106 protein-coding genes and 2 tRNA genes (1 of these 108 running past the window's edge) are annotated in these 115,343 nt (G+C 57.4%); 76 read left to right on the top strand and 32 right to left on the bottom strand.

Annotated features, from left to right (window positions below; translation table 11 throughout):
* The 11 genes from VN622_10970 to VN622_10920 all read left to right on the top strand — a co-directional run.
* Positions 1-432: the 3' portion of an HK97 family phage prohead protease gene (locus tag VN622_10970; protein HWR36379.1), read on the top strand. It extends 264 nt beyond the left edge of the window; the window shows 432 of its 696 coding nt (coding positions 265-696); its start codon lies beyond the left edge, outside the window; the stop codon is at positions 430-432.
* Between the two features lie 3 nt (positions 433-435).
* Positions 436-1,848, top strand: a complete 1,413-nt coding sequence (locus tag VN622_10965; GenBank protein HWR36378.1) for a phage major capsid protein — start codon at positions 436-438, stop codon at positions 1,846-1,848.
* A 61-nt stretch (positions 1,849-1,909) separates the two neighbouring features.
* Positions 1,910-2,224 carry a hypothetical protein gene (locus VN622_10960; GenBank protein HWR36377.1) on the top strand — a complete coding sequence of 105 codons (315 nt, stop codon included), beginning with the start codon at positions 1,910-1,912 and terminating at the stop codon, positions 2,222-2,224.
* A 33-nt stretch (positions 2,225-2,257) separates the two neighbouring features.
* Positions 2,258-2,881 carry a head-tail connector protein gene (locus VN622_10955; GenBank protein HWR36376.1) on the top strand — a complete coding sequence of 208 codons (624 nt, stop codon included), beginning with the start codon at positions 2,258-2,260 and terminating at the stop codon, positions 2,879-2,881.
* A gap of 145 nt (positions 2,882-3,026) precedes the next feature.
* A complete protein-coding gene (locus VN622_10950) occupies positions 3,027-3,683 on the top strand; it encodes a glycosyltransferase family A protein (protein ID HWR36375.1) in 657 nt (218 codons plus the stop codon).
* Complete coding sequence (locus tag VN622_10945) at positions 3,665-4,000, top strand: phage head closure protein (protein ID HWR36374.1); 336 nt, start codon at positions 3,665-3,667, stop codon at positions 3,998-4,000. The genes VN622_10950 and VN622_10945 overlap by 19 nt, the downstream gene beginning before the upstream one ends.
* 169 nt (positions 4,001-4,169) lie before the next feature.
* Positions 4,170-4,676, top strand: a complete 507-nt coding sequence (locus VN622_10940) for a hypothetical protein (GenBank protein ID HWR36373.1) — start codon at positions 4,170-4,172, stop codon at positions 4,674-4,676.
* Complete coding sequence (locus tag VN622_10935; GenBank protein ID HWR36372.1) at positions 4,673-5,083, top strand: hypothetical protein; 411 nt, start codon at positions 4,673-4,675, stop codon at positions 5,081-5,083. Before VN622_10940 ends, VN622_10935 begins: the two co-directional genes overlap by 4 nt.
* A gap of 13 nt (positions 5,084-5,096) precedes the next feature.
* Positions 5,097-5,693 carry a hypothetical protein gene (locus VN622_10930; protein HWR36371.1) on the top strand — a complete coding sequence of 199 codons (597 nt, stop codon included), beginning with the start codon at positions 5,097-5,099 and terminating at the stop codon, positions 5,691-5,693.
* A gap of 76 nt (positions 5,694-5,769) precedes the next feature.
* Entirely contained in the window at positions 5,770-6,180 is a 411-nt protein-coding gene (locus VN622_10925) for a hypothetical protein (GenBank protein HWR36370.1), read from the top strand.
* An 86-nt stretch (positions 6,181-6,266) separates the two neighbouring features.
* A complete protein-coding gene (locus tag VN622_10920; protein ID HWR36369.1) occupies positions 6,267-6,389 on the top strand; it encodes a hypothetical protein in 123 nt (40 codons plus the stop codon).
* Here VN622_10920 and VN622_10915 read toward each other — a convergent pair.
* Positions 6,386-6,955 carry a hypothetical protein gene (locus VN622_10915; protein ID HWR36368.1) on the bottom strand — a complete coding sequence of 190 codons (570 nt, stop codon included), beginning with the start codon at positions 6,953-6,955 and terminating at the stop codon, positions 6,386-6,388. The two genes, VN622_10920 and VN622_10915, sit on opposite strands and share 4 nt — an antisense overlap.
* 119 nt (positions 6,956-7,074) lie before the next feature.
* Between VN622_10915 and VN622_10910 the strand changes: the two genes are divergently transcribed.
* Genes VN622_10910 through VN622_10880 form a run of 7 tightly spaced genes read left to right on the top strand, consistent with a single transcriptional unit; the run spans position 7,075 to position 16,878 of the window.
* Positions 7,075-10,533 (top strand): phage tail tape measure protein, encoded by a 3,459-nt coding sequence (locus tag VN622_10910; protein ID HWR36367.1) that lies wholly within the window; start codon positions 7,075-7,077, stop codon positions 10,531-10,533.
* A gap of 2 nt (positions 10,534-10,535) precedes the next feature.
* Positions 10,536-10,928 carry a hypothetical protein gene (locus VN622_10905; GenBank protein ID HWR36366.1) on the top strand — a complete coding sequence of 131 codons (393 nt, stop codon included), beginning with the start codon at positions 10,536-10,538 and terminating at the stop codon, positions 10,926-10,928.
* The gene (locus VN622_10900; protein ID HWR36365.1) at positions 10,925-12,892 is read left to right on the top strand and encodes a hypothetical protein; all 1,968 of its coding nucleotides are present in this window, start codon (positions 10,925-10,927) and stop codon (positions 12,890-12,892) included. The genes VN622_10905 and VN622_10900 overlap by 4 nt, the downstream gene beginning before the upstream one ends.
* A 2-nt stretch (positions 12,893-12,894) precedes the next feature.
* The gene (locus VN622_10895; GenBank protein ID HWR36364.1) at positions 12,895-15,084 is read left to right on the top strand and encodes a hypothetical protein; all 2,190 of its coding nucleotides are present in this window, start codon (positions 12,895-12,897) and stop codon (positions 15,082-15,084) included.
* Positions 15,084-15,518, top strand: coding sequence for a hypothetical protein (locus VN622_10890; GenBank protein ID HWR36363.1), 435 nt, complete (start codon positions 15,084-15,086; stop codon positions 15,516-15,518). The genes VN622_10895 and VN622_10890 overlap by 1 nt, the downstream gene beginning before the upstream one ends.
* Before the next feature lie 6 nt (positions 15,519-15,524).
* Positions 15,525-16,400 carry a hypothetical protein gene (locus tag VN622_10885; GenBank protein HWR36362.1) on the top strand — a complete coding sequence of 292 codons (876 nt, stop codon included), beginning with the start codon at positions 15,525-15,527 and terminating at the stop codon, positions 16,398-16,400.
* 1 nt (position 16,401) lies between these two features.
* Positions 16,402-16,878, top strand: coding sequence for an Ig domain-containing protein (locus VN622_10880; protein HWR36361.1), 477 nt, complete (start codon positions 16,402-16,404; stop codon positions 16,876-16,878).
* Here the strand turns inward: VN622_10880 and VN622_10875 are convergent.
* On the bottom strand, positions 16,817-17,635 hold the full coding sequence (locus VN622_10875) for a phosphatase PAP2 family protein (protein HWR36360.1): 819 nt from the start codon (positions 17,633-17,635) through the stop codon (positions 16,817-16,819). The two genes, VN622_10880 and VN622_10875, sit on opposite strands and share 62 nt — an antisense overlap.
* A 156-nt stretch (positions 17,636-17,791) precedes the next feature.
* Between VN622_10875 and VN622_10870 the strand changes: the two genes are divergently transcribed.
* The 4 genes from VN622_10870 (at position 17,792) to VN622_10855 (ending at position 20,744) form a co-directional block, all read left to right on the top strand.
* Complete coding sequence (locus VN622_10870; protein ID HWR36359.1) at positions 17,792-18,214, top strand: site-2 protease family protein; 423 nt, start codon at positions 17,792-17,794, stop codon at positions 18,212-18,214.
* A 72-nt stretch (positions 18,215-18,286) separates the two neighbouring features.
* Positions 18,287-18,928: an HIRAN domain-containing protein gene (locus tag VN622_10865; GenBank protein ID HWR36358.1), complete on the top strand. Its 642-nt coding sequence runs from the start codon at positions 18,287-18,289 to the stop codon at positions 18,926-18,928.
* A gap of 359 nt (positions 18,929-19,287) precedes the next feature.
* Positions 19,288-20,403 (top strand): hypothetical protein, encoded by a 1,116-nt coding sequence (locus VN622_10860; protein ID HWR36357.1) that lies wholly within the window; start codon positions 19,288-19,290, stop codon positions 20,401-20,403.
* 265 nt (positions 20,404-20,668) lie between these two features.
* Positions 20,669-20,744, top strand: a tRNA-Lys gene (locus tag VN622_10855).
* 59 nt (positions 20,745-20,803) lie between these two features.
* On the opposite strand, the gene VN622_10850 is transcribed toward VN622_10855, so the two are convergent.
* The 3 genes from VN622_10850 to lysS form a co-directional block, all read right to left on the bottom strand.
* Positions 20,804-21,169, bottom strand: a complete 366-nt coding sequence (locus VN622_10850) for a YbjQ family protein (GenBank protein HWR36356.1) — start codon at positions 21,167-21,169, stop codon at positions 20,804-20,806.
* 182 nt (positions 21,170-21,351) lie between these two features.
* Positions 21,352-22,851, bottom strand: coding sequence for a pyridoxal-dependent decarboxylase (locus tag VN622_10845; GenBank protein ID HWR36355.1), 1,500 nt, complete (start codon positions 22,849-22,851; stop codon positions 21,352-21,354).
* Between the two features lie 196 nt (positions 22,852-23,047).
* Positions 23,048-24,691, bottom strand: coding sequence for a lysine--tRNA ligase (gene lysS, locus VN622_10840; protein ID HWR36354.1), 1,644 nt, complete (start codon positions 24,689-24,691; stop codon positions 23,048-23,050).
* Between the two features lie 159 nt (positions 24,692-24,850).
* Here lysS and ndhC (VN622_10835) point away from each other — a divergent pair, with 159 nt between their 5' ends.
* The 16 genes from ndhC (VN622_10835) (at position 24,851) to VN622_10760 (ending at position 39,703) form a co-directional block, all read left to right on the top strand.
* On the top strand, positions 24,851-25,207 hold the full coding sequence (gene ndhC, locus VN622_10835) for an NADH-quinone oxidoreductase subunit A (protein ID HWR36353.1): 357 nt from the start codon (positions 24,851-24,853) through the stop codon (positions 25,205-25,207).
* A gap of 460 nt (positions 25,208-25,667) precedes the next feature.
* Positions 25,668-26,372: an NADH-quinone oxidoreductase subunit C gene (locus VN622_10830; protein HWR36352.1), complete on the top strand. Its 705-nt coding sequence runs from the start codon at positions 25,668-25,670 to the stop codon at positions 26,370-26,372.
* Complete coding sequence (locus tag VN622_10825; protein HWR36351.1) at positions 26,369-27,523, top strand: NADH-quinone oxidoreductase subunit D; 1,155 nt, start codon at positions 26,369-26,371, stop codon at positions 27,521-27,523. The genes VN622_10830 and VN622_10825 overlap by 4 nt, the downstream gene beginning before the upstream one ends.
* Positions 27,523-28,767: a complex I subunit 1 family protein gene (locus VN622_10820; protein HWR36350.1), complete on the top strand. Its 1,245-nt coding sequence runs from the start codon at positions 27,523-27,525 to the stop codon at positions 28,765-28,767. The genes VN622_10825 and VN622_10820 overlap by 1 nt, the downstream gene beginning before the upstream one ends.
* An 11-nt stretch (positions 28,768-28,778) precedes the next feature.
* A complete protein-coding gene (locus VN622_10815; GenBank protein HWR36349.1) occupies positions 28,779-29,225 on the top strand; it encodes an NADH-quinone oxidoreductase subunit I in 447 nt (148 codons plus the stop codon).
* Positions 29,222-29,731 (top strand): NADH-quinone oxidoreductase subunit J, encoded by a 510-nt coding sequence (locus tag VN622_10810; GenBank protein HWR36348.1) that lies wholly within the window; start codon positions 29,222-29,224, stop codon positions 29,729-29,731. The genes VN622_10815 and VN622_10810 overlap by 4 nt, the downstream gene beginning before the upstream one ends.
* Before the next feature lie 2 nt (positions 29,732-29,733).
* A complete protein-coding gene (gene nuoK / locus VN622_10805; protein ID HWR36347.1) occupies positions 29,734-30,039 on the top strand; it encodes an NADH-quinone oxidoreductase subunit NuoK in 306 nt (101 codons plus the stop codon).
* A 241-nt stretch (positions 30,040-30,280) separates the two neighbouring features.
* Positions 30,281-32,533 carry an NADH-quinone oxidoreductase subunit L gene (gene nuoL / locus VN622_10800; GenBank protein HWR36346.1) on the top strand — a complete coding sequence of 751 codons (2,253 nt, stop codon included), beginning with the start codon at positions 30,281-30,283 and terminating at the stop codon, positions 32,531-32,533.
* Positions 32,534-32,584: 51 nt separating this feature from the next.
* Positions 32,585-34,279 (top strand): NADH-quinone oxidoreductase subunit M, encoded by a 1,695-nt coding sequence (locus VN622_10795; protein HWR36345.1) that lies wholly within the window; start codon positions 32,585-32,587, stop codon positions 34,277-34,279.
* A 58-nt stretch (positions 34,280-34,337) separates the two neighbouring features.
* Positions 34,338-35,882, top strand: coding sequence for an NADH-quinone oxidoreductase subunit N (locus VN622_10790; protein HWR36344.1), 1,545 nt, complete (start codon positions 34,338-34,340; stop codon positions 35,880-35,882).
* A gap of 77 nt (positions 35,883-35,959) precedes the next feature.
* Positions 35,960-36,268, top strand: coding sequence for an AtpZ/AtpI family protein (locus tag VN622_10785; protein ID HWR36343.1), 309 nt, complete (start codon positions 35,960-35,962; stop codon positions 36,266-36,268).
* A complete protein-coding gene (locus VN622_10780; protein ID HWR36342.1) occupies positions 36,255-36,731 on the top strand; it encodes an ATP synthase subunit I in 477 nt (158 codons plus the stop codon). The genes VN622_10785 and VN622_10780 overlap by 14 nt, the downstream gene beginning before the upstream one ends.
* 22 nt (positions 36,732-36,753) lie before the next feature.
* Positions 36,754-37,485 carry a F0F1 ATP synthase subunit A gene (atpB, locus tag VN622_10775; protein HWR36341.1) on the top strand — a complete coding sequence of 244 codons (732 nt, stop codon included), beginning with the start codon at positions 36,754-36,756 and terminating at the stop codon, positions 37,483-37,485.
* A gap of 127 nt (positions 37,486-37,612) precedes the next feature.
* Complete coding sequence (locus VN622_10770; GenBank protein HWR36340.1) at positions 37,613-37,930, top strand: ATP synthase F0 subunit C; 318 nt, start codon at positions 37,613-37,615, stop codon at positions 37,928-37,930.
* 121 nt (positions 37,931-38,051) lie between these two features.
* Entirely contained in the window at positions 38,052-38,999 is a 948-nt protein-coding gene (locus VN622_10765; protein HWR36339.1) for an ABC transporter ATP-binding protein, read from the top strand.
* Complete coding sequence (locus VN622_10760; GenBank protein ID HWR36338.1) at positions 38,996-39,703, top strand: hypothetical protein; 708 nt, start codon at positions 38,996-38,998, stop codon at positions 39,701-39,703. Before VN622_10765 ends, VN622_10760 begins: the two co-directional genes overlap by 4 nt.
* Positions 39,704-39,758: 55 nt before the next feature.
* On the opposite strand, the gene VN622_10755 is transcribed toward VN622_10760, so the two are convergent.
* The 12 genes from VN622_10755 to ndhC (VN622_10700) form a co-directional block, all read right to left on the bottom strand.
* Positions 39,759-41,198, bottom strand: a complete 1,440-nt coding sequence (locus VN622_10755; GenBank protein HWR36337.1) for an NADH-quinone oxidoreductase subunit N — start codon at positions 41,196-41,198, stop codon at positions 39,759-39,761.
* Positions 41,195-42,781 carry an NADH-quinone oxidoreductase subunit M gene (locus VN622_10750; GenBank protein HWR36336.1) on the bottom strand — a complete coding sequence of 529 codons (1,587 nt, stop codon included), beginning with the start codon at positions 42,779-42,781 and terminating at the stop codon, positions 41,195-41,197. The genes VN622_10755 and VN622_10750 overlap by 4 nt, the downstream gene beginning before the upstream one ends.
* Positions 42,778-44,874, bottom strand: coding sequence for an NADH-quinone oxidoreductase subunit L (gene nuoL / locus VN622_10745; GenBank protein ID HWR36335.1), 2,097 nt, complete (start codon positions 44,872-44,874; stop codon positions 42,778-42,780). The genes VN622_10750 and nuoL (VN622_10745) overlap by 4 nt, the downstream gene beginning before the upstream one ends.
* Positions 44,871-45,173, bottom strand: coding sequence for an NADH-quinone oxidoreductase subunit NuoK (gene nuoK, locus VN622_10740; GenBank protein ID HWR36334.1), 303 nt, complete (start codon positions 45,171-45,173; stop codon positions 44,871-44,873). The genes nuoL (VN622_10745) and nuoK (VN622_10740) overlap by 4 nt, the downstream gene beginning before the upstream one ends.
* A complete protein-coding gene (locus VN622_10735) occupies positions 45,173-45,673 on the bottom strand; it encodes an NADH-quinone oxidoreductase subunit J (protein ID HWR36333.1) in 501 nt (166 codons plus the stop codon). The genes nuoK (VN622_10740) and VN622_10735 overlap by 1 nt, the downstream gene beginning before the upstream one ends.
* Before the next feature lie 109 nt (positions 45,674-45,782).
* Entirely contained in the window at positions 45,783-46,853 is a 1,071-nt protein-coding gene (gene nuoH / locus VN622_10730) for an NADH-quinone oxidoreductase subunit NuoH (GenBank protein HWR36332.1), read from the bottom strand.
* Between the two features lie 173 nt (positions 46,854-47,026).
* Positions 47,027-49,393, bottom strand: a complete 2,367-nt coding sequence (nuoG, locus tag VN622_10725; protein ID HWR36331.1) for an NADH-quinone oxidoreductase subunit NuoG — start codon at positions 49,391-49,393, stop codon at positions 47,027-47,029.
* A 136-nt stretch (positions 49,394-49,529) separates the two neighbouring features.
* Positions 49,530-50,849 (bottom strand): NADH-quinone oxidoreductase subunit NuoF, encoded by a 1,320-nt coding sequence (nuoF, locus tag VN622_10720; GenBank protein ID HWR36330.1) that lies wholly within the window; start codon positions 50,847-50,849, stop codon positions 49,530-49,532.
* Positions 50,850-50,918: 69 nt separating this feature from the next.
* Positions 50,919-51,404 (bottom strand): NAD(P)H-dependent oxidoreductase subunit E, encoded by a 486-nt coding sequence (locus VN622_10715; GenBank protein ID HWR36329.1) that lies wholly within the window; start codon positions 51,402-51,404, stop codon positions 50,919-50,921.
* 113 nt (positions 51,405-51,517) lie between these two features.
* The gene (gene nuoD / locus VN622_10710) at positions 51,518-52,726 is read right to left on the bottom strand and encodes an NADH dehydrogenase (quinone) subunit D (protein HWR36328.1); all 1,209 of its coding nucleotides are present in this window, start codon (positions 52,724-52,726) and stop codon (positions 51,518-51,520) included.
* Positions 52,726-53,223 (bottom strand): NADH-quinone oxidoreductase subunit C, encoded by a 498-nt coding sequence (locus tag VN622_10705; protein ID HWR36327.1) that lies wholly within the window; start codon positions 53,221-53,223, stop codon positions 52,726-52,728. The genes nuoD and VN622_10705 overlap by 1 nt, the downstream gene beginning before the upstream one ends.
* Positions 53,224-53,225: 2 nt before the next feature.
* On the bottom strand, positions 53,226-53,618 hold the full coding sequence (gene ndhC, locus VN622_10700; GenBank protein HWR36326.1) for an NADH-quinone oxidoreductase subunit A: 393 nt from the start codon (positions 53,616-53,618) through the stop codon (positions 53,226-53,228).
* A gap of 288 nt (positions 53,619-53,906) precedes the next feature.
* On the opposite strand from ndhC (VN622_10700), the gene VN622_10695 reads away from it, so the two are divergent.
* From VN622_10695 to VN622_10655, 9 genes are all read left to right on the top strand, one after another.
* Positions 53,907-54,593 carry a hypothetical protein gene (locus VN622_10695; protein HWR36325.1) on the top strand — a complete coding sequence of 229 codons (687 nt, stop codon included), beginning with the start codon at positions 53,907-53,909 and terminating at the stop codon, positions 54,591-54,593.
* 86 nt (positions 54,594-54,679) lie between these two features.
* A complete protein-coding gene (gene thiS, locus VN622_10690; GenBank protein HWR36324.1) occupies positions 54,680-54,880 on the top strand; it encodes a sulfur carrier protein ThiS in 201 nt (66 codons plus the stop codon).
* A gap of 96 nt (positions 54,881-54,976) precedes the next feature.
* Positions 54,977-55,065, top strand: a tRNA-Leu gene (locus tag VN622_10685).
* A 540-nt stretch (positions 55,066-55,605) separates the two neighbouring features.
* Positions 55,606-55,833 carry a hypothetical protein gene (locus VN622_10680; protein HWR36323.1) on the top strand — a complete coding sequence of 76 codons (228 nt, stop codon included), beginning with the start codon at positions 55,606-55,608 and terminating at the stop codon, positions 55,831-55,833.
* 69 nt (positions 55,834-55,902) lie between these two features.
* A complete protein-coding gene (locus VN622_10675) occupies positions 55,903-56,538 on the top strand; it encodes a DUF4126 domain-containing protein (GenBank protein ID HWR36322.1) in 636 nt (211 codons plus the stop codon).
* 231 nt (positions 56,539-56,769) lie between these two features.
* On the top strand, positions 56,770-57,387 hold the full coding sequence (locus tag VN622_10670; protein ID HWR36321.1) for a DUF47 family protein: 618 nt from the start codon (positions 56,770-56,772) through the stop codon (positions 57,385-57,387).
* A 79-nt stretch (positions 57,388-57,466) separates the two neighbouring features.
* Positions 57,467-58,516 (top strand): inorganic phosphate transporter, encoded by a 1,050-nt coding sequence (locus tag VN622_10665; GenBank protein HWR36320.1) that lies wholly within the window; start codon positions 57,467-57,469, stop codon positions 58,514-58,516.
* A gap of 89 nt (positions 58,517-58,605) precedes the next feature.
* Entirely contained in the window at positions 58,606-59,775 is a 1,170-nt protein-coding gene (ribB, locus tag VN622_10660; GenBank protein ID HWR36319.1) for a 3,4-dihydroxy-2-butanone-4-phosphate synthase, read from the top strand.
* A 199-nt stretch (positions 59,776-59,974) separates the two neighbouring features.
* Positions 59,975-60,715 carry a Bax inhibitor-1/YccA family protein gene (locus VN622_10655; GenBank protein ID HWR36318.1) on the top strand — a complete coding sequence of 247 codons (741 nt, stop codon included), beginning with the start codon at positions 59,975-59,977 and terminating at the stop codon, positions 60,713-60,715.
* A 58-nt stretch (positions 60,716-60,773) separates the two neighbouring features.
* Here VN622_10655 and VN622_10650 read toward each other — a convergent pair whose 3' ends face one another.
* Both VN622_10650 and VN622_10645 read right to left on the bottom strand, forming a co-directional pair.
* The gene (locus VN622_10650; GenBank protein HWR36317.1) at positions 60,774-61,037 is read right to left on the bottom strand and encodes a hypothetical protein; all 264 of its coding nucleotides are present in this window, start codon (positions 61,035-61,037) and stop codon (positions 60,774-60,776) included.
* Between the two features lie 29 nt (positions 61,038-61,066).
* Positions 61,067-61,645, bottom strand: a complete 579-nt coding sequence (locus VN622_10645) for a MerR family transcriptional regulator (GenBank protein ID HWR36316.1) — start codon at positions 61,643-61,645, stop codon at positions 61,067-61,069.
* Between the two features lie 503 nt (positions 61,646-62,148).
* On the opposite strand from VN622_10645, the gene VN622_10640 reads away from it, so the two are divergent.
* Positions 62,149-64,089, top strand: coding sequence for an ABC-F family ATP-binding cassette domain-containing protein (locus VN622_10640; GenBank protein ID HWR36315.1), 1,941 nt, complete (start codon positions 62,149-62,151; stop codon positions 64,087-64,089).
* Positions 64,090-64,144: 55 nt separating this feature from the next.
* Here the strand turns inward: VN622_10640 and VN622_10635 are convergent, their stop codons facing one another.
* Entirely contained in the window at positions 64,145-66,478 is a 2,334-nt protein-coding gene (locus VN622_10635) for a hypothetical protein (protein HWR36314.1), read from the bottom strand.
* Between the two features lie 496 nt (positions 66,479-66,974).
* Here VN622_10635 and VN622_10630 point away from each other — a divergent pair, with 496 nt between their 5' ends.
* From VN622_10630 to VN622_10525, 22 genes are all read left to right on the top strand, one after another.
* On the top strand, positions 66,975-67,502 hold the full coding sequence (locus tag VN622_10630; protein ID HWR36313.1) for a UpxY family transcription antiterminator: 528 nt from the start codon (positions 66,975-66,977) through the stop codon (positions 67,500-67,502).
* A 96-nt stretch (positions 67,503-67,598) separates the two neighbouring features.
* Positions 67,599-70,442: an SLBB domain-containing protein gene (locus tag VN622_10625; protein HWR36312.1), complete on the top strand. Its 2,844-nt coding sequence runs from the start codon at positions 67,599-67,601 to the stop codon at positions 70,440-70,442.
* A gap of 56 nt (positions 70,443-70,498) precedes the next feature.
* The gene (locus VN622_10620) at positions 70,499-72,919 is read left to right on the top strand and encodes a capsule assembly Wzi family protein (protein HWR36311.1); all 2,421 of its coding nucleotides are present in this window, start codon (positions 70,499-70,501) and stop codon (positions 72,917-72,919) included.
* Positions 72,856-74,469 (top strand): oligosaccharide flippase family protein, encoded by a 1,614-nt coding sequence (locus tag VN622_10615; protein ID HWR36310.1) that lies wholly within the window; start codon positions 72,856-72,858, stop codon positions 74,467-74,469. The genes VN622_10620 and VN622_10615 overlap by 64 nt, the downstream gene beginning before the upstream one ends.
* A gap of 237 nt (positions 74,470-74,706) precedes the next feature.
* The gene (locus tag VN622_10610) at positions 74,707-75,483 is read left to right on the top strand and encodes a class I SAM-dependent methyltransferase (protein HWR36309.1); all 777 of its coding nucleotides are present in this window, start codon (positions 74,707-74,709) and stop codon (positions 75,481-75,483) included.
* Positions 75,480-76,607 carry an NAD-dependent epimerase/dehydratase family protein gene (locus VN622_10605; protein ID HWR36308.1) on the top strand — a complete coding sequence of 376 codons (1,128 nt, stop codon included), beginning with the start codon at positions 75,480-75,482 and terminating at the stop codon, positions 76,605-76,607. Before VN622_10610 ends, VN622_10605 begins: the two co-directional genes overlap by 4 nt.
* A complete protein-coding gene (locus VN622_10600; protein ID HWR36307.1) occupies positions 76,600-77,562 on the top strand; it encodes a glycosyltransferase family 2 protein in 963 nt (320 codons plus the stop codon). The genes VN622_10605 and VN622_10600 overlap by 8 nt, the downstream gene beginning before the upstream one ends.
* A gap of 17 nt (positions 77,563-77,579) precedes the next feature.
* Positions 77,580-78,890, top strand: coding sequence for a GNVR domain-containing protein (locus VN622_10595; GenBank protein HWR36306.1), 1,311 nt, complete (start codon positions 77,580-77,582; stop codon positions 78,888-78,890).
* 7 nt (positions 78,891-78,897) lie between these two features.
* Positions 78,898-80,166, top strand: a complete 1,269-nt coding sequence (locus tag VN622_10590) for an O-antigen ligase family protein (GenBank protein ID HWR36305.1) — start codon at positions 78,898-78,900, stop codon at positions 80,164-80,166.
* Between the two features lie 12 nt (positions 80,167-80,178).
* Positions 80,179-81,393: a glycosyltransferase gene (locus VN622_10585; protein ID HWR36304.1), complete on the top strand. Its 1,215-nt coding sequence runs from the start codon at positions 80,179-80,181 to the stop codon at positions 81,391-81,393.
* Positions 81,394-81,464: 71 nt separating this feature from the next.
* Positions 81,465-82,130: a TylF/MycF/NovP-related O-methyltransferase gene (locus VN622_10580; GenBank protein HWR36303.1), complete on the top strand. Its 666-nt coding sequence runs from the start codon at positions 81,465-81,467 to the stop codon at positions 82,128-82,130.
* An 11-nt stretch (positions 82,131-82,141) separates the two neighbouring features.
* On the top strand, positions 82,142-83,350 hold the full coding sequence (locus VN622_10575; protein ID HWR36302.1) for a glycosyltransferase family 4 protein: 1,209 nt from the start codon (positions 82,142-82,144) through the stop codon (positions 83,348-83,350).
* Between the two features lie 25 nt (positions 83,351-83,375).
* Positions 83,376-84,104, top strand: a complete 729-nt coding sequence (locus tag VN622_10570) for a nucleotidyltransferase family protein (protein ID HWR36301.1) — start codon at positions 83,376-83,378, stop codon at positions 84,102-84,104.
* Positions 84,101-85,132 (top strand): GHMP kinase, encoded by a 1,032-nt coding sequence (locus VN622_10565; protein HWR36300.1) that lies wholly within the window; start codon positions 84,101-84,103, stop codon positions 85,130-85,132. Before VN622_10570 ends, VN622_10565 begins: the two co-directional genes overlap by 4 nt.
* Positions 85,110-85,721 carry a D-sedoheptulose 7-phosphate isomerase gene (locus tag VN622_10560; GenBank protein HWR36299.1) on the top strand — a complete coding sequence of 204 codons (612 nt, stop codon included), beginning with the start codon at positions 85,110-85,112 and terminating at the stop codon, positions 85,719-85,721. The genes VN622_10565 and VN622_10560 overlap by 23 nt, the downstream gene beginning before the upstream one ends.
* The gene (locus tag VN622_10555; GenBank protein ID HWR36298.1) at positions 85,699-86,232 is read left to right on the top strand and encodes an HAD family hydrolase; all 534 of its coding nucleotides are present in this window, start codon (positions 85,699-85,701) and stop codon (positions 86,230-86,232) included. The genes VN622_10560 and VN622_10555 overlap by 23 nt, the downstream gene beginning before the upstream one ends.
* A gap of 68 nt (positions 86,233-86,300) precedes the next feature.
* Positions 86,301-87,065 carry a sugar phosphate nucleotidyltransferase gene (locus VN622_10550; GenBank protein HWR36297.1) on the top strand — a complete coding sequence of 255 codons (765 nt, stop codon included), beginning with the start codon at positions 86,301-86,303 and terminating at the stop codon, positions 87,063-87,065.
* Positions 87,062-88,111, top strand: coding sequence for a dTDP-glucose 4,6-dehydratase (rfbB, locus tag VN622_10545; protein ID HWR36296.1), 1,050 nt, complete (start codon positions 87,062-87,064; stop codon positions 88,109-88,111). Before VN622_10550 ends, rfbB begins: the two co-directional genes overlap by 4 nt.
* Before the next feature lie 6 nt (positions 88,112-88,117).
* Complete coding sequence (gene rfbC, locus VN622_10540; GenBank protein ID HWR36295.1) at positions 88,118-88,672, top strand: dTDP-4-dehydrorhamnose 3,5-epimerase; 555 nt, start codon at positions 88,118-88,120, stop codon at positions 88,670-88,672.
* A gap of 14 nt (positions 88,673-88,686) precedes the next feature.
* A complete protein-coding gene (gene rfbD, locus VN622_10535; protein HWR36294.1) occupies positions 88,687-89,619 on the top strand; it encodes a dTDP-4-dehydrorhamnose reductase in 933 nt (310 codons plus the stop codon).
* Positions 89,620-89,737: 118 nt separating this feature from the next.
* Positions 89,738-91,126 carry an undecaprenyl-phosphate glucose phosphotransferase gene (locus VN622_10530; protein HWR36293.1) on the top strand — a complete coding sequence of 463 codons (1,389 nt, stop codon included), beginning with the start codon at positions 89,738-89,740 and terminating at the stop codon, positions 91,124-91,126.
* A 27-nt stretch (positions 91,127-91,153) separates the two neighbouring features.
* On the top strand, positions 91,154-91,480 hold the full coding sequence (locus VN622_10525) for a hypothetical protein (GenBank protein HWR36292.1): 327 nt from the start codon (positions 91,154-91,156) through the stop codon (positions 91,478-91,480).
* Positions 91,481-91,625: 145 nt separating this feature from the next.
* Here the strand turns inward: VN622_10525 and VN622_10520 are convergent, their stop codons facing one another.
* From VN622_10520 to VN622_10510, 3 genes are all read right to left on the bottom strand, one after another.
* Positions 91,626-91,874 carry a hypothetical protein gene (locus VN622_10520; protein HWR36291.1) on the bottom strand — a complete coding sequence of 83 codons (249 nt, stop codon included), beginning with the start codon at positions 91,872-91,874 and terminating at the stop codon, positions 91,626-91,628.
* A gap of 266 nt (positions 91,875-92,140) precedes the next feature.
* A complete protein-coding gene (locus tag VN622_10515; GenBank protein ID HWR36290.1) occupies positions 92,141-92,377 on the bottom strand; it encodes an anti-sigma factor in 237 nt (78 codons plus the stop codon).
* On the bottom strand, positions 92,374-93,000 hold the full coding sequence (locus VN622_10510) for a sigma-70 family RNA polymerase sigma factor (GenBank protein HWR36289.1): 627 nt from the start codon (positions 92,998-93,000) through the stop codon (positions 92,374-92,376). The genes VN622_10515 and VN622_10510 overlap by 4 nt, the downstream gene beginning before the upstream one ends.
* A 241-nt stretch (positions 93,001-93,241) precedes the next feature.
* Between VN622_10510 and VN622_10505 the strand changes: the two genes are divergently transcribed.
* Together VN622_10505 and VN622_10500 are read left to right on the top strand one after the other, a co-directional pair.
* Positions 93,242-94,300, top strand: coding sequence for a hypothetical protein (locus tag VN622_10505; GenBank protein HWR36288.1), 1,059 nt, complete (start codon positions 93,242-93,244; stop codon positions 94,298-94,300).
* A 14-nt stretch (positions 94,301-94,314) separates the two neighbouring features.
* The gene (locus VN622_10500; protein HWR36287.1) at positions 94,315-96,669 is read left to right on the top strand and encodes a transglycosylase SLT domain-containing protein; all 2,355 of its coding nucleotides are present in this window, start codon (positions 94,315-94,317) and stop codon (positions 96,667-96,669) included.
* Between the two features lie 90 nt (positions 96,670-96,759).
* On the opposite strand, the gene lspA is transcribed toward VN622_10500, so the two are convergent.
* Positions 96,760-97,260 carry a signal peptidase II gene (lspA, locus tag VN622_10495; GenBank protein HWR36286.1) on the bottom strand — a complete coding sequence of 167 codons (501 nt, stop codon included), beginning with the start codon at positions 97,258-97,260 and terminating at the stop codon, positions 96,760-96,762.
* Positions 97,261-97,308: 48 nt separating this feature from the next.
* Positions 97,309-100,080, bottom strand: a complete 2,772-nt coding sequence (gene ileS / locus VN622_10490; GenBank protein ID HWR36285.1) for an isoleucine--tRNA ligase — start codon at positions 100,078-100,080, stop codon at positions 97,309-97,311.
* 407 nt (positions 100,081-100,487) lie between these two features.
* Here ileS and VN622_10485 point away from each other — a divergent pair, with 407 nt between their 5' ends.
* Positions 100,488-101,486: an energy transducer TonB gene (locus VN622_10485; GenBank protein ID HWR36284.1), complete on the top strand. Its 999-nt coding sequence runs from the start codon at positions 100,488-100,490 to the stop codon at positions 101,484-101,486.
* A gap of 161 nt (positions 101,487-101,647) precedes the next feature.
* Complete coding sequence (locus VN622_10480; GenBank protein ID HWR36283.1) at positions 101,648-102,619, top strand: GNAT family N-acetyltransferase; 972 nt, start codon at positions 101,648-101,650, stop codon at positions 102,617-102,619.
* A 9-nt stretch (positions 102,620-102,628) separates the two neighbouring features.
* Here VN622_10480 and VN622_10475 read toward each other — a convergent pair whose 3' ends face one another.
* The 7 genes from VN622_10475 to VN622_10445 all read right to left on the bottom strand — a co-directional run bounded on the left by VN622_10475 (position 102,629) and on the right by VN622_10445 (position 113,265).
* Positions 102,629-103,303: a M48 family peptidase gene (locus VN622_10475; GenBank protein HWR36282.1), complete on the bottom strand. Its 675-nt coding sequence runs from the start codon at positions 103,301-103,303 to the stop codon at positions 102,629-102,631.
* Between the two features lie 53 nt (positions 103,304-103,356).
* Positions 103,357-104,013 carry a hypothetical protein gene (locus VN622_10470; GenBank protein ID HWR36281.1) on the bottom strand — a complete coding sequence of 219 codons (657 nt, stop codon included), beginning with the start codon at positions 104,011-104,013 and terminating at the stop codon, positions 103,357-103,359.
* Positions 104,010-104,456, bottom strand: a complete 447-nt coding sequence (locus VN622_10465) for a hypothetical protein (GenBank protein HWR36280.1) — start codon at positions 104,454-104,456, stop codon at positions 104,010-104,012. Before VN622_10465 ends, VN622_10470 begins: the two co-directional genes overlap by 4 nt.
* 2 nt (positions 104,457-104,458) lie before the next feature.
* The gene (locus VN622_10460) at positions 104,459-105,775 is read right to left on the bottom strand and encodes a tetratricopeptide repeat protein (protein ID HWR36279.1); all 1,317 of its coding nucleotides are present in this window, start codon (positions 105,773-105,775) and stop codon (positions 104,459-104,461) included.
* Complete coding sequence (gene uvrA / locus VN622_10455; protein ID HWR36278.1) at positions 105,768-108,686, bottom strand: excinuclease ABC subunit UvrA; 2,919 nt, start codon at positions 108,684-108,686, stop codon at positions 105,768-105,770. The genes VN622_10460 and uvrA overlap by 8 nt, the downstream gene beginning before the upstream one ends.
* A gap of 170 nt (positions 108,687-108,856) precedes the next feature.
* The gene (locus tag VN622_10450; GenBank protein HWR36277.1) at positions 108,857-109,615 is read right to left on the bottom strand and encodes a cytochrome c oxidase subunit 3; all 759 of its coding nucleotides are present in this window, start codon (positions 109,613-109,615) and stop codon (positions 108,857-108,859) included.
* Between the two features lie 236 nt (positions 109,616-109,851).
* Positions 109,852-113,265: a glycosyl hydrolase gene (locus VN622_10445; protein ID HWR36276.1), complete on the bottom strand. Its 3,414-nt coding sequence runs from the start codon at positions 113,263-113,265 to the stop codon at positions 109,852-109,854.
* 291 nt (positions 113,266-113,556) lie between these two features.
* Between VN622_10445 and VN622_10440 the strand changes: the two genes are divergently transcribed.
* Both VN622_10440 and pdxS read left to right on the top strand, forming a co-directional pair.
* Positions 113,557-114,096: a PaaI family thioesterase gene (locus tag VN622_10440; protein HWR36275.1), complete on the top strand. Its 540-nt coding sequence runs from the start codon at positions 113,557-113,559 to the stop codon at positions 114,094-114,096.
* 261 nt (positions 114,097-114,357) lie between these two features.
* Positions 114,358-115,293: a pyridoxal 5'-phosphate synthase lyase subunit PdxS gene (gene pdxS / locus VN622_10435; protein HWR36274.1), complete on the top strand. Its 936-nt coding sequence runs from the start codon at positions 114,358-114,360 to the stop codon at positions 115,291-115,293.
* Positions 115,294-115,343: the final 50 nt, after the last annotated feature.

Below are 115,343 nucleotides of genomic sequence, written 5' to 3'. Positions count from 1 at the left end.
GACGTCGCGAAAAAGGCGCACGGCCTGATGAAGGCCAAGGTGCTCAAGGGATTGTCGATCGGCTACGACACGATCGTCAGCGAATACGACAAGGCCAATGATATCCGCAAGCTCAAGGAATTGAAGCTCTGGGAAGTGTCGCTTGTCACCTTCCCGATGAATCCGAAGGCGCAGGTCACCGGCGTGAAGGGCTCGATCGACGAGCTCGCCGCGTTTCTGAAGCAGGAGATGGACGAAGTGAAGTCTGGCCGGCGAATGAACGTCGCCACTCGCGACGCCCTGAAGCGCGCCATGGATGAAATCTCGGCACTGATGACCGCGGACTCCGACACCGACTCCGCCGGAAAATCACTCGCCAAGCACAACTGCAGCGACTCGGAACTCCACTCGCTGTTCGATCAGTTCAAAAACTTGAAGTTTCACGGAGCATAAGCAATGAAACGTAAACACATCGCTCGCTTCCAACAGGAGTTCCGTGGCTCGAGGATCCTGTCCTTCCTCGGGTTGAACCTTCTCACCCGTACGTTCCCGGTCCTGGCCGTCATGCTCGTTGCATTCGGCGTGTACGCCTTCGCCGCGGGCGAGCACAACACTGCCGGCATTCTGATGGCGAGCACCGCTCCCATTATGCTGCCTGTCGAAACCAAGGAATTCCTGGACAAGGAGCTGAAGGGCCTGCGCGAGCAGCTCGGTACCTTCACCGAGGACGCTCAAAAGCAAATCAAAGCCAATGGGACGATGGCCGAAGAGACCAAGACCAAGCTCGACAAGACGTTGACTGAGATCGCCGAGACGCGCGATCGCATCAAGGGCATCGAGGACAAGCTCTCCAAGTCGACGTCGCTCGGTGATGGTCCTGAATCGAAGACGCTCGGCGCTCAGGTCATCGAGTCGGCCGAGTTCAAGGATTTCGCTTCGAAAGGCTCCAAGTCTTCGGGTCGCATCATGGTCGTTGGCGGCTTCAACCGCAAGACTGCGATCGTAAACGCCACCGGTCAGAATCAGCCGCTGGTTCCGGCACAGCGCGTGCCCGGAATCGTTGCGCCGATGGTTCAGCGGCTCTTCCTTCGCGACCTGCTGAACACGGTTCCTGCTACCTCGAACTCGATTGAGTTCGTAAGGGAAAACTCCTCGACCAACGCCGCGGCTCCTCAGGGCAAAGGCAGCTCGCCCCAGGTCTATGAGAACGTGTCGAAGGCCGAATCGGCGCTGTCCTTTGCACTTACGAACGAACCCGTGCAGACCGTCGCGCACTGGATCCCGGCGTCGCGCCAGGTGCTCGACGATGCTCCGTCGCTCGGCGGATACATCGACGGCCGCATGCGCTACATGCAGGCGCTGAAGGTCGAAGACCAGTTGCTGAACGGTACCGGAACGAGCGGCGACCTGAACGGCCTCGTCACGCAGGCGACCGACTACGACACCGACCTCACCGTAAGTGGGGACACCATCATCGACAAACTCCGTCACGTCCTGCTGCAGATTGAGTTGGCGAACGGCTTTACCAATGTCGTTGTACTCAACCCGACTCAGTGGCACGACATCGAACTGCTCAAGACGACCGGTACCGCGAGCTCCGGCCAGTACATCTTCGGCAACCCGCACGCGGTTACGACTCCGATCATCTGGGGCCGCAACGTGATTCCGACGCCTTCGATGGTTAACGGAAAGTTCCTCGCCGGAGATACCCAGATGGCGTGCGACCTGTACGACCGTCAACAGGCAAGCATCGAAATTTCGCGCGAGCATAGCGACTTCTTTATCAAAAACATGGTTGCCATCCTTTGCGAAGAGCGCCTTGCCCTGGTCGTCTATCGCCCCGACGCTCTGGTGTACGGGTCGTTCTAGAACATCCTCCTGGGACTCACTGCCGGGGCTGGGAAACCAGCCCCGATTTTTTGGAGACAACATGTCAGACCAACGTGTTCGCGTCCGGATGTTGCGCTCGATCGACAGCCTAAAGGCCGATCGCGCGTACAACCTGCCGGAGTCGTTAGCTCAGAAACTGATCGCAACCGGAGACGCTGAGAGCGTGAAGGCTGCCGTCCCGAAAGACAACAAGATGCTTGTTCGCGCTAGCCAGCCCGAAGCTGGATCCACCGAGAACAAAACGCTGGCGTCGATGACGAAAGCGCAGATTGTCGAGCACGCAAAGACGCTCGGCGTCGAGCTCGACAGCAACAAGACGAAAGCTGAGTTGATCGCCGCGCTCGAGCAGAAGTAGACGACCTACAACGAACAGCAAAGGAAGCGACCGGTGGACAACTACTCGTTGGTGAAAATCGCGGACGCGGAAGACGAGCCGATAACACTGTTCGAGGCCCAGACTCATCTACGCCTTCCCGTCCAGTCACCGTCCAACGCCGAAGAAGACGAATACGTCACCGCGCTGATCACCGCTGCGCGTGTAGCGATTGAGAATGAGATCAATCGCCCGATCGGTACGCAGACGTACGAGCTGGGGCTCCGCTACTGGCCGACGATGCTGCGGTTCCCGCGTCCACCGCTGATCAATGTCCTAAGCATCAAGTACGAACTCTTTGGCGGCGAGAAGAAGACGCTGTACGACACGATCGCCTCGCCGGCGATCAATTCGTCGGTCTTCAAGGTTGACGCCTCGGGAGATCCCGGCGAGTTGTGGCTGCGAGGGACTGAGTCCTGGCCGGCCGACGAGCTGGAGCCCGGGTACCCCATACGGATTCGTTTTACCTGTGGAATCGCCGTGCTCGAGCAGCCATTGAAGCAGGCCATGTTGATGGTCCTGTCGCACCTGTATGAGAACCGCGAGCCGGTCGGGAGCGGAACGCAGGCTCAGCCTTTCGAGTTGCCAATGTCGGTGAAGTGGCTGTGCAAGCCATACGCTTTTGAGGAGTTCCGGTAATGGCGCAACAAGTCGTGAGCATTACGGTTAACGTGTCTCGTCCATGGGTATACGTGTGGGCGTTTCTGAAAATCTGCTTCAATCGCGACGTCAAGTGGCTTTTTCGTCGTGCGGTTAGGGTTGCCTGATGTTCATCTCCTGCATCATGCCGACCACCGACAGACGGAGGCAGTTCATTCCTCGCGCCGTTGCGTGCTATCTGGCCCAGACCTGGCAGGAAAAGGAACTGGTCGTCGTAGACGACGGCGCCGCGCCTATGTGGGATCTAGTCCAGCACGTCCCCGGCATCGTCTATCTGCGGTACCCGCCGCGCATGAACGTCGGGCGGAAACGCAATATCGCGTGCGAGCACTCGGCCGGCGACGTCATCGCGCACTGGGACGATGACGACTGGAGCACTCCGGACCGCCTGGTTGTCCAGGCCGATCGGCTGTTGGGGACGAAGAAGCCGCTGTCCGGAGACGGCTCCCTGCTGTTCTGGGACGTCCGGACGAACGACGCCTCAATCTATGCCGGAGGCAAGGATTACGCCTGCGGATCGACGCTGATGTACCGCAAAGACTTTTGGGAACAAAACCGATTTCTCGGCGTTGAGTGTGGAGAGGATTCGAACTTTGTAGGCCGCGCCGCGCGCCTTGGAAAACTGGATGTACGTGAGGACAGCGAGGTTCGCCCCGTGGTCATCGCGACCATCCACCATGGGAACACTTCGGCGAGATCTCCGTACCAGTGGCCCTCGGTCCCGAAGGCGCGCATTCCTAATGGCTACTTTGAGGGAGTTGCATGCAAGCAGGCAAGCTGAGACACCGGATCACCATCCAGCGGCGTCCGCTGACGAAGGATTCCGCCGGGCAGCGCACCGGTCCCTGGGAAGACGTGTTTATCGACCTTCCCGCGGAGGTCCGCGACCTGGCCGGCCGAGAACTCGTATCTGCCCAGGAGATTCATGCCGAAGTGACCGGTGCCATCTTCTTGCGCGGCTTCGAAGGTTGGCGATCGCAAATCAAGCCCGACATGCGCGTCGTCTCCGGCGAGCGCATCTTCGACGTGCGTTCCGTAACCAATCCGGATGGACGCAACCGTGAGCTGCAACTGCTAACGATGGAGATTGTCGGATGAGACAGCCTCTTGAGGCTTACGGCATGCTGTTCGCTCACGGCGGGATGGTTCGCGGCAAGGTGTCTGTAGTGAAGCCCCGAAAGGAAGAATGGGTCGCGTGCACGAAATGCGAAAAAGTGATGCCCAGGTCCTTTGTTGAACTGCATGAGTGTAAGAGGGGCGACTAGCTGTGGCCGCTAAGACAAGAATCAAGATCAACTTGGATCCAAACTTTCTGCGCAAGGTGCAGAACGCCGCAAAGGCGGCAGTGCGCGACTGCTTCGAGGACGAGATCCTGCCGGCAGCTCGCGAAGGATCGCCGAGGGACACCGGGGAGAACGCCGATTCGATCGGGATACGAGTTCGCAGTTATCCAGGAAGAGTTCACGCGCGCATTTTCACGGAGTCCGGGCACGGCGGCTATATCGAGAAGGGAACGAGGAAGATGGGCCCGCGCCCATACATTCTGCCCGCGGTCGAGAGGGGCCTCGCCAATCTCGGCGATCTGGTTCGGGCGCGCCTGGAGAAGTTTGCAAATAAGTACGAGGACGTTCCTGACGAGCTGATCTCGAATGCAATAAACAAGCTGAAGACAAAGCGCGACAAGGGAGTCGGCATTGTCGGTGCCAAGGAAGCGAAGCAAAAGTCAGAATTGAAGCGATTCAGGAAGAATCAGCGGAAACGGGGTCTCCTGTGATCGATTCGAATGCAGCACTCCGCGCTTGGCTATTGAGTGATCCAGCGATCGTCGCACTTGTTGGTGGCCGTGTGTATTGGCCGACGCTGCCACAAGACCACCTCCCAGAGCGGGATGGCCTCGCCATAACGGTCAGCACGCGAGGTGGCCGTTCTGACGCCGAGATGCCAATTATCAATCCCAGCGTGCAGATCGAGACGTGGGCTCCGGCCGGCGAGCATGTTCGCGCGCGTGAGGTCTACCGCGCCATCTACGACCTGTTGCACGGGGCGTGCGGAATAGATCTAGGCGCTAATGGCTATGTGCTGTCTTGCCTGGAGGAAGTCCAAGGTCAGGACTCAATTGACCCGGAAACAAAATGGGCCACGGTCCTCAGCTTTTATCGGCTGATGATGCGAGCCAATTAACAAAGGAAACGAAATGGACAATCTGAATGCAGGCACCGTCGCCGAGGTGCTCGTTGGCCCGGTGAAATTCTACGTTGCACCGAAGGGGACGGAACTCCCCACTACCACCGATGACACCGTCACGTGGCCTGAGGCATGGGAAAACCCAGGATACACAGAGGATGGTCTACAGATGTCGTATACCCCGACGATTGTAGAGATCACGGTCGACGAAGAACCAAACCCGGTGGACGAGATTCTCGACAAGGAGAAGTCGACTCTCTCGGTGAAGCTGGCGCAGAACACGTTCGCGAACATGAAGCTCGCTATCTCCGCATCAAAGCTTACCGCTTCGCCAGCGTCCGCCACTGAGGTTGGTACGGAAACGCTCTCAGTAGGCGGCGGAACTCTCGATGAAGTCATGGTCGGCTTCCAAGGCAAAAACGAGCTGGGGTTCTGGCGCGTCTTCATCGGCTACCGCGCAAAGGCGAAAGCCAATCTCCAGATGTCGTTCAAGCGCAACGGCAAGCAGATCATCCCCGTCGAGTTCTCGCTGCTGGCTGACTCCACCAAGCCCGCCGGAGAGAACGTGTTCAAGATCGTGCAAAAGAAGGCTCCGAAGACGGCGTAATCGCCGCTTCATCATCATCACTTCAACTTAGAGAAATGGGCTGCCTGCGGGCGGCCCTTTCTTTTCCAGGAGCTCCATGGCAAACGAACGAACCGAAGCTCAAATACTGGCTCATGCGCCGTTGACCTTGCGACTCGGTGACACCGATTACGAGGTGAAGGTGCTCGGATTTACGAAAGCAGAAGAATGGCGCGCGGAAGCCGTCAAGGCCGTCTCTTCGATCGTCTCCGTCTACAAGAGCGATTGCGGCTCGAACGACATATTCACACAAGGCCTGGCATTCTTCTTTCTGCAGTTTCCCGGCAAGATGCTCGACCTCGTCCTCTCGTACGCCACAGACATTCCGAGCGACACCGTCAAAAAAGAAGCGACAGACGAGCAAATTGCTCTGGCGTTCGGCCAGATTATGAGCATCGCATTTCCTTTTACGAAAGAGCTGGGGATGATCTCGCGTGTGATGGGGATAGCGTCGACCCTTACACAATAGGCGAGATTTTCGAGATTGCCCTGAGGGAGTGGCACGTCACTCCCGAATACATATTCGACAACTGGAATGAGGAAATCCTTACGCTGATGTTTCTTAAGCGTAAGCGGCGCTTCGAACGCATGGCTGAGGCGCGCGGCGATCGCCCTCGTAAAGTGTCGGATTCCCAGCTCTTCGCAAAAATGGGCTACACCCCGGAAGAGGTGAACTAAATCTTAGGGTCTGAACTTGGCATACGTTTGTCCAACTCCTCGTTCAGAGCATGGTCTTTCAGTATGACAACCGACTGGTCCACTGTGCCGAAGTATTGGAAGCTCAATATCTCCGTGTCGCCACTTTTCCAGGTGTGGTTCGTTCCAACGAATTTTGCTCCCATTCTGTTCTGAACTTCTTGAGTAGTGGCGTCCGAAGATGCTCCATATTTTGCAGTGAGAGCGCGTACCATTCCGGCGTAGTCGTCCTCAAAAAAAATGTAAGTGATCTTCGCGAGCTTGTTGTCTACATGCCAGAGCATGGTTTTAGGCAGTTCACCGCCCGAAGACGAATTGATGCACACAACAACTCCGGGGCCGTTTCCCCTTCCATCGCACATGACGATGGCGAAAAAATTTCCGCCCTTGAGGACGCGCTTACTGTCTTTTATGGACTGGCCAAGCTGATTACGCATGAAGCTGTTGGATGGGCTCGCGGGTTTTTGAGGATGTTGCGCTTGCCCGTCTCCGGCGGATACCGGCGTTGAAAGGGCCGCAAACAGAACAGCAACCAGTAACGTCTTCATTGGATTGTCTCCCGTCCCTATTAGGCAACACACGATAGCAAGCCATGGGCGGCTAATCCAACAAAACTTTAGAAAACAAACGCTGCAGCCTTCGGGCTGCTTTTTTATTTGGAGCAACAATGGCAATCAACCTAGGCGACGCGATCCTTAATTTCCGAGCCGACCTGACGCAAATGAATGTCGCATTTGATGAGGCTGCAGCGTCAGCGGGAAAGCTCGGCCCAGCGCAAGCCAAGGTTGACGCTGTTGGCGCCGCACTCGATCACGTGGCTGCCAGCAGCGGACAGGCTGGCGCCGCTATGCGAGCCTCCAGCGAGTACGGTGAACAGCTTTACGCTGCGCAGCTAAAGGTAGCCCAGGCAACAAACGAACATGACAGGGCCCAGAAAGAACTAAGGTCGGCGCTGTTCGCCAATAGAGCCACCGCCGGCGAGAGTGAGACGGCAACGGCACGTCTGGCGGCAGCCCAATGGAACGAGAATAGATCCGCAAGAGCGGTTGCCGATGCTACAGAGGAGCTGACTCGGGTAAAGAAGCTTGCTTCTGGAGAGACCGCACGCCTTGCACTGGCTGAGCGCGAAGCGGCCGCCGCGGCGCTCTTGCAGCAGCAACAGCTTGAGCGCAACGCGCGGGCGCAAGCCGAAGTCTCTGCCGTCGTGCGACGTATGCGCGAGGAAACCGCGCTCTTGCACCAGCAGACGCGAACTGGTTCTGCAGAAGCTGCCGGAGAAAGCAATCGCTTCGGAGCGGCGCTCGGAGGGGTCGCCGTTCGTGTATCGACGCTAGTCCAGGGATTCGCTCTTTTCAAAGCAGCCCAGATCTTGAGGGAAGCTGCTGGCGCTGCCCTGGAGTTTGAAAACGCGTTTGCAGAAGTCTCGACGATTGTGGCTACGAGAACTCCGCAAGGCGTCGCGCAATTGGCGCAGTTGAAGCGTGAGATTCTCGATCTCCCGCCAATGCTGGGCGATGCCACAGACCTGACTCATGGTCTCTACGAGGCCTTGTCATCTGGCGTTGCACCGGCGAATGCCGTTCGTTTCGTAGGAGAGTCCGCACTGTTTGCTCGTGCCTCCCTCACTGACACGCGTACCGCGGTCGACGTTATGACGACCGTGCTGGCCGCATACGGACGCGAAGCTAAAGACGCGGGGAATATCTCAGCGGCGCTATTTGAAACCATCAACCTCGGCAAGACTCGCGGCCCCGAACTGGCAGGTTCACTCGGCCGCGTCGTTCCGATCGCAGCATCGCTGAAGGTCTCGCTTTCTGAAGTACTCGCAGCCGTGGCGACGCTCACCCTGGCCGGCCTCAGTACCGATGAGGCGATGACGGCTTTGCGCGGATCCATGACAGCCTTGCTCTCGCCCACCGGCGAAGCCGAGAAGATGGCGAAGGAGTTGGGGATCGATCTACGCCAGATGCGCGAGGAGTTGAAGGATAAAGGTCTCGCTGCCGTGATGGGCGAAATGGCACAGAAAACCAATGGAGCCACCGAGGCCACGGCAGCTCTTTTTGGAAACGTTCGCGCACTGAATGGTGTGTTGACTCTCACCGGCCCACAAGCCCATCAATATCAAGAAATATTGAAGCGAGTCACGGAAGCGGAGCGTGAGGGGACCGCTGCGCACGACGCCGCCAATAAGATGCTGGCGTCACAAGGTTCGCAACTAGAGGTCCTAGGGCGCACGTTTAAGACTGAATTCATCAAGGCGTGGGAAGACGGCAAGCCGGTCATCGATACAGCCGTTCAAGCGTTCCGCATGATGGCGTTGGACTCAGGCGCCCTGAAAGTGGTTCTGGGCGCTCTCGGCATTACGGCTGCTGCGCTCGCTACTGTTTTCCAGTCGTTTGTGCTCGTGTTCAATGGCATCGGGTGGGCAGTAAATGGCCTGGTGGCGTCCCTTATCAGCGCCGCCGGGCACATCCCGATTCTTCGCAAGTACGTAAACGAAAGCACGGACTCGTTCAAACTGTTCCAGGCGTCCGCTAACGACTACAAGGAAGGCGCAACAAACGCAGCGGTCGCGATCGTCAACATCAATAACGCAGTTAAGACTCTCGTAACTGGAACGAGAGAATCAACGGCCGCGACAAAGGACAACACCTCCGCAACCAACGATAAGTCGGCAGCCGACCGCGCGGCGGCTGAGGCAGCAGCGGAGCACGCGAGAGCGGAGCAAGACAAAAAGCTAAAGGCTGCTGAGGCTGCAAAGGCAATGCGAGACTACGCCTCTGCGCATGGCATCCACCTCGTTGGCGAGCTGAAGAAGTCTGCCGAAGCCGCTACTGCCTTTTACGAACTACTTGTAAGGCAGAAGGCTCCGATGTCCGAGCAGAATACCGCTTGGATCAACATGAGCAAGGCCGTCGGAGAGTATCGCAAGGCGGTTACTGAAACGCGTAATGAGCTCGAGCGGTTGCACGATCTCGCTGTTCAGCAGCGCGGCGGACCGCAAGTAACTCCGTCCAAGATCGACAACACGATTGATCTCTCACCAGAGGCCAAGGCGCTCGAACAGCTATCCGAAGGGTTGAAGGCGCTAGGAATCCAGGGCTCGGCAGTGTGGGCCGGTCAAGTACAGGCTGCGCAGGAAGCGTTCGACAAGATCAAGGAGTCCGGACTATCGACCTACGCCGACTTGCGGCAGGCCCAAATGAAGCTATTGCAGGCCAAGCTCGGACAGGCGCTGGCGTTCGGCCAGACCTCAGAAGCGAAGAGATACAAGGACGAGATCGAGGACATCCGCAAGGAACTGGAAAAGCTCGGAATCACCACCGACCAGACCACGAAAAAGACTGAACGGTTCGGCCACACATACAACGATGTCGGTAGCCAACTCGATAAATTCGCGCAGAAGTTGCGCGCCGATCGCGGTGAGCTAACGAAGACCGAGCAGGCCTTTGACTCGATTCTTCTTGGTGCTACAGGAGCGCTGGGGAACGCTGTCAGTCAGTGGGTGCTAGGCGAAGAGTCACTCGGGATTGCATTGCGAAAGGGGATGGCAGCAGAAGCGGCTACCATCGCCGGCAAAGCTGCGATGTGGGGCGCATACTACACAGCCTGGGGCATTGCAGATCTATTCTGGAACCCGGCGAGGGCGGGTGCGGACTTTGCCGCGGCTGCTCAATTCTTCGCTGTCGCTGCGCTCGCGGGATCGTTCGCCTACGCGATCAAGCCGGAGTCCCAACGCGGAGAGCGCGGCGCTCCCGATAGCGCGCAGCCGATTGAGACCGCCGGCGACGCGGCGAAGGCTGAAGCCAGTCCCATACAGACTCAGAACATCCAGCACTTCGCTACAGGCGGACTCGTCTCGAGGAGAACTCTCGCGGTGCTCGGCGATTCGGTTGGGGGAGGGAACGCCACTGAAGCGGCAATTCCGCTCGATGATCCACGGGCTGTCGCGAAGATAGTGCAGGCGCTCGGAGGCGGCGGAGGTACGACGAATCACTACCATATCGCCGGCGTCATCTCTGACGACAACCTGCACAAAGTAATCAAGAAAATCGATCGCAAGGTCAACAAGGGCGGAGTTCCACTTACGTCGAGCAACGCGCGCCGGGTTACGAGGAGAGGCTAACGGTGAAAGTCCCCAAGATCACTTACAACGACGGCGCTCCTCAGACGCTGACGTTTACCTATCCGCCGGTGCAGAAGCCTGGCGCCGAAGCGCGAGAGGCGCTTAGGCATGACACGTACGCAACTGCCGGCGTTGGCCAGCACATCACCGAGCGCGTCGATCGCTTTCGCTCCCTGCAAATCGACTTCGTCCCAGCCGCGGATATTCCAGCATGGGAGCGGTTCATAGACTTCGCGATTCTCGGGAATGTCTTCAGGTATTACCCAGACTCTACGAGCGCTGAGTACACCGATTACACGCTCGAAGACACAGGCTGGGACCCTAAGTTTGCGTACCGCGGCGGCGGGGGGTTCTACAAATTCACATTGAAGCTAAGGAAGTTTGTGAGCGCATGATTCCCGTCCCGGCAAACTTCACAACAGCGAATGCGAAGCTGGCCAAAACGCCAGTCTATCTGGTCGAGATAGAGGACTATCCGCACGCCTTTGTTAATCAGAACGTGCAGTTCGACGACAACGATATTGCGATCGATCCTGACTACGTCGCGGACCCGTACCCGCTCCCATTTGCAATTCCCGCTGGGCAATCCGTCGCTTGGGCGTTTCCGACCGCGGTCGAAGTTAGGCCCGGAGATGAAGGTGCGGCGAATGGCTTGGCTACGGCGACACTCAGCTCCGCTCATCTCAGAATGACGTCGTCGCACCCTCTCGGCAATTTGTTCTGGGCGGCGCAGTGGTCCGGCTTTGTGATGCCGACGCTGCCAGTTGGCGCCGTGATTGAGGGTGTGTACGCGGTGCTAAAAGCCCAAGGCATTAGAGATGGAGCTTTTCACACCGGCGCATCCAGTCCTGCACTGAATCTGTGGTCGTTTTCGGCGAGCAACGACTTCCTTCCGGAGCCTACGAGCGGTAACTACGATGGCACGTATCACAGCGGAAATCAGGGAAGCTCTGTGGCGACGGTCGCTGGACTAAAGATCGGCGTATCACTGAATGCAAGTCTTTCACAGGCCTCGATTCTCGATGAGATGTTTGTCGACTTTGTCGGACTGGCAATCTACTACTCCGGAGCGGGCTCCGGACATCCAGGCGGCACTTATCCGGAAAGCGCCTATCCGGCGCGAAGTCTGCGGCCGTGGATGAATGCGCCAGATGATCTCACTATCTCCATCAACCCGCTCGATGGCTCAAGTTCGCTGGGGGAGTTGACCTTTGAAGTAGCCGATTACATGCACCTGCTGACAGCAGACTTTCCAGGATTCGTATTCGAAGGCAAGCGCGTTCGGCTGCGAACTGGATTTCTGGGCATGAAGCGAGTCGATTACGCTCTGCTCTTTACGGGTAAGGTCGATTCTGTAAATTCGAGCAGCAATAACACCGCTTACACCTTCGTCTGTTCCGGTGGAATCGATGCTCTCCACGATGTTGTCTATACCGAAGGAGACGATGGTCAGCCTACCGACAGCGATCACCCACGCACCCTCAACGGCAACCCGCTCGACATCATGCTATCCATCCTGCGCGTTGAGCTAGGGCTTCCCGAGCAGCGCATTCACGCCGCCCGCATCGAGGCGTACCGCGATCAACTCTTTGCGGGGGTGCAGTTCGCGTTCACCCTGGACTCTGCTCCAGAAGCGCGCGAGTTCATCCAGTCGCAACTCCTGAAGCCGCTTGGCGGATATTTGTTAGACGACTATCTCGGCCGCATCACCGTCAATTTCCTCTATCCACTCCCAGAGGAACTTGAACCGTCAATGGATCTCGACAACAAGTTACTCGTCGGGATCCCGGCTCCGATGCAGGCTGACATGGTTAACACCGTCTGTTTCCGCTTCGACAAGAACGAGGAGAAGTACCGGGCCGAGGTCATCGAAGTCTACGGCCGCAGTCGCGACGTTTACGGGCAGGCCGGAGACGTGAAGGTGATCGAGTCAGACGGGATGCGCTCCGGCTTTCAGGGATACTTCATCGCCGCTCTGACCGCGCGCATGATCTTCCTGCGCTTTGGGATGAAGAACCTGCAGCTTGAAAATGAAGCACTCTGGAATGCGTGCCCTCTCTCCGCTGGCGATATTGCGAGGGTGACTCATCCCCTGATTCCTGACCGAGTGCATGGAACCTTCGGCATCGCTAACTGGCAACTTCAAGTACTGGACAAGACGTACAACTTCCGCGAGGCAAAGGTAAGCCTGAAGCTGATTGACGTAAGCGCAATCACGGGATTTGGTCGGTTTCGCATCGCTCCGGACACTCAAGTTGATTGGCCGGATGCCACACCGGCCGAGCGCTCGCGTTACTTGTTCCTGTCTGACAACGGCGGTCTACAAAGCGATGGCTCGCCGGCGAATACCCTTGGATAACTATGGCATTCACGCTTACTAATGTTCCGGGATTTGCCGACCTTCCAGACGTGTTGCTCGATGCGGAGAAGTTTGCGCTCGGAATGAACGTTGCGCGCATCTCCGGCAATGCTGCGTTTGGGATGGTCCGGCCTGAGATATTTGTTGGTCTCTACAAAGACGGCGAAGAGGTCAATCTACCCATATCGCCAATCGACGGATACGCCTACTCGCGAAACGAGCTGCTGTATGCGTGGGGACTCTACAGCAGCGTCGATGCTGGCAGTGGTTGGAAGAGCGGAAATGGGGATCTGTGGTTCGCTGCCTGGAAGGTCGAGCAAGCAACAGGAAAAGTATCGTCCGTCGAGTACTACCGATCGAGTGAGGGCGACGTTTCCGCCAACACCGCGCAAACGAAAGATGGCGTCTTGGTGGTATTCACGATAGCGCAGAGACAGAAGGACGCGCTGGTACTTTCGGTGCCGCCCGCCTATGTCGATCAGACCAACGCGGATTTACAGACAGATCACGCGGTGCACACTGGAGTACTGAAGGCGCTGAACCGCAATGCCAAGTTCTCAGTCGTAGGCTCGGAAATTATCTACTGCGGAGAGTTCTACAACGGCCAAACAGTACCGCGACCCGTCTCGCCGGCCGACGGATACATTTACGAGTACAACGAAGTTCGCTTTATGCACTCCTGGCGATGGACCACACAAGGCACATCGTTTCAGCAGCCGGACTTGGCCTTCGGACAACTCAACCGCATGGAGGCGTCGGTCGGACTAACCGGTGCGGTGACGACAAACATCATCATGGCGTTCGATCACCTGCTCTCCACCGCCGGGTGGGGCCGTATCGCCGTATTCGCATTTTGCACTCGGGCCGCGTCTCCAGCGAGCAACACCGGCGCTGCCACGGTTTCGGTTGGAAGTCATGTTAAGCCGTGGGAGTGGGCAATCAATGCGGCTTACGACTACGGCGAACATACCGGTCAAGCGCCGGTGATCGTGCCTCTTCCGCTGGTCGCAGGGCAGACGGTACTGATCGAAGCCACTGGAGGATCTGTAGCGGTCTCAGATTCGCGCTCTGCCTACAACGCGGCGGGCGATCCTGGAAGCGTGACAGGGACTAGCCTGAACGGTCACGGCAAGCGCTATCCGACTTACTACATGCCTGGGTCAACGCTTGGGCTTGGCGGCCTCTGCGGCGCGTGGACGGACGCAGCTGGGCATGTAATCGAACCTCTCAGCGTCGGCCTCGGAAATACCTTCACAGCGCCGGCGGGCGCAACGCAGCTACAACTCGGAATTAACGATGACGAGCCTAACGATAACCGCGGCGGTCCATTCACCGTTGATGTCAGTCTTGGCGGCGTGGGTCCGGAGATTGTGCTATCTGGGGCCGACTTCGCCGAGATCGATCCGGTGTTTTTCTTCCCCGGCGAGGAACTGCCGGCGTCGGTGATGGCGCAGATAAATTCCAACATCAAGGAAGCGGTGTGCCGCCCTGAGTTTTTCGGGCCAGCAACCTACAGCAACGGCGCGACGGTTCCGCTGCCAAAGTCGCCGATTGATGACTATCAGTACTCGCGCGATGAACTCATCTACATCTACGACTGGGCAACGACGGCGCCGGAGACCTATGTGCGCTTTGTCACGCTCAGTGGGAACGTGAATCAGGCGACTGGCTACGTGAGCACCGACATGTGGCGCCAGCCGGTTGGGCATAGCCCGAGGCAGACGCACGATGGCAGCCTGCGCGTCCTGGTCGCAGCTTTTCGCAAGTCGCAGGCTCCAGCTCTCGCGCCGATTGAAACGCAGCCGCCCGACTACACAGGGTCAGGCGGTACGTTTTCGTCAATGTCTCCGTCGATCGTGGTGCGCCAGGCGGCCGGCGAAGCCACAACGCTTCGCATGGATGCGTTCGATGTACTTTGGACAACCGGCATTACATCAAGTTATGACGCAAGGGCATTCACCATTCCAGATCCCGGCGCGACTCCGGTTGTGTATTACGTGACCATCTACGACCCGACGCAGGTTGGCGACTCTGCGGGAGCGCTGACGGCGTACTGCGAAACCACGTCAACCAGGGCGAAGACGGCTGGGTACATATTCGCAGGGAAGATCATTGCGACCCATGCCGGCGGAAACAACGGCGGCCCGGGCGGGACTCCTGGAATTGACGCTTTACTCGTGGTGGTGGGCTAATGGCGAGCCAGGCGCATTTCGTTTTCAACGGCGACTCGTTCACGTCGAACGGCGGCGATCCGCAGGTTATCAGCGTTAAGTTCCGCGATCGGGCAACGTTCGTGATCGGCCTTGGTGGAAGCGTCAGTCCGGCCGACGACATCACGAACCATTATCCAGTGCGCAAAGCTGGCACATTCATTGAGCTAGTCGCCTACGCAAAAGCAGCAATAGCAGAGGAATTGCACTTCGACATCCTGCGTTCGCGCGATTCGGGGGCAACCTGGACTTCAATACTCACCGGAAATCTGGTGATTCCTTCAGGCTCGACCAGTAAGGTCCAGGTGACGTCGTTCAACGCCTCCGCGAACTCCGTCGCCGTCGATGACCTACTGAGGCTAGATCTGAAATCCGGTCACGCTCAGGGCGTGACGATCGTTTTGAGTTGGAGCTAAAAGAAAATGGCGATCCAGTACAGTGGCGGCACGATAGTAAACACAACGTTCGTGAGCGATGGCACACGGAGACAGCTAGTTGACCAATTAGCGGCGGCGCTGGCAACGGCAGGTTGGAGCTATGTTTCGGGCAGTGGCACGGCTGACGTGCTGATGAAAACTGCGGTCACGCCGCAAGGGTTGTCGGTTCGCTTCCGCCTGTATGACTCCGGCGCGGGAAACTGCGCTCAGTTCACCATGAAAAACAACGCTGGAACGCTGACATCGGCCATTGCATACATGCTGCCAACGGCCGGAAGAACGTTTCGCATATGGGCCAATCAGTATTGGTTTGCGATGTTCGCAAGCGGCGCGGTCTATCGCAGCTCGCCGAGGAACATCATGCTCGGTGGGACTATTTCAGGAGTTCCGGCCAACATCCTCGCGTCTCTTGGGGCTGACCTGGACGTCGGCTGGTTCAATTGGAGTGGCGATACCGATACCTCGGTGGCTTTCAACTTTACATTTAGAGACAGGCTTTCTTCGTGGGGTGGCACGAGCAACTCGACGTATTCGGCGAGTATTTGGAAATCGTTTTTGCTTAACTACAGCAATTACGCTAACTCATTCCCGCAATTTCCAATGCTCGTCTGGTATGCAAACGGAACTTTCTGCCCTAATTGGGATGATGGGACAGTCGTACAGATCGATGCTCGAATTGGATGGTCGGCCACGGCCAGCATAAACGGGACGTTTAGATATAAAGGGTTTCTCTCCGATGCTTTTGTTTTAGGCTCCATGATGAATGGCGAGTCCGACCTCATTACGTTCGACGGTCACACATGGATGCCGATTACAGACCAAAGTGCATCGCTGGCAACTCTTTATGTGATGGTGAGCTGAGATGAGCCGCGCGGAAATACGCCCATCTATTGAGATTGTCTCGGCGACTACTTTCGTGCGCTCCGCGATCACGGGCACGCTGTATGGGAGCGCTGAGTTCGATGATGGCTCGTTTGGTCGTCCGCTATTTGGGGAGTACATCTCCGACACCATGGCGCCAGATCCAACCACAATTACGTGGGGAGTCTGGGATTTCTGCGCTGGCATAGTGGGCGTGGCTTACGGACACGAGTGGGATCTGGAGGGGTTGGCCTCTCCGACAACGTACACGCTGATCGCTGGAGCTTTGCCGAATGGATTGGCGCTGCAATCGGTCACAGGAAATCAGGGAAGGATCCACGGCACGCCTACCGCAGCTGGGACGTTCACGTTCACGCTTCGCGCGACAAACTCTTTGGGAGCAACCGATAAGGTATTCAGTATTGTGATTGCGCCCGCGCCGTCAGGCGGTAGCGCTCCTGTAAGTTTCGCTTACTAAGGGGATCGCTCATGACGGATTCGATAATTGCGACAAAGGGAACGGCAACCAGCAAATCAATAAAGTAGTGTTCGCCGAACCCGAGTGTCGCAATGACCGTGAACAGCAGAAACAAGTCGCTCCCTAAACGAACCGGTAGTGACTGCAGGCGCAACTCATACCAGATCATCAGTGCCCACGTCGTATGCAGCGACGGCATGGCATTTCGCGGTGCATTTACGGTCGATGTGAGGAAGTAGAACGGACCGCAGGCGGGAAACACGAAGTAGAGAAGATAGCCCAAAGCGGAGGCGACTGCTAGTTTGGAGCAGAAGCGATTCGCGTTCGCGCTTATGACGCTAGCTAAAGCAATGGCCACCGGGAATCCAAAATAAGTGGAAAAAACTACGGTGCGCAAGTTCGGAGAGAATGCAACCAGATCCATCGCCGCAGTGGGACTGAACCCTATAGCGCGATCGATTTGCCAGAAAACGGAGTCGTATGTGATGGGGAGCAGGCGCGGAGTGAAATTCACCGCTCGGGATGACAACTGCGTCGCGACAACCAACCATATCCCCAGCTTTCCGTGCTTGCCGAGATACAGAATTAAGACTCCAGCCGCCAAGTAGGCAGTCTGCCATCCGAGCAAGAGAGCCACTACGACAAGGAACGATACGGAACTAACGATTGTTGCAACGTAGCGCGATATTTCTCCCCACGCACCGCCCCGCATGGCGGCGTCGAGGTGCAGTATGCGTGGTTGCGGAGCACATGCCATGTGTGGGGGTTCTTTCTGGGGGACTGCAGTATAGCAACATTCTTCTTGCATAAAGGGAGAAAGAGACGTATTGTGGCGGCCCAAATCAAACGGGCCAAGCCAGTGCTACCAACACTGACTCAGCCCTGACCGATGCGTCCTGATAAGGAGGACACAATGGCTGCCACACACATTACCACCCATGCGCTGCGGCTGGAAGTGAAGCCCGGTGCCTTAATCCTTTTTCCCATTCTGCTGGCCTTGACGAACTTCTCCCCACTAAACGCGTGGGCTGTGGTCGGCTGCCTGTTGCTGCACGAGTTGGGACACTGGTTGGCTGCGCGCGCGTTCGGCGTCGGCGTGGAAGCGATCGGAATCTGCGCTTGGGGAGGATTCATCAGTCGCGAGAGATCTGTGTCGCCGTGGCACAACGCGGCGATCTCGCTCGCTGGTCCGGCGGTGAGCCTAGTGCTGTTCATCGCGTTCGGATTTGCGCAGCAGGGTACGTTCGCCGCCATCAATCTGTTGCTCTTTGTCGGGAACCTTTTGCCTGTGCCAGGCACGGATGGTTGGCGCGCGTTCAAGGCATTCACGGCTTAGAAGTATTCGGCGTAAACGAGGGCGTCTCTTCGGGGGCGCTCTTTTTATTGCATGCGATAGGGAGAAGGAATTATGTCGACTCGTACTCCTGCGGAACGCACACGCGACGAGGAACTCGTAGAACGCGCGCTACTCGGGAAACTGCTGCCGCCGCACGATCTTCGACGCCACACGAAGGTCGTCGGCGTCACACACAACAATGAGGATGGCACGTCGCGCCAGGACGCCATCTGGCGAATGACGCAGTTCGACTTCGTGGACCTGGTCCGCGATCCCCATGACGCTTACAGCGCGGACGCGATCGAAGTCATCGCGACAATCCCGGCGCCGCCGACGCGTTGTGGACAGCCCGGCCCGGCACAGCGCATCCAGATCGGGCACCTTGACGCCGAGCTCGCGGCCGACATGGCTCCGCGCCTGGACGCCGGCGAGAAGTGGAAGGCGATCGCAACCCGAGTCGGAGGGAAAATCAGTCGCGGCGTTTCGCTAATGCTGTTCCGCCTGGCGAATCCGGTACCGCCGCCCAGGGTAGATGACGGACCGCATGTCGGCTGGCTGCACTGTCTGAAATGTGAGAAGAGTTGGCTGCCGCGAAGCTTGAAGCGTCCGAAGGTCTGTCCGAGGTGTAACAACCCGGGATGGGATAAGGGGCCGAAGCGTGCGCGTGCAAAGTGCGCTCCGACAACGGTGACCTCACCTGTAAAAGCGTGTTAATCTTCCGCTAGATTGTCTCCCACAATCTGATCGCGTGAACTCCGGGGACCTCACCAAGTGAAGTCCCCGGTTGTTGTTTTCAACTCTTCCGCGGTCTCCCACCCAATTTTCCCCACTCGCTCAGTTGTTTCTTGCCGTGAGTCTTTGCCGTCGCCTTGCCACCTTCGGCGGCAATACACCTGGGACAAACGAGCTTTGTCTCAGGATGCTTCACGCACGTCGGCGCATTCGTCGTCGTGATCGAAGCCCGTCCACTCGATTTCCCTCCCGACATCAGGACACACCTCCTTTCAATTTTCTGTTGACAAAAGCCAGCAGCTGGCTTTTAGTATACCCCCGCTATGCGGAACGCAGAAAGTTTGATCGCTAACACGAACCCAGAAACTCACCCTGTTCACACGCCTGGGCATTTGGCCTGTCCTGCATGTGACCTTTACCGGCTTCGCATAATAGAGCCGCAAGCCTTCGGGCGTCTGCGATTTTCTGATGCTGCCCCGATTTGGCTCGACGACCACAAATCGTCGATCTCACAACGGACCCATTCTGACTACCTGTATTACATCCGCACTCTTGATCGTTTCTTTAGCGAGTTGCCGCTGAGCTACATCCACATCGGACACGTCAACTCGTACGTCCAGGAGAGATCGGCGACGGCCAACGCGGCGTCCATCAATCACGAGATCAACACGCTAAAGCAGATACTGTCGCTGGCGGGACTGTGGCTGGAAATTGCGAAGTTCTATCGGCCGCTCCGCATTCCGCAATGCGATGTCGGGCAAGCGATGGAGCCAGAAGACGAGAAGCGCCTGTTTGCGATCGCGGAAGGGAATCCTCGTTGGCGCATCGCGTACTGGAGCTCGATCCTTACGGCGACGACGACGGCCGCACCCTGCGAGATATCTCATCTGCACGTAAACGACGTCGAACTCGGCGAGCGCCCCGGCGCTCCCTGGGGAACGCTTCGCATTCGCGACGGCCTCAAAAATGGCCATCGTGAGCGAGTCGTTCCGCTTAACGAATCATCCCGATGGGCAGCGGCGCAGATGTTAAGGCGCTACTACAAGCTCTGCGCGAAGTACTCGGTCGAGGCCTGCGGAGAACATTACATTTTGCCTGGACGCGCGCGTGCGAGCTCGTATGATTTCTCGCGGCCGATCGGCAGTTGGAAAAAAGCATGGGGTCAGTTGCGAGCAAAGGCCGGCCTTCCGACTCTGCGCATGTACGATCTTCGACATCACGCGATCACAAAGCTGATGGAGGATCCAGAAATATCCGAGCAGACGGTCGAGGAGATGGCAGGGCACGCGCTCAGCTCACGGATGAAGAAACGCTACTCGCATATTCGGCTGAAGCCGAAGGCAGCCGCTGCGGCTAAGCTCGAACTGCAGCTACCCCCGCTGCAGCTACCCCCGAAGAAGCCGGTCGCGAGCGAGCGCAACATTGCCGACGAGTTGGATGCCGACGCCAAGGTCTAGTTTTAAGAATGATACTTATAAGTAAATAATTCTTGACTGCTCGCAATCGGCAAGGTACAAAGGTTCCGTCATATGGCGACAATTGAACTTCCGGTCCTCGAGTGCTACAAGTGCACGCACCGCTGGATACCGCGCAAGCCAGGGCGGCCCAATCGGTGTGCGAGGTGCAAGAACCCGTACTGGGACCAGAAGGACCATAGTCGCCGTAACACAAAAAACAGTGCCGGCCCTGTTTGTCCGAAAGAGACACGCCCACATTAGACGTGGGCGCGTAGCTCAGTTGGTAGAGCAACGCCCTTTTAAGGCGTGGGTCCTGGGTTCGAGTCCCAGCGCGCTCACCATTCCCCGCCTAATTTTGCTTTCCTGAGAGTTCCGCGCAGCGTATACGCGCCCGCCCAGATCAGCCCTGTTTTTGACGAATTACGACTGCTGTGCCGTAGGCGAGGACTTCAGTGACGCCGTTCATAATTTCGGTGGCGTCGTAACGGGCGCCGATGATGGCGTTTGCGCCGACTTCCGAAGCGTGACGGATCATCAGGTTGAAAGCTTCCAACCGCGTCTTCTCGCAGAGTTCACTAAGCAGCGTGATGTTGCCGCCGACGATCGTCTGAAGTCCGGCTCCAATGGTTCCGAAGATCGAACGTGAACGGACGGTGATGCCGCGCACTATCCCGAAATTGCGTACGATTTCGTATCCATCGATCTCAAATGCAGTAGTGACGAAGTGCGGATGGACGCCAGCAGCGGGAAGCGGGTTTGTCGCCACGAATTCCTCCTGAACATCTGTTCCAACTCCAGCAGAGGATACGCGCAAGCCAGACTGAAAGATGCAACAATTTTAAGCGCGGGATATTGACCCTGAGCGGCAATAGAATAAGAGCAGCCTGTAAAGCCGCCTTTCATCTGCCATATATCATCCGACTACGCTCTAGCGTCTGCCGTCTGCCTTTACGCACTGGTCTTTGCTGGCGCAATGGCTCGAACGGCCGTTGTCAGGGCCTGCTTCAACTGCTCGAGGTTGTACTCGTCACTGAGATAGCTGATTACCATCATGCGAACGACGCTGCGCCCGTTGACAACGGTTTGCGAAATCCACTGGCGTCCGTCGCGAGTGACGGCATCGACCAGCGCGGCGTTTGCTGTTGCCGTCTCTGCTTCGTCTTCGCCAACTTTCACACGAAAATTTACGATGGGCAGTTGCGGTGTAGCAATGAGCTCGAATTCGTCTGACTGGGCGATCCAATCCGCGAAGTTGCGAGCGAGCTTGAGTTGCCGGTCGATGAGCTCCTCGTAAGCGTGGCGTCCGTGCACGCGGAGCGTGAGCCACAGCTTGAGAGAATTCATGCGGCGCGACCATTGCGCACTGATTTTGAAGTTGTCCACCAGGTTAGGCGAGGGCGTCGCGCTTGAGGACCTCGCGAGCGTGGGCATGTAGGGTGTGGCGATAGCGAAGGCCTGCTGCAGCAACTCGGGGTGCGAAGTGAGGACGACTCCGGCGGCGAAGGGCATGGCCAGCCACTTGTGGGGATCAATTGTGATGGAGTCTGCCCGCTCGATACCGCTGACGAGATCGCGGTGCGCATCGCTGAAAATGGCAGCCGCGCCATACGCGCCATCGACGTGCAGCCAAAGCCCATATCGTTGGCAGATGTCGGCGAGGGCGTGGATTTCGTCGATCGCACCGGAGTTGGTGGTTCCGGCAGTGGCGATGACGCAAAACGGCTTGTGCCCGGCAGCCAGGTCTTCGCGAATGGCAGCTTCGAGTTTCGCGACGTCCATCTGTATGCGTTGATCGACGGCGATGCGGCGGAGCGATTTGCGACCGAGGCCGAGAAGGCCCATGGATTTGTCCAGCGAGTGATGCGATTCCCAAGAGGCGTAGGCTATGGCGCGCGCGCCAATCGTCGCGACGCCCTCATCGACGGCTCTCGGAAACCGAGAAGCGATGGCCAGCGCGAGCGCAGTGAAGTTGGCTTCGTTGCCCCCGCTGGTAAAGGTACCGTCGCAAGATTTCCGCTCGCTTCCGCATGACTTTTCGCTGCCGCTTACGTTGCGCCAGCCGACGCGCTCGGCAATCCAGCGTACGGTCTCGCTTTCTATCTTGGAGGCGAGTTGCGAGCGCGCAAGCGTCGCGAGTTGCGGATTCAGTGCGGCGACAAGGGCTTCGGCAAGCACGGCCATGTACGTCGGCGTGGGATTCATCAGCCCGAAGTAGTTGGCGCTGGGGACGTGGAAACCCTTGTTCGTCATCTCGAAGCAGAGTTCATCAAGGACGAGTTCGGCATCTTCACCAAACTCGGGCAGGCGGTCACCCAGCTGACCAAAAGTACGTTTTTCCAGGGGAAGCTGGACCGGACGGTGCGGCAGGGAAGAGAAATAGTCGTTGATGTGATCGATGAGCCGGTAGCCAAGCTTGCGGCGTGTTTCGCGATCGAAGTCAAATCCCATATGGGTACTCGCTTCTTACAGCAATTCTATGCGGATACTGGTTAGTGGCTAAGTCAATGCCAGTCATCAGTTCTCCGGTACAGCTTTCGAAATCTCTCGTCAGCCCCCGTGGGGGTGGCCGCGAGTTGTACTTAAAACAGATGCGCCCAGCGCGCGAAAGGGCTCGGGAAGTCAGTGGCTTCCTGAGCCCTCGATTTTAGCTTTTCGCTTGTGCGGCTTCCTGCTCGTCGGTTTCCGATTCCTTCTTTTCAGGACGCAGCAATGGGAAGAGGATGACATCGCGAATGGATGTCGCGCCGGTCATCAGCATGGTGATCCGGTCCACGCCGAGGCCTTCTCCGGCGGCGGGTGGCATGCCATAAGAGAGTGCTCGGACGTAGTCGTAATCGACCTCGGCCATGGCTTCTTCGTCGCCGCCCTGGCGATCGCGGACTTGGTCTTCGAAGCGATGGAGCTGATCCTCAGGATCGTTCAGCTCACTGAAGGCGTTGCCGATTTCCATGCCGCCGATGAATATCTCAAAGCGCTCGACCCAGTCCGGCTCATCGCGCTTCGCCTTGGATAATGGCGAGATGACGACCGGGAAGTCGTAGAGAATCGTCGGTTGGAAAAGCTCGCGTTCGGCGATGGCCTCGAACATGGAGGCGATCGTCTTGCCCGGCGCTTCCTTGGAGTCGTACGGCAGATCGATCTTCGCAATCTGGAGACGGCGAGCCATTTCACCAATCTTGATGGGGTCGCTGAAATCGGCGAACTCGGGAGCGGTGCCGACCTGCTCGGGCCAGTATTTGATGATGGCTTCACGCATGGAGAGACGCTGCCACTTGCTCCAGTCGATTTCCTGGCCGAGATAGCTCGATACAGTTGAGCCGTTCACGTCCAGCGCAACCTGCTTGAACAACGCTTCCGTGAGATCCATCAGGTCGTGGTAATCACTGTAGGCCTGGTAGAACTCCAGCATCGTGAACTCGGGATTGTGTCGCGTCGAGACGCCTTCGTTGCGGAAGCTGCGGTTGATCTCGTACACGCGATCGAGGCCGCCTACGACCAGGCGCTTCAGGTAAAGCTCGGGCGCAATGCGAAGGTAGAGGTCAATATCCAGCGTATTGTGGTGCGTCACAAAAGGACGCGCCGCCGCACCGCCGGCGATGGGCTGCATCATCGGCGTCTCGACTTCAACGTAGCCGCGCCGGTCGAAGAAGTTGCGCATGGATTGAACGATCTTTGCGCGCTTGACGAAGACTTCGCGCACGTCGGGGTTCATCGTCATATCGACGTAGCGCTGGCGGTAGCGAAGCTCGACGTCGGTCAGGCCGTGCCACTTCTCCGGCAAGGGGAGCAGGTCCTTCGTGAGAAACGTAAGTTCATCGACATGGATACTGAGTTCGCCGGTCCGCGTACGGAACAGGTATCCCTTGACGCCGATGTGGTCTCCGATATCGAAAAGCTTGAAGAGTTCCCATCCCTTATCGCCGACAGCGTCCTTTTTGACGTAGATCTGTAGGCGCTGCCCGCCCTGTTGCAGATGAGCGAAGGCGGCCTTGCCCATGAGCCGCAGGGCCATGATGCGGCCGGACGCGCTGACCTCTACACGATTGCCGTCGAGCTGTTCGCCCGTAGTCTCGCCGTATTGCAAAAGAATGTCGGGAAGTGAGTGCGTCCAGCGATAGCTGTGGGTGTAAGCCTCTTGCCCGAGGGCAATAATCAGCTTCAGCTTGTCCTTGCGTAAGTCGTAAATCTTGTCGTCGAGTGCCACTTGATGGATACCTTCGTGCGCCTGCCGCAGGCGGCCTATGTGGAATGCAGAGTGCGATCGCGGCGAAACACTGATTATAAACATTGGGACCGCGGACGGCAGATGACGGACGGCAGATCAGGCGATTGGAGCAGAGAACCCGTATTGTGATTTCTGTCACTGACCGGAGGTTAGGTGCTCTCGTAGGGTTGAAGCAGGTGCTGATTGGGAGTAAACTCCCCGCTCAACCCCATACGAGGCCGTATGCCGCAGAACTACGTACCGATTTTCATTTTTATGCTCGTCGCATTTCTAATTGCGGCGGGGACTCTGGTCGTCGCCACCATCATTCGCCCGAGCAATCCGAGCAAGATTAAACTGATGCCGTATGAGTGCGGCATCGATCCGGTCGATGATGCTCGAAAACGTTACACGATCCGTTTCTACATCGTCGCGATCCTGTTTGTAGTATTCGACGTGGAGACCATCTTCCTCTTCCCTTGGGCGGTACAGTTCAAACTGCTCGGCATATTCGGTTTCGTCGAGATGCTGATCTTCCTCGGAATCCTGATCGTTGGATATATCTGGATCTGGAAGAAGGGCGCCCTGGAGTGGGTGTAAGTCTTAGTCCCGCCGCAGACGTGGGGGGCTCCTCGCCCCGTGCCAACCGAAAAGATGACACCGTGGCGCGGAACAATACGATGGAACGACTGCGCGGACTTTCGTTTGCTCGTCGCTGTTCAGTAATGAGTTTGGGGATTTGTACAGCCACAATCCTGGTTTCGAAGAACCCCGAACCTGCGACGCAGCAGGGTAGGGGTTTTATTTTTTAGCGAGGATTACTGCATCGGCACACACACGATTTGTCTCGCGCGGATAAGCGGGTCTCATATGGGAGTTTGTGATCCACATCACTTCTTCCTGTGACCTGAATCAGCAGTTGGCGTGCTGGGCGGTGTTATAAAAAGGGGTTCCAGATACTCAGCCAGTGGCGCCGGTAAGTGTCTCCGCGATTTTCGTCTTGCGGGTATTCCGGTAAAAGACCCGAGTGAGCTTGGCTCGCCGGGAAGGAACAGGCAAAATGTCCGAAGAAACAAAAGGAAATAGCCGGCCAACTCCCGCAGAAAGCGCTTCGCAACCGCCAGCGGAGAAGTCTGCGATGGAGCAACCGGTGTCAACGCCAGCAGCGCCAGAGAAGGTTACTGCTCCCGCTGCACCGGCCGCAGCCAAACCTGCCGTCACTCCTGCGAAGCCGGCTGTGCCGCCAAAACCGGCAGGGCCAACTCCGCAGCCGTGGGAGACCGAATTCACCAAAGACTTGAAGCAGCGCTATGGCTCTGGTCTGCGGGAAGCGTCCACCTACCTCGGGCAGAACTACTTGATAGTGGATCGCTCGGTGGTGTACGACGTCCTGAAGATGCTTCGCGAGGCTGAACAGTTTGATTACTGCGTGGATGTGACGGCTGTTCACTATCCGAAGCGGGAGGAGCAGTTCGAGGTCGTCTGGATTCTGTATTCCTTCGCGCGCAATGAGCGCATTCGGGTGAAGTCGCCGGTGAAGGATGGGGAGGACGTACCCAGCGTGGTCGAATTATGGCCAACTGCAAACTGGCTGGAACGTGAAGCGTTTGACATGTTCGGACTTAACTTTTCCGGACACCCGGACCTGCGGCGTATTCTGCTGCCGGAGGGATGGAAGGGGTACCCGCTTCGCAAGGAATACGGCATCCTTCAGCAGGATCAGGAATGGGTGCAGATCAACATCGGCATCGAGAGCGGCCAATGAGCGACGAAAATCTCTACGCAAGACTTGAGCAGATATCGAGCAACGAGGGTACGTTTCTCGACTCCAGCGAGCTCATCCTCAACATGGGGCCGCAACACCCGTCTACGCACGGCGTGTTGCGCGTCATCCTGAAGCTGGATGGCGAGAAGGTGCTTGGAACCGAGTGCGTCATTGGTTACCTGCACCGTGGCGTTGAAAAGATTGCCGAAAACCGCACGTATGCGCAGTTCAATCCCTACGTCGATCGAATGGACTATGTTGCTGCCGTATCGAATGGCCTTGGCTATTGCGAGGCTGTCGAGAAGCTGATGAATGTGGAAGCTCCGCCGCGGGCGCAGTACATCCGCGTGATTCTGACGGAGTTGAACCGTATTGCCAGCCACCAGGTATGGCTCGGCACACACGCGCTCGACATAGGCGCATTGACCCCGCTGTTCTACACCTTCCGCGATCGCGAAGAGGTTCTGAAGATTTTCGAGAAGTACTGCGGAGCGAGATTGACGACGCACGCTTTCCGCATTGGCGGCTGCCAGTACGAGACCTACGAAGGTTTTGAGCAGGACTGCCTGAACTTCTGCGATCACGTACTGCCGAAGATCGATGAGTATGAAGAGCTCCTGACCACAAATCGGATCTGGGTGGAACGCACGAAGGGTATTGGAATTATCACCGCGGAAGAGTGCATTGCGCTCGGCGTGACCGGGCCAGTGTTGCGCGCCAGCGGTGTTCGCTGGGATCTGCGGAAAGCCAAGCCGTACGCGGCTTACAAAGACTTCGAGTTCGACATTCCTATCGGCACGAATTGCGACACCTACGATCGGTACCTGGTGCGTATCGAAGAGATGCGGCAGGCGGTGCGGATCGTGCGGCAGGCCGTCGCCGGATTGTCGCAAGGGCCGATCATGGCCAAGATTCCCAAGGTGCTCAAGCCGCCGGTGGGTGAAATTTATCATTCCATCGAGGCCCCCAAGGGCGAACTCGGTTACTTCATTGTGAGCGACGGTTCGACGCAGCCGTACCGTGTGCGCGTCCGTCCGCCGTCGTTCGTCAATCTGCAAGCGCTCGACACGATGGTCCGCGGCCGCCTGGTGGCTGACGTGGTCGCAGTGATCGGAACGCTCGACATCGTCCTCGGAGAGGTGGACCGGTAATGGGCTTCCTGACCAATTACCTGCACACGAACGTGACGCCCGGCGAAGCAGGAGATTACCTCTGGGCCACGATTTATATCCTCCTGATCTTCCTGTTTGCCTCCATCGCCGTAATGCTCATGACGTGGCTGGAGCGCAAGATCCTGGCGCATATGCAGGTTCGCCTGGGTCCAATGCGCGTTGGTCCGCATGGCTTGTTGCAGCCAATTGCCGACGCACTCAAGCTGATGCTGAAGGAAGACATCATGCCGGACAAGGCCGACAAGCTTGTCTTCTGGTTTGCGCCAGTCTCGGTAATGATGGTCGCGTTCACTACCTACCTGGTGATTCCGTTCGGACGCACCCACGCTGTTACCGACATGAACATCGGCATACTGTTCATGCTTGGCGTGTCGTCACTGAGCGTGCTGGGCATCATCATGGCCGGCTGGTCGTCGAACTCGCACTACCCGCTGATGGGCTCGTTGCGGTCCAGTGCGCAGATGGTGTCATACGAGATCGCGATGGGATTGTCGATCGTTTGCGTGATCCTGATGACCAGTCTGAAGACCGGTACGGGAACCCTGAGCATGATCGGCATCGTGCAATCGCAGTTCGATCAGCGAACTTGGTTCATCTTCAACGGCTGGGGACTCGGCTTTGTCGCCTTTATGGTCTTCGCGGTCGCGATGGTCGCGGAAACTAATCGCGCACCATTCGATTTACCGGAAGCGGAATCGGAACTGGTCGCTGGTTTTCACACAGAGTATTCGGGCTTCCGCTGGTCGTTGTTCTTCCTGGCTGAATATGCCGCGATGATTGCCGTATCGTCCGTCGCCGTAACGCTGTGGCTAGGCGGATGGATGCGGCCCTTCCCGAATGTCCTGAGCGGAAATACCTGGGAACTTGCGTTTTCGCTGGCGCCCGGTGTGACGTTCATCGGCCTTGGGCTGTGGTGCCTAGTCCTCGCCGCGAAGATGCCAAAAATCCCGCAGATGAAGATCCAGGCAGTCGGGTTTGCCGGGTTCGGTGCCCTGCTCGCGTTCCTTGGAGCGATCATGCTGCTGCCCGGTGTTCGTGAGCGTGTGCAGGACATTTACTGGTTTTCGCTTAAGGTTTGCCTGTTCATGTACTTGTATATCTGGTATCGCGCTACCTTCCCGCGCTACCGCTTCGATCAGTTGATGAGAGTGGGCTGGAAGGTTTTGTTGCCGACTGCGCTGGGCGCATTGATGGCGACAGCCCTCTGGGGGGTGTTCCAGTGAGTATCGCTCCATTGCTCCGTAAAGTTTTCCTGGTTGATCTACTGAAGGGTTTAAGTGTCACATTTCGATACCAGGCCCCAAAAGAGCTCTGTACCGAGCAGTATCCGCTTGAGCGCCCGATTATTGCCGAGCGCTTCCGTGGACAGCCGCGCATGAACGTGAATCCGGAAACGGGTGAGACATTGTGCATCGCCTGCGGTCTGTGTGCGCTCGCGTGTCCTGAGCGGCTCCTCACGGTCAAGAGCGAGCGCAATCCCGCGACAGGGAAGAAGGAGCTGGGCTCCTTCAGTTATGACACGAGCCGTTGCATGTATTGCGGTCTGTGCGAGGACGCCTGCCCGAGTGATTGCCTGGAACTAACGCAAGACTACGAAGTTGCGCTTTACAGCCGCGACGGCATGGTCCTGGACCGCGCCCGGCTGGAGAAAGGCGCTGAACCGACGGTGTACGCACGATGATGCCGGTAGCTACAACATTCTTCTTCTATTTCCTCTCGGCGGTAGCGATCGGGGGAGCGATCCTGACGATCACCCGCCGGAATCCGGTGCACTCGGCGCTGTCGTTGATTTCCACGCTGCTTGCGCTGGCCGGGCTGTACTTGATGCTCTATGCACCTTTCGTTGCCGGCGTTCAGATCATTGTGTACGCGGGCGGCATCATGGTGCTGTTCTTGTTCGTGATCATGCTGGTGAATCTGGAAAAGGCTCAACTGGAAGAGCAATTTAACAAGCACTGGCTGGTTGGAGTGCTTGCGACGCTCACTCTGGGCGGCTTGCTGCTGTTCATCTATAAGCGCGGAGCTTCGGTCTTTCCCGTCACTTTTCAGATGCTGCCCGAAGAGAACAACACGCAGCAGATCGGAATCTGGCTTTACCGCAATTACATGATGCCGTTCGAGATCGCATCGTTGTTGCTGCTGGTTGCGATCATCGGTGCGGTGGTCATGGCGAAGAAGAGGGTCTGACGATGTCTGAGATCACTACACTTCATTACCTGGTCGTCGCGGCGGCGCTGTTCATCATCGGCACGATTGGCGTGCTCACGCGTCGCAACGTAGTCATCATTCTCATGTCAATCGAGCTGATCCTCAATGCGGTCAACCTCAACCTGGTTGCGTTCTCGCGATTGCACGGAATGCATGGGCAGATATTCTCCATCTTCATCGTGGCAGACGCAGCGGCAGAAGCTGCTATCGGCCTCGGGATCATCATCGCTTTCTTCCGCAATAAGGAAACGGTGAACATGGATGAGGTAGACCTGCTGAAATGGTAAGAAACGGCCCGAAGTCAAGAGTAGTAGTGAGAAGCAGTTGAGCCCTGAGACATAGAGCGAATTGGCCGAAGCGCTTTTTGCGATACGAAGATCAGGCCAGGAATTCCAGGCTGCAAAAGGCGACGAAGCGGACGTACCTGGCTGGCCGGCGATTTTGAGCCGGGCGGTTGAAAGTAGAGATCGGGACGGAGACGGCCCCAACACCGGTGCAAGCGATTGGCATCGGGACTGAGAACAAACCATGTTCTTCTTGGAACACATTTGGATCATTCCACTCCTGCCGGCATTCGGCGCGGCCGCGATGTTCTTTTTCGGCAAGCGTCTGAGCAAGCCGGCGGTGAACGCCATCTGCGTTGGCATGGTGGCCCTGGCCTTCCTGCTGTCGTGCATGGCCGTGTACCAGTACGTGCACACCTACGCGGGGCCTGAAGGCAAGCCATTCGAGAAGGTGATGTACACGTGGCTTGGCAGTGATACTGGCAAGTTCACCTTCCCCATGAGGGATGGTCAACTCGGTCAGTTCAAGGCCGAAGCGGGATTCCTGCTGGATCCGCTGTCGTGCATCTGGTTACTATTCGTGACCGGCATCGGCATGCTCATCCACATCTACTCCACCGGGTATATGGCGCATGAAGGCGGGTACTACCGATTCTTCGGGTACCTGAACCTGTTCATGTTCTCCATGCTGACACTCATCCTCGGCAACAATTACATGATGATGTTCGTCGGGTGGGAGGGTGTGGGTCTGTGTTCGTACCTGTTGATTGGTTTCTACTTCCATAAGCACTCGGCCTCGACGGCGGCGAACAAAGCATTCATTGTCAACCGTGTCGGCGATGCCGGCGTGCTGCTCGGGTCGATGACGATCATGTGGTACCTGGGCACGGTGAAGTTCACGGCCATCAACGAAACGCTGCGGAGCGGCAACTTTCAGACAGGGGATTTGGTCCTCACGGCGGCGACGCTGTTGCTCTTCCTGGGCGCTTGCGGCAAATCCGCACAGCTTCCTCTGTATGTCTGGCTTCCGGACGCGATGGAGGGTCCCACGCCTGTTTCCGCACTGATCCACGCGGCAACGATGGTAACGGCGGGCGTTTACATGGTGGCGCGCAGCAATGCCTTGTTCCAACTCGCGCCTACGTCAATGGAAGTAGTGGCCGTGGTCGGCGGTTTGACGGCAATCTTCGCAGCATCGATTGGCCTGGTGCAGAACGACATCAAGCGTGTCCTGGCGTATTCGACAGTATCGCAGCTTGGGTACATGTTCCTGGCGCTCGGCGTTGGCGCATTCGCCGCCGGCGTCTTCCACGTCTTCACGCACGCGTTCTTTAAGGCGCTGCTGTTCCTCGGTTCCGGATCGGTGATCCACGCCATGAGCGGCGAGCAGGACATGCGCTTTATGGGCGGCCTCTCAAAGAAGATTCCGGTAACCTTCCGGACAATGTTGATCGGCACGCTCGCCATCGCCGGAATCCCCGGTCTGGCTGGCTTCTTCTCGAAGGACGAGATCCTTTGGCAAACCTGGTCGAGCAATAACGGACAATTCAGGATTCTCTGGGTGGTCGCGTTCATTACCGCTCTGATGACCGCGTTCTACATGTTCAGGCTGATCTGGCTGACGTTCTTCAGCAAGCCGCGCATGAGCCACGAGGTCGAGCACCATATCCACGAATCTCCAAAGTCGATGACGATTCCGCTCATGGTGCTGGCACTCGGGTCGATCTTCGTCGGCTACCTTGGCGTGCCTGCCAGCCTCGGCGGGTCGAACCATTTCGAAAAGTTCCTTGAGCCGGTCTTCGCTCGCGAGGCGCATGGCGCCACAACGACACACTCGGCCTTGGGAGCTGGCGAACACGGAACGCTGGTAGCGGGCGAGAATTCCGCGAAGCAGACGGAAGGCGAGCAGGCTGCGACCGAAGCTACGCACGTGAACGAAGCGGCGAAAGAGGGAATTGAACCTCCGTCGAACGTTGTGCCGGCTCATGCTGCACATGAGTTCGAGCCGCTGGAGTACATCCTGATGGTTGCATCAGTTGCGGCAGCGTTACTTGGGATGTTCCTCGCATATCGCGCGTACCGTAATGCCGACAAAGGTTATACGGAGCCGATCAATGAAGCGGCTCCCGCGGTTTATCGCACACTCTTTAATAAGTATTACGTGGATGAGCTATACGACATACTCTTCACCGGACGCCGCAAGCTGGGCACGGTACGTCTCGGCGTGCAGGGCTTGGGAATCGCTTTATGGAAGTTTGATGCCAATGTCATCGATGGCGGCGTGAACGGTGCGGGCTGGATGACCAAGTTCTTCGGTTGGGTGCTGAACTGGTGGGATAAGTGGATCATTGACGGGCTTCTCGTTAACGGCCCCGCGGTTGTCGCACGTGTGCTTTCCTACCCGGTGCGCCTGGTGCAATGGGGACTGGTGCAGTGGTATGCGCTGGTCATGGTTTGCGGCTTGGTCGGGTTCATTTGGTACTACGTGATCAGGTAAACGGATTGAGCGCCCTGAGAATTCAGGCTCGCTTCACGGACGGAATTAAAAATGTATAACCACATTCTCTCGATCGTGCTGTTCACTCCCCTGGTGGGGGCCCTCATTCTCCTGTTCGTACCCAGGGAGAACAAGAACGCGATTCGCTGGATGGCGAACATCTTCGCTATGGCCGGATTCGCGGTGTCGCTGCCATTGGTCCCATGGTTCTGGGCAGTGAAGGCGCAGCCCGGCTTCAAGTTCGTGGAGGGCGCTCCGAATAATTGGATTCCAACCATCGGTGCCGGCTACTTCATCGGAATTGACGGCATCTCGTTCCTGCTGATTATGCTGACGACGATGCTCGGTGCGGTGTCGATCCTGTCCTCATGGGAAGCGATCCAGGTCCGCGTCAAGGAATACTACATCTGGTTCCTGGTGCTCCAGACGGGCATGCTCGGCGTCTTCATGGCGATGGACTTCTTTCTGTTCTTCGTCTTCTGGGAAGCTATGCTGGTGCCAATGTACTTGCTTATCGGCATCTGGGGTGGTCCGCGCAAGCTCTATGCGGCGATCAAGTTCTTCATGTATACCCTTGCCGGTTCGGTGCTGATGCTGCTCGGCATCCTATATCTGTACTTCCACCACCACTCGGTAACGGGCGTATACACGTTCAGCGTTCCGGCGCTGTACGAGACCGCCCCGATGATTACAGGCACGGCGGGCATCGTCCTGTTCCTGGCGTTCTTTATCGGATTCGCGATCAAGGTGCCGATGTTCCCGTTCCACACCTGGCTGCCAGACGCGCACGTTGAAGCGCCGACGGCCGGCTCAGTGATCCTGGCAGGCGTTCTGCTCAAGATGGGAACATACGGCCTGATCCGCTTCTCCCTTCCGCTCTTCCCAGTGGTAGTGCAGTATCCGAAAATTCGCGCTTGGATGATTGGCCTCTCTTTGATCGGCATCACCTACGGTGCCCTGGTTTCGCTGATGCAGAAGGATATGAAGAAGCTGGTGGCGTACTCGTCCGTGAGTCACCTTGGCTTCTGCACCCTCGGCATTTTCGCGCTGAACCACTCCGGGATAAGCGGTTCGGTGTTGCAGCAGATCAACCACGGCATCTCGACCGGCGCGCTGTTCTTGATTGTCGGCATCCTGTACGAACGCCGCCACACGCGCGAGATCTCAGAGTACGGTGGTATCTCTAGCGTGATGCCGGTGTACGCGACTATCACGATGATCATGTTCATGTCGTCGATGGGCTTGCCGCTGCTCAACGGCTTCGTTGGCGAATTCACGATTCTGCAGGGCGCATTCATGGCGAACCGTGCCTGGGCTGCCTGGGCTGCCCCGGGAATCGTACTTGCCGCCGCCTACCTGCTGTGGCTTTACCAAAGGGTTTTCTTCGGGACGGTATCGAATCCGAAGAACGAAAAACTAACGGACCTTACAGGCCGCGAGCTTGCGACCTTCGTTCCGCTCGTGATCCTGTCATTCTGGATCGGTCTGTACCCGAAGCCGTTCTTCCAGATATTGGATCAGCCCGTTACTGAGCTCGTGCAAAAGATCGAGACGAAGGGCGTGTACAACGCGAAGGCGCCGACTGTGCCTGCGACGGCAGTGACTGCGGAACCAGCACAATCGCAGACAGAGGGACAAGCAGAGCAACCGCAAGCTCCCGAGCAGAAAGTTGCTGCTCCGAGCCCGGCACATGGCGTCCACGTACCCGTTGCTGTGGTTTCGGTCACGCCCAGCGCGGCAAAGTAATTCAGCATTCCGGTGCATGCCATGGGTGTGCACCGGGTCGTTCCGAAGGGAAATGATCGTGTCGAACTCGATCTCACAATTCTTCACTAGCTCCGACTACCTGCTGTCGCTGCCGATGATCCTGCTGGCACTGTTCGCGCTGGGGATTCTGCTGATCGATCTGATCCTGCCAGCGGAGTGGAAGCGCATCAATGCGATCACCGCGCTGGCAGGGATCGCGTTTTCGGCGGCAGGAGTGGCCAAGATCCACGCGGCGTTTCGCGCGGCCGAACTTCGTGGCCTGACAATCTCGCATTACAGCGGCTTCATGGGGACGCTGGTGGTAGATCGCTTCGCCATCTATTTCTTCTACCTGTTCCTGCTTGGCGCGGCGGTTTCTATCCTGATGTCCGTCCGCTATCTCGAGATCGAGCGGGAAGATCACGGCGAGTTCTACGCGCTCATGCTGTTTGCAGTTGTCGGGATGATGTGCATGGCCTGCGGCTATGACCTCATCCTGCTCTTCATCGGCCTGGAACTGATGGCCCTGTCTACCTACGTTCTAGTCGGGTTCCTGCGCAGCGACAAGCGCTCGAACGAAGCATCGTTGAAGTATCTTCTGCTCGGAGCATTTTCGTCCGGCATCTTCGCCTACGGCCTGTCATTGTTCTATGGACTGACGGGTTCGACGAATCTCGGCGAAATCGGCTTCGCACTCGAACAACGCTTTGCCGTAAACCCGAAGGATCCTATCGTCATCCTTGCCCTGATAACGACGGCGACTGGCCTGCTATTCAAGATTGCTGCTGTGCCATTCCATCAATGGGCGCCGGATGCGTATGAAGGGGCGCCAACCAGCGTGACCGGGTTCATGTCCGTTGCCGTGAAGTCTGCGGCATGGGCTTTACTGTTGCGTATTTTCCTGTTTGGCATCTACCCGCTGCGTCCCATCTACGTGCCGTTGCTGGTCTTCGTCTCGCTCGCTACGCTGACGGGCGGCAACCTGGCGGCAATCACGCAGAACAACCTCAAGCGGCTGCTTGCCTATTCTTCGATCGCACACGTTGGATACATGCTGCTCGGCCTGGTCGCAAGCGACGGACGCACGAACGTGACCGGCATCAAGGGCATCATGATGTACTTACTGGTGTACACGTTCATGAACCTGGGCGCGTTCGCCGTCATTACTTCCCTGCGCCGCCGCAACATCATCGGCGACGACATCGATGACATCGCCGGGCTTTTCCATAAAGCTCCGACCGAAGCTTTTCTGATGCTGGTGTTCCTGCTGTCGCTAGCTGGAATTCCACCCATGGCAGGCTTCTTGGGCAAGTACTTTATCTTTCTGAGCCTGGTCGAGACTGGCCATTATGCGCTGGCTGCCGTCGCGGTGCTTTACGCTGTGGTCAGCCTCTACTACTACATGCGAATCGCCAACGCGATGTTCATGCGCGAGGCTGTGGATGCTGAACCGGTACGCGTTAGCCCCGGCATGGCACTCGCTTTGACGATAACCGGTGTTGGAACAATCGGTATCGGCATCTTCCCGAACCTATTCATCCAGGCGGTGAACTGGTCGTTGAACATCGTGCAAACGACGCCAGTCGCGCAGTTGGTCAAGTAGTCAGGCCAAACGAAACACGAAGCCCTCGCCTACACACGCGGGGGCTTTTGCTTTTGTACGACGTTCGGAAACGCTTGATGCTGACGGTTCCGCAACGCCGTGCTAGCCTTTACAGCATGGCAGACGAGCGCGACCAACGATCAACAGGCCGGTCTGAGCCTGCGCAGGGCGATGATAAGCAGAGTCCCTGGGTACAGATCGCACGGTATTCCGAAATCGGCTTTACGATTCCGGCAGCGGTGCTGCTTGGATTTTTCGTTGGTAAGGCGCTCGACTACTGGCTGCACACGCATTGGCTTTACCTGGCGGGCGTCGTCTTTGGCGCCATCGCCGGCTTCGTATCCATGATTCGCATGGCGCTCTCCTCTGACGATGCAAAACGCTGAACTACCATCAGGTTCCGAAGAGTCACCGAGGGATTTAGAGGCTGCACCTTTTACTCTCGATCCGGTTGCCGAGTCGTTCTATTCGGCGGCGACGGCACGAATTCTGAAGATGATGGCTTGGCTGGCGCTGCCGGCGATTGCCGTCGCGCTCGCACTGAACTGGCGCTTCGGCCTGGGTCTGGCGCTTGGTTGCGCAATTTCTTACCAGAACTTTCGCTGGCTGGCGGAAGCGGTGAATGGTCTGGGGGATCGGATCGTCAACGCGAACAGCCAGGAATCTGGCGTTGGAATTGTCGTCCGTTTCACTATCCGTCTGCTTTTGGTAGCCTTAGCCGCATATGCTATATTCAGAATTACACAGGTAGGGCTATATGGCCTTCTTGCGGGCCTGTTTCTGCCTGTCGCGGCCGTGTTTTGCGAGGCCGCATATGAGCTTTTTGCCGCAACGCGGCGCGGACTCTAATTCTCTCGGTTGAACAATCGGAATGCATTCACAACTGCCATTCACTGAGCTACTGAACCGGCTGTTTGCAGGACCAGTTGTCGCGCTGCTGCACGCGCTCGGTATCCATCCGCATAATCCAGCCGCACCGATCCCGAATTACGTTGCGATGCAGGTGCTTGTCGTCCTGCTGTTGGTGCTGTTTTTCATCGTAGTGCGCTCGCGGCTGTCGGTTGATAAGCCAGGTGCGTTGCAGCACGTGATGGAAGGTATTCACGGCTTCGTTGGCGGACTCGGTGAAGAGATCATCGGCCATCACCATAAGCGGTACGACTCGTACCTGATTGCGCTGGGCATGTTCATTCTCGGCTGCAATCTCATCGGGCTAATACCGGCGTTCGAGTCGCCTACCGGTATTCCCTCTGTTCCGCTCGGTTGTGCGGTTGTGACCTGGTTCTACTATCACACGCAGGGGATTCGAGCGAATGGGCTGGGCTACGTTAAGCACTTCATGGGGCCCGTCTGGTGGCTTGCGCCCTTGATGTTACCGATTGAAATTTTCAGCCATCTTGCGCGCATTCTCTCGCTCACCATTCGTTTGTTTGCCAACATTTTCGCGGGCGACATGGTGACGCTGGTATTCTTCTCGCTGATTCCGATCGGCGTGCCGATCATCTTCCTTGGCTTGCACATCGGCGTCTCGTTTATCCAGACCTACATTTTCGTCCTGCTCGCGACGGTGTACTTGTCTGAGGCCACGGCCCACGAGCACTAAACACCACGCGCATGGAGCGCGAAAGTTTGCCATCAGCGTGAGGGCGTCTGTACGAGGATGACGTCAACCACCACCTGGTGGCAGTACGGGACCTTCTGGGGTCCGGTTCATACGAAGGAGCAACACGATGCGTAAAGTAATGTTCGTCCTGCTGGCCGTCGTCGCCATGTCGCTTATGGTCACGCCCGCCTTCGCGCAGGGCACCGAAGCAGGTGCCGCTGCCCACCCGACCAACTGGGTCGCCATCACATCCGGCTTCGCCATGGCGATTGCCGTTGCGCTGGCTGCACTCGGCCAGTCGCGCGTTGCCGCTTCCGCCTGCGAAGGCCTGGCCCGCAACCCCGCCGCGCGTCCCGGAATCCAGCTTGCGCTGATTCTTGGTCTGGCATTCATCGAGTCGCTCGTGCTGTTCACGCTCGTTATCATCTTCGTGAAGGTCGCTTAACCGGCGCTTCCGTCGAGACAAGGCCTCCGTCTTCGGGCGGAGGCTTTTTGTTTGTGCGAGGCCGGTGTCATACATGCTACGGCGCGCCGCTCGGAAGCAGTTGCAACTCTCGCAATAAACCGTGACACTAATCGGCATGACGGCCATGCTCGAATTCGATCATGTCACAAAAGAATACGGCAGAGTGTTTTCGCGGTGCCGCATTCGAGCTCTCGACGGCTTCTCGCTCGAGGTGGAGCAGGGTGAGATTTTCGGATTTCTTGGCCCAAACGGTGCCGGAAAAACGACGGCCATCCACCTTGCGCTAGGTTTCATGCGAGCGACCTCGGGCAGAGGTCGGTTGTTGGGGCGGCCATTCGGAGATGCGGCGACGCGTGCGCGTGTGGGTTTCCTTGCGGAGAACGTGGCGCTCTATCACCGGCGCGCTTCCTCCTTGGTTCGCTTCTACGGCGGGCTTAACCGAATGCATGACCCATCGTTAGCACAGCGTACACGAGACGTTCTGGACCTAGTGGACATGCGTGAACACGCCGGGCGCAACGTGGGACGATTCTCTCGCGGCATGATGCAACGCATTGGGTTGGCGCAAGCGATGGTGAATGATCCCGAACTGCTGATCCTTGACGAACCTACGTCGGCGCTTGATCCTATCGGACGTGTCGCCGTGCGGGAATTACTGCTGCGCGCGCGGGAGCAGGGTAAGACGATCTTCCTCAGTTCACATATGCTGTCGGAAGTTGAGCAAATTTGTGATCGTGTCGCCATCCTTATGCACGGGCGAGTTGTGCGCCTTGGACGGATGCCTGAGCTGCTGCAACAGAGCGAGAGTTGGACGGTGACCGCGCGTGGTCTTGATCCGGCCGGCTACCCGGACGCGACGCTCGATGGTGAGCTGTTGAGTTTTGTGGCTTCGGGAAGAGTGCAAAGGCAGATTATCGAGCGCATATGGATGGCAGGCGGAGAAGTGGTGAGCGTGACGCCGATGCGTCGTTCATTGGAAGACCTGTTCATGCAATTGGCTGCAGAGGCCGATGAGGCGGGATCACCCGCGGCGAGAGTGAACGCTTGACGCCAATACTGCTTATCGCCGCCAACTATCTTCGCGAGCAGCGCTGGCCCGCTATTGGACTTTTTGCGTATGGAATTGGAAACGCGCTCGCGTTCGGGGCAGTGGGTGGGCCGGTTGCAATCGAAGACGTTTACTTCTACATTCGGCAGCAGGCCCTCTTCGCGGCCCTGTTTGCCACCTTCCTCGCAGCCGCAGCGGTTCACAATGACAGGCGCTCGCGGCGAATACTGGCCGTGCTTTCCAAGGCGATTCACAGGGGCGAGTACCTGGCGGGACTGTTCCTTGGACTCGCTGCGGTGATGGCAGCGTATTGCGCGGTGGTGGCACTATCCAGCCTGTGGCTGGCCGGGCAAACGCAGCTCACAATTGTTTCCGCTGTTGCGGCAGTTGCAATTGCCTGGATAGCATCGCTGGCAGTGATTTGCGTTGCACTCTTCTTCTCGACGTTTCTCAATCCATTCTTCACGACCGCAGCTACGGCCGCGGCCATCATGCTCCCGGCACTCTGGGTGCACACAGCAGTCCATCCTGCGCTGTGGCTCTCACCGCCGTACTACCTGCTTTCAGGTATCGCGCTCTCTCCGACGTTTACATTCGCGGGAACGGTGACGGCAGTTGTGCTGGCCGCTATCTACGGGGCGTGCTTCTTCGTGCTGGCGACGGTCCTCTTCAGCCGGCGCGACGTGGCCATCGCAATCGAATGAAAAACCGGCGAGGACTCAGCCCCGCCGGTTCTTGTTCCTCTCGATGTAGTACCTGTTATTGCATCAACATTCTTGCCGATTCGAGTGCGTAGTTCAGCACGCGACCCGGAAACACGCCAAGATAAATAGTAGCCACAACGCTGACAACGAGCGCGAAGCCCAATGCCACGGGAACGCGCGGGACAGGAGTGCTGACGCGCTCATCGCGCATGTACATATACACGATGATTCGCAGATAGTAGAACGCCCCGATGGCACTGTTGATCAGGCCGATGATGGTCAATCCCACGAGGTTCGATTTGAGCGCCGCGCTGAAGACGTAAAACTTCGCGAAGAACCCCCCAGTGATAGGAATTCCAATCAGGGATAAAAGGAAGATAGTGAGCGTCGCGGCCAGAAGGGGCGAACGTCGTCCCAGTCCAGCGTAGTCGTCGAGCAACACGTACTTCTCGCCCGTGCTTGCGAAATGGCTCACGACAGCGAACGCACCGACGTTCATCGCCGCATACGACGCTGAATAAAACATGGCGGCTGAGATGCCGGCATTGGTGTCCTTGATGGCGGCGAATGCAACTAGCAGGTAGCCGGCGTGCGCGATGGAGGAGTAAGCCAACAGGCGTTTCACGTTCTGTTGTACCAGCGCGCCCATATTGCCGAGCGTCATTGAAAGTGCCGCCGATATCCAGATCAGCCAGAACCATCCCGGCGCCGATGTGGCGAAGAGCACCCGGAGCAGAACGGCAAACGCAGCAGCTTTCGGCGCGGTCGACATGAATCCTACGACGGGAGCCGGCGCGCCTTCGTACACGTCAGGTGTCCAAATCTGAAAGGGAGCCGCGGCAACCTTGAAACCCAGTCCTACGAACATGAGCGCGACAGCGACATAGGCCAGCGTTGGAGCGTCGTTTTGCAGGACGCGGGCGATTTCCCCGACGTTTGTCGACCCAGTTGCGCCGAACATCATGGCAATGCCATAGAGGAAGAAAGCCGTAGCGAATGATCCGAGAAGGAAATACTTCAGCGACGATTCGGTGCTTTCTGCTGCGCGCCGACGGAAGCCAGCGAGAACGTAGGTCGAGATGGACGAAATCTCAAGGGCGATGAAGATCAGGACCAGTTCGACGGCCGACGACATGAGGCCCATACCAACCGTGCCGAACAGGATAAGACCGTAATATTCGCCGTGACGAATGTTCTGAACCTTGAGGTACTCGAACGACATGAGGGTCGTAACGAGTGCGACCACAAGCACGACGATGTGGAAGAAGATGCTGAAATTATCGACCCGCACCATGCCCCACCACGACGTCCCGGGATAGGTGGACTGGTAAACTGTCGCGATAATCGCGGCAACGATGCCGACTGCGGCAACCGCGCCGAGCGACTTGCGGTCGTCCTGATCCTTCAGGAGCGGGTCCACCATCATGACGATGATGCCAAAGACGGTGAGTACGATCTCTGGCAGGATGCGAATGTAATCGACGGCGGGAATCATCGGCCGGTCACCTGAGGAACGTTCAGTGTCGCCGGAGCGACGTTGGGCAGCGGCGTAGTTACGCCACCGGATACGGCTTGCTGGTTCTGCCGCATGGAAATAGCCCTTGCCACAGCCGGGTCAATCGAGTTCAGCCAGAGCACAGGCGCGACTCCCATGACCAGCGCTGCGATTGCGAGCGGCAATAGTGCGACTCGCTCGCGGCCGTTCATATCCGGCAGGGCAGCATTGGCCTCGTTTTTGACCGTGCCGTAGAACACGCGTTGATACATCCAGAGCATGTACGCCGCGCTCCAGATGACGCCGCTTGCGGCCAGGATTCCGTAGATTGCCTTAGCCTGGAATGAGCCGGTCAGGATGAGGAACTCGCCGACAAAGCCATTCATCAGCGGCAGACCGATGGAGGATAGCGTGATAATGAGGAAGAAGGTGGCATACACCGGCATGGGAGTAGCCAGACCGCCGTACTGCTTGATCTCATAGGTGTGGCGGCGCTCATAAACAATGCCAGCCAGCATGAACAGTGCGCCGGTCGAGACGCCATGGTTCAGCATCTGGTAAACAGCGCCATTCACGCCAGCTTGCGTAAAGCTGAAGATGCCGAGTACAACGAACCCAAGGTGGCTAACCGAAGAATAGGCGATCAACTTCTTCATATTCGGCTGCACCATGGCGACTAATGCGCCATAGATGATGCCGATAATCGCAAGCGCAATGATCCACGGCGCATTGCGGCGAGCTTCTTCGGCGAACAGTCCAAGGTTGAATCGGAGTAGGCCGTAGGTGCCCATCTTCAGCAGCACTCCGGCGAGAAGGACAGAGCCCGCTGTCGGCGCTTCCACGTGAGCGTCGGGGAGCCAGGTGTGCAATGGAAAGAGAGGTACCTTGACGGCAAAGGCTATAAAGAAGCCAAGGAACAGCCACTTCGTCGCCGTCGCAATACCATCAACCTGCCCACCCGCGAGTGCCGCCTGGATGGTTACGAAGTCGAAGCTTCCCGTATGCACATAGAGCCAGATGATTGCGCCGAGCATGAAGACCGAAGCGATCATCGTAAACAGGAAGAACTTGATAGCTGCGTAGATTCGGCGCTCGTGCCCATACATGCCGATAAGCAGCGCCATCGGAATCAGCGTGGCTTCCCAGAAGAAGTAGAAGAGGAAGAGGTCGAGAGACACGAAGACGCCGATCATCGCCGTCTCGAGCAGCAGCAGCAGGATGAAGAACTCCTTCACCCTGTCTTGAATCGACTTCCAGGAGATGAGAACACTGAGCGGAACCAGGAACGTGGTCAGGATAACCAGCCACAGCGAGATACCGTCGATGCCGAGGTGATAGCGAATGCCTTCACCGGCGCCGAGCGGGATCCAGCCAACGTTCTGCTCAAACTGGAAGCCCATGTCTCCATTCCTGAAGTGCCAGGGCAGGTGCAGGGAAGCCAGCAGCGTGGCGATGGAGATCGCCAGCGCGAACCAGCGTATGTCGCGGTCACGTCGCGGGAAGAATGCAAGCAGCAAAGCGCCTGCGGCAGGAAGAAACGTGACCAGCGTCAGGATAATGCCGTTCAGACTCGCGGCGTTCATCTCGTACCCATCCAGACCATATAGACAATGACCAGCGCGGCACCGGCGGCAACCCATCCGGCGTAAGACCGAATGTTGCCGGACTGTTGTTGGCGAACTCCATCGGAGACGTCTTGCGCGCCGCGTGCGGCTTCGTTAACCGTGGCGTCGATCGCGCCCACGTCGATCCCTCGCCAGAGGAGCTTCGTTGAGCCTTCCACGATTGGGCCGATGACGCTGGCGCCGTAGATCTCGTCCACGTAGTACTTATTCAGAACTGTCTTGTAAACAGTGCCCAAGCTCGCAGTGATCTTGGCAGGCAAATCGCGGCGCTTCACGTACAACAACCAGGCAAGTCCGAAGCCGGCGAATGCCACAGCCACGGAAACACCCGTGAGCAAGCGCTCCATCGCGACCTCTTCATGCGAGGCGGATTCACCATGCGAAGCAGATTCCTGCGCCGGTCCGGCAACGTGCTCGGCAAGGGTACCGGTTTCGACGGTGGCCGTGCTCGGCAGCACTGGAGCCAGGAATTTGTGGAATGTGTTGTTACCGCCAAGGGCGTGCGGCACACCGACGTATCCGCCGACGACCGAAAGGACGGCCAGGATGACGAGCGGAGCGAGCATGATCCACGGCGACTCGTGCGGTTCGCTATTGCCGTCAGCACCCTGTCCGTGCGAACCCGTCGCAGGCGCGTGTGCGATCGTGTCATGCCCACCGATCGGAGTGGCATGGGCGTGACCAGCGTGCTCCCCAGTTTCGTGCGCTTCGCCGCGATAATCGCCCCAGAAGGTCATGAACCACATGCGGAACATGTAGAAGGATGTAAGGAAGGCCGTGGTGACGCCGACAAGCCAGAGCACCCAATGTCCGTGCGGGCTGCTGAAGGTTTGCCAGAGGATCTCGTCTTTCGAGAAGAATCCGCTCAGGAATGGGAAGCCGGCGATTGTGAATGTTGCCGCCGTCATTGTCCAGTACGTGTACGGAATCTTATGGCGCAAGCCGCCCATGCGGCGCATATCCTGCTCACCGCCGAGGGCGTGTATGACAGAGCCGGCTCCAAGGAAGAGCAGCGCCTTGAAGAAGGCGTGCGTCATCAGGTGGAAGATTCCCGCCGAGTAAGCCGCAACGCCGCAGGCCAGGAACATGTAACCCAACTGAGAGATGGTCGAGTACGCGAGTACTCGCTTTATGTCGTTCTGCGCCATGCCGATAGTGGCGGCGAAGATCGCCGTCAGGCAGCCGACAACGGCTACGGCCATTAAGGCAATCGGTGCGTGGTTGAATACGGCATTTGATCGCGCGATCACGTAAACGCCGGCCGTGACCATGGTGGCGGCGTGGATGAGGGCGGATACCGGTGTCGGGCCTTCCATGGCATCGGGCAGCCAGACGAAGAGCGGAATCTGTGCAGACTTGCCGGTTGCGCCAAAGAGCATCAGCAGGCCAATGGCGGTCAGCAAGCCGGCGCCGGCGGTCTCAACCGGCATGGCGTTGACGGCCTTGAACACGCCGGAGTACTGCAGCGTGTTGAAGTGCTTGATCAGCAGAAAGAGCGCGATCAGGAAGCCGAAGTCGCCGACGCGATTCGTGATGAACGCCTTTTTGCCGGCGTTAGCGGCCGAATCCCTACGGAAAAAGAAGCCAATCAACAAGTACGACGCGAGGCCCACGCCTTCCCATCCGACGAACATGAGCAGGTAGTTGTCGGCGAGCACCAGCGTAAGCATGAAGAACATGAACAGGTTCAGGTAGGAGAAGAAGCGGTAATACCCGCCCTCATGCGCCATGTACCCGACCGAGTAAACGTGGATCAGAAAGCCGACGCCGGTCACAACCAGCATCATCACCATCGAAAGCTGGTCCAGGTAGAAGCCGTATTCGACACTGAAACTGCCGGCACGAATCCATGCGCCGTGACTTTCGGTAACGGCGGCTGCGCCTCCACCGACGAACTGGAGCGCGGCGAACACGGCCCAACCGAACGAAAGCGCGGTCGAGGTTAAGGCAACCGTGCTCACAGCGGCCTTCGGGAAGCGCCGTCCGAAGAGGCCGTTGATCACGGCGCCAAGCGCCGGCAACAGCGGAATCAACCAGAGATGCAAGCTCATAGTTTCAACAAGTTCACGCGATCAACGTTCAGAGTTTCGCGCGTGCGGAAAACGGAGATGATGATTGCCAGTCCAACGGCGGCTTCAGCGGCCGCCACGACCATGACGAAGAAGACGAAAACCTGCCCATTCAAGGAGTCCCATTGGGTCGCAAAGGCTATGAACGAGAGGTTTACAGCGTTGAGCATAAGCTCGATCGACATGAAAATGGTAATGATGTTTCGCTTGATGAGGAATCCAGCAACGCCACAGGCGAAGAGGAACGCACTCAGGAGCAGGTAATACCAAAGAGGAATCATTACTCTCCGCCCCTCCTGGCGAGGACCACGGCGCCCATGATCGCGATGAGGATCAACACGGACGTGACTTCAAACGGCAACAGGAAATCGCGGAAGAGCAGGCGTCCGATGTCCTTGGCAGATCCATGCAGGGCTCCGATCATCACTTGCCCGGCGCTGACGTTCCTGCGCAGGAGTACCCACGCCACAGCGACAAGGCCGATCAGCAGGCCCGGAACGCCGAACATGAGTGCGACCCGGCTGGTCCCGTGACGCTCTTCCGCGCCCGCATTCAGCAACATGATGACGAAGACGAACAACACCATGATTGCGCCGGCGTAGATGATGACCTGTACGGCGGCCACGAATTCGGCTCCGAGCAGGAGGTAGAGCATCGCGAGCGATGCCATCACCACGATCAGCGAGAGAGCGCTGTTGATCGGGTGCTTCTGCGCGAGGAGGCTGATGGCCCCGCCAACGCAGATCGCCGAAAAGATCAGGAACAAGATTAAGTGCAGCATGTTTGTTTTTGCCGGCGTCTATGGCGTGCCGGAATACCGCTCATTTCGATTCTCAACTTAACCAGCCCGATGACTTGAGCTGAGGCAACTTACTCGCTCGCGTTGACGTTTACGACCGCAGCGCTACCACCAGCGCTGTTATCACAATGTTCGCGATGGCGACCGGGAGAAGAAACTTCCACGCAAATGCCATCAGTTGGTCATAGCGGAAACGCGGCAGCGTGCCACGTACCCAGATATAGATAAACAGGAAAACGAAAATTCGCAGCAGGAACCAGAACACCGGCAGTAGCCCCTGGAGAATCGGGGGACCGAAAACCGGGCCGCTCCAGCCGCCAAGGAAGAGAACCGATGCCAGGCACGCGACGGTGACCATGTTGGCGTACTCGGCCATGAAGAACATCGCGAACTTCATCGCGCTGTACTCCGTGTGGTATCCGGCCACGAGCTCGGTTTCCGCTTCAGGCAGATCGAAAGGGATACGGTTAGTTTCGGCGAACGCAGCCATCAGGTAGATGAAAAACGCGATGAACTGTCCCTTGAAGATGTTCCACTTAGGGATAAACCCGAGCCACGTACCCTGCTGCTGATTCACAATGTCGCGCAAACTGAACGATTCGCAAATGATCAGCACGCCGATAACTGACAGGCCGAGCGCAACCTCATAACTGACCATCTGCGCGCAGGCACGCAACGCTCCCAGCAGGGAATACTTGCTGTTGGAAGACCAGCCAGCGAGAGCGATGCCGTAGACACCAACGGAGGTGAGGCCAAGAATAATCAACAATCCAATACCGATATCGCCGGCCTGACCGTTTGCTTCTGTAATGCCGGTGATCTGTATCGGAGTAGTGATACCAAAGATCGTGACGCTTGGACCAATTGGCACCAGCGCGATGGATGTCATGGCCATCGTGAGTGCCAGCACCGGAGCGAGCAAGTACAGTCCCCGGCTCACATATGGAGGCGTCAGATCTTCCTTTAGCAAGAACTTTGCGCCGTCGGCAAGTGGCTGCAAAAGGCCAAACGGACCCACGCGCGAAGGGCCCCAGCGGTTCTGGATGTGGCCTACGACTTTGCGCTCCAGCCAAACCGTGTATGCCACGATCGTGAGCAGCACACCGACTGTAACCACGATTTTGATCACGGCAACGAGAAGAAATGTAAGGACGTTATTCATTGATATTGCGCTCTGTTCAATCCAACACAAGCTGCTAAGTCGCTGACCTTTCGAGCGAGGGCGGAACACGCCATTCAGCCCGGGAGAGCAGAAGCTGCGTAGCTCAGCAGCTTCTCAAAACAGGTACATACAAGCTGAACTGCCGAAGTCGGCGGATTAATCGCATAGCCACTTCAATCCGCTACTACTTCTTTATCCGCCGGTGTTTTCCCGCGGCCTTCCATAACCGAGTTCAAGGTCGTCGAGAACCGACCCAGCGTACCCGAAGTGAAGAGCGTGTCATTCGAAGGCAGAACCAGTTGCGGACGGCTTTCGATGGCGGCACCCTCGATCTGCACCAGGTCGGTGTGTTCGTCGGCCCCGGCAAGCAGGTTCACGCGGGAAATATCGTATGAGGGCACGAGCCGTTGGATCTCATCGAGCATCGCAATCGGATCGAACGGACTCATCTTCGGCTCCAGTCCGTGTGCCTGAAGCCACACTGTGTGGCGGTCGGCTTCGCCGGATTCAGCGCCGCGGGACTGCCCCATGTCGGCGCGAGTTGAACCGCCGAGCGGGACGAGGCTATGCACGCCGTACCCCATGCGATCCGCTATGCGCACGATCATTTCGAAGTCAGTCTTCGCGGTCGTAAGCTCGCCAGCTTTCTTGAGCAATTGAACGTCGCCGCAAGTATTCGTGAATGTGCCCGATTTTTCATAGGCGCTCAGGGCAGGCAATACGACATCGGCCACCATCGCCGTCTCGGTCAGGAACATGTCCTGGAGAACGACAAAGGGCGACTGCAATACAAATGGATCCACGTTGAAACGCGCAATGGGATTCGAGCCGACGATGTGCAGCGCTTTCAGGCGACCGTCGCGTGCTGCGTCCATCATCTGCGGAATGTCCATGCCGGGCATCTGCGGGACTTTGCTGTGCCACTCTGCCGGAACACTGGAGCCTCCGGACGCTGGCAGGTAGCCGGGCAACAAGTCGGGATAGAGGCCCATATCGGCGGCACCGCGTGAGTTCGCGTAGTCGCCGAGACAGATGAAACGTGCGCCATGCGCCGCCCCGAAGCGCACCAGCGCATCGATGTCGGCTCCCCTGACTTCGGCCCCAAAGATCACGACCAGGTTCTGCGCGGACTTCAATGTGCCACGCAGCCTGGCGAGCGCTTCGTGCGTGAGCGATGCGTTGACAATGGCGTCGGCTGCGGAGTCGTCGCCGGCGAGGAAGCGCGCAAATGCGCCCTCTGAACCTGCTGGAAGCTGCGTCAGCGAAGCCGCCTGACGCTTCAGCTTGATATCGGTGGAGTTGACCAAGTGCAGCTTGGCGCGATGCAGGCGCACGTTGTTACGGATCTGCCATGCGAGCAGCGGATGCTGGTCTGTCGGATTGTTGCCGATGAGCAACAGAGCAGGCGCGGTAAATACGTCTCGCATTGACGCAGTCTTCGCCTTCTGTGTCGAGATGGCCTTGACGAAGGACGGGTAGTCGGCCGTGCGGTGATGGTCGACATTATTAGTCCCCAGTACCAGTCGCGCATATTTCTGAAGCAGGTAGTTCTCTTCGTTCGTCGTGCGGTTGGAGCCGATGACGCCGATTGCCTGGCCGCCATGGGCCTCGAGTACTTCCTTGAACTTGCTCGCGATCAGGTCGAAGGCCTGATTCCAGGTCGCCTGTTCGAGCTGTCCATTTTTCCTGATGAGCGGCTGCGTAATGCGTTCCGGACTATTCGCAAAGTCGAACGCGTAGCGGCCCTTGATGCAGAGGAAGTCGCCGTTGATTCCGCTCTTGTCGCGATTGTCGCCGCGAACGATTTCCATACCACTCTCATGGCGGCGAACGCCGAGCGTGGTCATGCAGCCGTCGCCGCAATGCGTACAGACGGTGCCGACGTGGTTCATCTCCCACGGGCGGGTCTTATAACGGTATGCGCCTGAGGTGAGTGCGCCGACGGGGCAGATATCGATGCACATGCCGCACTCTTCGCACTCAAGATGGTCCTGATTATTGGGAGCAATGACCGAACCCTGACCGCGATTTTGTACGCCGAGCGCCCAGACGTCCATGCCTTCGCCGCAAACTCGCACGCAGCGGTAACAGAGGATGCAGCGCGGGCGGTCAAAGTAAACAACAGGAGACCATTGCTGCTCCTCGCGGTGCGACTTGATGTCGATGAACTTCGACTCGGCCGCGCCGTACTTGTACGTCATGTCCTGCAGTTCGCATTCGCCGCCAGCATCACAGACCGGGCAATCGAGCGGATGGTTGGCGAGCACCAGCTCCAGCATGCTCTTGCGCGCCTGTACCACCTTTTCGCTCTCGGTGTTGACCACCATGCCTTCCGCTACGGGCGTGGTACACGCAGTCTGTAGCTTCGGCATTTTTTCGATTTCGACCAGGCACATGCGGCAGGCGCCCTGCAGCGACAGTCCCGGGTAGTAGCAGAAGGACGGAACTTCGATGCCCACGTTCTTGCAGGCTTCGATCAGCAATGTGCCTTGCGCTACGACAATCTTGTTCCCATTTACGGTGATGTTGACGTCAGCCATGAAAACCAGTCGCCAGTCGTTAGTCGTCGGTTGCCAATTCGGCGCAACACGCTGACCTGAATTTGTAGGGCATTCGATCGCAACGCGAGTCGATTGCCCGATAGCCAGTTAACCCAATATCCCGATTCGAATCGCTCTAGGCGATGACCGGCAGTTGCTCCAGCGCCGCCTGCGGTTCGTACGGACACGGACGGCCTTCCAGATGATCTTCGAATTCTTTGCGGAATTTCTTCACGAAAGCAATCGTCGGCATAGCCGCGGCATCGCCCAGGGGACAGAACGTGCGTCCCAACATGTTTTCCGCCAGGTACTGAATGTTGTCGATGTCCTTCTTGATGCCGCCCCCCGCGTGGAAGCGCACCAGCGTCTTCTTCAGCCAGTCGGTACCTTCGCGGCAGGGAATGCACCATCCGCAACTCTCGTGACGGTAAAACGCCATCGTGCGCAGTGCGAACTTCACCATGCATACCGTGTCGTCGAGTACGACGACTCCGGCGGAGCCGAGCATCGTACCGGCTTTCATGCACTGGTCGAAGTCCATGCCGATGTCGATCTCTTCCGGCAAAAGAACAGGAGTGGAAGAACCGCCGGGGACAACGGCCTTCAGTTTGCGGCCCTTCCAAACACCGCCTGCAACCTCGTAGATCATCTTGCGAAGACTGTAGCCCATCGGCAGTTCGTACACGCCAGGGCGTTCCACGCATCCGCTGATGCCGAACAAGCGCGTGCCACCGTTTTTTGGCGTGCCAATGGCCGCGTACTTTTCGCCGCCCATCATGAAAATGTGCGGAACGCTTGCCAGCGTTTCAGCATTGTTGATGACGGTCGGCCCGCCCCAGAGTCCAACAACAGCAGGGAATGGAGGACGGATGCGCGGAACTCCGCGCTTGCCCTCAAGGGACTCCATCAATGCAGATTCTTCGCCAACTTCATAGGCGCCGGCGCCACCGTGCCAGTGCACGTCGAAATCATGCCCCGTGCCGAAGATGTTCTTCCCGAGAAAGCCACGCGCATAAGCGTCCTTGATGGCTTTCATCATGATGTCTGAAAGATAGCGGTACTCGCCCCGAAGGTAGATATAGCCGGTCTTAGCGCCGACGGCGAGGCCGGCAATCATCACACCCTCTATGACCGAATGCGGGTCGTGCTCGAAGATCATGCGATCTTTGCAGGTGCCCGGTTCGCTCTCGTCGCCGTTACAGAGGATGTACTTCGGCTTGGCGGACTCCTTCGGCACGAAGGACCACTTCATGCCCGCAGGGAAGCCAGCGCCACCGCGCCCACGCAGGTTCGAGGCTTTCATCTCATTGATGATGCCCTCAGAACCCATCTGAATCGCTTTCTGAACGGCCTTGTAGCCGTCCAGTTCAAGGTAGCGGTCTATGTTCGCCGCGCCCTTACCCCAGCGCCACGAGATAGCCTTAACCTCATCGGGATGTGATACCAAGTCAGCCATGAACAGTTCTCAGTTCCCGGTTCTCAGTTCTGGTTGATGAAACTCATGATTCCAAGCAGCGTGTTTCGCCTATTGCTGTTCGCGTTTTCGGTACGACTCGAGAACGGCGTCAACTTTCTCCATTGTCAAATTCTCGTGATAGTCGTAGTTGACCTGTATGGCCGGAGCCCAGCAGCAGGCGCCGATGCACTCAACTTCTTCGACCGAGAACAATCCGTCTGGAGTGACGCCCTTGTCCTGCGTTACGCCCAGCGTCTCCTTGCAATGGCGCAGAATTTCTTCACCGCCGCGAACCAGGCAGCTTATGTTCGTGCAGACCTGCACGTTGTACTTGCCGGCCGGCTTAGTCCTGAGCATCGAGTAATAACTGATGACGTTGCGCACTTCCAGATCGCTTAGCTCGAGCCGTTGTGCGATTTCATTGACGGCATCGTCACTCAGATAGCCCAGCTCGTCCTGGACATAAAGCAGCGTCGGCACCAATACCGACCGCTTGGTCGGATAATGCGTCAGCATCTCGGTGAAGCGGGTTTCGAATTCGCTAGAAAATTGCATTCAAGTCTCTAAGCTGCTGAGCCTTAAAGCTCCTAAGCAGGAGCACGTCGGCTCTATCCAGCAATCTCAATATCCAGTTCGGTAGCTCAGTCGCTTAGCAGCTTAGCGACTACTTATCTGTCCACGTCTCCAAGAATAATGTCGATCGATCCCACGGCTGCTACTACATCAGCTATTAAGCCGCCTTCGCACATGACGGAGAGGGTGCTGAGGTTCGCGAGCGAGGGACTCCGCATGTGGACGCGGTATGGCTTCGCTGTTCCGTCACTAACCACGAAGTAACCCATCTCGCCTCGAGGAGACTCTACGCCCTGGTACACCTCGCCCGCTGGAACGGTGAAGCCCTCGGTCACGATCTTGAAGTGATAGATCAACGACTCCATCTGGGTCTTCATCTTCTCGCGGTCGGGCAGAACGACCTTCGGCGCATCGGCCTTGATGGGACCTTCCGGCATCCCTTGTAGCGCCTGCTGCACCATGCCGATGGATTCGCGCAGTTCCTCGACCCGACACAAGTAACGGTCGTACACGTCGCCGTTCTTGCCGAGAGGCACTTTGAAACTGAAGTTTTCGTAGCCAGAGTACGGCATGTCACGGCGCAGATCCCAGTCAACGCCGCTGCCGCGTGCGGTTGGCCCGGTCGCTCCCAGCGCAATCGCGTCCTCGGCCGAGAGTTTTCCAACGCCCTTCGTGCGGTCCATCCAGATCGGATTTGCGGTAAGCAGGTTTTCGTACTCATTGATGCGCTCGGGGAACCTGTCTGCAAAGTGCTTCACTCGCTCAAACAAATCCAGCGGAGCTTCCATCGCAAGGCCGCCAATGCGAAAGTACGAAGTCATCATGCGCTGACCGCTGACCATCTCGAAAATCCGCAGAATGTCTTCCCGTTCGCGCATGCAGTACAGGAACACCGTCATTGCGCCGATGTCCATCGCGTGCGTGCCCAGCCAGACCAGGTGAGAACTGATGCGCGACAGTTCGTTGAGCATCACGCGCATCCATACGGCGCGCTTGGGAATCTCTAGTCCGAGCAATTTCTCTACCGCAAGGCAGTACGCGAGGTTGTTGGTCAGTGGGCAGAGATAGTCGATGCGGTCGGTAAGAGGCACGACCTGCTGGTAGAACTTGGCTTCGGTGGTCTTTTCGATGCCGGTGTGCAGAAAGCCGATGTCGGGCATAATCCGCACAATGGTTTCGCCATCGATCTCCAGGACGAGGCGCAACACGCCGTGGGTGGACGGATGCTGCGGGCCCATGTTCAGGATCATCGTGCGATCTTCGCCAGGCTCAAGTGTCGCGACGTACTGTCCAACGGTGCCCATTACCGGTAGCCCTCAACTGGATAATCTTTGCGTAGCGGGTGGCCTTCCCAGTCCGCCGGCATCATGATGCGCCGCAAGTAGGGATGCCCAGTGAAGCGGATTCCAAAGAGGTCGAAGACTTCGCGCTCAAAAGGATTCGCGCCGGGCCACATCGGGGTGACGGAGTCGATGCTCGCATCCGCGCCACTCAACTTCACTTTGATACGCACACGCTGCTTCAATTTCATCGAGAGTACGTGATAAACGACTTCGAAGCGCGGCTCGGCAGGATACCAGTCCACGGCCGTAACATCGCAAAGGAAGGCGAACTGTGTTGCCGGGTCGTCGCGCAGGACAGCGAGAGCCTCGCAGAGCGCACCTCGGTTCAGCCAAATTGTTAGTTCGCTGCGGTCCCACTTCGCGGCCTGCACAACTTCCGGCCGCCAAGCCAAAAGCTGCGCCAGCGCCGGACGGTCTTTAAGTTGTTCGATGTTGTCGATTGCCGTCTCAAGGGGCATGGCTACATGACCTCTTCGCGTGTCGGCTTGTTCCAGTCGATAACGCCCTTCTTCCATATGTAGAAGAGCCCAACCGTGACGATTCCGATGTAGATCAACATCTCCCAGAATCCGAACATCTTCAATTCCTTGAGAAGAATGGCCCAGGGATAAAGAAAGATTGCCTCAACGTCGAACAGAATGAAGAGCATCGCGACGAGGTAGAACTTCACCGAAAAGCGTTGGCGGACGTCGCCCTGCGGAATCATGCCGCATTCGTACGGCGACATCTTCACCCGGTTTTTCTTGTGCTGCCCAATGAATGTGGACAGCAGGACGATCGCAACCGCCAGGCCGGCAGCCGCGAACATATGCATCAGAAGAGGCAAATAACGGGCGAAATAATTCTCTGACATAGGAAATGCACGTGTTTGGTTTGCACCGAAGTAGTAGTCGGGTAAACATCCGAGTTTAGATTTCATATCTACGGAGTGTCAAGCCGTAAGCCGCGCATAACACGCGCGTTTCCGGCTGCTCGCGATTATCTGCACTGCACAATCTAGCTCTCGACCGGTGACGCATTGTGTCATTGCACATCGCGCTGAACTGAACGACAATGTGCGACGACAATGTGCAAACGAAAACAGTGCGGCGAATCTCGCGCCAGTCGTTAGCTCATTCGCGCTGGTAGCGCAGCTTCGAACATGACCGTCTTCGGCTTCAATACGGATATCAAGTACGCTGACACCGTTTACCACGTACAGAGCGAGGAACGAACGAACGACCTGGTGTTGCAAACGCAGGTCTTCGTTCGGGGGCGCTGCATTGGAAAGCGTGCAACGCCATATAAAAATCTGGCAGGCTCTCACGAGTTCTCCGAATCGGCCGCCCACGATATGCTGAAGGCTCAGCATCGGGCTATGGTGGAAGCGATCCGCTCCGGTCGAGTAGCAGAAGCGCTGGCCGCACCCGCACCTATGGCAATGATTTCTGAGCCGAGGTCTGGTGGCCCCGCAGCCGGCAGCAAGGTGCCTGAGCAAGTGGCGGAGATGCCAACCGGCCCTGAACCTGTGTTGGACAGCACTCCGCAACTGTCGCTCGAACTCATCAACTCCGAGTCGATTTTCTTGGAGGACGCGGTAACGCTGTGCCTGCTGGTGACAGATGCCGAGATTCCGATAGCGGGCGCGCGGCTCGTGTGTCGCTTTTCCCTGACCACTCCCGGCGGGGAGGAGGCGCCCATCTATTCCCAAGGGGTAACCGGGATTGATGGCATCGCCGAGGTTCGGCTCTTTTTGGATGAAGCAGCGCTACACGACGCTACGGTGCTGGTGCAGGCGACGCATGCCGGGCAGACCGCTACCCGTAAGTTTCGCGTGCGTGGGAAGTAGCGATCCTGCTCCAACGGTGCAACAAATGGTCTGCCACCTGCTGCCGTTATCTGCCGCGCAAGCCATCTGTTATCTTGGTGTCCACGATGAAGCTCATCATTAATGGGGAAGAAAAGGACTTCACGTCCGGACTTACGCTGGCCGCGCTTATCAGTCAGCTCGGTATCAAGGGCGACCGAATCGCCGTCGAACTCAATCGCGACATTGCCCCACGCGCGAGTTGGGAGACTATCGAGCTCACCGAAGGCGACAAGCTCGAGGTTGTGCACTTCGTTGGCGGCGGTTAAGCAGCGCCCTATACGCACGGACGCCTACTCAGCCTGGTTTGAGGCGTCTGCCCGTACTAAACTACAAAATGGGCATCCAGAGCTCAGCTTTTCTACGCCGGGATGGCGAAACTGGCAGACGCAGCGGACTTAAAATCCGCAGACCCGAAAGGGTTGTGGGGGTTCGATTCCCCCTCCCGGCACCACCTTCAAGGCAAAACCTTCTGTCATTCTTCATCCTTGATCGTCGTTTCCAGAGTAGATTGCCCTCCGGGAAGCGGCGCGGCATGCCTGTTTCGATGTTTTTGTTTCATGCCGATGTGTCCAGAACGCCACGCTGTGCGAGTATGGAAGTGTGTCTAAAATGCCTCAGTGGAAGGCCTTTGACTTCGTGACCGCCGGGTCACAATATCGAAAATAAGCTATTAAAGCTCATTGTTACGATTATGCTTCGAAGTATAACTAATGTAAGCACTTACTTTTGCGCATAGGCGCGATCGTGCCATGCCTTCTTGCGCGTATTGGCTTTCTGAAAGAAGTCGAGTCGGGTGATTTTCTGATTGATTTTCTGGCGTTTTCACCGTAAGCTTTCATGTTTCATCGTGAGCGGTTGAGCCTGGTGGCAGCATGAATAAATCACTCCGTGACATGAAACCTTTCGTAGTTTCCGGAGTCTAAGTTAAGGAATCCTCTTCTTACAATTGTTTCCGGTAACTTCATCTCGTTTAAGGTGGGGCAGATTAGAAATGGCGAAGCGACGTGGCAATCCTAACTGGGGCAAGCCCGAACCGATCGGGCCGGTGACTCCGACAATTACTGAGTTTGAGCAAGTGGTCCGTGAGTTCAAGCTGCAACCCGACCAGTACCTCAGGTCAACTCGTCTGCGCGAGTGGGCGCGGCGAAACAAGAACTCGAAATACATTCCGGAGCCACTGTTGGAAGCGTGGGGTTTTGAGATCGAGTCGACTCTGTAAAGCGCCGAGCATTGCACAGTTTAGGGCCGCCAGATGGCGGCCCTTGCTATTTTGAACTCAGGTGTGGCTATGAAGATCGCAGGGAACGAACTTGTCGCCATGCTGGTCGCCACGAGCTTTGCGGCCGGCCTGAATGTTTACGCCACGGTGGCCACGCTCGGCCTGCTCTCGCGGTTTGACGTCTTCAACCTGCCGCCCGCGCTGCAAATCGTCCAGGACTGGTGGGTAATCGGCGCATGTGCGGCTCTTTTCCTGTTGGAGTTTGTTGCCGATAAAATCCCCGTTGTGGACATGGTCTGGAATGCGCTGCAAACGTTTGTTCGAGTGCCGGTTGCGGCGCTGCTGGCCTACGGCGCCACTGCAAGCCTCTCTCCGCAGACGCAGTTGGCGAGCACGATATTGGGTGGCGTAGTCGCGATGGCAGCGCATACGGGAAAAACAGCGGTGCGCGCCGGCGTCACGCCTTCACCGGAACCCTTTAGCAACATGGCGCTCAGCACAGCCGAAGATGCCGGCGCAATTGGCTTGACATGGGTCGCTACGTCGCATCCTTACATCGCCGCCGGTGTCGTTGTTGTCCTCTTGATCGGGCTGATCCTGATCGTGCGATGGATTATCAGGGCACTGCGTTCCATGTTCCGCCGTCTGCGCCAGCGCTTCTCTCCTAGTCCCGACACATCCTCTGCCTGGAATCGCGCCGCCTAGCCTCGCACGATTGCGCAAGGAATTGAGGCCAACAGTTTTCAGTCCCGGCCAAGATCACTACAGTTCTGCGTGGCACGCCCGCGTCTGAAACGCTCGGTGTCAAGGTCGCTTCTTCGTACCGATACACTGGTTTGACGCTGAGGATTTCGAGGTGAGATAGTAATCCGTTTCAGACTAGAAATTTTGAGCCGCGCTGTATTGATGGCGGCAACTAAGGGAGCCACCTGAAAGATGGTCCGCATTGTCCCCCGTGAAACTAAGTTCTTCGACATGTTTTCCGAGATGTCAGCCAACCTTTGCGACGGAGCGCGCGTACTCCGCGATGTGCTGGCGAATTACCAGAATGTCGACATCTCGGTGCAGAAAATCAAGGAAATCGAACACAAGGGCGACGACATGACCCATGCCGTCCTTGTCAAACTGAATCAGACTTTCATTACCCCCTTTGATCGCGAAGACATTCATAAACTTGCGTCCTCCCTCGATGACGTCCTCGACTTCGTCAACTCGGCTGCTGACCGCCTGATTATGTACAAGATTAAGAGCGTGCCACCTGCTGCAGTGGAACTCGCATCGATTATCGTAAAGCAGTCGGAAGAGTTGGGCCGGGCAGTGTCCCTGCTGGAGAAAAGCAACCAGCGACTCCTCGAACATTGTGTCGAAATCAACCGGCTTGAGAACGAAGCGGACAGCGTCAGCCGTAATGCTATTGCACGCATCTTCGAAAACGAAACCGATCCTATCAACCTGATCAAAATCAAAGAGCTTATAGAAGTGCTGGAGACCGCCACAGACAAGGCGGAAGACGCCGCCAACGTGCTTGAGACCGTGGTCCTCAAGAGCGCGTAGCCTCATATTCTTGCGGCTTATCGGGCGCTAGAGGTAAGTTCCCGGCTTTTTGATGAACTCTTGCGAGGAAGGCTGATCGGTGGATACAGGACTGCTACTTGTACTATTAACCGTTGCAATTGCGCTAACGTTCGACTTTATAAATGGCTTTCACGATGCTGCGAACAGCATCGCGACCGTTGTCTCGACCCGCGTACTCTCTCCGAAACTTGCTGTTCTGTGGGCGGCATTTTTCAACTTCGTCGCCGCATTTCTGCTCGGTACGGCCGTCGCGCATACCATCGGCAAAGGCATGATCCAACTGGACATCGTGACCCAGTACGTGGTCATGGCTGGGCTACTGGGCGCCATCGTGTGGGATTTGCTCACCTGGTGGTGGGGATTGCCGACCTCTTCCTCGCACGCGCTCATCGGTGGTTATGCTGGTGCGGCAATCGCTCGCGCCGCGATGGTTCGCGGATGGGGACGGGCATTTGAGGTCATTATTCCGCACGGATGGACGAAGACGTTGACTTTCATACTCGTCGCGCCCGTTCTTGGCCTGGTTCTCGGGTTCGCGTTGATGGTGGCCGTGTTCTGGATCTTCCGGAACAAAGCTCCGCAACAGGTCGATCACTGGTTCCGCAAGGCGCAGTTGCTTTCCGCGGCTGCGTACAGCCTCGGACACGGCGGAAACGACGCGCAGAAGACGATGGGAATCATTGCGGGCGCACTCTATACCGGCGGGCTGATGAGCAAGGCAGACATGATAGGCGATTGGGGACCGATTAAGTGGCCCATCATCCTGTCTGCACACTTGGCAATCGCGCTGGGAACATATTTCGGCGGATGGCGAATCGTTCACACTATGGGGTCAAAAATAACGAAGCTTAAGCCGGTGGGTGGGTTCTGCGCCGAAACTGCTGGTGCGCTTACGCTTTTCGGCACTGCTCTGGCCGGCATTCCGGTATCGACCACGCACACGATAACGGGCGCAATCGTCGGAGTGGGCACGACGCATCGCCTCTCCGCAGTGCGATGGGGCGTGGCAACGCGCATTGTATGGGCCTGGGTGTTGACCATTCCCGCTTCGGCATCAGTGGCGGCGCTCACCTTCTGGATCATTCGCATGATCAATCCGAACGCGTAGTTGCGGTTTTTGCGATAGTAAGTTTCAGCCGCTGAGTTGCATACAGCCCAGCGGCTGTTGTTCTTTGCTACAATTTATCCAGGTTCCTCATGACTCCGAATGCACCATTCTGCGACGTTCCTACCGCTATTGAGGAGATCCGCGCTGGCCGGATGATCGTCGTTGTTGACGACGAAGATCGGGAAAACGAAGGCGACCTCACCATGGCCGCCGAGAAGGTTACGCCCGATGCCATCAACTTCATGGCCAAGTACGGACGCGGCCTCATCTGTCTCTCAATGACGGAAGAACGCCTCGACTATCTGCGCCTGGGACAGATGTCCGCGGAGAACACATCGCAGTTCGGCACCGCTTTCACGGAGTCAATTGATGCCCGGCAGGGGGTGACCACGGGCATCAGCGCCCACGATCGCTCGTACACCATCAAAATCGCCATCGATCCAGCGACACGTCCCAACGATCTGGCTCGTCCGGGACACACGTTCCCGCTGCGTGCGCGTAAGGGAGGCGTGCTCATTCGCGCCGGACAGACTGAGGCTTCCGTCGATCTCGCACGCATGGCCGGGCTGATTCCTGCCGGAGTGATCTGCGAGATTATGAAGGACGACGGCACGATGGCGCGCGTCCCCGACTTAGTCGAGTTCTGCCGCGAACATCAGATGAAGATGGTGACAGTCGCGGAGGTGATACGATACCGCCTTCAGCACGAGCGCACCATCGTGCGCCAGGGCGAAGCGCTGGTCCCGACACGCTTCGGCGAGTTCCGCATGATCGCCTACCAGTCGGAAGTGAACGGCGATTCGCATATCGCCATTGTCAAAGGCGACCTGGAGAATTCCGGTGAGCTGCCTACGCTGGTGCGCATGCATTCGCACTGCCTGATGGGCGATGTCTTCAGTGCGACATGGTGCGAGTGTCGCGGTCTTTTGGAGGAGTCGATGAAGATGATTAACCGCGAGGGTCGCGGAGCGATCATCTACCTGCACCAGACCTCCAAAGGTTTCTCGGTGGAATCTCTCGGCGGCAAGCCGACGCTGCAATTCCATAGGGACTTACGGCTGCCGACGCTGCCGGATTCGCAGCGAAAAACGCAGCGCGAGATTGGCATTGGCGCACAGATTCTGTCGGACCTGAAGTTGCAACGCATACGTCTGTTGACGAATCGCCCACGCAAAGTCGCCTCATTGGAAGGCTTCGGCCTGCAAATCGTGGAACAGGTGCCTGTGCCGATCGATGTCGCTATGAGCTGCCAGGACTGACGAACGACAACTTCCACAAAGAAATCCAACGATGAGGACGCGCAAACCGCGTCCTTTTTTTCCGTTGGGCTGCAAAGCGTTTTCCGTTCTCAGGCACACTCGAAACAAGATATATTTTCGCCACATGCCCGGCGGCGACCAAGGTGTAGGCAGACGAACCGGCGATCAACTGTCATCACGGCAGCGCGCTCAGGCTGTTGTGGGACACGTCTTCGATCCCGATGGGCCAATGCCCGGCGAGGCGCTGTCGTACGAAATGGAAGAGGTTGAGCGCGAGCAGCGCGCATTGCTGGTGAAGGTTTACGGATTCATGGCTGTGGGCCTGCTAATCTCTGCCGCCGTGGCGCGATGGGCGATGGCTCGACCCGAAATGTTCACCTACGTGCACGAACACGCGCTCTCCTTCCAGATCATCTTTGCCTTGGAAGTCGCGGCGGTCGCCATCATCTCGCAAGTAATTGAGAACATTCCGATCGGCTTGGCAGCGCTGATCTTCGTTTGTTACGCGGCGTTCAATGGCATCTCTTTCGCGGTGTTCTTCCTGTTCATCCCGCCCGGCGCGGTTGCCTTCGGATTTCTGATTGCCGCACTCACCTTTGCAGCCATGGCCGCGTATGGACGCATGAGCGGCGCCGATCTAGGCACGATGGGGTCCACGCTGATCACGCTCGTCGCTGGCCTCGGAATCATGTCGGCAGCGAACGTCGTGTTCAACAACGAGAGGGTTTACTGGGCTACGTCCTACCTCGGCGTGATCGTGTTCGCGAGCCTTGCGTCTTACCATGCGCAGGATTTCCGCGACTTCGACTGGGCGTTCGAAGACGACGACGAGGCCAACAACAAGGCTGCACTGACCGGAGCGTTATTGCTGTATCTCGACTTCGTCAATCTCTACATCATGTTCATGAGGCTGATCGGCCGCGGGCGCGACCGTCGCTAAACCGAGCGACAGAATTGAGATGGATGGGCGGGCTCGGTGCCCGCCCCATGTTCGTCATTTACGTTACCTTACGCGGAACGATCTCGTCGTTGTTGATAAAGAACTGCGCCGAGCACTGATCGGAACCGCAAATGACCGGCACCAATCCGGCGATCTGTTTTCGCGTGATGAGCCCTAATGTGCCGCAGCCCGGACAGGCGAGTACGGCCCAGTACGGATCGTTTGTCTCGCCAGTTTCACCAGCGTTCTCAAGGATGAACAGCGTGCCTGGACCCATTTGTTCGGGGATCCACTCGTTCAGGAAGTTGATCTCAGCAACCATCGTCACCCCTCCGTACCGCGAGCAAGCCGTTATGAAGCGCTGTTGCCAGTATGAGTAGAGGATCTTCCTTTTCGCGTGCGTGATGCCGAACGTTTCTGTGCCATTGAGGCGAGCGCTGCGTGGGACACTCCGGCGGCAGCCGCCATGAATGACGGTGCAGTGCCGGAAAGTTGAGCCTGCGCCTGCCTGTCTGTGAATACCCGAACGTCTGTCTGGATGCGCTGCACCGTATCGCTCAAGCAGACGGTGAGCATGGGTTGGCGGGAATTCTTCAAAATATCTACGACAGCACGGGCCGAATCTTCCAAAAATATATGTTTGCCGTCGGTGAGCAGGTGGTACTCGGAACTAGCGCTCACGGTTTCGACGAGACGCTTGCCGAGTTCGCGTTGCAGATAGCGCATCACTTTGCGGACACGCTGCAAGCTGAAGCCACGCTGACGCAGTTCGCAGATGACGGCGACTTCGGCCAGGTCGGGCAGGGAATAGAGCCGACGGCGGCCATCGCGCGCCGGAACCACGATTCCGCGCTCGTCCCACCACTGCAACTGGCGCTGTGTGATGCCAGTCAGCGCTGCCACCTCATTGGATGTGAACGTATTGTCCACTCCACTCCTCACTCAATCCCCGGAATGGCTGCAGATTCCGGAGCGCCGAGTTTGTTGCATTCCGAACTAACACCAAAACTGCGTCGTCCGAAACTGAAGGAGGCCAAAACAAAAAGCCTCTGAAATGTTTGAAACATCTTAGGCCCGCTTTGTTGCCTGTCAAGGTGATTCAAAATGTGCGCAGGGAGGAAGTTGTGGATTTGTATGTAGGATTTTCTAAATGCACGCACCTTGGCAGGTAGCTCAGACGCAATGAAAGCTGCCAGGGAATGTGCTGTCCTCCTGTGAGCGGAGCGACACAGTCACGAAGTCGAAGGATCCCTGCGATCAGCACGGAGCTGCCAGAAGGGGGACTTCGACTCGGTCTTGCGCTCTCGCTCAGGAGGACAACGGTTTGCGGTAGCTCGGTAGCTCAGCGACTGTCCGGCCAGCCAAGCAGTCACGGCGCGTGAGAGAATGGGGAGTACCGATCTCATTGTTATGAAAGCTAGAGCACAGCGTCGATGATCCAGTTGTCCGGGGCCGGTAAGCGTTTCGGCCACAAACTCCTTTTCGAAAACCTGGATTGGATGATCACTCCGCAGGATCGTGTGGGGCTGGTCGGTGCCAACGGCACGGGTAAATCCACGCTGCTGAAGATTTTCTCTGGCCTGGAGTCGCTCGACTACGGATTGCTGACTTGTCAAAAGGGAGTCAGCTCCAGCTATCTGCCGCAGGATGGTCTTCGCCTCGCCGGCCGCTCGGTATTCGATGAGTGCCTGAGCGTCTTCGAAGATCTGCACTGCATTGAACGCGAGCTCGTGCAGCTTACGCACAGCATGTCCGAAGTCGATCCCGCCAGTCCCGAGTACGTGCAGGTGGCGGACCGGTTCCATCGACTCGATAACGAGTTTCGAACTCGAGACGGGTACGCCATCGAAGCGCAGGTAGGGGCGGTTCTCACGGGCCTCGGATTTCGCAAGGCAGACTGGTCGCGTCAGACCGAAGAGTTCTCCGGCGGTTGGCAGATGCGCATCGCGCTCGCCAAGCTGCTGCTTCAGAAACCCAACCTGCTCCTGCTCGATGAGCCAACAAACCATCTTGATCTCGAAACACGCAATTGGCTGGAAGGATACCTGCGCCAGTATCCATACGCTTTTGTGCTCATCTCGCACGATCGGTACTTCCTGGATGTCACGGTGAACAAAATCGCCGAAATATGGAACAAGCGCGTTCACTTTTATCATGGCAATTACGAGAAGTACCTTCGCGAGAAAGAGCAGCGGCGCGATCAACTCATCTCGGCGTACAAGAATCAGCGCGAACGTATCGAGCAGCTTGAGGCTTTTATCAGCCGCTTCCGCTACCAGGCGACCAAGGCGAAGCAGGTGCAGAGCCGCATCAAGGAGCTCGACAAAATTGAGCGTATAGAGATCCCTGCGGAAGAGAAAACCATCCACTTTACTTTCCCGCAGCCGCAACCGAGCGGGCGCATCGTTGCCGAATTCAACGGCGTAGCCAAGAGCTATGGGGAGAAGCGCGTCTTCAGCGGCGTGGATTTCATCATCGAGCGCGGAGACCGCATCGCATTGGTCGGCATTAACGGCGCAGGCAAGTCGACGCTGATCAAGTTGTTGGCACAAGCCGAGCGTCCGACCGAGGGCGAGTACCGCCTGGGTCACAACGCTGAGCCAGACTATTTTGCGCAGGACCAATATAAGGAACTTGACGGCGAGCGCCGCATGATCGACGACCTGGGCAGCATCGCACCGCAGTCCGGCCACACCGAGCTTCGGAACCTGCTGGGGAGCTTCCTGTTTTCAGAAGACGATGTATTCAAGAAAATCGGCGTTCTCAGCGGCGGTGAGCGCAACCGCTACGCACTGGCGCGAATGCTCCTGCAGCCCTCTAACTTTCTGCTGCTGGATGAACCAACGAACCACCTCGACCTGCGCGCTAAAGATGTTCTCCTGGACGCGCTCGAGAAATTCAAAGGAACGGTCGTCTTCGTCTCGCACGATCGCTACTTCATCGACAACCTTGCAACTCGAATCTTCGAAGTCGCCGACGGCGCGGTTACGGTTTTCCCTGGCAACTACGAAGATTACCTCTGGCGCAAAGAGAAGGAAGCACAGGGCGAGGCAGCGCCCGTTGCTTCCGGCACAGGTTCGAACGGCGGGGGCGGGGCGGCCGTCGTGAACGGTGGCGATGACGAGAAGCCTGAATCGAAGAAGCGCCTGAATCCGATCAAAATGCGGCAAATGCAGGAACGCTGCGAAGAACTTGAGCAGAGTATTGCTCGCGCTGAGACGGAAATCGCCGAGGCAGAGAATGCTCTGGCAACATTTGTGACTGTTGCGGAAACGCAGCGCCTGACCGATCTGATGGCCGACAAGCGCTCCGAGTTGGAGAAGCTCATGTCCGAGTGGGAAGACGTATCAGGCCTTATCGAACAGAACGCCTGATCGCCATCAATACGAGTGCAATCGAAGCCAACGAACTCCCACGAAAACAGAAGAGCTATTGCAGCGTAACCATGCACTCGATCACGCCGATGCCGGCACTGAGCGGCTGCAGAGCTTTCCCAACTATTGCGCCAAGCAATCTGCTGCGATCCGTACCTCGCATCACGTGCCCCGGGGTGGCGGAGGTGACGAGCAGATCGCCGCGGCGTATCGCGCCATTCTCGGCGCTGGCCTTGCACGGCACGATCCCGATCATCGCCAGCGGCACTTCCTGCGCGATCTCCGCAGAGTCCAATGTGTGCGGCGTGCCCAAGACGCCGGGTTTGGTCGAATAAATTCCTGCCACGTTGGTAGCGTAGGTCTCAGACGCTAGTGCGAAGCGTCGGTCGCCCGTGGCGTCGATTACAAGCACGTCTCCCGGTGCGTAGCTTTCACGCGCGCCCAGGACGGCCACCGACTCGGCAAAGTCAGCGCCGCCGACCTGCGTTCCGCCGTTGGCGAACACCTTTCCGTAGCCATCGACACGAAACACTTTCATTCCCGCGCTGCGGCCAAGCAGCACAGTGCCTCCCGCAAAATTATTGAACTCACCCGCTGTGCCCGTGCCGCTCTCGACCATGCCGTAGATGCCGCTCGTGTATCCCGTCATCGAAGAGGCGTACCCAATTGCGCCGATGCCTTTGGCGCTGGCTGCCTTTCCATATACACCGTAGGTGCTGGCCGTCGCCATCTGCGATGTGGCCAATCCGTACACGCCAGCGCTGTAGCCGTCTCCGGCCGTGGAGCCGTACACGCCGTAACTGGTCCCGCCGGTAGCGACGGCATCACCAGCGAGCGCCATGCCTTGCGGGCTTCGCGTGATTCCGTGAACGCCGTAGCTTCGCCCGGTGCTTGAGTAGGCTTCGCCGTTGATAGCTGTGCCGTCGGGAGCGTTTGTCCGGCCGTAGATTCCCGTTGCCGTGCCCGATTTTGCTAGCGCCACGCCGTGCACCGCAACGCCCGTGTCGCTTGCAGTCTCGCTGCGCACTCCGTAGGAGAGTTCAGTCGTGGCATCGTCGTGAGCGTAGATGGCTGCCGCTGATGAAGCGTTCGCCGGACGCACAACTTCAAGCTGTGCGGAAGGGTTCATCGTCCCCACGCCGAGCGTACCCGCTGCCGTTACAACAAACCGCCAAGCACCGGCGTGAAAAACGCCGAATGGGTCGGAACTCGTTGTGCCCGCCTGTCCTACAAAGAGGGAGCCGTTGCCCTCGGGTCCTGTGAGCCAGAAACCGGCTGTATTTGCGCCGTCGGTACGATACTTCGCACGGCCAGCAACCTCGAACTTCTCATACGGCCGATCAACCCCGACTCCCACATTGCCGTTTGCGCCGACAGTGAACCGCCAGCGTCCGCTATGCCAAACGCCAAAAGGGTCGTAGCTGGAAGCACCGGCCTGCCCAACGAACAGCTGACCATTGCCGTCAGCGCCGGTCAGCCAAAAGCCTCCCGTAGTGTCGCCATCGGCGCGAAGCTTTGCGCGACCTGCGACTTCGAAGCGCTCATAAGGGTAGGGAATGCCAACTCCGACCCTGCCGCTGGAGTCGAGTGACATGGCCAGCTTCCCGGAATGCCAGAAACCAAGCGGCGACGCAGTCTGGTTTGCGTACTGGCCGATCAGAACGGATGATGCTCCTGCATCATCGCCGAGCATGAGTCCGGGCCCAGCCGCTGGCGTACCGCGGAGAAGCATTCGTCCGGCTACATCCAGCCGCTGGGTGGGATTCGTAGTCCCGACGCCGACACCAAGCGCGCTCTCTAACATCGTGGAATTGCCGAGAGTTGTGGCATCCACGAATTTAGCGATTGCGTTCGTCGCCCCGTTGAGTGCATTGAGAGGCAGGGATGCAGAAAGAGCGTTCGACACAGTCTTAACGCTTGTTCCGGCCGTGCCATCCGTTGGAGCAAGGAGATATGCAGATGCCGGCTTGCCTCCCAAGGTCTCTGCATCTGCTGCCCGGTATGCGTAGGGCACGCTGACAAGTAAGACGCGATTTGCGTCTTCGGGCTCGCTCTCGACCTGTACAGCAAGCCACCGCGGTTCGCCGTCAGCGAATAGGTCGGCAGCGAGTCCGCCAACGTGTTCCGAACCAATCAGCGCAACGTAAGCACCGTGCTCATCCAGTGAGAGACTGTGGGTCTCGATGAAAAGAGGAGAGCTGCCATGCTCATCTGCATAGATTGAGAAAGTAACTCCAACAGTGCCGGTTCGCGGTTGACCATCTGTTGTGCGAAGTATGCCAGAGTAACGAATGAGCCGTGGGACGGGTTGATCGCCAGTAGCAAAGCCTGACAGGGTAATAGATGCAATAAGTATGAGAACGGCCGCGAGCGACCGGATAGCGTGCATTAGGGCCCCTCTCCGCGATTACGAATGGTTGCGGAGTCGAAAAGGAATGATTGAAGAGAACCCGAATTGTAGAGTGTCGAAGCGAGAAAATGCTCCCATTTAATTCGTTACTTTGCATTCGGCTCCCTATTCGGGAATACGAGAGCAGGCGGCTCGGTTTGTCGCATCTTCGCTATTTCTTTCCCTCTCACAAATACTTATGATGTTTGTCACAGAGTTTTCAGCTATAGTTGTCAGACACTGACCCTCGAAAGCAGTCGCGAGTACTGAAGCAAGTGGCTTTGCCCCGAACGTGGTGCATTGATCGCGTTGGAACTGGGTGGCCGATATTCAGTTGAGTACTGGCGATGCAGAGCTCATTCCATTAGCTTCTGCGGCTTTCTGCGGGCGTTCAGTTCGCGAGTCTCTCTCCCCCATGCAAAGGTTCTGTTCAGGTCAGGTCACGAGTACCTGTAAGTGACGGGGCGAAGCTGTGTGCGTACCCTGTGTAAGCCGCATGAACGAAGCAAGTAATCAACACACCGAACAAACCGTTGAGGCGCGCTGGTACGTAGCTTGCACGCTGCCCAGGCACGAGAAGCAGGTCGCGGCACAACTCGACCTGAAGCAGGTCAAGTATTATCTCCCGCTATACGAGACGGTTCGGCGTTGGAAAGACCGTAATGCTCAGGTCCAGCTACCACTCTTTCCCGGCTATGTCTTTGTGCATATTCCGCTCTCCGAGCGACTGCGGGTGCTGGGTCTTGCGAGCGTTCATCGTTTTGTATCTTTCAACGGCCCTCCTGTGGCGATTGCAGACGACGAGATCGCGCGCCTGCGCCATGCAATTTCGGGGCTGAACGCAGAGCCACATCCGTATTTAAAGATCGGAGAGCGTGTGCGGGTGCGGCGTGGTCCGCTTGCCAGCAGCGAAGGCGTCCTGATCCGTAAGAAGAATGCTTACCGAGTCGTGCTGAACATTGACGCCATCATGCGAGCAGTGTCAGTTGAAGTGGATGTTGCTGACCTGGAAAAACTGAATTGAACAAGTTGCGTTGTTCCCGGCCTTCCGAAGTCTTTATCTGCGTGCCATCCTGCGTGTCGAGCCGTCATGCAGTTGAATCGGTATGGAGTCATTAGCGTGAACAGCCTGCCATCTCAAAAGATATCTTCGCCTCGCCGTTCGCTCGCCATTGGCGTTCTGCTATTCATAGTTGCTGTGCTGGCGCTCGCTCCGTTGCACGCGCAGGACGAGAGTAGTGCCCCGAGCGGCCGCCCCAAAACCGGCAAGAGCACAGCGTCCTCGCCGTCCTACGGAAACAGGTATGAACTACCGGCGTCGCGGATCATCGCAATGTTGCAGCAGGACCCTGAGTTGCTCTCCCAGGTCAAGATTGAAATCGCGCGCGTACTGCGCGAGCAGGGAAGAGTTGTTCAGGAGAGCGATGTACCCGATTCGCTGCTGCTCCGCCGTATTGAGCAGGATGCAGAGCTGCGCAGTCGCATCACCGAAGAACTGTTGAAGCGGGGTTACATAGAACCGGACGACCCTGAATTGAAGCGGCCTGCAGGCTCCGACGAAAGCGAGACCCCCTACACAGACAAGAACGAACGACGCCCCGGCAACTGGCCGGATGACTTCGAAGAAGATGGTGAAGAGGACCTTACGCTTGATGGCAAAGAATCCTCGCGTGCTCAAAACGCTGGTCGTCCGCGGGTGACCGTTCCAGAGTTTCCGCGTGTTGCGAAGGAGCGTGACAACGAACAAGTGCTCTTGCGTCATCGCAGACCGCCGCATCGCAGTCTGCAATCTCTAGAGGACCTTTACACTCAGACGCTTGATCCCACGGTAAAGCTCGAGCGGTTTGGTGCGAACATGTTCCGCAAGGGCATGGCGCCAGATCCGAAGCAGATGGACCTGCCCGCTGGACCTGACTATGTGCTAGGTCCCGGAGACGGATTGACGGTCGAACTCTGGGGCAGCCTGACGCGAAAACTTAGCCTGACGGTCGATCGAGAAGGACGAATTGCACTGCCAGAGGTTGGCACCGTACAGATCGGCGGGAAAACACTCGATCAAGCCCGTGAGTTTGTAGGAAAGGTCCTGCGCACTCAATTGCAGGATGTCGGCGTGGATGTCTCGCTCGGCCGTTTGCGTACCGTGCGGATCTACGTTGTCGGCGATGTCGTGCGGGCGGGCGCTTATAACATTAGTTCGCTTTCGACGCCACTGAACGCACTCTATGCGGCGGGCGGTCCAACGGCGCGAGGCTCGCTCAGAACCGTAAAGCACTACCGTGGCAAAGAGCTTATCCGGGAAGTAGATATCTACAACCTTCTGCTCAATGGGGTCAGTGACGAAGTGGGAAGACTGGAAGCGGGGGACACAATTCTGGTGCCTCCAATGGGCCCACAGGTAAGTGTCGCCGGAATGGTACGCCGTCCAGCCTTATATGAATTGAAGGGCGAAACTGAACTTTACGAGGCGCTTGAACTTGCGGGCGGTGTGCTGGTGGCTGGCTCGTTGCGCCAGATTGCGGTTGAGCGCGTGCAAGCGCACGAACGTCGCGTAATGCTTAGCCTCGATCTTCCCGAAGGAACCGACATCGCCTCGCTGAAGCAGGCTCTAGTGTCCTTCAAACTGCAGGACGGAGATCGAGTGACTATCTCCTCGATCCCTGCCTATAGTAACGAAACCGTTTATCTCGACGGGCATGTTACGCGGCCGGGTAAGTACCCATTCAGGAAAGACATTCAGGTCAGCGACCTAATCCGGTCTTATAAGGACCTGCTTCCAGAACCGTCAACTCAAGCAGAGATCATTCGGTTACAACCGCCGGACTTCCGCCCGATGGTCTTGCAGTTCAGCCTTAGCGAGGTGATGCAACACAAAGCTACTGTGATGTTGCAACCCTTCGATACCGTACGCGTGTTTGGCCGATACGAAGTGGACGCCCCGAAGGTCGCTATCTTCGGCGAAGTTTTGCGCCCGGGAGAGTATCCGCTTACGGATGGAATGAGCACCGCAGAATTAGTGCGAATGGCTGGTGGATTCAGGCGCAGCGCCTACCGGCAGACTGCGGACTTGGCCAGCTACGAAATCGAGGGCGGCGAGCGCGTGCAGCGTGACCACCGCGTCGTCGAGATCAGCAAAGCGCTGGATGGTGTGGCAGATATGGATATTCGGTTGAAACCGGGAGACGTGCTTACCGTTCGCCAATTAGCAGGTTGGGAAGACATCGGCGGTGCGGTCACGGTATCCGGCGAAGTCCAGCATCCCGGAACCTATGGAATCCAGGAAAGCGAACGGCTCAGTTCGCTGCTGCGGCGCGCCGGAGGCTTCCGGGAGAGCGCCTATCCCGCAGGCGCCGTGCTGCAACGCACGCAAGTACGACAGATGGACCGCCAGGCTCGCCAGGCGCTCATCCGTCGTATAGAGGGCGCCAAGCCTAAGGGTGCTGGAGCGGAACAGGCTGTGATGACCACCGCATTCATGCAGCAGCAACAGCAGATTTTGACGCGCTTAAAAGAAGAGGCTCCGGCGGGCCGGCAGGTCATCCGTATCAGTGCCGATCTTGGTAAATGGGAGAACACTCCCGCTGACGTCGAGATACGAGCAGGCGATGTGCTCATCATCCCGAAGCGCCCGGATTTCGTGCTTGTGAATGGTCAGGTGAACAGCCCTTCGGCCATCACCTACGTGCCCGGCAAGAACGCGCAGTGGTATTTGCGAAAGGCTGGTGGAGCAACGGAGTTCGGAAACAAGAAGGCAATTTTTGTAGTACGCGCCGATGGTTCAGTCATTGGCGCCGGCAACGGGGGATGGTGGTCTGGCGGAGTCATGGGAACCGTGTTGCAGCCGGGCGACTCTCTTGTCGTTCCGGAGCGCATTGCCACCGAAAACACCTTCTGGCGTAATCTGCTGAATGCGGCACAGGTGACCTCGTCGGTCGCAATTGCAGCACGCGTGGCAACTACTTTCTGATGAATTGGGCCGTCATTGCAGTGTCCTCGAAGTTCAGCGGGAGAGTCGTCCTTTGGATGACAGTGCTGTTGCTGCTTTCTCCGGTGAGCATCCTCGCCCAAGAAGAGGTGGCGCAGACTGCGGACCCTGTTCATCAGAAACCACAGTCCGACTCGTCACAAGCAACGCCGACGCCGAAACCAAAACGAGTGTTCGTGGTCTCGTACCTGAAGCGTTTCGGCGAAGATCAGCAGGCGATCTGGACGTCTCCCCTGCGGCTGAAAGCACGCGACACGAAGTGGCTGCTGCCGATCGGGCTCGCTACCGGCGGGTTAATCGCATCGGACGAGTCGACAATGCGGAGGTTTTCTCCCACCGAGAACACCAGTCGCAGGGCAAGGCAGTTCTCTGACGTTGGAGCCTTCTCGGCCGTGGCCCTTAGCGGACTGTTCTATGGTTGGGGCCACTTCACAGATAGTGACCATCTGCGCGAGACCGGAATATTGACTGGGGAAGCGGTGACGAATGCGGCCGCGGTTACAACCGCTCTCAAGCTGGTAACGCGCCGCCCGCGGCCTCTTGAGGATAATCGCGCGGGACGGTTCTGGTCTGGTGGCGCGTCCTTTCCTTCCGACCACGCTTCGGTTTCATGGGCTGCCGCAAGCGTCATCGCCCACGAATACCCGGGAACAGGAACGAAATTGCTGGCCTACGGCGGCGCGGCGGCAATCAGCACCGCGCGCGTAATCGGGCAGCAGCACTTTCCGTCGGATGTATTGATCGGTAGCACGATCGGTTGGCTGGTTGGACGGCAGATCTACCGCGCGCATCATGACACGTCTCTCGGCGGCGAGGGGATCGGCACGTTCGTAAAGGAAACCGGGGAAACAAAACGCTCTTCCGCCAACATGGCATCGCCCTCCGTGCCGATGGACAGCTGGATCTATCCGGTATTCGATCGCCTGATTGCCAGGGGGTACATACAGTCGGCATTCCTGGGCCTGCGACCGTGGACCCGAATGGAATGCGCACGACTCCTGCAAGAGGCCTCTGCTGAGTCGGAACTTGGTCCGGACGACGCGGATTTGGAGAAGCTGGTCAAGGCACTCTCAAACGAGTTCGCGCTGGAATCTCGCCGTCTCGATGGAGATACAAATCTTGGCGCCGAAATCGATTCCATCTACACCCGAGTCGGCGGGATCCAGGGAAGACCATTAACCGACGGCCTACACTTCGGACAAACCGTAATAAACGATGACGGTAGACCGTACGGTGAGGGGTTCAATTCCACCCTCGGTGTCTCCGGCCGAGCGGTTGCTGGCCCGGCAGCAATTTCATTCCGCGGCGAATACCAGCACTCCGCGCCCAATATTCCTTATTCACTCCAATTGCAGCAGACGATCTCAGACGTTGACGTCAAGCCGATCGTTCCGGGCCCTTCGGCTAACTCGCTCGACCGCCTGCACATTGTGGAGGCCTCAGTCGCCGTGCAGTATCGAGACATCAGCTTCTCGTTCGGCAAGCAACCGCTTTGGTGGGGCCCCGGACGGGGGCAGGCCATGCTGTTCAGCAACAATGCGGAGTCTATCTACATGTTCCGCATGACGCGAACCGCGCCAATCCTGCTTCCTTGGATATTTAGCAAGATGGGCCCGATCCGCAGCGAGATGTTCCTCGGCAAGCTTTCAGGCCATGTTGGACCGGCACGCCCGATGATTCACGGTGAGAAGATCAGCTTCAAGCCCACGCCGAACCTTGAATTGGGTTTCTCTCGCACAGTCATTTTTGCGGGAGCCGGAACTCCACTCACGCCGAGACTTTTCTTTAAGACATACTTCTCAGTGGGGGATCATCCTAACGCGGACTTGCCGGGCAACGACGCTGGCGATCGACGCGGCGGGTTCGATTTCAGTTACCGAGTACCAGGCTTGCGGAAATGGTTGGTTCTGTACAACGACTCCATGACCGATGATGACCCGTCCGCGCTAGCTGCGCCGCACAGGGCTGCCATGAACCCCGGTATTTACATCCCGCAACTGCCGGGACTGCCGAAGGTCGATTTCAGAGCGGAAGCCGTTTACACAGATATTCCGGGCACGCCAACCCAGGTTCGCGGCGGACACTTCGCGTACTGGAACGGCGTTTACCGCGACTCCTATACAAACAACAGACAACTGATCGCAACCTGGGCAGGGCGCGATAGCCGCGGGTTGCAATTGTGGAGCACGTACTGGATCTCGCCTTTCAATCGGATTCAGTTTGGATACCGGCACCAGATCGCTAATCCCGAGTACCTGAAAGGCGGCAACCTTCACAACTTCTCGGCGAAAGCTGAATTCCGCGTGAAGAGCAATTACGAGGTTTCAGCATTTACACAGTACGAACGCTGGAATTTCCCGATGCTGTCGAGTGGCACTAACTCGAACTTCGCCACGTGGCTTCAGATATCTTACCGGCCCGGACATTCGCCAAAACCCGGCACGACCTCTGCTCCGTAGAGCTAAAGGATTCCTTGGTACCCGACGAGAAGATAACGCTGGTGAAGAATGCTGTCGCGAACGTGGTACGCGGCAGCAGTTCGGCAATCGTTGCGCTGGCAGTACCGCCATTTCTTACGCGCGCCATGTCGCCAGAGACATATGGCGTGTGGGCCCTCGTACTCCAACTGAGCGCGTACGTCGGCTATCTCGATTTTGGAATTCAGACGGCCGTAAGCCGGTTCGTCGCTCACGCCAACGAGCGCGGGGACGCGGACTTCCGCGATCGCATGGTGAATACCGCGTTCGTGGTGCTTACGGTTGCCGGCGCGCTGGCGGTTATCGCGCTTATCGCAGGCGCGGCCCTCATGCCGAGGTTGTTTGGCGAGATGCCCCCTGCGTTATTCAACGATGCGCGCCTTGCGCTGCTCCTGGTTGGATCGTCGCTGGCAATAGGGCTGCCGATGTCCGTTTTCAACGGTGTCTTTGTCGGCCTGCAAAGAAACGAAGTTCCCGCCGGCATCATCGCGACATCGCGGATCATCAGCGCGGTCCTGCTGATTGTTGTTGTACGACACGGCGGCACGATCCCGCAAATCGCGGCTAGCATGGCGCTGGTGAATGTCGCTGCGTACATCGTTCAGTACGTCATGTTCCGGCGTCTCGCGCCCTCTATGCGCCTGACTCCATCCCTGGCTTCCAAGCGCCACCTGAAGGAACTCAGCGCATATTGCCTGAGCCTCACAGTGTGGTCCTTCGCCATGCTGTTGATAACGGGACTGAATGTCACGCTTGTTGCGCATTATCAATTTGGCGCAGTAGCCTACTATTCAATAGCGGCGAGTCTCGTAACGTTCATCGCAGGTTTGCAGAATGCGATTTTTAGCGCAATGATTCCAAACTCTGCTGTGCTGCACGCTCGTGGCGCTACAGAGGAACTCGGCACATTGTTGCAGGTGACAAGTCGTTACGGCATGTTCCTCCTTCTGTTCACCGGACTCCCACTCATATTGCTCGGTGATTGGGTTCTGAGGTTGTGGGTAGGTGGTGCGTATGCCGCGCACGGTTTCCTGTTGCTTCAGATACTGATCGTGGCAAATATTATTCGCCTTTCCATGACGCCCTATTCCGTCCTGCTGGTAGGCACTGGACAACAGCGGCTAGTCATAATGACTCCGCTTCTGGAAGGTTTGACCAATCTGGCTGTGAGTGTGGTGCTTGCTCCCTTTTATGGTGCGATTGGTGTTGCCATTGGGACTCTCGCAGGTGCAGTAGCGGGAGTGTTAGGGCACCTCTTGTACAACATGCGGAAAACTGCTGACATACGAGTCGATGTTCAGAAGCTAATCAAGGGCGCGATTCTCAAACCCCTCGTTTGTTCCACGCCGATACTCGCCGTGGGATTAGTGCTCCACTGGATCAATGGCGGAACACCTGTGGTACGTGCCACATCGTTTCTCTTCGGGTGCATAGGGGCTCTCGTTTGTGCGCTGAAGTGGGGGGATGTTGGCGGATTCCGCAATGTGATGCGCCATGGAACAGCGCAATGGCCTAATTCGGCGGGTGCTTAAGGTCTGGAAACTATGGTGCGAGATTCGCGTGAGTGAGATGGGGCAGTACGATTTGCATCATCATTGTGGGTTCCAGTCTCGAAAGGGAAGTAATTGAGTTACGAATTAGAAGCCTGCCCGGTTTGCGAGTGCAGGCAGCACACCGAAGCGTTTAGCGCAAGGGATCGTCACTACGGTATAGCTGGCGAGTACCGGCTCACGCGCTGCTCTGAATGCGAGCTCGTATTCTTGAATCCAATGTACTCGGACCAGGAGCTTGCAAGTCTCTATCCACAGAATTACTACGCTTACCAAGACCTCTCGCGTAGGGCCAGCCGTTACTGGGAGATTCTGAAGTCACTACTCGGAATGCGTACTGGAACGAAAGACCCCAACTTCTCTTCGCCTGGACGTATTCTCGATGTGGGGTGCGGAACAGGCTGGTTCCTGGCGAACATGCGAGCACGCGGTTGGGATACGTATGGTGTTGAGATCTCTTCCGAAGCAGCCCGCATAGGGCGGCAAACCGCTGAATTGAACATTAAGGCCGGAACGATTTTCGATGCAGGATTCGCTCCCAATTTCTTCGATTATGTCCGCTCGAACCACTCTTTCGAGCACATGTCCCGTCCGAATGAAACGCTCAAAGAGCTGCATCGAATCCTCAAGCCCTCGGGCAAGCTGTTGATTGGCGTTCCGAACATAGAGGGGGCGAATGCTCGTTTTTTTCGTCATCACTGGTGGTATCTCTGCGCACCAGTGCACACTTTTCATTACTCTCCTCGCACGCTCTCACAGCTCCTTTCAAAACATGGCTTCGCCGTTGAAAAGGTGACGTACAACTCGGATTACTCTGGCCTCTTGGGGAGCTTTCAGATCTGGCTCAATAGAAATTCCAAGCGTACTGCGGAGCAGGGTTGGGCTTACAACAATAAGTTCCTTCGGTTCGGCGCACAACGTATCGCCCGCGCCTTTGATTTGTTCGGCCTCGGAGACGTCATCGAGATCACGGCTCGCAAGGCTGACCAACTATGAAAATTCTTATCACCGGCGGGGCAGGCTTCATCGGTACCCACCTCGCACGTCGCTTATTGCGCGAAGGCCACGCGGTTTCCATCCTCGACAACTTCAGTCCGCAGATTCACGGAAGCAACCAGTCGCTGGCCCCGGATTTGATCGATCACATTGCGCTTCATGTTGGAGACGTGCGCGATGGGAACGTCTTTGCGCGTGCGCTGCAGGCGCAGGATGCAGTCGTACACCTCGCTGCCGAGACCGGAACCGGGCAGTCGATGTATGAAGTTGTGCGCTACCAGGACGTCAACGTGGGCGGCACCGCCGTGCTTCTGGATTACCTGGTCAATTGCAAGACGCATCGCGTTCGGAGGCTTGTCACGGCGTCATCGCGCGCCATCTACGGCGAGGGAAGTTATCGCTGCGCCGAGCACGGCACGGTGTACCCTCCAGTGCGCGCTGTCGCCGATATGGAGGCTGGCCGATTCAATCCGCGCTGCCCTTCGTGCGGTTGCGACGTGTTCTCCGAGCCCACGCCGGAGGAAGCCCCGCTCCAGCCGACCTCCTTCTACGGACTCACCAAGCAGGTACAGGAGCAGATGACGCTGATGTTCGGGCAGGCGCTTGGCCTCGGCACATATGCGTTGCGCTTCCAGAATGTCTACGGCCCCGGACAGTCTCTCAAAAATCCGTACACGGGCATCCTTGCCATCTTTGCAACCCAGGCACGGAAAAATCTTCCTATCTACATCTTCGAGGATGGCGAGGAGAGCCGCGACTTCGTTTACATAGACGACGTGGTCGATGCCATTTCCAGGTGCCTCGCTTGCGACGATGTTGCCGCAGTGGCCCTGAACGTAGGGTCCGGCGAGCGCACGACGGTTAAGAAGGTTGTCGAAGAGATCACTGCATTCTTCGGCAGCAGTTCCGAGATTTCGGTTACAGGTGCATTCCGGCAGGGAGACATACGGCACAACCTCGCAGACCTCAGCCGGGTACGCGCGCGCATTGGCTACGAACCTGTATGGCAGTTTGAGGAAGGCGTGCAGCGGTTCCTGGAGTGGGCTGCCGGGCAGGAATGTGCTGCGACGAAGTACGAGTCTTCGCTGCAAGAGATGCGCGATCGAGGACTCTTCCATGGGTAACCGGCCCATGGCCAGCGATTGGAAGATCGGCGTCGTCACGGTCACGTACAACAGTGCTGGCGTTCTTCCAGGATTTCTTCGGTCCATGGCTGGCCAGACGTGGGGCAACTACACCCTGTACGTTGTGGACAACGCCTCGAAAGACGGCTCGGCGGAACTAGCTGGCACCTGCTCTAACGTTCCTGTCCTGGTGATTGGAAACGATGACAACCGTGGCGTCGCGGCGGGCAACAACCAAGGCATCCATGCGGCTTTCGCGGATGGTTGCGATGCTATTTTGCTGATCAACAACGATACGGAGTTCGAGCCGGGCCTGATGGCGAAGCTGGCGGATAGCATGGCGCAACAGGGCTGCGACATGATCATCCCGAAGATGATGTACTTCGAGCCAAAGGACACGATCTGGTGCGCGGGCGGGTGGATCAATCCATGGCGCGGCTACTCCGGCGAACACTATGGGATGCGCGAACGCGATTGCGGGCAGTTCGACGCTCCGCGGCAAGTGACCTACGCACCAACATGCTGCATGCTTGTGCGGAAGAGCGTCTTCGAGCGTATCGGCTACATGGACGAGCGCTACTTTGTGTATTTCGATGACACCGATTTCTGCTATCGCGCAAAGCAGGCGGGACTGGTTCTGAACTACGAGCCTGCAGTAACGCTGTACCACAAGGTCAGCAGTTTGACAGGGGGCGACGAATCGTCCTTCGCCGTGCGGTACATCACCCGCAACCACGTTTATTATTTGCTGAAGAATTTCGGACGTCTGCTTGCGGTCGTGCTGCTGTTTGGATACGCACTGAAGATTACAGCCAAGCTCTTGATGCGAACCTGTTCGTTACAACTTTTCACCACAGCTTCGAGCGCATTCATAGAAGGTGTGCGCGTTTTTGTTGCCTCGCGTCGAGAGAGGCGTGAACCGGAGACAACCGAGGTTCTTGCGGACATTAAGTGATCCGCCGAGATGGAGACATGGAAAGCACTGTATTTGACGCTAGCCAGGAGAGACAAGCGCCGAACGAGGGCGCGGTGAACAATGGCGGCTCGGATCCCCGAGAACGAGAGATGAGCTACATACGGCTGCTGTGGCGACGCCGGCGAACACTGTATCGTGCTGCCACATACGGGCTCCTCGCGTCCGTTGTCATTTCTCTGTGTATTCCAAATTGGTATCGTGCGCAGACTCAGTTGATGCCGCCGGACGGTGCCTCCTCGAATCCTCTGGCGATGCTGTCTGCCTTTTCGGGAGGCAGCCCAGCCATGGGAGGACTTGCCAGCAGTCTTTTCGGAATCAAGAATACGGGCGATCTCTTTGTGGGTATTCTGCACAGTCGCACTGTCCGGGATGGACTGATCAACAAATTCGATTTACGAAAAATTTATCGAACTAAGTATTACGAGACCGCACGAAAAAAACTCGGGCAGAAAACCGAGATTTCGGAAGACAGAAAGAGCGGAATCATCACGATCAGCGTAACCGACAAGGACCCCAAGCGAGCGGCTGAGATGGCACAAGAATACGTTGCGCAACTGGATCGCTCTGTCGCCCAACTGAGCACCTCGTCGGCGCACCGGGAACGCGTTTTCCTCGATGAACGGCTGCGAGCGGTAAAGCAGGAGTTGGATATAGCGGCTAAAGACCTGAGCCAGTTTTCGAGTAAGAATACGACCATCGACATCAAAGAGCAGGGGCGCGCGATGGTCGAGGCGGCAGCCTTGCTGCAAGGGCAACTCATGGCTGCCCAAACTGAACTCAGCGGGCTGGAAGCCATTTACACACCGAACAATATACGCGTCCGATCTGTTCAGGCGAGAATCGCAGAGTTAAAGAAACAAGTTGAGAAGTTGCGCGGCTCTGATGCGAGCCTCGCGGGTCCCGACGCCTCCGGTTCATACCCGTCCATTCGCAGCCTTCCCATCATTGGCGTGACCTATGTTGATCTCCTTCGCCGAACGAAAATTCAGGAGGCGGTGTTCGAAACCCTGACGAAAGAGTACGAACTGGCGAAGGTACAAGAAGCAAAAGAAATCCCAACTGTGAAGGTTCTGGATGCCGCCGTTGTTCCCGAAAAAAAATCCGGCCCACCTCGAACCATTCTCGTCCTTGTAGGAACGGCACTCTGCTTCATGTGCGCATCGCTTTGGGTTCTTGCGGGAGAACGATGGGCTCGCATGGCGGATGACGACTCTCGAAAAGTATTGTTACGAGAGGCAGGCAGCGCAGTCCGTCCACTTCTGGCTCGCTTCGGTAGCCGCAAGCTTGTCGTCACACAAGAGAAGTAACCGGGCGATGGCGAATATTGCACAACCACGGCCAGCCGACATCCGCCGCCCCTGGTGGCCGCTACCACTGCTCCTGTTTTCGCTACTGTTGGGCGGTACCAATGTCGCGTTGTCGGAGCGCGCCCCTGTCATTCTTGTTTTTGACGTCGTCATGCTGGCGCTCGTGTGCGTGCTGAGTGTCGAGATGGTGTTTGGGCAGTACTGGCCCGACCTTACGGATACAACGTTTCTTAGCATTGCCGTAGTTTGCCTGCTTGCGCATATGATGTCGTCTTTCGCGAACCCAAACGACATCTTCAAAAGCCTGGTCTCAACGAAAGTCTTCGCCTTTGGAATACTCGTTTATGTTCTTGCATTTCTGCCCGGTTATGAGCGGAAAATTCTTTCTACTCTGGTGCTCTTCGGCGGCGTGACAGGACTAATGCTGCTTTATGGCTTTGTCTCTGGATGGAGTGCTGTCTTCGAAGGAGAAGATACGGCGCGTGCGCTCAAGAACCTCGTTGAGCTTCCTATGGGCCAGCACAACTACATCGCCGCAATACTTGTGTTTCTTTTTCCTATTGGGGCAGGTCAGGCCAAGAGAGAGCGTGGCGCGAGGCGGTGGATCGCAGGTGTTGCCTGCGCCTTTATGCTGCTTGGGCTGTTCATTGCCATGTCAAGAGGCGCGTTTCTCGCGCTGATCGCATCAGCGGTGCTGTCATTGCCTTTGATGTTGCGGGCCGGCCTCAAGTTCAAGCACATCGCAATTGTTGTGGTTGTTCTTGCCGCGGTTCTGCTGTTATTACCAGACGAAATGGTATCGGCAAACACCGTTCTGTTGATGGAACGAATCAATCAGCCCGATTTTGATCGTTTTGACATCTACCGCCTAGCTTGGAATGCTTTCCTCGAGAACCCGTTGCTGGGGGTCGGCCCAGGACAGATTGTCAATTTAACGGCTGCGCTCAGTATCGATAGCATTCGACTTACAGCACACAACTTCGTTTTGAATTCGCTCTCAGAGCTCGGACTTGTTGGCGCCATACCCTATTTCGCTCTCGTGGGACTGGTCGTCGTCAGAACATATCGGTTGGCTGCAAGAACGCTGACCGCAGTACCGTTGGGGCTGTGGGTCGGCTTGCTGGCCACCATGCTTGCAAATATCGTGGATGTTCCGTTTGCAGGCCAGCACTACCTTGCATTGTTTTGCACAATAGCCGCTCTCGTGAAGTTGCTTTCGCGCGACTTCCAGGGCGAAGCCATAACGCCCCAGGCCGAAGCAAAGGGAACCGTTTAGTCCAGCTTTCAAATGCGCCTTCTATTCGTAACGCATTTCCTGCCGTATCCGCCGAACGATGGTGGACGGATCGGGTATTTCAACCCGATCAAATATCTGTCGCGCAAACATGAGATCGTGCTGGTGTCATTCGCCGAAGCAGACGACGCGGACAACATACGAGCTCTGCGAGATTACTGCGCTGACGTTCGGACCATAGGGGCTCCAAAAGGAAATCGCTACTCGCGACTGGTGAAGGGCCTCTTCACAGACCCGCCCGGAAGTGCCGGAACCTATTTCGATCCGCGCATGGGCGAACTCATACGTGCGTCGGTGCGCGATTTCGATACCGATTTGGTCGAGTTGCAACACCTGAACACTGCGGCCTATCTGCCATACGCGGCTGGAGTGCCGGTGATCCTGCGCGAGCACAATGTGGAATACAAAGTCTGGGAGCGGCACGGCCAGCACGCCCGCAGCATTATGGAAAGAATGTTCGTGCGGCTCTGCACGCCACGGATTCGCCACTATGAGGCGCGCATGGCTGGAAAGTTTGCACGATGCATCACGGTTAGCAAGGCGGACGAACGCTATCTGCGCGAGATTGCTCCTGGCGCGAACACGCTGACGATACCGTCGGGTGTTGACACGGAGTACTTTGCACCGGCGACGAACGTAGCGGAAGAGCCATGCACGATGGTCCTGACAGGCAGCTTCGAGTGGAAGCCGAAGCAGCACAATCTTAGAGTGCTTGCAACCGAGATATTTCCTCGCATCAAGGCGAAGCTGCCGGAAGCGAAACTGTACATAGTGGGCAAGGGAGTTCCCGAGAGCTTGAGGCGGGAGGTTGAGGCAAATGGCGCGGTCGTAACCGGACCTGTGCCGGATGTCCGGCCTTATGTGCACAGCGCGACCTTGGTGCTGAATTACCTCGAGAGCGGCGGTGGAATTGCGCTGAAGGTGCTTGAGGCTATGGCGATGCGCAAGCCCGTGCTCTCGAACGCGCTGGGCTGCGAGGGAATCGATGTCTCCGCCGGCAAGGATGCTTTCATTGCTGACGGCGTACAGGAGTTTGCCGACGCCGCAGTGTTGCTGCTCGGCAATCGCGGTCTGCGCGAAGAACTAGCGAATTCTGGTTATGAGATGGTCAAGCGCAAGTATGCGTGGACTCACCTCGCTGGTGTCTTCGTGCAGTGCTACCAGTCGGTGCTGGGGCAGGCGGTAAATGCCCACAGTATGGGCGAGTGAATCAATAGTTTGATTTCAGAGTTTTACTTCGCAACTTCACGTCAAAAGGGCGCTCTCAAATGGCGGCACTTATGAAAGTTCTTACCCGCTTCTACCCACATATGAGGTTTCCTACGTACAACGACAAGGCATGCAAGGCCGTGTCGTCGAACGGGGATCCCGTGCGCTTCTCAACAATAGCGCTCGCACTGAAGCGTATCGACACGGATGAAGTTCCGGGCGAAATTGCAGAGGTTGGCGTGTGGCGCGGCGATACAAGTCGGTTTATCCGCACTTGCACTAATCGAGAACTTCACCTGTTCGACACCTTTGAAGGGTTCCCGAAAGATCAGCTCTCGGAATGTGAAATCATGCACGCCGGTGACTCGAAGCGGTTTCGTGATACGAGCGCACTTCGACTACGGAGTAGTTTGCCGGATGCGATCATTCATCCGGGCACCGTCCCAGAGACGCTGGCCGACGTCAGCGGAACTACGTTCGCGTTCGTGCTGCTTGACCTTGATATCTACGAGCCTACCGCAGCTGCTCTGGAGTTCTTCTATCCGCGCATCTCCCGTGGTGGGTACCTGATGGTTCACGACTACAACTCTCCGGAATCGAACTACGCAATGAAACGGGCGCTGGACCCCTTCCTTCAGGACAAACCGGAGCACCTCGTTGAGATACCCGATCTGTGGGGCAGTGTCCTTCTTCGCAAGGTCACAGCGTGCCAACGCGAGATTGGAACGAATCAGTAGGCACCCAATCGATGCGCATTCTCTACATCCTTCCTTTTGTGCCGTGGCCGGTTCGTGTCAGGTCCTACAACCTGATTCCGCGACTGGCACGCGAGCACTCGATTGATCTCGTATGCCTGGCCACGTCTGCGCAAGACATGGGCAGGCTTGATGAGGTGCGCAAATATTGCGCCAGCGTTCGTGTTTGTGGACACAATAAGTTCGGAGCCCTCGCACGTACGGCCATTTCGCTGCCGACAAGACGGCCGCTTCGGGAAGCATTTTTCCAATCGTCTGCGATGCGGCGGGAGGTTGGGGACGCAATCGCGCAGAATCAGCCAGACGTGATTTACGTCGAGCGCTGGCGGGCGCTGCAGTATGTACCGCAGGAGTGTCGCGTCCCGATCGTTTGCGATCCGACGGATTCGATGACGCTCTATAACCGTCGGCTGATGTCGGCAGGATGCTGGTGGGAGCGCATCATCGGCACGGAAGAGTATTTGAAGTTCCGCAGCTTCGAACCGAAGTTGGCGCGTCGCGTGGCTTCTGCTGTGTTCTGCTCCAACGTTGACAAGGAATCCGTCCAGGCGCTCGCGCCGGATGCCAGTTGCGTGCAAGTAGCCAACGGCGTCGATTGCGACCGCTTCTACCGGAAGTCCGAGGGCGAAGAGGACCCGGAAACAATCTTCTTTTCGGGCGCTTTTGGATACCGTCCTAACCGCCACGCCGTTCGCTACTTCATCCAGCACGTGTACCCGCTAATTCGGCAGGAGAGGTCGAACGTGCGGCTGGTTCTTGTGGGAAACCAGGCAAGCCGTTTCCTCTTGAAGGAACATCGTGGCACTCCGGGTCTCCAGATTACGGACTTTGTTCCGGAACTGCGCCCAGCGCTTGCAAGTGCGACTGTCTCAATAGCGCCCATTGTTGTAGGTGCGGGAGTCAGCAACAAGATACTGGAGGCATTCGCTGTCGGCACGCCGATGGTGGCGACGCAGATGGCTTGCGGTGATTTGCCGGTCAGGCATGGTGAGCATCTGCTGCTTGCCAGCACTCCGCGGGAGTTTGCCGACAATACCCTCGCGCTGCTGAGTAACCGCGAACTGAGGGAGTCGCTCGCGAATGCCGGGCGCAAGCTGGTTGAGGAGCAATACGATTGGGAGATCGTCGCCCGTCACATGGAATCGGTTCTAATGCAGTGCGCTGGCGTAGATACGTCGATCGCAGCGGTGGCCAGCCGTTAATCTCGCCTCAGGAAAATTTACACTCATGAATGACACGCCAGCAGTGATTTTGGCCGGTGGCCTGGGGACGCGCCTTCGTTCCGTGTACCACTCTGGTCCAAAGAGCATGGCTCCCGTTGGGGGCCGCCCATTCCTCGAGTACCTGCTCATGCAGTTGAAGAACTGCGGCGTGCGAGAGGTCATCTTATGCGTCGGGTTCAAGCGCTCATATATTCAGCGCTGGGCAGGCAAAGGACGACGCTGGGGTTTGGACCTCCACTATTCTGTCGAAGGCGAACCGAAGGGAACTGCGGGAGCGCTGAGTCTAGCCGCGGACAAGATCGGCAAGCGATCATTTCTCTTGCTGAATGGCGACTCCATCGTTGATTGTGATATCGCGACGATGGTTTCAGCACACAGACAGAGGCGCGCTCTCGTGACCATGGCGCTCCCGGCGGTTTCGCACAGTGGGCGCTACGGCTCCGTGCGACTTGATAATGACGGTTGCGTCCGCGCATTTGTAGAGAAGCAGGCACGCGGCGACGCTGATGTCACGCAAAGCTCGCTCATCAACGGCGGAGTTTATGTATTTGAGCCAGAGGTTCTAGATCTCATTCCGCAAGGCAGGCAGGTTTCGCTCGAAAAAGAGATACTTCCTTCGCTCGTCGGCGACCGTTTTCTCGGCTTCAAGACGACGGGCTACTTCATTGACATAGGCGTGCCGGAAGACTTTACAAGGGCCCAGTCGGAGCTCAGGGAGCACTTTCAGTCATGATCATTCGAGCCAAGGCACCACTCCGCGTCAGCTTTGCTGGCGGAGGAACGGATGTGCCGCCTTATCCCCAAACTCATGGCGGTTGCGTTTTGAACGCCACAATCGACAACTTCGCATGGGGAAGCCTTCGCAGCAGGCCCGATGGCATTATCAAAATCGAGTCCGTTGATCTTGATCTCTCGATGGAGTTCGAAGTCGGCCAGGATCTGGTTTTTGATGGAAAGCTTGATCTGGTCAAAGCCGCGCTGAAAAGATTAGGCGCACTTAACTCGCATGGTTTCGACATCTTCCTGCACTGCGATGCGCCGCCGGGCTCCGGCTTGGGCTCGTCGTCGGCGCTGATGGTCGCCCTAGTCGGATTAGTGAAGGAATTCAAGAGCCTTCCGCTCACGAACTACGAGGTGGCTCAACTTGCATACAGCATCGAGCGGGAAGACCTCGGCATTAAGGGCGGATTGCAGGATCAGTACGCGGCTGGTTTCGGCGGCTTCAACTTTATCGAATTCGAGAAGGATCGCGTTATCGTGAACCCGCTTCGGATCACGCCCGACGTTTGCAACGAACTCGAACACAACCTGCTCCTGTGTTACACGGGCACAACACGCCGTTCAGACCGCATCATTGAAGATCAGACCAGCCGTTTCACCGAACAGCAGGGAGATACGGTCGCAGCGCTCGCCGCTCAGAAAGAGCTGGCGGTGACGATGAAGAACGCGCTGCTGCGACACCAACTCAATGAAATGGGCGATCTGCTGCATAGCGCGTGGGAGACCAAGAAGAAGATGTCGACGCGCATCAGCAATCCACATATCGACGAAATGTACGAGGAAGCTCGGAAGCACGGTGCCCTCGGCGGAAAAATCACAGGTGCAGGCGGCGGCGGATACATGATGTTCTACTGCGAGTTTGAGAAGAAACACAAGGTCGCGGAAGCCTTGCGCAGAATGGGAGCCACTCCAACCGAGTTCGCGTTCGAGCCGACTGGACTGCAGACGTGGAGGGTGCATGAAGCCCGCAGCGGCGCATAATGCGGTCCTGGCAGCGAAACGAATCGAAGAAAGCATCGCCGTCAAGCAATTGCTTTTGAACGATGCTCGATTCCTGCAACAGGTTACTGAAGTCGGCATGCTCATGGCCGACTCTCTCCGAAAAGGCGGGAAAGTCTTCTTCTTCGGTAACGGCGGCAGCGCGGCCGATGCACAGCATCTCGCGGCAGAGCTGACCGGGCGGTACCTGCAGGAGCGCACGGCCTTGGCTGGCCTTGCGTTGAATGCGAACACCTCGGCACTGACGGCGATCGGGAACGACTATTCCTTTGACCACGTTTTTGCGCGCCAGTTGCAGGGATTGGCGGTGCCGGGCGATGTTGCTCTCGGTATCAGCACAAGCGGGAACTCGCGCAATGTGCTCCAGGCCATGCGGGTTGCCGAGGAGAAGGGGATGCTCCGGATTGGGTTCGCCGGGTTCGACGGCGGACTGCTTCGTTCCGCTGTCGACTACTGTCTCTGTATCCCTTCCAGCGACACGCCCCGAATTCAGGAGGCTCACATCCTTACCGGTCACATCCTTTGCGAAATTGTGGAAAGCGAGCTCTTTGCGAATAGCGATATTTCTTGACCGCGATGGCGTGCTGAATCGTAAGGCGCCGGAAGGACAGTATGTTCGACGCTGGGATGAAATCGAACTCCTTTCTGGATCGCTCGAAGCGGTTGCACAATTGACGCGCGCTGAATACGAAATCTTCATCGTTACAAACCAGCGGGGAATCGCGCGTGGTCTCGTGTCGCGGCAAGATGTTGAGGACATTCATCATCGCGTATCTGAAGCGGTCCGCCAGGCCGGCGGACGTATCTCCGCCGTTTACTGCTGTCCACACGATTACGCAGATGCCTGCGAATGCCGCAAACCGAAGCCCGGCATGCTGCACAGGGCAGCATCTGAGTTCGGGATCGATCTGCGCGGATCATGGATGGTGGGCGACAGCGAGTGTGATATCGAAGCAGGCCGAGTAGCCGGTTGCCGCACCGCTCTGGTGAGCATCCATCCGAATGGCTTTAGCGCGGATCTGGTTGGGCCTGATCTTCTGAGTGTTGCTAAGCAGATCATTCGTTTTCTCGCAAAATCCTAATCTCGAAAAATCCTCGGCCACAACCATCAAGCGCAGGTGTGGGCGACTATTAAGCCAATGGAGGCTTCATGAAAGGCGTAGTTCTGGCCGGCGGGACCGGGAGTCGTCTTTTTCCGCTGACGAAGATCACGAACAAGCACCTGCTGCCTATATACGACAAGCCGATGATTTTCTATCCAATCCAGACGTTGGTGAACGCTGGCATCAAGGAAATCATGGTAGTCACAGGCGGAAGAAACGCGGGCGATTTCCTGCGCTTACTGGGTAACGGACGCGATTTCGGGCTGAAGCGCCTGCACTACAGCTACCAGGATGGCGAAGGCGGTATTGCAGAGGCTTTATCTCTCGCGGAAGACTTCGCCGATGGCGAACCCATCTGTGTCGTACTTGGGGACAACTTGATTGAGAACAACATCTGCGGTGCCGTGGCCAGCTATTCTCAGCAGGAGCGAGGCGCCAAAATTCTGCTGAAACAGGTTCCGGACCCGCAGCGCTTCGGAGTGCCGGAGCTACGGGGCAGCAGCGTCGTACGCATTGAGGAAAAGCCGTCCTCTCCTCCGTCGGACTATGCCGTGATTGGTATCTATCTCTATGATTCCACGGTCTTCCAGAAGATCAAGCGCCTAAAGCCATCGGGCCGCGGCGAACTGGAAATCACCGATGTAAACAATTTCTACATCGAGGATGATGCGCTTTCGTATGACATTCTCGATGGCTGGTGGACCGATGCTGGGACATTTGATTCGCTGCTAAAAGCCTCGAATCTGGTTGCCCAGAGCGGAGCAAACAAGTTGCCGCAGGAAACGCACGCCGTCGCAGGAGCGGGACGATGAAGCTATTTGTGACCGGCGGCGCCGGATTCATCGGGTCGAACTTCATACGGCATGTCCTCGGAAAAGATGCGGGCTACTCGGTTGTCAACTACGACAAGCTGACCTATGCCGGCAACCTGCAAAACCTCGCCGCGTGCGACGTTAACCCGAGTTATGAATTTGTCCGGGGCGATATTTGCGATCCGAACTCGGTCGCCGCAGCCATGAAGTGTTGCGATGCTGTCGTGCATTTCGCTGCTGAATCTCATGTTGATCGCAGCATCTTCGATCCGGGCCCGGTTATAGAGACCAATGTCAACGGCACATCCTGCCTGCTCAATGTGGCGCGCGGGCTCGGAGTAAGCAGGTTCCTTCATGTATCCACGGACGAAGTGTATGGAGATATGCCTCCTGGCGCTGTTGCCGACGAGCGCTTTCCCATAGTGCCCAGTAGCCCGTATTCGGCAAGCAAGGCAAGTTCGGACCTTCTTGTACTTTCGTATGTTAGGACGTATGGGTTCCCGGCAATCGTTACACGAGCTTCCAACAATTACGGCCCGTACCAATTCCCGGAGAAGTTCATTCCCCTGATGATCTGCAATGCAATGGGGCATCAGAGGCTACCGGTCTACGGAGACGGCTTGCAACAACGCGACTGGTTACACGTTGAAGATCACTGCCGTGGTCTGCTTGCAGTTCTCGAACGTGGGGAAACCGGGGAGGTCTACAACATCGGCGGTGGGCAGGTGCGCACGAACTTATGGATGCTGCGCGAGTTGCTGAAAATTCTTAACAAGCCGGATGATTTGTTGGAGCACGTTACGGATAGGCCTGGCCACGACCGCCGTTATGCGCTGGATAGCTCGAAGATGCTTAACGACCTTGGCTGGCAGCCGACGACCGACCTGGAGCAGGGCCTTCGTGAGACGGTGCACTGGTATGCCAGCAACAAAGACTGGGTGGCCTCTGTCCGCAGTGGCGATTATAAGAAGTACTACGAAACCTATTACGTGAACAGGACGGCGACCCTGAGGCAGTTTGCGCAGACCGCCAAAGCCGACGACTAACAACTCATGGAACGAATTGAACTAGATATCCCGGGCGTTTACCTCTTTAAGCCTCGCGTGTTCACCGATGATCGCGGCTTCTTCTTCGAGAGCTATCGGCAGGTGGAATTTTCTGAGATGGGCGTAACCCACGCCTTTGTGCAAGACAATCATTCCCGTTCAGCCCGAGGCACCATCCGAGCGCTGCACTACCAGCTTGTCTTCCCACAGGCGAAATTATGCCGTGTGGTGCACGGAGAAGTGTTTGACGTTGCCGTTGACATCCGCGTTGGATCTCCGAGCTTCGGACGATGGGTTGGCGCAATTCTTTCGGCGGAGAACAAACAACAGTTGTACATTCCCGAAGGGTTTGCGCACGGTTTTTCCGTACTCTCGGAGAGCGCCGAGTTTCTGTACAAGTGCAGCGAGTACTACCACGCCGAGGATGACCACGGAATCGCGTGGAACGATCCGTCGCTTCACATCGACTGGCACCTTCAGGATCCTATTCTCTCTGCCAAGGATCGGCTTTACCCTCGCCTGGATCGAACGCCAAAGGAATTGCTGCCATCCTACCGCTAACACAACAAAAACTTTTGCTGATCGGTAAGAATGGTCAGCTCGGAATCGAGCTGCAGCGTGTACTGGCGGACGCAGGCGCCGTGGTGTGCGGACTTGGCAGGGCCGAATTGGACTTGGCGGACATCGCTGCGATTCGGTCTGCTGTCCGCACATTCGCTCCGGCCATCATCGTGAATGCAGCTGCCTACACAGCCGTGGACCGCGCTGAGAGTGAACCGGAAGTCGCTCGCAGCATCAACGCGATTGCGCCGGTGGTAATGGCGGAGGAGGCTGCGAAACGTGGTGCGGCGCTCGTACACTATTCGACCGATTATGTATTCGCAGGTACGGCCACGGCTCCTTATACGGAAGAAGACGCCACCGGTCCGTTAAGCGTGTACGGAAGTACGAAGCTCGCGGGCGAGCAGGGAATACGCAACTCGCAGGCAAGGCACGTTATTTTCCGGGCAAGCTGGATCTACTCCGAGCATTCAAAAAACTTCTTCCGAACGGTGCTTCGCCTATCGCGCGAGCGCGAGCAGCTTCGCATCGTCAGCGATCAAGTCGGCAGTCCTACCTGGGCCAGGCATATTGCTGAAGCCACTGCAGCTATCTTGGCGAGGGAGAGCCTGTCGGCATATCCGCCGTTTGAATTAAGCAGTGGCGTGTATCACATGACGGCAGCGGGGCTGACAAGTTGGCATGGCTTTGCGACCGAAATCGTTTCTTTATGCCGGCAGAGGCTTGGCGACCAGCGATGCGAATTCGCGGTGAAGGACATCGTTCCAATCGCTTCTGCTGATTTCCCACTGCCGGCGCGTCGTCCAAAGTATTCAGTTCTCGCGAACAACAAATTAGCGGATGTGTTTGGTGTGCAGTTGCCATGCTGGCGCGAGCAGTTAGCAGGTCTTATCGAATGCTTGCACAGTTCACAAAACACTAATGCAATATCGGGCTTGCACCTGTAGTACCGGACCTTCCCTCGTGGTGCGGCGCAATCAATTCCCCAAATTTTCCTTGTAGTTTGGCCATTCGGTAGCCTCCAGAGAACTTACGCCTGGGGTGCCGCTCTCGTGGAGCACCGTCATGTTGCGAAGGCTGAATCTATACAAATTTTATCTGCGCGGCTTGTGCTACGTGCTACCGGCAATCGCATTTCTCCTTGCCGCGTTCTCGCGTTTCTATCTACAACCCTGGCTAGGTGCGGTCCAGCAATACTCATTGCCCGAATACGTCTTTCTCCTGGCGTTCCTCACCATGGCGTGGGCGATGGCCTCGGAGCATTACGGCATTACAAGCGTAGAGGAACTCTTTGTAGAGCGGACGGGAGTTCGCGCGGCGCTGAAGGCATCCGGTGCGACTTACATGCTCTGCTTCGCCGTGCTGTTCTTTTACAGAACCGCCATGTTCTCTCGCGCCTTCTTTTTGCTAAGCAGCGTGTGGCTACTGCTGCTTGTGGTGGCGCTCCGTGCGGCGTTCCGCTTGATCGTTTGTACGGAAGGCCGGCAGCATCGCCCTCTTCGCTTGTTGATCGTCGGCACAGACACCTTTTCTCGTCGTGCTATCGCGCGTCTCAAGAGGAGCTCGTTTCAGTGCGAGGTGGTTGCTTACCTGCGGCTCCCAGGCGAGGACACGGTCGTGCGCGATGCACCTGTTCACGACCTGAGCGAGATTAACGAATTGCAATTGTCGGGTGCGGTTGACGACATCGTGCTGGCGGTGCCGCCTGATCGGTTCATCGAGATCCCCGCGATCATGAGCGCATTGAAAAACCTGAGCATGCCCACACGCGTGGTCGTCGATCTTGGGCAAGGCGTCATTATTCGCGACAAGCTGTTCCAGGTCGGTCAGTTGCACATGCTGGACCTCGGCACCACACCTGCCGAGTCCATGAGTTACCTGCTCATCAAGCGCGCATTCGACATTGCATTTTCATCTCTGGTGATCCTGCTGAGCCTGCCACTCACGGTACTCATTGCGATTTTGATCAAGTTGACGTCGAAGGGGCCCATATTCTTCGTGCAGGAGCGAGTCGGCCTGAATGGGCGCGTGTTTCCGATGTTTAAGTTCCGGACGATGCGAGTCAGCGCCCCCAGCGAGAGTGACAGGTTGTGGACTACAGAGGACGATCCGCGGAAAACACCTTTCGGCGCGTTGCTTCGAAAAACAAGCCTGGATGAGTTGCCGCAATTCTTGAACGTGCTAACGGGTGACATGAGCATTGTAGGACCTCGCCCGGAACGCCCGCACTTTGTAGAGACCTTCATGAATGAAGTGTCGCAATACGGCGACCGGCACCGCCTGAAAGTCGGGATCACAGGCTGGGCACAGGTGAACGGCTGGCGTGGCGATACGAGCATCGAGAAGCGCGTGGAATGCGATCTCTATTACCTGCAAAACTGGAGCTTCGGTTTGGACATGAGGATCATTCTCATGACCGTTTGGACAGGGTTGTTCGGTAAGAACGCGTATTAGATATTGGAAAAGGGTTCGAAGAAGCAAATGCCTGCAAGGCTCGGTAATAATCCGCTGCTGAATATACGCGTGCTAATCGAACACGCCGAGAGCGAGTACGTTGCGTACTGTCTCGATCTGCAGGTCGAACTGCGATGCGGGAGTCTCCCAGAGCTCAAGCAGACGATTACTGCTACTATTGAAACCAAGCTGTTTCATGTCGCGCGGCAACGCCAGGTTTCGAACCTGTTCGTTCTTGCCGTCCCAGTAAGTTTGTGGAACCGGTGGATCCGCGCAACGTTGAAGAACGGGCAAGAGGTTGTGTTGTTGCGAGGCGAGGCATCCGCAGAAATCGTCTTCGCGATCGCTTCATAGCGTTATTGTCGTTCGTTTGGGGAGGGTGTCTCGGTGCGGTGCAGATGCCGCCAGGGTAAAAATGGGAATTCTCGCTCCTGCTCGCTGAACGAGACGCTGGCTACGGGGCACTTGGCCGACACGCACCCGCTTACATTGAATCAGGTTACGCAGCTTTGTTTGCGTAGGTCTCGACCGACTCGCCGCTTATGGCGGCAGCCTGCTTTGGCATGGCGGCTATCACTTTCATCTCTTCCCAGTTATATGGAAATTCCTTGCCGCAATCCAGGCACACGACGTACGTGCCCGTCAGGCTCGCCGCCTTAGAGCGACGCTTGCTGCCTTTTGCCGTGATCGGGAAACTGTAGTTCCGGTGCCAGCAGCCGAAAACCATATCGAAGAGATTGAAAATCATTGTACCCACCCCTTTTTGCTGCCACCCACCATTGTGTGGGCGAAAGCCAAGTACTGGCTTCAGGAACTTAGATTCCAAGTTGAGGTAAAAGGTTTCGAAACCAGGAAGAAAGAAAGGCTGCGGCGAGGAATATTGTTAGGAGTCGTTTCTATGTCACACGGAAACGCCATCAGAGCGGGCGCATATCACAACGAGTTGTGATGCCGGAACGGGCGCGAGACCCCGGAGGGCCTCGTTCATTGGTGCCGGCCAGCGAGCTTTATGCCCTATACCGGATGCTTGCACTTTTGAATGATGGCTGCGCGAAGACGGGAGCGCAGGTCGTCAGGGAGTTCGTAAAGCTCAGAGTCGCGATAGATTTCAATGGTTCGTTTAGTCGTATTGCAAACGACGTAACAGTTGTGACACCACTGTAGGTGATCCTCGAGTTCTGCCTTTGTGCGGGCATCCATCGACTCGTCGAGGTAGTCGGTGAGCTCTTTCAGAAACTCAGAGCAAGTCACTGTTTCCCATCCCCATCTCGTTGTTTGAAGTACTTATTCAACCGATCTCGCAATTGCAAGCGGGCACGGAGCAAACGTGACTTCACAGCGGGTACGCTCAAGTCGAGCGCATCGGCCGTCTCCTCCGTTGAAAGCCCTTCTACATCTCGCAGCACGAACACGGTTCGGAAACTGGCCGGAAGTCCCTGGATCGTCTTTCCCAAGATGTCCTTCAACTCCGCCTGGGTATACAACTGTTCAGGATTCGGAGCCCAGTCCGCGACTTCCCGCGGCATGCTGTCTTCGTCTGTCTTGATGTCTTCGTCCAGCGAAACCATCCGCTCGGGGCGTCGCCGCCGCAAGCGCATCAATGCTTCGTTGACCGCGATTCTAACCAACCAGGTATAGAACTTTGACTGACCTTGGAACTGCGGCAAGTTCTGGTACGCCTTCAAGAAAGCGTCTTGCACAACGTCTTCCGCATCTTCGCGGTTTTGCGTTATGTGTTGCGCTATCCGGAATACATTCCGGTCATAGCGCTTAACGAGCTCCTCGAACGCGGAGATGGCTCCTTGCTTCGCAGCCGCTACCAGTACCGATTCATCGCTGGTGGGCTCTCCTACTTTTGGTTGGATGGCTTCCATGCTTTTGTCGATTCAGATTTTCCGGTTTAAAAGCGTAATGCCAATGTGATGCCGCCAAGCCGGAAAACTATTGTAAAGGTTGCCTCGGAATACTGCCTCAATTAATTCGGGAGATGCTGTGCCGCACTGTGTGGCTTGGATTCCGGCCCAGGGGGCTCAGTACCTCATCGCTAAACTCGCAGCATCTGCGAGCGTTGACACTGGCCGCGCAGGCCATATAATCCGCCTTGCAAGGTGTTGCATGCTGGCGCCGGAAGTGGACCCAAACGTGGCCGATCTGAACAAGATTAGGGATTCCATCGAACGAGTTGTCACCGGAGTTCTACAGGAGCGCCTGACTGACGTGCGCCGCGACGTCGTCGTGCGCGTCATGGCAGAGGTGGAACCTGCGCTCGCCACTCCGCCGGGCAGTTCTCCCACGGACGTGCTTAATGCTGCGGTCCTGTCTGTTCAAGACGCGTCCTCGCAAACAGACATTTTGCGTGCGCTACTTGACGGAGGCGCCAGGTTTAGCCAGCGGTGCGGGCTTTTCGTGCTTCGCGGCACCATAGCCAGCGGTTGGCAGGCACGCGGCTTCGACGAGAGCGACTCATTCCGCACGGCGACCGTGGATGTGAGCAGAGGTCTAGGCGGACGCGTGCTGCACTCTCACACACCGGCGTCCGCGGCTGCTTTCGAGTTTGACTCCGCTTTCGCGTCGCGTTTTGGCGCACCTATCGACGGAAACGCCCTTGTTCTGCCGCTTGTTATCAAAGACAAAGTTGCGGCCCTGCTGTATTGCGACGGGGGAACGAAGGGTGCTGCCGGTCTTGATTCTTCCGCCATGGAACTACTCGTCCGCACGACTGGCCTGTGGCTTGAAGTGCTGGCTCTCAGAAAGACCTCCGCAGCAGAGAGCGCATCGCACGCCGCCCCTGCACAGCCTCCGGCTGCCACGGCCGCGCACGTCACTACCGCCCAATCGGTTCCGCCGCCGGTGGCTGCTAAGGCCGCGTACGCAGCACCTTCGACTCCTGCCCCTGCCGCTGCCCAAGAAGAAGACGAAGCCCACAACAAAGCGCGGCGTTTCGCCAAGCTACTGGTGGATGAACTCAGACTCTACAACCAGCAGAAGGTCGCGGAAGGGAAGCAGAAGCGGGATTTGTACGACCGCCTGAAGGACGATATCGACAAGAGCCGTGCCACTTACGATAAGCGCTACGGCGGCGCAATCACCGACGTGGATTATTTCAAGCAGGAATTGGTGCGAATCCTTGCCGATGGCGATTCATCTCTACTAGGCAGCAGCTTTCCGGGTTAAACTGGGAAGCAGAGATGAAACCCAGGTCCTCTTCTTCCGTAGTCCTGTTTGTACTGGTTCTGTTGAGCGTCGCGGCGTGGGCACAGTCCAGCCAGCGCGGCACAAAGAAGCTCTCGCCCAAGGCAAAGATAACCTCATCAACGGCTTCGCAGAAAAAGCAGGCGAAAACGAAGCAAGCCGTCAAATCGCCTTCCACGAAGGCGCGGGCGAATAAAGCTGCGCTCAAGCCGAAGCGGAAGAAGCCTGTCAGTTCGGCGCGGCTCCGTCGTGTAGCGCGAGCATTCGTAACTTCGGCGGACCTGAAACCGATGGCACGCCAATTGATCGAGAACCGCACGAGGGCAGCGTACTCCGGCGTTGAGGCTTATGCACGCAAGCACGCCGGCACGGACGCCGGAGCCCTCGCGTGGCTGGCCGTCGGATACGCTCACATCCTTGATCGCGATTACGACAAAGCACTTTTGCCGCTCGAAAAGGCACAGCCCAGAGCCGGAGAGCTTGGGGACTATGTTCTCTACTTCAAGGCCCTTTCGTATGGAAGTCGAGGAGACAGCGAGAAGGTTATCGCAACCCTCAAGGACTTCACGAAGACCTGGCCCGAGTCCGTGTTTCTGCGCGACGCGGTTGACGTTTATGGCGATGCCCTCGTAGCAGCAGGGCGTCCGAACGAAGCGGTTGAGTTCCTGGAAGCGAATCGCCAGCCTACCCGAGCCGATGTCGAGTTGGCGCTCGGCCGTGCTTACCTAAAGGCCGGAAATCCGCAAAAGGCCGCAGAGGTGCTTCGTCATATCTACTACACCATGCCTGGTAGCGGGGAAGCTGCGCAGGCGTCTACTCTGATTGACACAATCTCAGCCACTACGACACTCGCACCCGCATCTTTCAGTGACCGGATGCTGCGCGCGAGGTTGCTTGCGCAGTCGAATCGCTGGACCGATGCGGCGAGGGAAGATCGCGCGCTCCTGAACGACGCTCCGCCCGATCAGCGCGCGAATGTTTCGGTCGCGCTCGGTGTTGCGCTTAGGCGCAGCGGGAACGCCAGTGAAGGTCGCCGATTGCTCGAGCAGACCGAGGCCACTGGCGAGGCGAACGCTGAGCGTCTGTACAACCTCGGCGAGATCGCGCGTTCGGAAGATAACGAGAGCGCTGTCATCGACAACCTGGGCCAGATGCGTAAGACAGCGGCGACGAGTTCCTGGTTTGAAAGCGCGCTCCTTTCAGCCGGCAACATGTATTTGTTGAAGCGCGATTACGACAAGGCGATAGATCAGTATCGAGAGATTCACGAGCGGTTCCCAAATGGGCCGCGCGCTTCGTACGCGCACTGGAAGGCCACATGGCTCAATTTCCGCCAGGGCAGAAACGAAGAAGCCAGGCGCGAGTTCGAGAAGCATGTTGAGCAGTATCCAAGGTCAGTCGAGGTTGCCGCGGCGCTGTACTGGCGCGCCCGCCTGGCAGAAGAATCCGGCGATCTCGCAACGGCCCGCGCCTGGTACGCGAAAGCTGCCGACCGCTTCCGCAACTACTACTACGGACACCAGGCACGCGAGCGCCTGGCAAAGTTGGGCGAGAACGGAGCGACCGCTTCGGTCCCGCTCCTGGATCGCATCCCGTCGGTCCAGGCTCTTGGAGATGGCGCGCTGGTGGAGGATCCTCCGGGCGACGACCTTCGGGTACAGAAGAGCAAGTTGTTGGAGAACGCTGGCTTATTCGACCTCGCGATCAAGGAGTTGCAGCTAGCCTCCGGCGGTAAAGGTCCAAACTGGGCAACGCTTCAGATCGCGCGGATCTACCGCGAGTCTGGGCAGTACCACCGCGCATTGCAGTTCCTCAAGCGCGCTTTGCCCAGCTACTACGCTATGGATATCTCGGACCTTCCACGCCCCTATTGGGAGTTCCTGTTTCCGCGTCCCTACTGGACGGACCTCAGGAAGTTTTCGACGCAGAATAGACTCGATCCGTACCTCGTGGCTTCGTTAATCAGGCAGGAGTCTGAGTTCAATCCTGGCGCTATTTCTCATGCCAATGCATGGGGCCTTATGCAGCTGCTGCCAGCGGTAGGCAAGGGCGAGGCTCGTGAGCTGAAGGTCCGGCGCTTCAATACCGAACAACTGCTCATCCCCAACCTGAACCTACAACTCGGTACGCGCTTCTTCCGAGAGATGGTGGATCATCAGAACGGACAGATTGAATATGCACTGGCAGCCTACAACGCCGGCACAAATCGTGTACAAGACTGGTTAGACAACGGCAAGTATCGCGACGTGGTGGAGTTCGTGGAGTCTATTCCGTTCACCGAAACTCGTGAGTACGTGCAGGCCATCATGCGCAACGCCCAAGTCTATAGAAAGCTTTATCCCAACAACTAACGCGCAAAGGCCGGATTTCCAGCGAACACAAGGCATAAAAAGAAACCCCGCAACGATGCGGGGTTTGCTTTTGGTTCTCATGATGAAGCATTAGCGCCGGGCCTGGCCTGCATGTTCTTCTTCCGGAGGCTTCGTGAAAAGAATCTCGGCAACCAGCAACACGGCGCCGACTACAATAGCGCTATCCGCGACGTTGAAATCCGGCCAATGATACCTGCCGAAGAAGAATGCCAGGAAATCCACCACATAGCCATCGGCAAGACGGTCGTACAGATTGCCCATTGCGCCGCCGAGGATGAGCGCCAGTGCTATCCCCGTGGTCGGATACGCATGAGTGTTCTTCCAAAGCAGGTAAGCCACTACCGCCATCGCCAGCAGCGAGAAGCCCACCAGGAAAACTACCTTCCAGTGTGAGACGGAGTCGGCGAATAACCCGAATGCCGCGCCATAGTTCTGCACGTGCGAGATACGGAAAAATCCGGGGATTACGCCAATGCTATCGTTCAGCGGGAGTTTCTGCTGAATGACCGACTTAGCGACCTGGTCCAGTATGAACACGAGCGCTGCGATCAGGAAGTAGTACTTCCTCATTCCTGCTTTCTCTTGACCCAAGAAATGTTCCCCTTCAGCGCGCGGTTGTTACCGCTCAGATTCAGCGATAGCGGCACTGCAACGCTCGCACACCGTCGGATACTTCTTGTCTTCTCCGACATGCGTCGAGTAATTCCAGCATCGCTCGCACTTCTCTCCGTCGGCGCGTTCCACTTGAACAGCGATTCCCAACGCGCCATCGGTCGGTTGGGCCTCTGCCATATGAACAGCCGAGACGACGAACAGCCCCGGCAGTTCGTTGCGATAGCGTGATGCTATCGCAAACAGTGCCGGGGGCAGCGTCAACGTTACTTGCGCTTCCAATCCGTCGTTGATGATCTTGTCCCTGCGAACGACTTCCAGCGCCTTTAGCACTTCATCGCGGATGACCAGCAACTCGTGCCAATCACGCTTGAGCGCTTCAAGCGCTGCCGGGTCGGAGACGTCCCCGGTGATGTCTTGCGTCGTGGGGAAGAGCGCGACGTGCACACTCTCTGCCCGACCTTCCATCTTCGGAAGGAAGCTCCATATTTCTTCCGCCGTGAAACTCATGATAGGCGCAACCAGTCGTACCAAGGCCTCACCGATTTTCCAGATAGCTGTCTGGGCCGAGCGGCGCTTCCTGGAGTTCGGAGCCGCCGTGTACAACGTGTCCTTGAGTACGTAGAAGTACATCGAACTGAGATCGACAACGCAGAACTGGATGAGCCGCTGATAGATGCGGTGGAACAGCATCTCGTCATACCATGTGCGCAGTTCGTCAGCCAGTTCGGCGGTCCGCAGCAGCATGTAGGAGTCGAGTGATTCCATGTCATCGAACGCGACGGCATCGCGCGCCGGATCGAAGTCATACAGGTTGCTCAACACATACCGGAACGTGTTGCGGATCTTGCGGTAGTTCTCAGCGATGCGCTGCATCAGTGCTTCTGTGGAGACGACATCCTCGCGGAAATCCACGGAAGCTACCCACATGCGCACGATTTCGCCGCCCAGGCGTTTCGCAATATCGACCGGATCCACGACGTTGCCAATTGACTTGGACTGAGCGCGACCCTGGTCGTCCAGCGTCCAGCCATTCGTGGCCACTGCGCGATAGGGCGACGAGCCCTTCAACCCGATCGCGCACAGCAGGGAAGAGTGGAACCAGCCGCGATATTGGTCGCCGCCTTCGAGGTAAAGGTCGGCAGGCCACGGCAGACCGTTCTTGGGCGTGAGCACGGCAGCTTGCGATGAGCCGGACTCGAACCACACGTCGATGATGTCCATCTCCTTGCGGAACTCTGTGCCGCCGCACTTGCCGCACTTGCTGCCCTTGGGCAGAATTTCGGGAGGAGTGTACTTGTACCAGGCGTCTGCGCCTTCGCGCGCAAAGAGTTCGACAACAGCCTTGTGCGCTTCACTCGAGTGCAGCGCTTCGCCGCAGCCTTCGCAGAAGAAGATTGCGATGGGGACACCCCAGATGCGCTGGCGCGAGATGCACCAGTCGGGACGCGTTGCGACCATGTTCGCGATACGCTCCCGTCCCCAGGCAGGATCCCACCGCACGTTATCGTTGATCTCGCGCAGCGCGACGGAGCGGAGCGTGCCATCTCCGACATTGCCTTCCATCGAAATGAACCACTGCTCTGTGGCACGGAAGATGATCGGATTGTGGCAGCGCCAGCAATGCGGATATGAGTGCTCGATCTCCGAAAAACCCAAGAGCACGCCACGGGTTTTCAGCAGCTCTACGATGAGCGGGTTCGCATCGAAAACGCGCTTGCCATCGTATGCGGGCAAGCCGTTCTGTATGCGCCCGGCTGCGTCCACATTGCACGTCTGGTCCAGGCCGTATTTCACGCCCGTGTAAAAGTCGTCTGCGCCATGCGAGGGAGCGGTGTGCACGGCGCCCGTACCCTGATCCATCGTGACGTAGTCGGCAAGCACGCCAAGGATGCTGCGGTCCAGGAACGGATGCGCGAAGGTCGCGCGCTCCAGCTTGGTTCCGGGGAAAGTTGCGATCTTCTTTGGCGCCACCAGCCCACAGTTCTGCACTGTCGCTTCCGCAAGATTTGCGGCGACTATGTACGTCCACTCGCCAGCGTCCAACGCGACATACTCTTCTGTGGGACTGAAGGCGACGGCCATTGACGCGGGAAGCGTCCACGGAGTCGTTGTCCAGATGATGGTCGCAACCTTCTTGCCCGCGAGCGCAGCATCGATGGCGGCAGGATCGCTGGTCAGCGCGTAGCGAACCCAGATGCTCGGACTGGTGTGGTTCGCGTATTCAACTTCGGCCTCGGCGAGCGCTGTGCGGTCATGGATGCACCAGTAAACCGGCTTCAGGCCCTTGTAGACCATTTCTTTTTCGAAAAACGCGTAGAACGTCTCGATGACGGCAGCCTCGTAATCAGGCGTCATCGTGGAGTACGGATTTTCGAAGCGGCCAAAGATGCCGATGCGTTTGAACTGCTCGCGCTGCAAGTCGAGATACTTCTGCGCGTACTTGCGGCAGGCAGCGCGCACTTCCAGCGCAGCCATTTCCAGCTTCTTGCGTCCGAGCGATTCGTCAACCTTGATTTCAATCGGCAGACCATGGCAGTCCCAGCCCGGCACGTACGGTGAGTCGTACCCGCTCATTGTGCGCGATTTCACCACGAAATCTTTCAGGCACTTGTTGAGCGCGTGGCCCAGATGTATCGGACCATTCGCGTACGGAGGACCGTCGTGCAGGACGTAAAACTCCGCGCCCTTGCGGGCCTCGCGAATCTTGTCGTAGATGCGTATCTCTTCCCACCACGCAAGCATCTTAGGCTCGTTCTGCGGCAGGTTGGCCTTCATGGAAAACTTGGTCGTAGGAAGATTCAGGGTCGACTTTAGCTCGAGCGGCACTCCGGTTTGTCTCCGTGGCGATGAAACGCCTTACACAGGGTAAGAAAAATTTGCCCGGTGAAACTCTCATTATACGAGAGGCCGGTCGCCCTATACATTCACTGGCCCAACTCAGGCTTCTCGTTCGGCAGAATTTCAATGAAGAAGCCCTGATCTGCGGTACTCGGATGGGAATTCAGGCATCTAAAGTTAGGAAGCCGGACACCCACAAAAAGCTATTCGGTGGCGCGGGGCTCAGTTCGACTTGTATTTGGGCAGTTATCTGGACGAAAGCAACTTGGCACTTGATGTGCTCATCTTTCAGCCGAGTGGCGGCAACAGAGGGCGCGCTAGCAAAAAGGGCCGATAGATAAGTTATGGCGAACCAGGTTTCCATTCCCCGACAAGATGTACCGGAGCTCAACCTTCTGCCTGAAGAGCAGTTCAATGACTCTCTCTGGCAGTCATTGAGCACCAACTTTCGCGACACATTTTTCCCCGAGAAGTTGCCCCCGCTTCAGTTGACGTCGCGTCCCGTTCGGGTTCGAGAAATTTGGGGAGAGTACAACTACCGAAAGAAGAGCGCATGGTTCTCGGTGGTTTTACACGGAGCCGCAGTGGCTGGGTTGATCGCGGCGTCTGTGGTCGGGGCCAGGGTGGTGCAGCAGGCCACGAACCAGGAGCACGTTGAGCTGGTTTCGCCGGATATCTCCGAGTACATGCCGCTGTCGAGCAAGAAAATCGACCAGATCGGCGGCGGCGGCGGTGGCGGCGATCGTGACAAATTGCAGGCACCAAAAGGAAAGCTTCCCAAGTTCGCGATGGAGCAGATCACGCCTCCGGCGATGATCGTGCGCAATGAGAATCCCAAGCTCACGGTCGAGCCCACGGTTGTTGTTCCTCCTCAAGTGAAAATTGCGAATGCCAATCTTCCGAACTTCGGTGATCCCAAGGCTGTGATCCCCTCCGGTCCGGCGTCCAATGGGACCGGCTCCGGTGGCGGCATCGGTTCGGGTAGCGGCGGCGGGGTAGGCTCCGGTACTGGCCCCGGCGTAGGTCCGGGCCGTGGCGGTGGTATTGGCGGCGGCATATTCCGGGTTGGTGGCGGCGTCTCGGCTCCGCGCGCGTTGGATACTCCTGACCCTGAGTATTCGGAGGAAGCTCGCAAGGCGAAGTACCAGGGAACTGTTGTTCTCTGGCTGATCGTCGGCCCGGATGGTCAACCGCGTGACGTGCGCGTGGCACGCAGCCTCGGTATGGGGCTTGATCAGAAAGCGGTCGAGGCTGTGCGCCGTTGGAAGTTTGAGCCTGCCATGAAGGACGGAAGGCCCGTCGCTGTGCAGATCAACGTCGAAGTGAATTTCAGGCTGTACTAGAACTAACCAATTCTAGTAAACCGGGAATGCTAAAAGGGAGAGGACAACCAGCCTCTCCCTTTTAGTTTGCTTCGCGTAGCGGTACCCGGAGCGCCAGAGAACCCGGTCGCGAGACCCTGCTTCTAATTACCTGTCGCACGCCATACGAAATCGGAGTCCATTTGCGCCGCCTTTTCGTAGCACGAACCGAGCACGAATTAGACAATCTGCGCCCGCATTGGGTGAACATCTTACGGGAATCTCCGTTCCACGGCGTGTTTCAGCAATTCGATATTGCGCGACTTGCGGGAACGCACTTCGCACAACGCGAAACGCCGCATTTTGTCGTGGCGGAGAGCGACTCGGGGCTCGCCATCATCCCCGCCGTTATTCGGACGGATAAGACGATTGCGCTTGTTGGAGAAGCGCTTTTCGACTATCGAGACGTTCTTGCCTCCGGCGATCCAGATGTTCTGCGCTACGCGTGGACGCGGCTAATGCAGCTTCGGATGCCGCTCTCAGTTGTCGCTTTGCGCGATAGCTACGCCTGCAAACGCTGGCAGGATTTCGCACCACAACCGTTTGCGAATGCGCCATGCACTCTGCGAACGCATACTTCCGCCGACGAGTTCTCATCCACCCACTCACGCCTTGGCAGTCGCGCCCGCCGACTGTCGCGCCGCGGCGTGGAACTACAGAGACATGCCGGAATGAACTCTGGACTTATTCGCTGGATTTACGAACAGAAGGGAAGCCAGCCTGCGCGACAAGCCAACGTGTTTGCCGATGCGCTACGCCGCGAGTTCATGGTCCGCATGGCGGCCGAACCGGCATCGCGATGCGAGGTCTTCACGTACGAGTGTAACGAAAAAGTCGTTGCCTCCCTAGTCACCTTCCTGCATGGCCACACGCGCAACTTCTACACAATCTATTTCGACCAGCGCTGGGCTGAACACTCTCCAGGGCAATCTCTTGTCTATGAAGCCACGGCGCTCTCGCTGGCCGAAGGTCTCGATTGCGATTACATGACGGGCGAATATCCCTACAAACTGCGCGTCGCAACCGATACCGTGCGGCTCTACCGCGTGGAGGCTAGTGCGGAAAAGCTGCTCCAAATCATTGACGGTGATCGTTTAGGAGAACTCGTCGCATAGCTGCCCGCGTCAAAGTTTCTTAAGGAAAGCTTTGGCCTCTTCAAGCCGGGGAAACAGCTTCTCTTCCGCCTGGAATTCTCGTCCGTGCACGCAGCGCCGGCTGCCGCGCAACTTCACCGGATGCTTCAGGTGGAGCATCTCGTGGTAAACGAGGTACTCGATCGCATAATGCGGCACGCACGGGTGGTCAAAGATGCGGCTCACGACGATGGCGTTGTGCGCCGGATCGTAGTGGCCCAAGCTGTTGCGTGCGTGGTCGCGGCTCCACGTCATCTGCGGACGCGCCAATAACCCATGGAAGAACCGCACGTTGAGTTCGTCGAAGATGCCATCCAGGTCGTAAACGTGTCCCTGCGCCGACTCGATGCGCTTGCGTCCGCGCATCTGCCGTACCAGGTGGGCCTTCGAGGTCATGTCATGGCTGGAGACGTAGCGCCGGTAGCGCGTCGCGTGCGCCGTCTCGATGGGCTTTCGATAGATTTTGGCCAGCAGGATATGGCAAATCGAGCGCAGAACCGTGTCCGGAGCGCCTTCCAGCAGGTCCGAGATTCGTATTTTCAGCACGCCTTCGCGGAGCCGAATCGTGTTGTTGACGTTTGCAAAAGGGTAGAACTCGAAGCGGAACTCCGGCATCTCGGCACGGGGCCGTAACTCCCGGTAGGTCTCCTGGAGAATTGTGAGCAAGGATTCCTTCAAAGCACGTCAACCATAGGAACTTGAGAGAGGTACTTTTCAGATTAGCACGGCGGCGGGCAGCGCCTATCCTGCTCTTTCTTCTGTTGTCTCTGTTCCGCTTTGTCGGAGTTGGAACCAGAATTCTTCCTGGTCTCCGTATCCTCATCCTTGTCTTTATCTTTGGCGTCCTTGCTCTTATCTTTTCCGCGGCTAGCGTTCTGGCTTTCCAGCATCGCCCGTGACGAATCGGCACTGGCGTTCACCGACTCCATAGCATCTTCCAGCGAAAACCCATATTGCTTCAGAGCCTCTGGTGACGAGGTTTCCTTCAGCGTGCGTAATTTCAACTGGAAGTCGGAGTTCACCTCGATTACTTCTTTCAAGGCTTTGCGAAGGTCGTCGCCTCGTCCGTTGTACATGGACAGGTTGTCGTCAATCTCATCCACCAGGTTAGCAACATCGTCGAGCAGAGACCGGACTTTCTCGGCTTCTTCGTCCGTCATCTTCGGCACGGAACGCATGTGGTCCACGGCCTCCATGCGCGCGCGCGCGAACTTAACCAGCAGCTTCATGCGTTTGACCGGCTCCACTGCGGTCTCGCGCAGTTGGTCCGATTCGGCTTCCGTTAAAGGATCGCGATGACGCTGCGCCGCGGCCGGGCTCATCAGCAGCGAAAGCGTAAGCAGCGCGGAAAACACGAGGGCAGTAGTGCGCTTCATCTCTTGTCCTTTTTCATATCGAACATCGCGGCCAGCAACTCCGAGCGCAACGCTTCCACCTGATCGATTGCTTCCTGCACGCTCGCGCGGTCATCAACGCTCAATGTTTCCTTGATGTCCGTCATCCGTTTCGCCAATTTCCGCAGCGCGATTTCCGTTTGCTTTTGCTTCTTGCGAGACTCTATGGAAGCTTGCGCCGCTTTACGCGCATATGCCACGGCGTCTCTCATCGCTGCGTGGCCGTTCTCAACCTCGCCCTGGTTGAAAAGGCTGTTGCTTTCCTCTGTCATGGCGCGGGCTGCGTCCGGACATACCTTCGCGCAGTCCTCCCCACGCGCGGCGTCCGCACGCGCGCGTACTTCTGCCAAGCTCTGCTCTCGGTTGGCTGCTGAGCCATTTGCCGACAGGATCGTCAGCACGATAATCAATAGGACGATCCGCATCTTCACTTCTTGCGCGAAGGGTCTATCGCAATGAGCCTGTGCCGCGCCTGCCACTCCTGGTCGGGGAACTGGCCGTTCGCAACACCCAAGAATTGCTTGTAGTTGTCAGATGCTTCTTTTACCGCTCCCAGGTGGTCGTAGGCAACGGCGCGCAGGAAGTAGGTGCCCGCCATTTCGGGGAGAATCTTGGCGCGAGCATCCAAGGCACGGATCGTAAGGTTGTAGTCCTTATTGCCCGAGGCTGCGACCGCTAGTTCGCCGTATGCCTCTCCCCATTCTGGCTTCAGCTTGATTGTCGTCAGGAACTCCTGCTGCGCCTCCGGATACTTGTTCACGCGCATTAAGGCCGACCCAAGGGCATAACGCAGGTCGGGATCCTTTGGCGACTTCGCGACAAGCGTTCCGTAACTCGCAGCCGCCGCCTCAAACTTCTTCTGCTTCATCTGGATACTTGCCAACTCCCGGAGCGCATCGCCATCCGTGGGAGCCAATTGCAGCGCCGCCTCCAGTTCGGCGGCGGCTTCGTCCTGCTTGTTCTGCGCTGCGAGGATGCGACCCAGTTGCACCCGCGCGTTGGCGTTGCCGGGCTGCGTTTTGAGTAGCTCCCGAATCGTGCTCTCCGCTTCCGGCAGCCTTTTCCCTCGCATGTACAGGTTGGCGAGTGATGCTAGAGGGTCTGCCGAGTTGGCATCGAGTGTGAGTGCAACCTTGTATTCCTTCTCCGCGCCCGCAAGGTCGCTGTGCCGCTCAAGCATCTGGCCGAGCTCAAGGTGCGGTGCCGGATTGCGAGGCTGTAGCTCGGCCGCTCGCTGATACGCATCGACTGCGCCTGCACGATCGGCGCTCTCCAGCACGCGCCCCAATGACATCCACGCACGCGCCAGCGCCTCATCCTGTTTGCCCGAAGGCTTCAGTTGCGTTGCGGCCTTCAGGTACTTCGATGCTTCCGGCGAGGCGTCAGCCGCGAGCAACATCCCTAGATTCAGGTTCGATTCGAACAGATTCGGTCGCGCCGCTACCGACTTGCGATACGCTGCGATCGCCTCAGGGCGGCGATTCGTGTTGCTATACACGTAACCGAGGTAGAAGTGCGCTTGATAGTTTTGAGGGTCCTGCTTCAGAGCTTCCTGCAATAGCGCTTCTGCGGAGGCAAGGTCGCGCTGCTCGATGGCCGCTTGCGCCTTCTGGATGTCCGCTGGGTGTTCCTCAACCGCGACCCTGCTCTTGCGGACAGTTCGCCCCGTCTGCTGTGCCGGAAGATACGGCGGTGCCAACACGGCCACGGCCAATACCGCAACTATGAGAATCGGTCTACGCATCAGAGTGTGAGTTCCCATTTTCAGGTAAGATGCGCGCCAGCCACTGTCCGGTGTAAGAAGTAACATTGCGCGCCACGCTTTCCGGCGTACCTGCCGCAACTACGTTGCCGCCGCGTGCGCCGCCTTCCGGTCCCAAGTCGATAACCCAATCCGCCACCTTGATCACGTCCACGTTATGCTCAATGACAATGATGGAACCTCCTGCCTCGATCAGTCGCCGAAAAGCCGCCAGCAGCTTACTTACGTCGTCAAAGTGTAAACCCGTAGTCGGCTCGTCAAATATGTACAACATTCGCGGCTTGCGGCGGCGCTGCTCATCGCCATTCCGCCGGCCCACGTCGCGCGGGCGTGGCTGCAGATGCGCCGCCAGCTTCATGCGCTGTGCCTCACCGCCACTCAACGAGGTCGCTGATTGTCCCAGGCGCAGGTACCCAAGGCCAACCTCTTCCAGCACCTTTAACTTGTCCACGATCTTTGGCACACCGGCGAAGAAGTGCAGCGCCTCCTTCACCGTCAGGTTCAGCACATCATGGATGTTCTTGCCGCGATAGTGAACTCCCAGAATCTCTGACTTGTACCGAGTGCCTTTGCACTCTTCGCAGACGAGTTCCACGTCCGCCAGGAACTGCATCTCCACCGTGACCGTGCCATCGCCTTGGCAAGTTTCGCAGCGTCCGCCTGAGATGTTGAACGAGAAATGCCCTGCGGAGTATCCGTGCTTGTGGGCTTCGGGAAGGGAAGCGAATAACTCGCGAATCGCGTCGAAGGCCTTTATGTACGTGACCGGGTTGGAACGCGGCGTCCGGCCGATCGGCGACTGATCAACCAGCACCACGTCGTCGATGTACTGGTCGCCTTCCATGCTAGCGACCGCCCCCTCGGGTACAACGCCTGTCGTTTGCCGCTTCCGCGCCGCCAGGCTCTGATACAGGACATCGTGGACCAGCGTCGATTTCCCCGAGCCCGAGACTCCGGTTATTGCGACGATCATCCCCAGCGGGATGCTTACATCGATGCCCTTGAGATTGTGCCCACGCGCTCCTATCAGCTTGATCTGCTCTCGTCCTGGCTTGCGCCGTGTCTGCGGGATTTGAATATGCAGGTCGTTATTCAGGTAGCGCCCAGTCAGGGAAGCCGGCGAGCGCAGAATCTCCTCATAAGTCCCCGCAGCGATCAACTTGCCGCCGTTCTCGCCTGCGCCCGGCCCCAAGTCGAGAATGCGATCCGCAGATCTCATGATCTCCGGATCGTGCTCAACCACGAGGATCGTGTTCCCCAGGTCGCGCAGGTTGTGCAGGATGCGTATCAGCCTCTGCGTATCTCGGCTGTGCAGTCCGATTGAGGGCTCGTCGAGCACATACAGCGTGCCCACGAGCTGCGAGCCGAGCGAGGTCGCGAGTTGAATGCGTTGCGCCTCGCCGCCTGAAAGCGTTGAAGCCAAGCGGTCCAGCGTCAGATACTCCAGCCCGACGTCGTACAAAAAACGAAGGCGCTCCCGAATCTCTTCCAGCAGCCTCCCCGCGATGTCCGCCTCCTGCCGCGACAGTTCCAGCGTCGCGAAGAAGTTCGTCGCCTCTTCCACCGTCATCGAGCAGACCTGGCAGATGTCCTTGCCCGACACTTTGACTTGCCGTGCCTCGGTGCGCAGGCGAGTTCCCGAGCACGTCAAGCAAAGCGAGTATCCGCGATATCTGCTCAGGAACACACGTACATGCAGCTTGTACTTCTTGCGCTCGAGGTATGCGAAGAAGCCGCGAATGCCGTGATACTTGCCGTCGCCTTCGATCACAACCCGTCGCTGCTCGGGCTCAAGCTCCGCCCAGGGTACGTCCAGCGGAATCCCGGCAGACTTCGCGTAACGCTTTAAGTCCGTCAACAGCGGGCGGTATTTCGGTTTCGTCCACGGCTCGATTGCGCCGTCGCCCAAGGTCTTTGTGGCGTCGGGGATTACGAGATTCAGGTCGAAGTCGATAGTGTTGCCGAAGCCCTGGCACCTGGGACACGCGCCATAGGGATTATTGAATGAGAACAGGCGTGGCTCAGGTTCTTCGTATCGCAGGCTACACTGCTTGCACTCGAAGCGTTGGGCAAATCGCAGGCGTTCTGGTTCCGCTCCGTCACGAGGCGCGGTTTCAAACAGCACCTCGCCTGCTTCCCGATATCCGCTCTCCACCGCATCCACGATGCGCGAGCGTACGTCAGCCGAAACCGCGATTCGGTCCAGTAAAAGGTAAACGGGCTGGGTGAAATCTACGTCCAGCAGAGACTCGGGCGTTGAAAATTCGTACACCTGCCCGTTCTGGTAGAGCCGGTTGAAGCCTCTTTTCCGTAACTCGAACAGGCGCTCTTTCAGCAACTCGGAAGCACCCGGCGCAGATGCGACTTTCTTCTTCGTGCGACCTTTCGGCTTGTTCTCAGGTTCGGCAGGTGCATTTGGCGGCAGCAAAGGGAAAGTCACATTCAGACGCGTTCCTTCGCCAAGCGCGATAATCCGGTCGGCAACCTCATCGACCGTGTCTTTCTTCACCTCTGCGCCGCATTGCTGGCAGTAGGTCCGGCCAACACGCGCAAACAGCAGGCGCAGGTAATCGTAGATTTCTGTCGCCGTGGCCACCGTCGAACGCGGGTTGCGTGTCTGGTTCTTCTGCCGAATCGCGACTGCCGGTGCTATTCCGTCTATCAAGTCAACGTCCGGCTTCTCGATTCGCTCCAGGAACTGCCGTGCGTAAGCCGACAGCGACTCGACATACCGGCGCTGTCCTTCCGCGTAGATTGTGTCAAATGCAAGCGAAGATTTCCCCGAGCCTGAGACTCCCGTCACCACCGTTAAAGTGTTGTGCGAAATCTCGAAGTCGACGTTCTTCAGATTGTGGACGCGAGCGCCCCGTACGACGATTGCTTCCGTTGACATTGGGTCTGAAGACATTGGCTCCGAAGGCAGAGTCCCCGGCCGTGGACGCGATCACCGCGCCTACTAGGGCTTTCCCGAGGGCTCCTGAATCTTTTTATTATAAATCCCGGCGAGTACCCGCTCAATGGAGCGAGAAACTGCCTGCAGGGTGGGGGATTTTGAGCAAGAGCTCAGTGGACGAACCACAGCAGCGCGAAAATGTAGATCCAAAGAGCGCCGAGGAAATGCCAGTAGATAGCTGTCACGTCAAGGGTGACGCGCCGGGAGTCCAGCGACTTGTGCAAGAAGTTGCTGGCCGCGGCCCAGATCAGTGCAAGTATGCCGCCCCCGAGGTGAACAGCGTGCGCACCAGTCAGCAGGAATACGAAGGAACTTGCTGGGCCTGTATCGAGGAATATCCCTTGCACGTTCAACTGCCGCCAGGCCATCGTTTGGCCCGCCAGAAAAGCCAAGCCCAGCAAGGCTGTCGCCTGCACCCAGCGGCCAGAACTTTCATGGATTGGCGCGATCCCGGGAATGTGGCTTGCCGGAACCACGGCAGCTTCGATCGCAGCAGCTCTGCGGGCTTTTTCGACCGTGAAGCTGCTGAGTAACAGCACGGCCGAGTTGATGAGCAGCAAGCCTATCGGCAGTGTGACCGGAACCCAATCCGTCTGAAAATCCCCTGACATGGGATCAAAGCGTCCTGCCGTTCTCCGTGCTATGTACAGCGTGGTGAACGACACGAACAACATCGTGACCGATACCAGCATGAAGAATAGTCCGAGCCGATACCTGCGTAAACGCTCGCCGTGACTCTGGAAGTTATCTCCATCGCCGCGCCCACCGCCTCCGCCGCCCCTTGGCTCGCGCGGTACGGGACCACGCCCGCCGCCACCGGCAGATGTCGGGGGCTGCTTGGTTCTGAAGGGTGGAGGGAGTGTCGCCATTTGCGATGTCCTGGGTAGGGTTTGACCTGCCATTTCAATAGATGGCGAATGGTCGCCTTTGGGAACAAAAAGTGCTGCCTAACCTTGCACTCCGTGATGGTTAGGATGGCGACTGTCCCATGGAGATGCCCAAGAAAATCAAGAGGATAATGCAGCGGCACTCGGCAAGGGAAAGGCCGGTGAACGAGTCACCGGCCCAACCTTCAAGCACTCCGGCAGGGAAGCCGGCGCACCCTTTATTCTTCCTGCCAGGTCGGAATGCGACCGGGCGTCCAGGGCGCTCCAGCCGTTTCCATGTCCTTCTCCAGCGGTGTTAATTCGCCATCGACCAGCGTGCGCAAAGCGGCCAGTTGCTCCTTAAACTCCTGAGCAGCTACTGCATAGCTCTGCATATGCGTGCCGGTGGGTCGCTGGATAATCATGCGAGTGTCTCCCATCACGCCACCCACGCGTTCCTGGATTGACGTTGCGACATTTTCGTTCCGCGCACGAAGCGCGTTATCGCCCCGAAGCTTGCGTTGAATGAGGTTCAGTTGCGCTTCAATCTTGTCGGCACGCTGGGAAAGTCCGCGGTCGGCCCAAGGAACTTCGTTCAATGCGCGTTTAATCTGCTTCACGCGCGAACGCACGTCGTCCACCGTTTTGCCTGCACCGTTCACTGCCCGATGGAGTCGTGAGACCTTCTGCTGAAACTCGTTCAGCGCCAGTCGGTCTTCCAGCTTCATGGTCGAAGTGCCCTCGGCGTAGACGTTGAACCAGACCGGCTGCGTCAGGTCCGTCACCACGCCGTCCACCTTCTGTGAGAGTGTTACAGCGTACTTGCCCGGCAGCACCAGCGGACCAATGGAACGATCCGATGGCCAGTCCTCATCGCCTTCTGACAGTGCAACTTCAGGGCGCAGCGCCGGATTGGGATAGCGGAAGTCCCACGCTACGCGATTGATGCCGTCCTTGCCTGGCGCGGAAAGTCTGCGGATCGGCTTGCCTTGCGCGTCCAGCACGGTAAAGAACATGTACGGAGCTTCTTCTTCCGCCTCCGCACGTAGCTCATCGTTGGTCGGATACGTTACAGCCTCATTCTTTTTCGCTGCTTCCTTTTCCGATTCCTGACGCTTGTCCTTCTTCGACTTCAGCTTGTCCTTCAAGTAATACGTGAAGGTCGCGCCATACGGAGGATTTTCCGCGGTGAAGAAGTTGTCGCCCTGGTATCCCTTGCCGCGTCCGCCAATGGGGAACGCTTCCATGAACATCATGGTGTCCTTGACCGGGAACATCGCAACGTTCTGTTGCAGTGTTTCGGCCTTTACCTGGCGCAGCAGCGTGATATCGTCCATCACGTAGAAGCCGCGACCGAAGGTCGCGATCACCAGGTCGCCTTCGCGCGGATGCACGACGATGTCGCGCACCGCAATCGTCGGCAGTCCCCCCTTGAGTTGAATCCACTTCTTGCCGCCGTCATTCGTAAAGAACGCACCGTATTCCGTGCCCGCAAACAACAGGTTCGGGTTCACCGTGTCTTCTGCAAACGCCAGCACCGGACCGTTCTCCGGTAAATTTCCTGCAATCGAGGTCCACGTTTTGCCGTTGTCCGTGGATTTCAACAGATAAGGCTTGAAGTCGCCATTCTTGTGATTCTCGAACGACGCGTAAACCGTACCCACATCGTGATGCGAACCGGCGAGGCGGCTCACGTACGTCATCTCTGGAACGCCGGGGAACTTCTCGTACTTCGCCCAGTGCGCGCCAGCATCTTCCGTCACGTGGATCAAGCCGTCGTCGGTGCCCACGTACAGCAGGCCTTCTCTCTTCGGAGACTCCGTCAGGGCGACGATGTTCCCGTAGAAGGAGGTTGAAGCATTCTTCGCGACGGCGTCCGCCCCCCACACCTTGCCCATGACCGGGAGCTTGTTGCGATCGATCTGGCGTGAAAGGTCAGGACTGATGGCCTTCCACGAATCTCCGCGATCGTCCGAGCGGAAAAGCTTATTTGCCGCGAAGTACAAGCGCGTGTGCTGATGCGGGCTGATCAGGATCGGCGAATCCCAGTTCCAGCGCAGCGGTTCCTCGCCTTTGCCTTCGACCGGCTGAATGCCAACGCCTTCGCCCGTGCGGCGATCGAAGCGCACCAGCGCACCGTATTGCGCCTCCGCATAAACGATGTTCGGATCGACAGGATCGACCTGTGATCGGAATCCATCGCCACCCTGCGTGACGAACCAATCTGAATTGACGATACCGCTGGCATTACGTGTGCGCGACGGCCCACCGAGCGAGTAATTATCCTGCGTGCCGCCATAAACGAAATAGAACGGCTGCGAGTTGTCCACCGTCACGTCGTAAAACTGCGTGACTGGTAGATTCGATTTGTATGCCCAGTTCTGGCCGCCGTCGAAGGTTTCGTACACGCCACCGTCGCCGCCTACCAGCATGTAATTCGTGTCTTTCGGATCGATCCAGATCGCGTGGTTATCGACGTGGCGTGTCTTCGATGGGAGGGGTACCAGCGTTTTGCCGCCATCGCTCGACATCATTACGTGGAAATTCGGGTAGTAAAGCTTGTCGGGGTTCTTCGGGTCGGCCCAGATATATGCGTAGTACTGCGCCGTCGCGTCGAACGGATTGCGCTTTTCCCAACTCGCGCCCTTGTCGATGGAGCGGAAGAAACCGCCCTTGCCGTTCGCCGCTTCAATATAGGCGTAAACGATATTCGAATCCGCCGACGAAACCGCCAGGCCGATCTTTCCCATCTCATCCGTCGGAAGGCCGTTCTTCAGCTTGGCCCACGTCTCGCCGCCATCTGTTGACTTGTAAATCGCCGACTCCGGGCCGCCGTTGATCATCGTGAACACATGTCGCCGGCGCTGGTAGCTGGCCGCATACATGATGTCCGGATTGTTGAAGTCGTACGCGACATCCGTCACGCCCGTGTTCTCGCTGATCTTGAGAACCTGCTTCCAGGTTTTGCCGGCATCGGCTGTCTTGTACAGACCACGATCTCCACCGGCCGACCACAGCGGCCCCTGCGCGGCCACGAACACCACGTTCGAGTTTCGTGGATCGACGACGATTTTCCCGATGTGCTCGGACTTCTTCAGTCCGACGTTTTTCCAGCTCTTGCCGCCATCATCGGACCGGTAAACGCCATCGCCATAGCTCACCGAACGCTGCGAGTTGCGCTCTCCCGTGCCGACCCAAACCACGTTCGAGTCGTTCGGGTCCAGCGTCACGCAACCAATCGAATACGAGCCCTCGCCATCGAACAGCGAAATCCACGTCGTACCGGAATTAAGCGTTTTGAAGAGACCGCCCTGCGTCGCGACGTAGTACTGGGCGCGATTCTTAGGGTTCACCGCGAAGTCGAGCACGCGGCCCGAGGTCGTCGCCGGACCGATCGAGCGCCACTTCAACCCGCTGAATGTCTTGCTCGACATCGGGTCCTTGGCATTCGACTCTTCTTCCTTGTTTGCGTCGTCCGTCTTCGTGGCGTCTTTCGCGGCTGTGGTTTTATCCTTTTTGGCCGTCTTGCGCGCTTCCGGTTTGTCTGTAGCAGCAGGCTGCCGGACGTTACCCGGTGCAGGTGCCGTCGTCTCCGACTTCTGCTGCTCAACCTGTTTCTGAGCCTGCGCCGGTGTCGTTTTCTTCTGAGCCATTGATGTGGATGGAATAAGAAGGAGGGAGATCAGAGCCGTGCACAAAACCGCCCGTAGTGAGGACACCAGGGTTCTCCTCGCAAGATGGGATGCTTAAATTTGGTAGCTACTTATACACTTTGAACGGGCAGCAAGGGAATGGGGAAGCGCGCTCGTCAATGGTCTTCCCCGAGAGGGACGTGAACCCGAGGCGAAGTATCTCTTGGCCAGCCCCGCGCTGATACCAGCGATGGTCAGAAGTTGAAACTTGAAACTACCATCCTGCATCTCTGAACTTAACCGGAACCAACCATGCCGACTTCCAAGAAATCCGCACACGGACATGACACCAAGCACCTCAAAATTCCGCGCAACCGCTGCTTCGGCTGTGGCCCGGACAACCCTGACGGCATGCACCTCAATTTCACTCTCGACGAGCAACGCAAAACCTTCGTGTGCCGCTTTAAGCTTTCGTCACGTTATGTCGGCCCGCCAGCACATGCGCATGGAGGCATCATCGCCACCATTCTCGACGAAGCCATGGGCAAGGTGAATAAGCTCCGGCACGTCGTTGCCCTTACCCGGGAGATGTCGATCGAGTACGTGAAGCCCGTTCCGCTTGGAAAACCGCTCGTCGTCGAAGGCCGAGAGCGCAGCGTGAGAGGACGAGTCCACACCAACGTCGCGGAGATCAGGAATCAGGACGGCGAAGTGCTTGCCCGTAGCAAAGGCAAGTTCATCGCAATCAACCCGGAGAAGATGTTCAAGAAGTACTTGAAGCGTATGCCCGGCGAATTAGTCCGTAATCCTGCGTACTCACCTGCCCGCAAGCTGGTGCGAACGAAGCGCTAACTGGCCAACCGCGGCCTGTTCGTCCCGCGAAACCCACGCGCGGCAACACAGTTCAGAGGTGTCCGTTGTCTCCTGGCGCTGCGCCTTGTTGCAAGAGCGGTCCACTCGCACAACTCTCCCCAACGCGCTAAAATAAGTTTGTCCCACGTAGGATTGATCCGCTCTGTAATTGGCTTTTCCCGCCTGACGCCTGCACATTTCGGCTTTTCAGCGGAAACACGAAGCCCAGCGGAGGTCCGCAAGATTCGAAGGAGATTCCCAATGTCCGACAAGAACGGCAACAGCGGTCTGCGTCTGAAGATTGGCCTGGCCGAAATGCTGAAGGGTGGCGTCATCATGGACGTGATGAGTGCCGACCAAGCCGAAGTAGCCGAGAAGTCCGGTGCCGTCGCCGTTATGGCGCTTGAGCGTGTGCCCGCCATGATCCGCACAGAAGGCGGCGTGGCCCGCATGGCGAACCCCAAAAAGATCAAAGAGATTATGGCGGTTGTCTCGATTCCCGTCATGGCCAAGTGCCGCATCGGACACTTTGCCGAGGCACAAATCCTGCAGGAACTCGGCGTCGATTACATCGACGAGTCCGAAGTCCTCACCCCTGCCGATGAAGAGCATCACGTCGATAAGCACGCGTTCAAGACTCCCTTTGTCTGCGGCGCGCGGAATCTCGGCGAGGCTCTGCGGCGAATCGCCGAAGGCGCATGCATGATCCGTACCAAGGGCGAAGCCGGAACCGGCGACGTCATCCACGCCGTCAAGCACATGCGCCAGATCATCAAGGAGATAAAGCAGCTTACCGTCATGTCTGAGCAGGAACTCTACGCCGCTGCCAAGAATCATCAGGCACCGTATGAACTCGTACGCATGGTCGCCCAGGCTGGCAAACTGCCTGTCCCGAATTTCTCTGCGGGCGGCATTGCGACTCCGGCAGACGCGTCGCTGATGATGCAGATCGGCGCCGAATCCGTCTTCGTCGGCAGCGGCATTTTCATGAAGGACGGCAGTTCCGCGCTCGACCTCAAGAATCCCGTCGAACGCGCCGAAGCCGAAGCCCGCGCCAAGGCCATCGTGCTCGCAACAACGCACTACAACGATCCCAAGGTCCTTGCCGAAGTCAGCGAGCAGGTCAACAGCGCCATGAAGGGTCTCGCCGTCAGCACCATCGCTGAAGCCGACATGCTCCAGACGCGCGGTTGGTAAAGAGTCGCACAACTTTCGCTAAAGCCGCCGGGCCTTGCGCCCGGCGGTTT

Source organism: Clostridia bacterium (assembly GCA_035561135.1).
Lineage (GTDB): Bacteria > Acidobacteriota > Terriglobia > Terriglobales > Acidobacteriaceae > DATMYA01.
This window is presented reverse-complemented; position numbering and strand designations above follow the sequence as displayed.

What these genes read in the sequence shown, in the direction of transcription:
- VN622_10595 (HWR36306.1), top strand. Translation starts at nt 77,580, where the DNA reads ATGGAAAGCACTGTATTTGACGCTAGCCAGGAGAGACAAGCGCCGAAC.
- VN622_10440 (HWR36275.1), top strand. Translation starts at nt 113,557, where the DNA reads ATGCCGACTTCCAAGAAATCCGCACACGGACATGACACCAAGCACCTC.
- VN622_10530 (HWR36293.1), top strand. Translation starts at nt 89,738, where the DNA reads ATGTTGCGAAGGCTGAATCTATACAAATTTTATCTGCGCGGCTTGTGC.
- VN622_10945 (HWR36374.1), top strand. Translation starts at nt 3,665, where the DNA reads ATGCAAGCAGGCAAGCTGAGACACCGGATCACCATCCAGCGGCGTCCG.
- VN622_10500 (HWR36287.1), top strand. Translation starts at nt 94,315, where the DNA reads ATGAAACCCAGGTCCTCTTCTTCCGTAGTCCTGTTTGTACTGGTTCTG.
- thiS (HWR36324.1), top strand. Translation starts at nt 54,680, where the DNA reads ATGAAGCTCATCATTAATGGGGAAGAAAAGGACTTCACGTCCGGACTT.
- VN622_10735 (HWR36333.1), bottom strand. Translation starts at nt 45,673, where the DNA reads ATGCTGCACTTAATCTTGTTCCTGATCTTTTCGGCGATCTGCGTTGGC.
- VN622_10520 (HWR36291.1), bottom strand. Translation starts at nt 91,874, where the DNA reads ATGATTTTCAATCTCTTCGATATGGTTTTCGGCTGCTGGCACCGGAAC.
- VN622_10785 (HWR36343.1), top strand. Translation starts at nt 35,960, where the DNA reads ATGCTGACGGTTCCGCAACGCCGTGCTAGCCTTTACAGCATGGCAGAC.
- rfbC (HWR36295.1), top strand. Translation starts at nt 88,118, where the DNA reads ATGGAACGAATTGAACTAGATATCCCGGGCGTTTACCTCTTTAAGCCT.
- VN622_10875 (HWR36360.1), bottom strand. Translation starts at nt 17,635, where the DNA reads ATGGCATGTGCTCCGCAACCACGCATACTGCACCTCGACGCCGCCATG.
- VN622_10880 (HWR36361.1), top strand. Translation starts at nt 16,402, where the DNA reads ATGAGCCGCGCGGAAATACGCCCATCTATTGAGATTGTCTCGGCGACT.
- VN622_10910 (HWR36367.1), top strand. Translation starts at nt 7,075, where the DNA reads ATGGCAATCAACCTAGGCGACGCGATCCTTAATTTCCGAGCCGACCTG.
- VN622_10885 (HWR36362.1), top strand. Translation starts at nt 15,525, where the DNA reads ATGGCGATCCAGTACAGTGGCGGCACGATAGTAAACACAACGTTCGTG.
- VN622_10510 (HWR36289.1), bottom strand. Translation starts at nt 93,000, where the DNA reads ATGGAAGCCATCCAACCAAAAGTAGGAGAGCCCACCAGCGATGAATCG.
- VN622_10825 (HWR36351.1), top strand. Translation starts at nt 26,369, where the DNA reads ATGAGCGACGAAAATCTCTACGCAAGACTTGAGCAGATATCGAGCAAC.
- VN622_10845 (HWR36355.1), bottom strand. Translation starts at nt 22,851, where the DNA reads ATGGGATTTGACTTCGATCGCGAAACACGCCGCAAGCTTGGCTACCGG.
- nuoK (HWR36347.1), top strand. Translation starts at nt 29,734, where the DNA reads ATGTCTGAGATCACTACACTTCATTACCTGGTCGTCGCGGCGGCGCTG.
- VN622_10870 (HWR36359.1), top strand. Translation starts at nt 17,792, where the DNA reads ATGGCTGCCACACACATTACCACCCATGCGCTGCGGCTGGAAGTGAAG.
- ileS (HWR36285.1), bottom strand. Translation starts at nt 100,080, where the DNA reads ATGAAGGCCAACCTGCCGCAGAACGAGCCTAAGATGCTTGCGTGGTGG.
- VN622_10570 (HWR36301.1), top strand. Translation starts at nt 83,376, where the DNA reads ATGAATGACACGCCAGCAGTGATTTTGGCCGGTGGCCTGGGGACGCGC.
- VN622_10630 (HWR36313.1), top strand. Translation starts at nt 66,975, where the DNA reads ATGAACGAAGCAAGTAATCAACACACCGAACAAACCGTTGAGGCGCGC.
- VN622_10585 (HWR36304.1), top strand. Translation starts at nt 80,179, where the DNA reads ATGCGCCTTCTATTCGTAACGCATTTCCTGCCGTATCCGCCGAACGAT.
- VN622_10590 (HWR36305.1), top strand. Translation starts at nt 78,898, where the DNA reads ATGGCGAATATTGCACAACCACGGCCAGCCGACATCCGCCGCCCCTGG.
- VN622_10460 (HWR36279.1), bottom strand. Translation starts at nt 105,775, where the DNA reads ATGCGTAGACCGATTCTCATAGTTGCGGTATTGGCCGTGGCCGTGTTG.
- VN622_10525 (HWR36292.1), top strand. Translation starts at nt 91,154, where the DNA reads ATGCCTGCAAGGCTCGGTAATAATCCGCTGCTGAATATACGCGTGCTA.
- VN622_10795 (HWR36345.1), top strand. Translation starts at nt 32,585, where the DNA reads ATGTATAACCACATTCTCTCGATCGTGCTGTTCACTCCCCTGGTGGGG.
- ribB (HWR36319.1), top strand. Translation starts at nt 58,606, where the DNA reads ATGACTCCGAATGCACCATTCTGCGACGTTCCTACCGCTATTGAGGAG.
- VN622_10580 (HWR36303.1), top strand. Translation starts at nt 81,465, where the DNA reads ATGAAAGTTCTTACCCGCTTCTACCCACATATGAGGTTTCCTACGTAC.
- VN622_10675 (HWR36322.1), top strand. Translation starts at nt 55,903, where the DNA reads ATGAAGATCGCAGGGAACGAACTTGTCGCCATGCTGGTCGCCACGAGC.
- VN622_10470 (HWR36281.1), bottom strand. Translation starts at nt 104,013, where the DNA reads ATGAAGCGCACTACTGCCCTCGTGTTTTCCGCGCTGCTTACGCTTTCG.
- VN622_10770 (HWR36340.1), top strand. Translation starts at nt 37,613, where the DNA reads ATGCGTAAAGTAATGTTCGTCCTGCTGGCCGTCGTCGCCATGTCGCTT.
- VN622_10895 (HWR36364.1), top strand. Translation starts at nt 12,895, where the DNA reads ATGGCATTCACGCTTACTAATGTTCCGGGATTTGCCGACCTTCCAGAC.
- VN622_10915 (HWR36368.1), bottom strand. Translation starts at nt 6,955, where the DNA reads ATGAAGACGTTACTGGTTGCTGTTCTGTTTGCGGCCCTTTCAACGCCG.
- VN622_10705 (HWR36327.1), bottom strand. Translation starts at nt 53,223, where the DNA reads ATGCCCCTTGAGACGGCAATCGACAACATCGAACAACTTAAAGACCGT.
- VN622_10755 (HWR36337.1), bottom strand. Translation starts at nt 41,198, where the DNA reads ATGATTCCCGCCGTCGATTACATTCGCATCCTGCCAGAGATCGTACTC.
- VN622_10810 (HWR36348.1), top strand. Translation starts at nt 29,222, where the DNA reads ATGATGCCGGTAGCTACAACATTCTTCTTCTATTTCCTCTCGGCGGTA.
- VN622_10925 (HWR36370.1), top strand. Translation starts at nt 5,770, where the DNA reads ATGGCAAACGAACGAACCGAAGCTCAAATACTGGCTCATGCGCCGTTG.
- VN622_10820 (HWR36350.1), top strand. Translation starts at nt 27,523, where the DNA reads ATGGGCTTCCTGACCAATTACCTGCACACGAACGTGACGCCCGGCGAA.
- VN622_10635 (HWR36314.1), bottom strand. Translation starts at nt 66,478, where the DNA reads ATGCACGCTATCCGGTCGCTCGCGGCCGTTCTCATACTTATTGCATCT.
- VN622_10715 (HWR36329.1), bottom strand. Translation starts at nt 51,404, where the DNA reads ATGCAATTTTCTAGCGAATTCGAAACCCGCTTCACCGAGATGCTGACG.
- VN622_10465 (HWR36280.1), bottom strand. Translation starts at nt 104,456, where the DNA reads ATGCGGATCGTCCTATTGATTATCGTGCTGACGATCCTGTCGGCAAAT.
- VN622_10930 (HWR36371.1), top strand. Translation starts at nt 5,097, where the DNA reads ATGGACAATCTGAATGCAGGCACCGTCGCCGAGGTGCTCGTTGGCCCG.
- ndhC (HWR36326.1), bottom strand. Translation starts at nt 53,618, where the DNA reads ATGTCAGAGAATTATTTCGCCCGTTATTTGCCTCTTCTGATGCATATG.
- atpB (HWR36341.1), top strand. Translation starts at nt 36,754, where the DNA reads ATGCATTCACAACTGCCATTCACTGAGCTACTGAACCGGCTGTTTGCA.
- VN622_10565 (HWR36300.1), top strand. Translation starts at nt 84,101, where the DNA reads ATGATCATTCGAGCCAAGGCACCACTCCGCGTCAGCTTTGCTGGCGGA.
- VN622_10830 (HWR36352.1), top strand. Translation starts at nt 25,668, where the DNA reads ATGTCCGAAGAAACAAAAGGAAATAGCCGGCCAACTCCCGCAGAAAGC.
- VN622_10620 (HWR36311.1), top strand. Translation starts at nt 70,499, where the DNA reads ATGACAGTGCTGTTGCTGCTTTCTCCGGTGAGCATCCTCGCCCAAGAA.
- nuoH (HWR36332.1), bottom strand. Translation starts at nt 46,853, where the DNA reads ATGAATAACGTCCTTACATTTCTTCTCGTTGCCGTGATCAAAATCGTG.
- VN622_10865 (HWR36358.1), top strand. Translation starts at nt 18,287, where the DNA reads ATGTCGACTCGTACTCCTGCGGAACGCACACGCGACGAGGAACTCGTA.
- uvrA (HWR36278.1), bottom strand. Translation starts at nt 108,686, where the DNA reads ATGTCAACGGAAGCAATCGTCGTACGGGGCGCTCGCGTCCACAATCTG.
- VN622_10575 (HWR36302.1), top strand. Translation starts at nt 82,142, where the DNA reads ATGCGCATTCTCTACATCCTTCCTTTTGTGCCGTGGCCGGTTCGTGTC.
- nuoL (HWR36335.1), bottom strand. Translation starts at nt 44,874, where the DNA reads ATGAGCTTGCATCTCTGGTTGATTCCGCTGTTGCCGGCGCTTGGCGCC.
- nuoG (HWR36331.1), bottom strand. Translation starts at nt 49,393, where the DNA reads ATGGCTGACGTCAACATCACCGTAAATGGGAACAAGATTGTCGTAGCG.
- VN622_10695 (HWR36325.1), top strand. Translation starts at nt 53,907, where the DNA reads ATGACCGTCTTCGGCTTCAATACGGATATCAAGTACGCTGACACCGTT.
- lspA (HWR36286.1), bottom strand. Translation starts at nt 97,260, where the DNA reads ATGAGGAAGTACTACTTCCTGATCGCAGCGCTCGTGTTCATACTGGAC.
- nuoD (HWR36328.1), bottom strand. Translation starts at nt 52,726, where the DNA reads ATGGGCACCGTTGGACAGTACGTCGCGACACTTGAGCCTGGCGAAGAT.
- VN622_10505 (HWR36288.1), top strand. Translation starts at nt 93,242, where the DNA reads ATGCTGGCGCCGGAAGTGGACCCAAACGTGGCCGATCTGAACAAGATT.
- VN622_10670 (HWR36321.1), top strand. Translation starts at nt 56,770, where the DNA reads ATGGTCCGCATTGTCCCCCGTGAAACTAAGTTCTTCGACATGTTTTCC.
- VN622_10600 (HWR36307.1), top strand. Translation starts at nt 76,600, where the DNA reads ATGGGTAACCGGCCCATGGCCAGCGATTGGAAGATCGGCGTCGTCACG.
- rfbB (HWR36296.1), top strand. Translation starts at nt 87,062, where the DNA reads ATGAAGCTATTTGTGACCGGCGGCGCCGGATTCATCGGGTCGAACTTC.
- VN622_10610 (HWR36309.1), top strand. Translation starts at nt 74,707, where the DNA reads ATGTACTCGGACCAGGAGCTTGCAAGTCTCTATCCACAGAATTACTAC.
- VN622_10950 (HWR36375.1), top strand. Translation starts at nt 3,027, where the DNA reads ATGCCGACCACCGACAGACGGAGGCAGTTCATTCCTCGCGCCGTTGCG.
- nuoL (HWR36346.1), top strand. Translation starts at nt 30,281, where the DNA reads ATGTTCTTCTTGGAACACATTTGGATCATTCCACTCCTGCCGGCATTC.
- ndhC (HWR36353.1), top strand. Translation starts at nt 24,851, where the DNA reads ATGCCGCAGAACTACGTACCGATTTTCATTTTTATGCTCGTCGCATTT.
- VN622_10605 (HWR36308.1), top strand. Translation starts at nt 75,480, where the DNA reads ATGAAAATTCTTATCACCGGCGGGGCAGGCTTCATCGGTACCCACCTC.
- VN622_10750 (HWR36336.1), bottom strand. Translation starts at nt 42,781, where the DNA reads ATGAACGCCGCGAGTCTGAACGGCATTATCCTGACGCTGGTCACGTTT.
- VN622_10680 (HWR36323.1), top strand. Translation starts at nt 55,606, where the DNA reads ATGGCGAAGCGACGTGGCAATCCTAACTGGGGCAAGCCCGAACCGATC.
- VN622_10485 (HWR36284.1), top strand. Translation starts at nt 100,488, where the DNA reads ATGGCGAACCAGGTTTCCATTCCCCGACAAGATGTACCGGAGCTCAAC.
- VN622_10560 (HWR36299.1), top strand. Translation starts at nt 85,110, where the DNA reads ATGAAGCCCGCAGCGGCGCATAATGCGGTCCTGGCAGCGAAACGAATC.
- VN622_10450 (HWR36277.1), bottom strand. Translation starts at nt 109,615, where the DNA reads ATGGCGACACTCCCTCCACCCTTCAGAACCAAGCAGCCCCCGACATCT.
- VN622_10640 (HWR36315.1), top strand. Translation starts at nt 62,149, where the DNA reads ATGATCCAGTTGTCCGGGGCCGGTAAGCGTTTCGGCCACAAACTCCTT.
- VN622_10780 (HWR36342.1), top strand. Translation starts at nt 36,255, where the DNA reads ATGCAAAACGCTGAACTACCATCAGGTTCCGAAGAGTCACCGAGGGAT.
- VN622_10965 (HWR36378.1), top strand. Translation starts at nt 436, where the DNA reads ATGAAACGTAAACACATCGCTCGCTTCCAACAGGAGTTCCGTGGCTCG.
- VN622_10960 (HWR36377.1), top strand. Translation starts at nt 1,910, where the DNA reads ATGTCAGACCAACGTGTTCGCGTCCGGATGTTGCGCTCGATCGACAGC.
- VN622_10550 (HWR36297.1), top strand. Translation starts at nt 86,301, where the DNA reads ATGAAAGGCGTAGTTCTGGCCGGCGGGACCGGGAGTCGTCTTTTTCCG.
- pdxS (HWR36274.1), top strand. Translation starts at nt 114,358, where the DNA reads ATGTCCGACAAGAACGGCAACAGCGGTCTGCGTCTGAAGATTGGCCTG.
- VN622_10920 (HWR36369.1), top strand. Translation starts at nt 6,267, where the DNA reads ATGTTTCTTAAGCGTAAGCGGCGCTTCGAACGCATGGCTGAGGCGCGC.
- VN622_10890 (HWR36363.1), top strand. Translation starts at nt 15,084, where the DNA reads ATGGCGAGCCAGGCGCATTTCGTTTTCAACGGCGACTCGTTCACGTCG.
- nuoK (HWR36334.1), bottom strand. Translation starts at nt 45,173, where the DNA reads ATGATTCCTCTTTGGTATTACCTGCTCCTGAGTGCGTTCCTCTTCGCC.
- VN622_10650 (HWR36317.1), bottom strand. Translation starts at nt 61,037, where the DNA reads ATGGTTGCTGAGATCAACTTCCTGAACGAGTGGATCCCCGAACAAATG.
- lysS (HWR36354.1), bottom strand. Translation starts at nt 24,691, where the DNA reads ATGTTTATAATCAGTGTTTCGCCGCGATCGCACTCTGCATTCCACATA.
- VN622_10445 (HWR36276.1), bottom strand. Translation starts at nt 113,265, where the DNA reads ATGGCTCAGAAGAAAACGACACCGGCGCAGGCTCAGAAACAGGTTGAG.
- nuoF (HWR36330.1), bottom strand. Translation starts at nt 50,849, where the DNA reads ATGGCTGACTTGGTATCACATCCCGATGAGGTTAAGGCTATCTCGTGG.
- VN622_10900 (HWR36365.1), top strand. Translation starts at nt 10,925, where the DNA reads ATGATTCCCGTCCCGGCAAACTTCACAACAGCGAATGCGAAGCTGGCC.